Genomic DNA, 84,114 nt, shown 5'->3' with positions numbered 1-84,114 from the left:
CCACTCGCTACGACAAGACCCGTGAGTCCTACCAAGCCGCCCTCACCATCGCCTCGATACTGCTCTGGATCTGACCTTTGAAGACGACCCCTAGGGCCGTCCTGTTTGACCAGCCCGGTAGGCCAGCCCTGTTGCCCGGCCCCCTTGCTCAGCCCGCGCGCAGTTCCGTCAGCACCGCCTCGGTGAACGGCGGCCACGCCTCGATCGCCCAGGGGCCGAAGTCCCGGTCGGACAGGGCGACACAGGCGGCTCCCGCGTCCGGGTCGACCCACAGGAACGTACCGGACTGGCCGAAGTGCCCGAACGTGCGCGGCGAGGACGAAGCGCCCGTCCAGTGCGGGGACTTGGAGTCGCGGATCTCGAAGCCGAGGCCCCAGTCGTTGTTCTTCTGCCGCCCGTAGCCGGGCAGGATGCCGCCCAGCCCGGGGTGGACGACGGTCATGGCCTCCAGCACCGTGCGCGGGTCCAGCAGGCGGGGCGTCTGGAGTTCGGCGGCGAAGCGCGTCAGGTCGTCCACCGTCGAGACGGCGGCCCTGGCCGGGGAGCCGTCCAGTGTGGTGGAGGTCATACCGAGCGGTTCGAAGACCGCCTGGCGCACATACTCCCCGAAGGGGATCTCGGTGGCCTTGGCGACATGGTCGCCCAGCGCCTCGAAGCCCGCGTTCGAGTAGATCCGGCGGGTGCCGGGCGGGGCCGTCACGCGGTTCTCGTCGGCGGCCAGTCCGCTGGAGTGCGCGAGCAGGTGCCGGACGGTGGAGCCCTCGGGACCGGCCGGCTCGTCGAGTTCGACCGCCCCTTCCTCGTACGCCACGAGCACGGCGTACGCGGCCAGCGGCTTGGTCACGGAGGCCAGGGGGAAGCGGTGCGAGGTGGGACCGCGCGACCCCGTGACGGTGCCGTCCGCCCGCACGACGGCGGCGGCCGCGGTCGGCACGGGCCAGTTGTCGATCAACGCCAGACTCTGCATGGAACGAGCGTAGAGGCCTGGAGAGTCAGCCTCATGGCGGGGTCGGGGGTACGGACGAAGCCCAGCGAGGCGTACAGCGGTTCGCCGTCGCGGGACGCGCGCAGGTCGATCTTCCGGACCCCGCGCGTACGGAACCAGTCGAGCAGCGCCTCCATGCAGGCCCGCGAGAAGCCGCGGCGGCGCAGGTCGGGGTCGGTGGCGACGCTGAACACATAGCCACTGGCGCCGGACGGGTCGGCGGGGCCGCCGAGGCGGTACTCGATGACACCGACGGCCGTCGCCGCGAGCGCGCCGGGGGTGTCCGGCCGGTCCACGACAAAAGCGGCCAGATCACCCGCAGGGTCCGCGAGTCTCCGCCGGAGCGTCTCCACCACGGCGGCCTGCCAGCCGACGTCCGTACTGGGCCCGACGTGGGAGTCGAGCATCACCTTGCGGAGCCGGACGAGTTCCTCTGCGTCGGCGGGGGTGGCGGGTCGTGCGAGGGTCATACGGAAGACGCTAGCCGCACCCGCCGGGAATCTCGTCGCATTATTCACTTGCTTGGAGTGCACTCGAAGGTTCTAGCGTGTGGGGCATGACGCTGATGGAGAGTAGCCCCGCCGTGACGGAACCTGTCGACGTCTGCGCGGCGCCTCCGCGCCCCCACCCGTGTCCCGACGGCAAGGACCGCTACACGATCAGCCAGGTCGCCGCCTTCACCGGACTGACCGCGCACACCCTGCGCTGGTACGAGCGGATCGGGCTGATGCCGCACGTCGACCGGTCGAACACCGGGCAGCGCCGGTTCACCAACCAGGACCTCGACTGGCTGGAGTTCGTCACCAAGCTGCGGCTGACCGGCATGCCCGTCGCGGACATGGTGCGGTACGCGGAGCTGATCCGGGTAGGCGAGGAGACGTTCGAACAGCGGCAGGAACTGCTGGAGCGGACCCGGCGCGACGTGATCCACCGGATCAGCGAGCTCCAGGACACCGTCGCCGTGCTCGACCACAAGATCAGCTTCTACGCGGGTGCCCGTCGGGCGCCGGAAAGGGTCTGAAGACCCATGAGCGACAGCACGGCCACACCCTTGACCCAGGTACGACTCGGCACCACGGGCCCCGAGGTGGGCGCCCAGGGATTCGGCTGCATGGGGCTGAGCGAGACCTACGGGCCCACCACGGACGTGGTGGAGGCGCGGGCGACCCTGGAGCGCGCGCTGGAGCTGGGCGTGACGCTGTTCGACACGGCGGACGTCTACGGGGACGGGGAGAACGAGAAGTTCATCGCCCCCTTCGTCCAGGCGCACCGCGACGAGATCGTGCTCGCCACCAAGTTCGGGCTCGGGGTCTCCCCGGCGGACGCGGCCCGGCGGACCATCCGCAACGACCGGGCGTACCTGCGCGCGTGTGTCGAGGGCAGTCTGACGCGGCTGGGCGTCGACGTGATCGACCTCTACTACATGCACCGGCGTGACGTGAGCGTCCCCATCGAGGAGACCGCGGGGGCCATGGCCGAACTGGTCGCCGAGGGCAAGGTCAAGCACCTCGGGCTGAGCGAGGTCACCGCCGGTGAGCTGCGCGCCGCGCAGGCCGTGCACCCGATCGCGGCGGTGCAGTCGGAGTGGTCGCTGTTCAGCCGCGACATCGAGGAGCGGATCGTGCCGGCCGCCGTCGAACTGGGCGTCGCGCTCGTGCCGTACTCCCCGCTCGGCCGCGGCTTCCTGACCGGTTCGTTCGTCAACGCCGAGCAGGAGTTGGGCGAGGACGACTTCCGCCGCAGGCAGCCGCGCTTCAACGGGCCGAACGCCCGCGCGAACGCCGCGCTGCTGGAGCCCGTACGCAAGATCGCCGAGGGCCGGAACGCGACGCTCGGACAGGTCGCGCTGGCCTGGGCGCAGCAGCGCTCGGCGATCCATGGCCTGAGCGTCGTCCCGATACCCGGGACGCGCAGCCGCGCCCGGGTCGAGGAGAACACCGCCGCCACACGGCTGGTCCTGACCGACAGCGAGCTGGACCTCCTGGAGCCGATCGCGGGCCGGGTGGCGGGCGGCAGGTCCGCGGACCTGACGTTCGTCTCGGCGGGCCGCGAGTAGCCGCGGGCGCCGGCCGGAGGGGTGCGTACGCCGGTACGGCCGTCGCGCCGGTCAGCGGCCTCGCGCCCGCGCGTGCGATCGGTACGGCCGTCGCGCCCGCGCGTGCGTACGCTTCCGTACCGGCCCCGGCCCCGGCCTCCCGGTCCACCCGGCCGCGAGGCCGGCCTGTCACAGCTCCGCCAGCAACTCCGCCTTCTTCGCGCTGAACTCGTCGTCCGTCACCAGGCCCGCCTGGTGCAGCTCCCCGAGGTGGCGGATCCGTTCCGCCACGTCCGCCGGGTCGCTGCGCGCCGCCGCCACCGCGTGGACCGGGATCCGCGGCGGCCCGGGCGCCGCCCCCGCGCCCCGTACCGCGTGCAGGACCGCCGCCGCGAACGGCAGCGACTCGTGCACCGGGCCGTAGCCGAGGCCGAAGACCACGGCCGCCGGGTCGTGGTCGGCCTGGGCCGGCTGCGGTGCGTGCGGCAGGTCCGCGCCCTGGCCGTCGCGCGGCAGCAGCCGCAGATAGCCGTCGAAGACCTCGGGGGAGCGCCACTCGACCCCGTGCAGGTCCCTGACCGCGAAACTCTGGTCGCCGGCCTTCCACTTGGCGGAGGACGCGCCCGTCCACGACCAGCGGAAGGACACCTGCTCGCCGTCGAAGACGGCCTTGCCGTCGAACGCCTTGAAGGTCCTGGGCCGTTCCGGCGGGTTCACCAGGAACCGCTCGGCGGGCTCCAGGCGCTCCGGCCCGTCCCCCCGGTCCGCCAGCGCCGCCCGCAGTTCGTCCGCGTAGTACTCCGCGAGCGTCTCCCGCTCGGCCGGCAGCACCAGCCGGTACGGATCGCTGCTCCCCCTGAGCTGGCCGGCCGCCGCCTCCATCAGGGGATCGGCGCCCGGTCTGGGGACGGCGTGCAGCACGACCGTCCCGCGCTTGCCGGGGGAGAGCGTCACCGAGGACAACGCCGCGTGCGGGACGCGGCGTTCACCGAGGGCCTGGAAGAGCTTCGGCGCGCGTATCCCCCGTTCGAAGCGGACGAGCACGGAATCGGTCTCGAACTCCCAGGTGGCATGAATTCCGCCCAGCACATCACCCATACGGCACATCGTAGGCGCCGCGCGCCGCCGCGTCGCCTGCCACAGCCGGGGGAGTTCTACGCGCGTCCGATCCCGTCCGCCCGGAGGAGGTCGCTCCGGCAGTCGGAGTCCGTGTGGGCGCACCGCACCGCGCGGTACGACCCGACCCCGATGTCGGCGAAGTTGTCGAGGCTGTCCGTGCCCGGCACGAAGTACCCGCTGTGCCCGACCGCGCCGTCCGCCGACAGGATCCGCGCCCCGAAGTGCCCGCTCACCGGGTCCGCGCCGTGCCCCAGCCCGCCGACCGCCAGGTACGGCACGTCCTGGATCCAGTCGTCGCGGTCCCGCATGGCCCACACCCGGGCGGTGGTGTGCAGTTGGGCGGCGTTGCCGACCCGCATCCCGGGGCTGCCGGCGACCGCCACGTCCGTGACCCGCGCCGGCAGGTCGTCGGCGGCGACCCCGCACACGACGGAGCCGTAACTGTGGCAGAAGAGGGAGACCCGCGACCGGCCGGGCAGCGCCCGGACGAGCGCGGTGAGCCGTACGCCGCCGGCCTCCGCGAGCTTCCCGATGGCCGCGTCCATGCCGAGACCTGCCGGCGAGGTGTAGTCGGCCCAGGCGATGACCGCGGTACGGGCGGCGGGATCCGCCTGTCGCTCGGCCGTGTACAGCGCTCCCGCCATCCCGGCCGGCGCCGAGTACTTGCGTTCGGTCCGTTCGAAGGTCAGTACGTTCGTGTCGACGCCCGGCACCACGATCGAGACCCGCTCGGCGTGGTCCAGATCGCCGAACACCTCGGCCACGCGGCCCTTGCCCGACGGGTCGAAGGCGAGCATCCGCCGGTCCGGGTGCAGCATCGACGTGTAGCGGTTCATCGTGCGCCCCGCCTGCCTGCGGCCGTCGGGCGACAGCCGCACGTCGTGCGTACGGCGCCGCTCGACCTCACGCGCCTGACGGAGCGCCAGCCGGTTGGCCCGGTAACGCAGCGTCACCGGAGCGCCGTTGAGGTTGCCCACGACCAGGGGGTACCTGCGGACGAGCGTGGTCTGCTGAGCGGCCGTCAGCGACGTGAAGAAGGCCGCGATCAGCTTCGGCGCGGTGTCCGTGTCGGGGAGGTCCCGTGCTCCTATACGGCCCCGCTCCCACGCGGAGACGGCGATCTCCAGGGGCTCGCTGGGGCCGCGGTGATGACGTACCGCGGTCCACCCGGTGGTGGCCAGGAGGACGAAGACAACGGCGAGCGCGAGAAGCATGCGCCAGGCGCTGAGCGGAGGATCAGTTTCGAAGGAAGTCACTAACTACCAGCCTAGGACGCGCGTAGGTGCCCTCGTGGCGAGGGTGAGGCACATCACGCGCAACGAAGGAATGAACCGACGGTAACGTCACCATGGGTACGCGCGGCGCGTACGCTCCGGCGCGCGACACGCGTACAAGTCACCGAAGATGACGCCCCGTGAGGTCGAATCGGCCCTAGGGCGTGTCCGCGACCGGCCGCCGCCAGTCCTCCGCGAGCGCGGGACCCAGATGGTCCAGGTACGCCTCCGACAGCGCGCCCAGCGCCTCGACGCTCGTGTCCTGGCCCTGACCCCAGAGCCGGCCCGTCACCCGCATGACGCCGGTGAACGCGGCGACGGCCACCCGGGGCCGGGGGTCGGCGTCCACGTCCAGCCCCTCGCGGTCCGCGACGAGGCGCGCGATCTCCTCGTCCAACTCGGCCGAACGGCGCAGGTGCACGGCGAGCAGCGCGGGCGTCGACTCGATCAGCTGGTAGGTGCGCATGTGCAGTTCGACGGGGACGACGGCCTCGATGGCCTCGCTGACGCCCTGCCAGGCGGAGGTGACGGCCCGGCGCATCGCCTCGAACGGCCCCTCGGCGGCGGGTCGTACACGCAGCGCCTCGACGAACCGTCCCTCCACCATCCGTACGACGGAGAAGACGACCTCCTCCTTGCCGGCGAAGTAGCGGAAGAAGGTGCGCTGGGAGACCTCGACGGCGTCCGTGATCTCGTCGACCGTGGTCTGTTCGTACCCCTGTGTGGTGAAGAGTTCCAGTGCCACGCGCAACAGCGCGTCGCGGGTGCGCTGTTTCTTGCGGGCGCGCAGCCCGACCGGATGCCCGGTCACCGTTTCATGCACCACCGATTGGTCCTCGTTCCACCGCTTCACACCGCTTTGACCTGCTCAGTGTATCTGTGAGCTACGTGACAGTTACCGACTTGTGAAATGGTTTGTCAACTGTCAGCGGCTGACACTAGCGTGCTCGGTATGACTAGTCAGACCACCGTCGACACAGCGCCGCAGACCCCGGAACCCCCGGCATCGACGCCCGCCAAAGGGCTGCGCGGGCACCCCTGGTTGACTCTTTTCTCGGTGGCCATCGGCGTGATGATGGTGGCGCTCGACGGCACCATCGTGGCGATAGCCAACCCGGCCATCCAGAAGGACCTCGGCGCGAGCTTCGCGGACGTCCAATGGATCACCAACGGCTACTTCCTCGCCCTCGCCGTGGCCCTGATCACGGCCGGCAAGCTCGGTGACCGCTTCGGCCACCGCCAGACCTTCCTCATCGGCGTCACCGGCTTCGCCGCCGCCTCGGGGGCCATCGGCCTCTCCCACAGCATCGCGCTCGTGGTCGTCTTCCGGGTGCTCCAGGGCCTCTTCGGGGCGCTGTTGATGCCCGCCGCGCTGGGCCTCCTGCGCGCGACCTTCCCCGCCGAGAAGCTGAACATGGCCATCGGCATCTGGGGCATGGTCATCGGCGCCTCCACCGCCGGCGGTCCGATCATCGGCGGGCTGCTCGTCGAGAACGTCAGCTGGCAGTCGGTCTTCTTCATCAACGTGCCGGTGGGCATCGTGGCCCTGGGGATCGGCATCGTGATCCTCAAGGACCACCGCGCCGAGAACGCGCCGAAGTCCTTCGACGTCCTCGGCATCCTGCTGCTCTCCACCGCCATGTTCTGCCTGGTCTGGGCGATCATCCAGGCCCCGACCTGGGGTTGGGGCTCGGGCCTGACCTGGCTCTTCATCATCGGCTCCCTCGTGGCCTTCGGGCTCTTCGCCTTCTGGGAGACCAAGGTCAAGGAACCGCTCATCCCGCTGGGCCTGTTCCGCTCCGTACCGCTCTCCGCCGGTGTGGTGCTGATGGCGCTGATGGCCATCGCCTTCCTCGGCGGCCTGTTCTTCGTGACCTTCTACCTCCAGAACGTGCACGGCATGAGCCCGGTCGACGCCGGCCTGCACCTCCTGCCGCTCACCGGCATGATGATCGTCGCCTCGCCGCTCGCCGGGGTGGTCATCACCAAGGTGGGCCCCCGGATCCCGCTCGCCGCCGGCATGATCTTCACCACCGTCGCCATGTTCGGCATGTCGACGCTGGGGACAGGCACCAGCAGCTTTGTCATGTCGATCTGGTTCGCCCTGCTCGGCATGGGTCTCGCGCCGGTCATGGTGGGCGCCACGGAGGTCATCGTGGGCAACGCCCCGATGGAGCTGTCCGGTGTCGCCGGCGGTCTCCAGCAGGCCTCCATGCAGATCGGCGGCAGCCTCGGTACGGCCGTGCTCGGCGCGGTCATGGCCTCCAAGGTCTCCAACGACCTGCCCGGCAACTGGACCGACGCGGGCCTGCCGCCGCTCACCCCGGACCAGGCGGACAAGGCGGCCGAGGCCGTCCAGGTCGGCGTGCCCCCGGTGGCGCCCGGCACCCCCGCCGAGATCGCCGCGAAGATCACCTCCGTCGCGCACGACACCTTCATGTCCGGCATGGGGCTGGCCTGCCTGGTCGCCGCCGGTGTCGGCGCCGTGGCGGTCTTCGTCGCGCTGCTGACGAAGCGGGGCGTCAACGCGGACGCCGCCGACGCGGGGGTGCACATCTGATGTCAGCCTCCGGCTGACCCGACGTCAATTCCGCTCCCCACACGGCCCCGCCGGAACCTTCCGGCGGGGCCGTCGCCTATCCGGGTGGTGCGTCCGGTGACCCCTTCCCCGGCGGGTCCCGCGCAGGTCAGGGTACGGATGACCGGCAAGAACTCGTACGACGACGGGGGATGATCCGCATGCGCGGAACCAGCACAATCACACGCACCTTCGCCCTGGGGGCGCTGCTCGCCACCACCCTGCTGCCGGCCGGCAGCGCCACCGCCGCGCCACCGCGCCTGGGGACGTGCGCGGCGGGCGAGTTGTGCCTCTGGGGGAAGGACGACTTCACCGGCTCCCGGTGGATCCACGAGCTGTCAGGACTCGACATCGACAGCTGCGTGCCGCTCCCGGCGGGAGCCACGGCCGCCTCGCTGGCCAACCGCACCGGACGGCCCGTGACCACCTACCAGTCCGCGGAGTGCGCGGAGACGGGGGAGTTCGAGACGTACCCGGGAGGCGGCACCTGGGTGCCGCGCTCGCCGTACCGCGTCCGGGCGTTCAAGGTCTGGGAGACCTGACGGGAACGCATGTTTGAGTCGCTGAGCGGGGGTACCCGGGACCTGAAGGCACGGGAACACCCCCCGAGCCCCCGCTCACGCGGCTGAGACACGTCGCGGACCGGGCAGGACGGTACACGTCCTCAATCGCCGGACGGCCCATCAAGCCCGTCCGGCGATTGAGGACAACCGTGACCTCGGGCCACCGTCACCGTCTGGAAGGCCACCGCACCCGCCCGGCGAGGGCTACGCGTCGCCGCCCGCGGGCCCCGGGTCCGCTGCCGCCGTGTCCAGCAGCTGATAGTGGTCCACGGCCTGCTTGAGCACCGAGCGGTCCACCTTGCCCTCCCGCGCCAGCTCCGTGAGGACCCCGAGCACGATCGACTGCGCGTCGATGTGGAAGAAGCGACGGGCCGCGCCCCGCGTGTCCGCGAAGCCGAACCCGTCCGCGCCCAGCGACTGGTACGTACCGGGCACCCAGCGCGAGATCTGGTCCGGCACGGACCGCATCCAGTCGGACACCGCCACGAACGGACCCTGCGAGCTGGACAGCTTCCGCGTCACGTACGGGACGCGCTGTTCCTCCTCCGGGTGCAGCAGGTTGTGCCGCTCCACGTCGACCGCCTCGCGGCGCAGCTCGTTCCACGACGTCGCGGACCAGACGTCGGCCCGTACGTTCCACTCCTCGGCGAGCAGCCGCTGGGCCTCCACGGCCCACGGCACGGCCACGCCCGACGCCAGGATCTGCGCCGGGATGTCACCCTGCTCGCCCCGCTTGAAGCGGTGGATGCCCTTGAGGATGCCCTCGACGTCCACGTCGGCCGACTCGGCGGGGTGCTGGATCGGCTCGTTGTAGACCGTGAGGTAGTAGAAGACGTCCTGGCTCTCGCCCTCCACGGCCGGGCCGTACATCCGGCGCAGGCCGTCCTTGACGATGTGCGCGATCTCGAAGCCGTACGCGGGGTCGTACGCGACACACGCCGGGTTCGTCGAGGCCAGCAGGTGGGAGTGCCCGTCCGCGTGCTGGAGACCCTCACCGGTCAGTGTCGTACGGCCGGCGGTCGCACCCAGCACAAAACCGCGCGCGAGCTGGTCGGCCATCTGCCAGAACTGGTCACCGGTGCGCTGGAAACCGAACATCGAGTAGAAGACGTAGACCGGGATCAGCGGTTCGCCGTGCGTGGCGTACGCCGAGCCCGCCGCGATCAGGGAGGCCGTACAGCCCGCCTCCGAGATGCCGTCGTGCAGCATCTGACCGGTCGGCGACTCCTTGTACGCGAGCAGCAGCTCGCGGTCCACGGACTCGTACTGCTGGCCCAGCGGGTTGTAGATCTTCGCGCTCGGGAAGAACGAGTCCATCCCGAACGTGCGGTACTCGTCGGGGGCGATCAGCACGAACCGCCTGCCGATCTCCTTGTCCCGCATCAGGTCCTTGAGCAGCCGTACGAACGCCATCGTCGTCGCGATCGACTGGTGCCCGGAGCCCTTGCGCACCGCCGCGTAGGTCTTGTCCTCGGGCAGCACCAGCGGCTTCGCCCGGACGACCCGCGTGGGCACGTACCCGCCCAGCGCCTTGCGCCGGTCGTGCATGTACTGGATCTCTTCCGAGTCCTTGCCGGGGTGGTAGTACGGCGGCGCGCCGCCCTCCAGCTCCTTGTCCGGGATCGGCAGGTGCAGCCGGTCCCGGAAGCCCTTGAGGTCGGCCGTCGTGAGCTTCTTCATCTGGTGGGTCGCGTTGCGGCCCTCGAAGTTCGGCCCCAGCGTCCAGCCCTTGACGGTCTGCGCCAGGATCACCGTCGGCTGGCCCTTGTGGGCCTTGGCCGCGGCGTAGGCGGCGTACACCTTCTTGTGGTCGTGGCCGCCGCGCCCCAGGTGCAGGATCTGCTCGTCGGTCATGTTCTCGACCATGGCGCGCAGCCGCTGGTCGTCACCGAAGAAGTGGTCGCGGATGTACGCGCCGGTCTCGGTCGCGTACGTCTGGAACTGACCGTCCGGCGTGGTGTTCAGCCGGTTGACCAGCACGCCGTCGCGGTCCTGCGCGAGCAACGGGTCCCAGGAGCGGTCCCAGACCAGCTTGACGACGTTCCAGCCGGCGCCCCGGAACTGCGACTCCAGCTCCTGGATGATCTTGCCGTTGCCGCGCACCGGGCCGTCGAGCCGCTGGAGGTTGCAGTTCACGACGAACGTCAGGTTGTCCAGGCCCTCGCGGGCGGCGATGGACAGCTGGCCCAGCGACTCGGGCTCGTCCATCTCGCCGTCGCCCAGATACGCCCAGACGTGCGAGGCGGAGGTGTCGGCGATGCCGCGCGCCTCCATGTAGCGGTTCATCCGGGCCTGGAAGATCGCCCCGAGCGGGCCGAGGCCCATCGAGACGGTCGGGAACTCCCAGAAGTCCGGCATCAGCCGCGGGTGCGGGTAGCTGGACAGCCCGTACGGCGCCTTCGACTTCTCCTGGCGGAACGCGTCGAGCTGCGCCTCGCTCAGCCGGTCGAGCAGGAAGGCGCGGGCGTAGATGCCGGGGGAGGCGTGGCCCTGGAAGAAGATCTGGTCGCCGCCGTCGCCGTCGTCCTTGCCCCGGAAGAAGTGGTTGAAGCCCACGTCGTAGAGGGAGGCCGAGGAGGCGAACGTGGCGATGTGGCCGCCGACGCCGATCCCCGGGCGCTGCGCGCGCGAGACCATCACGGCCGCGTTCCAGCGCGTCGCGTTGAGGACCTTGCGCTCGATCTCCTCGTTGCCGGGGAAGAACGGCTCGTCCTTGGTGGCGATGGTGTTGACGTAGTCCGTGCTGCGCATCTCCGGCACAGCCACCCGCTTCTCGCGGGCCCGCTCGATCAGCCGGAGCATCAGGTAACGGGCGCGCTCGCGCCCGCGCTCGTCGACGGCGGCGTCGAGCGAGTCGAGCCACTCCTGGGTCTCTTCGGGGTCATAGTCCGGGACCTGGCTGGGAAGGCCGCCAATGATGATCGGGCTGCGATCGGATCCGGAAGCCACGCTGTTCCTTCACTGTTCGGTCGAGGCGTGCCGCTGCACGGGGTCGATCCATCGTGTACCGCGGCGGCGGAAACGTCATCTCTACTGCGGGGTAACCCCGTCTCTACTGTGGGGTAACCCGTCAAAACGCAAGCTTACGCCCGCCCCGTCCCCGTGTTCTGTTCGATGAGCGGGACCCGAATGGCGTACCGATCCGGCATAACATTGCAAAGAAGGACGAAAAGTGTGGCGAGCTTCACAGAGGGCGGTGTCGAAGTGACAGGAGATGCGACGAAGGGGCCCGGAACGTCACCGTTTCGGCGGTCTCGACCTCCGGGTACTTGCGCGATCCGCCCCGCCCGTGTGGACTACGGCCAATGCCCCGCGTACGCGCGCGGCTGACGCATTTCCCAAAACATGATCAGGAGGCAATCCGTGAGCGCGACCGCGGACCACGCGGAGGAACGGACCAACCTTGCCGCAAGGCTGGGGTTCGAACCCGGACAGGTGGTCCAGGAGATCGGCTACGACGACGACGTCGAGCAGGAGCTCCGCGAGTCCATCGAGGCACTCATCGGCCAGGACCTCGTCGACGAGGACTACGACGATGTGGCGGATGCCGTCCTGCTCTGGTTCCGTGACGAGGACGGCGACCTTACGGACGCGCTGGTGGACGCCATCGGTCTGATCGAGGACGGCGGTGCGGTCTGGCTGATGACGCCGAAGACCGGCCGTGATGGCTATGTCGAGCCGAGCGACATCAACGAGGCCGGCCAGACAGCGGGCCTGTCCCAGACCCGGAGCGTGAGCGCCGGCAAGGACTGGACAGGCAGCAGGCTCGTCACGCCCAAGGCGGCGAAGTCCAAGCGCTGACACTCCGAGCGCCGCATCCGAGCGCGCAAGCCGCAGCAGTCAGCAGCCTTCGAGGCAGCTCTGAGGGCCCCCGCCGACCCCGGTCGGCGGGGGCCCCGTGCGCAGGCGGTACGGGGCCCGTACAGCACTTTCCAGGGCCGCGTTGACCCCCCTGCCCCCCCCTGACCACCCCTGAAGGGAAACCGCGTCTCCATGGCCGTCGAGGTGGGCGACACCGCCCCGGATTTCGCGCTGCGGGACCAGCACGGGCGGACGGTACGGCTGTCCGACCTGCGCGGGCACGGGCACGGGCGCGGGGACCACGACGACGCCGTGAACGTGGTGCTGGTCTTCTACCCCTTCGCCTTCACCAGCGTCTGCACGGACGAGATGCGGGCCCTGCGCGACGGGCTGCCCGCGCTCGTCGCCGACGACACCGTCCTGCTCGCCGTCTCGAACGACTCCATCCACACCCTGCGCGTCTTCGCGGACCAGGAGGGGCTGGAATTCCCGCTGCTCTCGGACTTCTGGCCGCACGGCGCGGCCTCGCGGGCGTACGGCGTCTTCGACGAGGAAAAGGGGTGCGCCGTGCGCGGGACGTTCATCATGGACAAGGAGGGCGTGGTGCGCTGGAAGATCGTCAACGGTCTGCCGGACGCCAGGGACCTCGAGCAGTACGTCCAGGCACTCGACGCCCTCTGAATCCGTCCGGACGATCCGTCCGGTGAATCGGTCAGGACCCCGGGAAATCGCACAGCCGCCGGGAACCGGTCACTAGGATCCAGTCGTTGATCCGATGCCAACGCTCCAGGGGGCGCGCGGCCCGCGGCGTGAGTCGCCGACCATGGTTGCCGGCCCCGAGAACACATAGGGAGGACTCGTGGGAGTCAGCCTCAGCAAGGGCGGAAACGTCTCGCTGACCAAGGCCGCGCCCAACCTGACCGCGGTCACCGTGGGTCTGGGCTGGGACGTCCGTACGACCACCGGCGGTGACTTCGACCTCGACGCCAGCGCGCTGCTGACGAACGCCGAGGGCAAGGTCGCCACCGACGGCAATTTTGTCTTCTTCAACAACCTCAAGAGCCCGGACGGCTCCGTCGAGCACACCGGTGACAACCTCACCGGCGAGGGCGAGGGCGACGACGAGGCGATCAAGGTCAACCTGGCCTCCGTCCCCGCCGACGTCGACAAGATCGTCTTCCCTGTCTCGATCTACGAGGCCGAGAGCCGCCAGCAGTCCTTCGGCCAGGTGCGCAACGCGTTCATCCGCGTCGTGAACCAGGCCGACAACAGCGAGCTGGCGCGGTACGACCTGAGCGAGGACGCCTCGACGGAGACCGCGATGGTCTTCGGCGAGCTGTACCGCAACGGCGCGGAGTGGAAGTTCCGCGCCATCGGCCAGGGCTACGCCTCGGGGCTGCGCGGCATCGCGCAGGACTTCGGCGTCAACGTCTGAGCGACACGTGTCGGCACGACGCGTCTGAGCAGACATGCGGGTCAGGGAGGGACGCCCCGAAAGGGAGCCCTCCCTGACCCGTGCTCGGCGTGCCTGTCCCTGCCGAGCCGCCACTTCGGATCAGTCGAGACGGTGCTCCCAGTTCAGAACTGGTGCTCCCTCGATCCAATAGTGATGTGATGTCTGCGTGACGCGGAGCCGGACAGAGTCGATCTCGGGGCGACCCGCGGCCTCCCAGGCGACGAGCGTCTCCTCGATCCTGTCCCAGAGGAGCACCGGGCCGCCTTGTCGGACTATCCACCCGTCACCCTGGACGATGAACTCCGCGAAGGACTCCAGATCGGGGTCGAAGACGTAGAGCAGGCGGGTCCCGTCGCCCCGGGCGGCGCGGACGAGATGTGCGCCGGGCGCGGCGAGCTGTGCGAGGAACGCGGGCATCCAGTCGTCCAGCAAGGCAGGGGACACCTTGGTCTCCCGCTCGTCATCGACGTAGGCGGTCCGGGCGGACAGGTCGCCGGCCACCGGCACGACGGCTTGGGACCGCGCCTGCATGAACGAGGAGCGGCCGATGATCCGGCCCTCGGCATTGCCGTCGTTGTCCACGGTCACCTTGGCCAGGCCGGTCCCGTAGGGCCAGGAGCCCACAGTGCCCAGGATGACGCCCCCGGGCTTGGTCTGGCGGACCCAGCTGTGCGGGATGCGCCGAACGGCACAGGTGGCGATCACACGGTCGTAGGGTGCGTTTCGGGGGTGTCCCAGGAGACCGTCGCCCGTGACGGTCCAGGCCGAGAATCCGAGCGTCTCCAGCGCGGTGTCCGCGCGGTCCGCCACTTCCGGATCGACCTCGACCGTGGTCACGTTCTCCGCGCCGAGGCAGTGGCACATCAGAGCAGAGGAGTATCCCGTGCCGGTGCCGATCTCCAGCACGCGGTTTCCCGCGTCCAAGCCGAGGCTCTCGATCATGCTGACCACCGTGGCCGGGGTGGTGGACGAAGAGGTGGGTACCCCCGCAACGGGCTCAGCGGTCCGGTCGGCGGTCAGATGTCCGTCCAGTTGAGTGGTCAGGGTGTCGTAGCTGTACGCGATCTTGAGCCACTCGGCCGGATCGGTTCCGGTCGCCGTGACGGGCCGCCAGACAGCGCCCTCATCAAGGAACACCCCGGGGTGAAGGAACAGTTCGCGCGGCACGGCTTCGACGGCCTCGCGCAGCGGCGGGGACGTGAGGACGCCGTTCTCCGCCAGCAGCGCGGCGAGTCGGCGGCGCTCGCGCGCGGAGTCAGTCATGTTTCTCCCTGTGTGAGCAGGTCGGCGAACGCGGAGGACATCGGGAGGCCGGTCTCCCTTTCGAGCCACCCCCACTGGCCGTTCGGATTCAGCTCTAACCACCAGTGGTTTCCCGCCCGATCCACGGCGAGGTCGAAGCTCCCCGATACCAGGCCGAGGAACTCCAGGTAACGATGCAGCCCCTTCGTCAGCTGGTCGGGGAGGTACTCGACGGTGTAGGTGAGAGCGCCGTAATCCTTGCGCCAGTCCAGCAGATCGGATTCGATCCGTACGGCGAACGTGTGTCGGCCGACGATCAGCACACGGAGGTCGGCGACCTTGTCCCACGCGGGACTGGAACAAGTGCGGGGTGACACGAACGCTTTCGTCGATCTCGTCGGCCGTCACCGGATCAGCCCATCCGGTAACCGGCACGCCATCCCGTGTGTACGGGGTCCAGCGCAAGGTCTTGAAGATCACGTCGCGCTGGTCGCTGATGAACTCGCGAGCCTCGGCCGGGTCATTGGTGACGAGGGTAGGGGGGACGTCGAGACCGAGCCGCTGTGCGAGAGCGAGCTGAGCGGGCTTGTAGTCGGCGGCAGAGATACGCAGGGGGTGGTTGACCCAGAGCGGACAGTCCATTCCATAGAGGGCGCCCCCGAGTCCGAAGCGAACCTGCGCTGCCGCGAACCTCGCGTCGTCCGGTACCAGGTGAGGGAAGGCGGGCCACTCGGGGCGGCGCCAGTACACCGCCCGGACGCGACTCAGGTCAGCGGTTCGCGACGGGGTCCGCACCTGCCCGGCCATGGAGGCCGAGCGGGCACCGAACCGAGCCGAGACCGTCAGACCGGGGCCGATGTCCGCCGGATTGAATCTGACCACGGGCACATCCCGCCGGTTGAGTTCGGTGATCACCATGTCGGCGGTGAGGTCGTCCGCCTCTGTGGCCACCAGGACCGGCCTCTCCTCGGTCACGTCGTCAGTCCTGCTCGGAGTCCTGGTCCTGCCCCTGATCGTTCTTGGAGTCCGAGTTCGTGGTGGTCGAGGTCTCGGTGCCCTTGCTGGTGCCGTGCGCACCTATTTCGACGACCCGGCCGGCGCGGTCGCGGAACACCCCGAGCTGCGTGCCGGGGTCGATGGCGACCGAGGCGTGTGGACGCCGGCTGGTGGTCGGGTACGGCGCGAGGCGCCCGGCACCCCACGGTGCGGTGGTGGGCTGTTCGATGGCGGTTGTCACTGTGTCTCCTCAAAAGCGGAGTGGATGTCGGACTGGAACGTATGGGCGGACGAGGCGTGGAGGCCTTGGTTGGATCCGTCGAAACCACCGTGAAGTTGCCGCGAGTGAAGTAGGACTGACTGTGAGTACGGGTTGGACGGATGAGTGCACGGGGGAGCCTCATGATCGGCAGGTCGCCGGCGAGCCGAAGCGCCCCCACGGGGGCTGTCGCAGGGTTCGTCTTCCGTCTCGCACGTGAGAGCATTCCGCGCACCCAGGCTCAGCTGGCGGAGGAGCTGACAGCAGACCTCGCCACAGTGCAGGGGTGGGAGTCCGGGCGTCGCCCGCTGGCCAACGTGAAGGCCGGCACTCTCTCAGACCTCCGGCGCCGTCTGGCCGCCCTGGGTGCGGCCGCCTCTGTCCTTCGACTGCTCGACGCCGCGATGGACGCCGACCGGCTCATCGGCATGGCTCTCGACCCCTCGGGCCCTGTGCGCGAGCACCCGCTAGCCGGGTGGGTGCACACCCGGGACACCGCCCACATGATTGCCTGGGCTGTGAACGGCACGACACCGCCCGCCTTGGCGAACTGTCCGGTTCCGCCCCGCCGGGGCCCCATGGCCAAAGCTCCCCTCCTCGGCTCGCAGGAGCGCGACGCCTTCTTCGCCCACCTCTGGGAAACGGCCGAGTCCGCCGGCGGCTCGGGAGAGGGCGGCGCCCTGCTCCACCGTCAGACGCTCTACCTCACCTCGTACGACCGGAGTCCGGAGGCGTCGGCATGGCGGGCCCAAGCCCTTCACGCCCGCCGAGATGTCCTCGCGGTCCGAGGATGGACGCCGCGCTGGGCCGAGGCCCGCTCGACCACGACAGCTCTCGCACGTCTCGGAGACCCGCAGCCCCTGCTCGACTTCATCGAACGCTCGATGGCCGATGACGACACCGCCGAGACCGCGAACCTCAACTACTGGGCGTATTGGCTGGGCGTCTCGCCCCTGCCACAGGCGAACGACGGCTTCATGCGGAGCCGGGAACTCGCGGGGTGGGAGCCTCCGTCACTCCTGCGCTCGTTGGTCGAGGGTCTCCATCAGGCACCCGGTTACGTCGACCTGTACGTCCACTCCCTCTGGGCGCTCGTCACGGCGCACAGGTGGCTTCCTCTCGTCTCGCCCGACCTGGCCGTCCGGCTTTGCGAGCGGACAGGGGCACTGCTCGACGGCTGCCGGATCTCACCGCGTTCAAGGCGGGAACTCAGTGAGGTGCACTACGTTCTACGCGACCACCGCACGTGAAAATGGAGGCGCACGACATGGCGGAAGACACGGATCAGGCGAAGGGCACCGCAGGATTCCTGTTCGAGATGGGCATGCTGAAGCGGGCCAAACGGTCCGGGTGGTGGATCGCCGGCGTCAAGGACCCGGAGACCATCGCCGAGCACTCCTTCCGTGTCGGTCTCATCGGTTCGGTCCTCGCCATGATGGAAGGCGCCGACCCGGCGAAGACGGCGCTGCTCGGTCTCTGGCACGACACGCAGGAGACTCGCGTCAGTGACATCCCTCATGTCGGCCGCCGCTATCTGGACGCGACATCGAACGAGAAGGTGACCGCGGACCAGGTGTCGGCGGCGCACCCGGCGGTGCGAGCGGGTGCTCAGCGGATCGTCGAGGAGTACGAGACGGGCGACTCCCTGGAAGTCATCTGTGCGCACGACGCGGACAAGCTCGAATGCCTCATCCAGGCGGTCGAGTATCGCGAGCAGGGCTGCGCGAACGTCCAGGGGTGGATCGACAGCAGCCTTGAGAAGCTCAAGACCGCCTCGGCTCAGGCGCTTGCCGAGGCCGCCTTGAACATGACCTCGGTGGAATGGCAGAAGACGTACCTGTCCTGACCGGCAGCGAGCCGCCGACAAGAAGCACCCCGGACGGTGCTCGTCCGGATGTTCACGGGTACCGTACGGGCCCGAACGGCATGAACAGGGCGGGAACGGGCATGACGTCAGGCGCGTCATGCCAGGCAGTACCGCGTCACACCACCTCGGGGAGGACTCACCATCATGGGCGTCACGCTCGCCAAGGGAGGCAATGTCTCCCTCTCCAAGGCCGCACCCGACCTCACCCAGGTGCTGGTCGGTCTCGGCTGGGACGCGCGCTCCACCACCGGAGCGCCCTTCGACCTGGACGCCAGCGCACTCCTCTGCCAGTCGGGCCGGGTGCTGGGCGACGAATGGTTCATCTTCTACAACAACCTGACGAGCCCGGACGGCTCCGTCGAACACACCGGCGACAACCTGACCGGTGAGGGTGACGGCGACGACGAATCGCTGCTGGTCGATCTCTCCAAGGTGCCGGCCCACTGCGACAAGATCGTTTTCCCGGTGTCGATCCATGACGCCGACAATCGCGGCCAGACTTTCGGTCAGGTGAGCAATGCCTTCATCCGGGTGGCCAACCAGGCGGACGGGCAGGAACTCGCACGGTACGACCTCAGCGAGGACGCCTCCACCGAAACGGCGATGATCTTCGGTGAGCTCTACCGGTACGGCGGGGAATGGAAGTTCCGGGCGGTAGGACAGGGGTACGCGTCCGGTCTGCGGGGCATCGCTCTAGACTTCGGGGTCAACGTTTCGTAAAGCAGAGCTCTGCGCGGGGGAAAACCTCGTTAAACCAGATGGGGTAGCCAGTGATCCTGAAAACCTTTGGCTGGTCGTTCGCCATCACGGCGGTCGGCCTGGCCTTCGCGGCCTGGCAGTGGGGGTGGGAGGCCTTCGGGATCGTACTGATCCTGTCGATCCTCGAAATCTCCCTGTCGTTCGACAACGCGGTCGTCAATGCCGGGATCCTGAAGAAGATGAATGCCTTCTGGCAGAAGATCTTCCTCACCGTGGGCATCCTCATCGCGGTGTTCGGCATGCGGCTGGTGTTCCCCGTCGTCATCGTCGCCATCAGCGCCAAGGTCGGTCCCATCGACGCGGTCCAGCTCGCGCTCGACGACCCCGACCGCTACAAGGACCTCGTCACCGACGCCCACCCGGGGATCGCCTCCTTCGGCGGCATGTTCCTGTTGATGATCTTCCTCGACTTCATCTTCGAGGACCGGGACATCAAGTGGCTCGCCTGGCTGGAGCGCCCGCTGGCCAAGCTCGGCAAGGTCGACATGCTGTCCGTCTGTGTCGCGCTGATCGCCCTGCTCGGCACCGCGCTGACCTTCGCCACCCACGCCCACACCAGCACCGGAACGCAGGACAAGTCGGCGACCGTCCTGCTCGCCGGGGTCGCCGGCCTGATCACCTACCTCGTCGTCGGCGGACTCTCCTCGTTCTTCGAGAACCGCCTGGAGGAGCAGGAGGAGCACGAGCAGGAAGAGGAGGAGAAGGCCCGGGCCGAGGGCAAGGAGATCTCCGCGATCGGCCTGGCCGGAAAGGCCGCGTTCTTCCTCTTCCTCTACCTCGAAGTCCTCGACGCCTCCTTCTCGTTCGACGGAGTCATCGGCGCCTTCGCCATCACCAACCAGATCTTCTGGATGGCGCTCGGCCTCGGCATCGGCGCGATGTACGTCCGGTCGCTCACCGTCTACCTGGTCCGCCAGGGCACCCTGGACGACTACGTCTACCTGGAGCACGGCGCGCACTACGCGATCGGTGCGCTCTCCGTGATCCTGCTGGTCACCATCCAGCACTCGATCAACGAAGTGATCACCGGACTTGTCGGAATTGTTCTGATCGCCGCCTCCTTCTGGTCATCTGTGCGCCGTAACAGGGCACTGGCGGCCGCGGGCGGTGACGAGGACCGCAAGGATCCGGACGAGGACAAAACCGCGGTCAGCGTCTGATCCGTACCTGATCCGTACCCGACCCGCGCGGGACCCGTGCTCCGGTGAGCCCGTGGTGAGCCCGCGCCCGCCGGGTGTGACAGGGCGGGGAGCGAGGGAACGCTCCGGACGGGGCGGCCGAGAGGCGGAAGCCTTGCGGCCGCCCCGTTGTTCGGTGGGGTGCCGGTGAGTCGACGACGAAGTTTGGGGTGGGACATGGCGTTCTGGGACAACCTCTGGCAGGGGGGACGCGCTTCGCAGTTCGATTCGGGGAGTTCGCACACCAACTCCATCGAACTGACCAAGCGCCGCCCCTCGGTCTCGCTCTCCAAGCAGGGCGCGGCGGCGGGCAATCTGCGGGTGAACCTCTCCTGGCGGATGCGTACGTCCGACATCGGCGGCCGCTCCAAGCAGAGCGGACAGCTGCTGCGCCACCCCCTGAAGTTCTTCCAGCCCGAGGTGGTGCAGGCGCACACCCAGGGGTTCGTCAACGTGGACCTCGACCTGGGCTGCATGTACGAACTGGCCGACGGCAGCAAGGGCGTGGTCCAGCCGCTGGGCGGCTTCTTCGGGGACCTGAACGCGGCGCCGTACATCAAGCTCAGCGGCGACGACCGGTTCGGCGGCTCCTCGGGCGAGACGATCTTCATCAACCTCGACCACCGCGAGGAGATCAAGCGGCTCCTGGTCTTCGTCTACATCTATGACCAGACGCCGGCCTTCGACCGTACGCACGCCACGATCACGCTCTACCCGAGCAACGGCCCCCGCGTCGAGATCGAACTGGACGAGCACGCGCCGCAGGCCCGCTCCTGCGCGGTCTTCTCACTGGAGACCGTCAAGGGCGAGCTGATCGTGCGGCGCGAGGTGAAGTTCGTCTACGGCTTCCAGGCGGAGCTGGACCGGCTGTACGGCTGGGGGCTGCAATGGGGACGCGGCTACAAGACGAAGACCTGAGGATGGCCCTCGTACGGAGCCCCCGGCGCGCCCCGGCGCGTGTTCCTCAGCTCCTAGGAGCTGAGGAATTGGGGGCCCATCGGGGGCAGCCGGAAATTCGGGTCGGGGGCCGGGGCGGCCGCCGCGGCGGGCTGCGGATATCCGTACGCGGGCTGCGGCGACGCGGCCGGCTGCGGATAGCCGTATCCGGACGGGTCGCCCGCGGCGGGCTGGGGGTAGCCGTACGCGGGCGGCTGGGAGGGCAGCGGCGGCTGCGGTACGTACGCGGCGGGGGCGGGCGGCTGCACGGCCGTCACCGGGCCCGGCCCCGGCCAGGCGGCGGTGGCCTGCTCGTCCACGGCGGACGCGGCCGGGTCCGGGGCGGAGCCGGCGGGATCGGCAGTGTCGTCCACGGAGACGCCGAACGCCGTGGCCAGCCCGATCAGACCGCTCAGATAGCCCTGCCCCACCGCCCGGAACTTCCAGCCGTCCCCGCGCCGGTACAGCTCGCCGCAGATCACGGCGGTCTCGTCACCGGTCTCCGGCTGCACGTCGAACACGGCCAGCGGCTCGCCGTCGGCCACGTGGGCGTCGTACAGCAGGATCCGCAGGTCACGCACCTGCCGGAAGGTGCCCGCGTCCTCCCCCTCGTCGTCGCAGGACGCCGCGAGGACCACCTGGTCCACCGTGCGGTCGAGCGCGCCGAGGTCCGCCTCGACGGAATCGGTCAGCCCCTCGCTGACCTGCTTCTTGGACAGCCTTCTGACCAGCCCGGACGGATGACGGGGCTGGTTGTAGAAGACGAAGTCGTCGTCCGAACGCACCCGGCCGTCGGTCCCGAGCAACAGGGCCGAGGCGTCCACATCGGGGACTCCGGTGCCGGGGGACCAGCGCAGCACGGCCCGTACGGCGGTGGCGTCGAGCGGGACGTTCGAGCCCTTCAGCATCGCGTGCGTCATGCGGGTCATCCTGCCTTCCCGGAGGCGGCGGGGACAACGTGGGGGCCGCTCTCCATGTCCAGGACACAGGCGCGAAGCGGACGAGTTACCTGGATTTCACGCACACGGGGAACTCTTGACACCTGTCCATACGTACTATTACCGGCCACATGTCCAACCGGCCACACCGGCAGTACGGGGGATTCACATGCGTCATTTCGGGCATATCCCGCCCACTGCCCGCGAGGGCCTCTTCCATCAGGAGCCGTGCGAGTTCACCGCCGACTCCCCGGCACGCATCATGTCGGCCGCCCTCGGGGCGACGCTCTACAGCCCGGCGACGCGCCCGCGCCTCGCCGACGACGTGATCAAACAGCACCGCTCCGGAGTTGTCTCCATGGTGCTCTGCCTGGAGGATTCCATCGACGACTCGGAGGTCGAGGGCGCCGAGGACAACCTCGTCCGGCAGTTCGCCGATCTTGACACACGGGGGGACGAACTGCCCCTGCTCTTCATCCGCGTCCGTGAGCCGGAGCAGATTCCGGACCTCGTGGCGCGGATCGGACCCGCCGCCGGGCTGCTGTCCGGATTTGTACTCCCCAAGTTCACCGCCGAACGCGGCACCCCCTTCCTGGAAGCGATCACCGACACCGAGGAGCGCACCGGCCACCGGCTCTTCGCCATGCCCGTCCTCGAATCGCCCGAGCTGCTCCACCTGGAGACCAGGACCGAGACGCTCACCGGCATCGCGGGGGTCGTCGACAAGTACCGCGAGCGGGTCCTCGCGCTGCGCCTGGGCGTCACCGACTTCTGCTCGGCGTACGGCCTGCGGCGCTCGCCCGACATGACGGCGTACGACGTACGGATCGTCGCCGGCATCATCGAGGACGTCGTGAACGTCCTGGGCCGCGCGGACGGTACGGGCTTCACGGTCACGGGTCCCGTCTGGGAGTACTTCCGCACCCAGGAGCGCATGTTCAAGCCCCAGCTGCGCCGCAGCCCCTTCCAGGAGGGGCGCGCCGAGGAGCTGCGTACGGCCCTGATCGAGCACGACCTGGACGGGCTGCTGCGCGAGATCGAACTGGACCGGGCCAACGGGCTCCAGGGCAAGACCTGCATCCACCCCTCGCACGTCCTGCCCGTGCACGCGCTGTCGGTCGTCAGTCACGAGGAGTTCTCGGACGCGCAGGACATCCTGCGGCCCGAGCGGGGCGGCGGCGGTGTGCTGCGGTCGGCGTACACGAACAAGATGAACGAGGTGAAGCCCCACCGCGCGTGGGCCGAACGCACCCTCCAGCGCGCCGAGGTCTTCGGTGTCGCGCGCGAGGACGTCGGCTTCGTGGAGCTGCTCACCGCCGGCCTCGCGGAGTGAGCGGGCCGTACGAAACGGCGGAGAAGCCGACAGAGAAGCCGGCAGGGAAGCCGACAAGGAAGGAAGCGGGCGCCGGAATGGTGTGGTCGGGTACATGGGTCGCCGAACGGCTGGGAGTCGAACTCGCGGGCGGTGTCCCGGGTGGTTCCGAAGGCGGTCCCGCGAGTGGTGAGAACCTGCGGGATCTGCTCGGTCTGGCCCTGCGGCGCAACCCGAAACGTGCGCACCTCCTTGTCTCGAACGTCCTCGGCAAACACGTGCCGCAGTACCCCGGACTCGTATACGGCACGGGTGTCGGGCTCGGCGAGCGGGTCCGTACGCTCCTCGGCCCCGACGTCTCCCGCGCCCTGGTGCTCGGGTACGCGGAGACCGCGACCGGTCTCGGTCACGCGGTCGCGGACGGGGTGCGGGACGCGCCGTATCTGCACTCCACCCGGCGTCCGGTGCCGGGGGTCGCGCGGGCGGGCGGCTTCGAGGAGTCGCATTCGCACGCGACCTCCCACCTGCTGCTGCCGGAGGACCCGGCGGCGCTCGCCGGGGACGGTCCGCTGGTGCTGGTGGACGACGAGTTCTCGACCGGGAACACCGTCCTGAACACCATCAGGGCCCTTCACGAGCGCTACCCCCGCTCCTGGTACGTGATCGTGGCCCTGGTCGACATGCGCTCGGCCGCTGACCAGGGGCGGCTGGCGGAGTTCGCGGCGGAGATCGGGGCGCGGGTCGACCTGATAGCCCTGGCCTCGGGCACGGTCGTGCTGCCGGAGGGCGTGCTGGCGAAGGGGCAGGCGCTGGTGGCGGAGTACGAGGCGGGGCTGGGGGCTGCGGCTGAGGCTGCGGCCGCCGAATCCGCCGCGGGTGACTCTCGCGCTGCCTCCGGTGCCGGTGCGCCGGGCGGCGCGGTGACCCGGGTGGACCTCGGCTGGCCCGACGGGCTGCCCGACGGCGGCCGGCACGGCTTCACGCCCGCCCACCGCGCCCGGCTGGAGACCGCCCTGCCCGGCATGGCGGCCACCGTCGCCGCCGAGCTGGGGGGTGCCCGGAGCGTGCTCGTCCTGGGCTTCGAAGAGCTGATGTACGCGCCGCTGCGGCTGGCCGAGGAGCTGGAGAGAACCCTGCCCGCCCCCGCCGAGGTGCGGTACTCGACCACCACCCGCTCGCCCGTCCTGGCCGTGGACGACCCCGGGTACGCGATACGGAGCCGGCTGGTCTTCCCCGCGCACGACACCGCCGCCTTCCCGGCCGACGAGGCGGGCGAGGGCGGCGCGGGCGGCGACGGGCGCGGCGACCGGTACGCGTACAACGTCGCGGGCGGCGGCTTCGACGCCGTGGTCGCGGTGGTCGACTCCCTGGCCGACTCCGCCGAACTGCACGGCCCCGGCGGCCTGTTGGCCCGGCTCGCGGCGCACGTCCCGCGTGTGGTGCTGGCCGTGGTCCCCACGTACCTCCCCGTGTCCGCGGATCCGCTCGCGAGCCACCTCCCCCCACCCACGAACCACCCCGAACGGCAGGAACGCCCCATGCTGTCCGAGCCCCTGCGCGGCCCCGCCTTCTCCTCGTACGCGGCCGACGAGGTCGGCTGGCTCCTCCAGGACCTGTCCGGCGTGGAGTTGGAGGCGCCCACGGAGGAGCGGGAAGAGGCGATACAGAGCGGTGGCGCGCACTACGCCGAGTCCCTTCCCGTCGAGTACCAGCCCAGCGAGCAGTACCAGGAGCTGTTCAAGGCAGCACTGGAGACCTCGGCCGCCCGGATCGCCCGCGCCGTCGGCACCGTCACGGAGACCGTCCTCGCCGAGCGCTCGCCGCGCCCCGTCCTGGTCTCCCTGGCCCGCGCGGGCACCCCCGTCGGCGTCCTGATGCGGCGCTGGGCCCAGCACCGGCACGGCCTGGACCTGCCGCACTACGCGGTGTCCATCGTGCGCGGCCGGGGCATCGACGCCAACGCCGTCCGCTGGCTCGCCGCCCATCACGACCCGGCCGACGTCGTGTTCGTCGACGGCTGGACCGGCAAGGGCGCCATCACGCGCGAACTGGCCGAGGCGCTCGGCGCGTTCGAGGGCTTCGACCCCGAGATCGCCGTCCTCGCGGATCCGGGCGGCTGCGTACGGACGTACGGCACCCGGGAGGACTTCCTCATCCCCTCCGCGTGCCTCAACTCGACGGTCTCCGGGCTGATTTCCCGTACGGTCCTCCGCTCCGACCTGGTCGGGCCCGACGACTTCCACGGGGCGAAGTACTACCGCGAACTCGCCGGCGCCGACGTCTCCGGGCTGTTCCTCGACAGCGTCGCGGCCCGCTTCGACGAGGTCGTGCCCGCCGTGGACGCGGAGGTCAAGGAACTGCTCTCGGCGGACCGGGCCCCCACCTGGGAGGGCTGGGCGGCCGTCGAGCGCATCAGCGAGGAGTACGGCATCCACGACGTGAACCTGGTGAAGCCGGGCGTCGGCGAGACGACCCGCGTCCTGCTGCGCCGCGTCCCCTGGAAGATCCTGGCCAGGACCGGCGCGGGGGCGGACCTCCACCACGTCCGGCTCCTCGCCGAGCAGCGCGGAGTGCCGGTGGAGGAGGTCGAGGGGCTGCCGTACACCTGTGTCGGTCTGATCCACCCGCACTTCACACGGGGCGCGACGGGCGCGGACGGCAAGGCGGTGGCGGCGAAGTGAACGCCCCGTCGAACGCCTCGGTGACGTCTTCCGTGGTGAACCTGCCCGGCAGCGCGACCACGTTGGTCGCCAGCGACCTCGACAGGACCCTGATCTACTCGACCGGGGCCCTCCAGCTCACGATGCCCGACGCGCTGGCCCCCCGGCTGCTCTGCGTCGAGGTCTACGGGAGCAAACCGCTGTCGTACATGACGGAGACGGCCGCCGGGCTGCTGGGCCAACTCGCCCGTACCACCGTGTTCGTACCGACCACGACCCGGACCCGCGAGCAGTACGGGCGCGTCCAACTGCCCGGACCCGCACCGCGGTTCGCCATCTGCGCCAACGGCGGTCATCTGCTGGTCGACGGGGTGTCCGACCCGGACTGGCAGGCGCGGGTCGCGGGCCGGCTGGCCGATGAGTGCGCGAGCCTGGCCGAGGTGCGCGCGCACCTGCTCGCGGTGTCCGATCCCGCCTGGCTCCTCAAGGAGCGGGTCGCGGAAGACCTGTTCGCGTATCTCGTCGTGGACCGGACGCTGCTGCCGGAGGGCTGGGTGAAGGCGCTGGCGGAGTGGGCGGGGCCGCGCGGGTGGTCGGTGTCCCTCCAGGGCCGCAAGATCTACGCCGTACCGCGACCGCTCACCAAGAGCGCCGCGATGCGCGAGGTGGCCCGCCGCACCGGGGCCGAACTGACCCTGGCGGCGGGGGACTCGCTCCTCGACGCGGACCTGCTGCTGGCGGCCGACCACGGCTGGCGCCCGGGCCACGGCGAACTGGCCGACTCCGGGTGGTCCGCCCCGCACGTCGAGAACCTCCCGCAGGCGGGTGTGGCGGCGGGCGAGGAGATCCTCCGCCGCCTGCTCGGGGCGGCGGAGGCCGGGCCACGGCCGGTGCTGGACCGGGCGGGCTGAGCGGGTCCCGGGGCCGGGTCCGGGGGCCGGGGGGCTCAGGTGGTACGGCGCCCCGGCCTCCCGCCCAGCGGCCTCCCGCCCTGCGGCCTCAGGCGCAGCAGCCGCCCCCGCAGCAGCCGCCCCCGCCGCCCGCCGAGGGCGCCGGGGCGTCGCTGCCCTTGGCGGCTCCGCCGACGGCCACGGCGGAGAGTAGCTTCACAGTGTCCTCGTGGCCCGCGGGACACATCGCGGGGGCGGCGGACTGGGACATCGGCCGGCGGAGTTCGAAGGTGTTCCCACAGGAGCGGCAGCGGTACTCGTAGCGAGGCATGCGCCCAGGCTATCGGGCGGCTGTCCGCCCGCGCGCGGTCCTGCGGTCCTTGCCCGGTCCTTGCGCGGCCCTGCTGACCCACACCCACCCCTGCTAACCCACACCCACCCGGTCCCGGCCGCCCCTGGCCCGCCGGCGCTGTTCCCGCTCGGCCTGTTCCGGGTGGCGGGCCCGCCAGTACGGATTGTTGTGGGGGAGACCGCCGCTGACTCTCCCGTACATCCCGAAGAACATCAGCAGGATGCCGACCACAAAGCTGAACAGCACGTTCTGCATGCGGAACGCGAGGAAGTTGTGGCCGCTGTCGAGCAGGGCGAGATTGACGAACCCGCTGCCGATGAAGACCACGCCGAAAAACGCGTTCAGGGTCGAGGCGACGTTTCCGCCGATCACCATGCCCGCGAAGAGCACCAGGCCCACGCAGAGGGAGATGACGCTGAGCGTGCCGTTGGTGTTCAGGCCCGCGACCGTGTCGCTGCCCGTGGTGAAGAAGCCGATCCGGTCGATCAGCCCGAGGATCCCGAAGACCAGCAGCGCCAAGCCGATCAGTCCGGCGCCGACGCGGTAGACCTGGTTGAGCTTGTGGTCCAGGGGGAGAGCCTCGTCGATCCGTACGCGCCGTCGCGGCCTGGACCGGAGCGGTCCCGCCTTGGGCTGCCGGGATCTGGGCTGCCCGGACCTGGGCGGCCGGGAACGGAGCGAAGAGAGCGCCATGGGTGACCTCCTCCCTCCACGATCGTCCAGCCCCACCCGCCCCACAACTCGGGCGGCGCCGGGCGGGCGCTCGCGGCCGTCAGGCCCCCGCCCCGCGCTCCTCACGGATGTCGGACACCACATGCGCCACCGACTGCCGTACCGCCTCGGTCTCGGTCAGGAAGTGCCAGTAGTCGGGATGCCGGCCCTCCAGACCCGCCACCGCCCGGTCCAGCCGGGCCACGGACTCGTCCAGCGGCCGGGCGTGGCGCGGCTCCGGTACGCTCCGGCCGGCCATGGCCAGCCGCTGCGCGTCGCGGATCGCGAACCTGGTGCGGTCGATCTCGTGCTGCGGGTCCTTGGACACGGCGTTCAGCCGCTGCAACCGGTCACCGGCCGCGGACACCGCCTCGTCCGTACTGTTCAGCAGCGCCCGTACCGTGCCGAGCAGCGCCGTCGCGTCCGGCCACCGCTGCTCCTCGCGCGCCTTGCCCGCCTCCTTGAGCTTCTCCTCGGCCTGGCGGACGCTGGTGGCCGCGTGGTCGGGAACGTGCTGGAGGTCCTGCCAGCACTCGGCGGTGAAACGGCGGCGCAGCTCGCTGAGGATCGGCTCCACGGAGCCCGCGCGGGTGGTGAGCGCCTGGGCGCGGGTACGGAGCGACACCAGCCGGCGGTCTATCTCCCTGGCCCGCTCGGGAAGGCGGTCCGCCTCGGCCCGTACCGCCTCGGCGTCCCGCAGCACCTGGTCCGCGCGCTGGAGGGTCTCCGTCACGCCGTGCTGCCCGGCGCCCTGGTTCAGCTTCGTCAGCTCGGGGCCGAGCTGGGCGAGCCGGGAGGCGAGGTCGTCCGCCCGCAGCCCCGAGGTCCGTACGGCGTCGAGCGCGTTGCTGGCGGCCAGCAGCCCCTGCCGGGCCCGCTCCACGGCGGGCGCGAGGCGGGCGAGCTGGGTCTCGGCCTTGTCCAGCAGCGGCCCGAGCCCCTGCTCGAACCGGTCGAGGTCGCCCTTGACCCGGTCCAGCTCGTCCTTGGCCTTCGTCAGCTCCGTACGCGCCTTGGCGACGCTCGACGGATCCAGGTCGTCCCGGTCCAGGTCGTACGCGTCGACCGCGCTGATGTAGCCGCTGCTGACCTCGTCGATCCGCTGTCCGAGGGCGGTGAAGTCGCTCACGGCGCGCCGGGCGCCCGGCGAGCTGTCCACCGCGGTGATCGTCTCGATCGAGATCCGCAGATCGCGCTGGGCGGTGTCCAGCTCGTAGAAGGCGGCCGCGGCGGCGTCCTTCGCCGCCTGCGCGTCGGCCCGCTGGCTCTCGCCGCGGCCCCCGAACCAGCGCCGCGTCCCCCCGCCGGCGAACGCCCCCGGCAGGAGCGCGATCGCCAGGGGGACCGGCAGCAGCAGCACCGTGAGGACATCACGGACGGCACTCGCCTTCGCTCTTACGTGCGGCTGCGCGTGTGTCGCCGTCACATCCCTCTCCCGTGCCGAGTTCGCCCTGCCCTGGTCCATTCTCCCACCAGGTAAGGACGAACACACGGGTCCGTTAGTTCGCGCTTCGGACCGTGACTTGTCCGTTGTCGCTGCGCGCCTTCACCACGTGCGTGCTGTTCTTGTCGGTCGGTACGTCGACGTCGGCCTTGCCGTTGTCGCTGTCGGCGGTCACCGCGTACGACGCCTTCGACCTGGGCAGATCGATGACGATCTTGCCGTTGTCGCTGGAGGTGTCCACGGAGTCGGGCACGGCGGTGAGCGCGAGGCGGATGGACCCGTTGTCCGCCTTGGCGCTGACCGTCCTGGCGCTGACGCCCTCGGCGACGATCTTGCCGTTGTCGCTGCCCAGGTCGAGCGTCCCGCTGGAGTCCCTGACGGTCACGGACCCGTTCCGCGCGGTCAGGCTCAGCGCGGTGTCGAACCCGGTGGCGAGGACCTTCCCGTTGTCCGCCTCGACGCTCACGGCGACGCCGCGCGGCACCTTCACCCGGTGCTGCCCCTCGCAGTCACTCGCGACGGCGTCGCACTTCACGCGGAGCGTGAGCGTGTCGCCCGACATCCGCCACTCGGCGTCGGGCCCGCTCCCCATGAACACCCAGCCGTCGACCTGCCGGGTCACGTCCACGGTCTTCACGTCGGCGGGGACGAGGGTGACCGACGAGTTCCCCGCGTCGATGGTCAGCTTCTTGCCGGAGAAGGCGAAGGACCGGTGCTCGGCGGGCGCGTCGGACGCGTCCGACCCACCGCCGCACCCGGTGACGGCGAACGCGAGCAGCGCCCCACCCCCGAGGGCGAGCAGCGCGCGAACTCGGCCACGGGCCCGGCGGTTGGTGCGGTCAGAAAATGCGTCCACGATGATCGTCCCCCAGTAATCCTGTAATCCCGCGCAGGTCTCCCGCCTGCCCTCCCACCGTACGAACGCCACCCCACCCCAGCCGATCCGGCCGCCCACCGTCTTGAGGGTGGGGCTAACCCCCGCACCCGCCACCCCGCCCCCACCCCACACCTACTGGTTTGCGGCCCGGCCCCCTTGTCCATGTACGCTGTTGCCTCATCCACGGGTGCGTAGCTCAGGGGTAGAGCGCTGCTCTTACAAAGCAGATGTCGGCGGTTCGAACCCGTCCGCGCCCACCAGCAAAAAGGCCTCAGTCGATCAAGGCTGGGGCCCGTACTCTTCCGTCATGCGCAGAGGAGCGATCACACGGGAGTCCGTGCTCAAGACCCTGGCTGAGCACGATGAACTGGGGCGTGTTGCCTTCCTGGCCAAGTACGGCTTCGGAGAGGCGCGGTCGTACGTCCTGGTGCACGAGGAGCGGAAGTACGACTCCAAGGCGATTGCCGGGGTGGCGCACCAGTGGGACCAGGGACGGGCCCTTGCGCCGCATGAGTTCAGCGGGGGCAAGGACCACGCCGTGGCATGGCTCAAGCGGGCGGGCTTCCAGGTCAAGGCCATCCAGAACCCGGATTGGGCCCGCGACGAGATCATCCTCGCCTGCCAGCTGGTGATGGCGAACGACTGGAAGGGACTGGACGCCCAGGACAGCCGTGTGGTGGAGCTGTCTGACCTGCTCCAGCTGCTTCCCATCCATGCTGAAGCGGAGCGCAACGAGAAGTTCCGCAACTCCAACGGTGTCGCTCGCAAGACGTTTGACATTGCCACCCGGCACCCGGCGTACCAGGGCAAGCCCACCAACGGCGGCGTGCTAGACGTTGCTGTACTGAACGAGTTCCTTGCCCGGCCGGACGAGATGACCGAGGCTGCGCGACTCATCCGCCAGGGCATCGAGACGGGCGATCTACGGTCCCTCGCGGTGACTGGGGACGAGGAGTTCGACGACGACCACAGCGCGCCCGAAGGGCGATTGCTCATGCGCCGGCACATGGCGCGTGAACGGAACAAGGGTCTGCGCAAAAGGAAGATCGCTTCTGTTCTTCAGCGGGGCGGACGGCTCGCCTGCGAGGCGTGCGGCTTCGACTTCGAGAGGGTCTACGGGGACCGTGGCGCGGGGTATATCGAGTGCCATCACGTCCTTCCCCTCCACGTAGCGGGGGAGGGGCGGACCAAGCTGGGCGATCTTGCCCTCATATGCGCCAACTGTCACCGCATGATCCACCGGCGCGCGCCCTGGCCGACTCCTGGGGAGCTTCGGGCGTCGATAGAGCAAAAGCGTGCAGTCGACAGCCGTGCGGCGGAAGCCATCGCACGACCGCGCAGGGCGGCTGACGAGCAGATGCCGAACCCGTGATCTGACATCTGCTGCTGACATCGGCGTCGGTGCACAACAACCGATCTGGGCGCAGGTGGCGGGTCGTGGACGCGGTGGGGCGCACACTGGGGGGATGAGTAACTATCAGGGGCCCGCGACCCTAATCGCCGGGGACTCCACGATCGAGGTCGTCGCGACGTTGAGCGGCAGCCGGAGCGGTGACGTCAGGCAGTGGGGCGGCAGTGCGCAGACCGGTGAGGTGGCGGAGGGTTTCCTCGCGGCCATGGAGAGCGGGGACGTGACGATCCGGCTGCCCGACGGGCAGGAGGGGGTTGTCGTCGCCACGACCACCGCCATCGGCAGCGGGCGGCTGCGGATTTCTGGGAACGGTGCCATTCCTTTCTAGTTCAGGAGTTCAGGGTCGTTAGTTTGTCTGGGTTTGTGATGTTGTAGATGTCGCTCACCCGGTCCCCTTCCGGGGTCAGGTCGACCACCAGCACCGCGAACGGGGACTCCCCGCTGAACAGCACCGCCGACGGGTCCCCGTTGACCTGCCGGTAGCGGATGTCGAGGTCCGCGGGCGCGTGGGCGGCGCGGGCGACCAGCAGGCGGGCCACGTTGTCGCTGCCGTGGATCGGGCGGGGGCCCGCCGCCTTGGACTTGCCTCCGCCGTCGCTCCAGAGCGTGACGTCAGGGGCGAGCAGCCGGAGCAGCGCCTCCAGGTCGCCGCCGAAGGCCGCGGCCACAAAACGTTCGGTGACCTGCTGCCGCAGTTTCGGCTCGGCGCGGTAGCGGGGGCGCCGGGCCTGGACGTGTTCCCGTGCGCGGTGGGCGAGTTGGCGTACGGCGGCGGGGGTACGGCCCAGGATGCCGGCCGTCTCGGTGTGCGCGTAGCCGAACACCTCGTGCAGGACGAACACCGCGCGTTCCAGCGGGGTGAGCGTCTCCAGCACCACCATCATCGCCAGCGAGACGGATTCGGCGCGCTCGGCCGCCTCGGCGGCGTCCCCGGTGTCCGCCGCCGGGCCGAGGGCGCCCGCGGGCGCGGTGACGAGCGGTTCCGGCAGCCAGGAGCCCACGTACGTCTCACGGCGGCGGGTGATGGCCGCGCGGCGGGCCACGGCCCCGTTCACCGCGATCCGTACGAGATAGGCCCTCGGGTGGTCCACGGGGGCCGCGTCCGGCGCCGCGCTCCTGGACGCCCACGCGAGCCAGGTCTCCTGGAGGACGTCCTCGGTGTCGGCCACGCTGCCGAGCATGTTGTAGACGAGGGAGAAGAGCAGCTCGCGGTGGTCGGTGAACACCTGCGTGGGCGTGGGGGACGTGGGGGGAGTGGGGGGAGTGGCCGGGGTGGTGGCGGTGTTCTTCGCCGGCTCTTTGCTGGTCGTGTCGGGCATCGTGGCCTCCTCTTCGCGCCGTTCCCCCCTGAGAGCCGCCGGCGCCCCGGAGTGTGACATCCCGGCCGTGCGCGCGTGGCCGTGCCTGAGTGTCGTCCTTCTACACTCGGGGCATGCGGTGGAGCGAGATCGGCGAGGTGGACTGTTCGATCGCCCGGGCGTTGTCCGTGGTGGGGGACCGCTGGACGCTGCTCGTGCTGCGGGACGCCTTCGCGGGGGTACGGCGGTTCGAGGACTTCCGGAGGCGTACGGGCGCCTCGCGGCCGGTGCTCACCGAGCGGCTCGGCACCCTCGTGGAGCACGGGGTGCTGCGGCGGGTGCGGTACCAGGAGCGGCCGGAGCGGTACGAGTACCGGCTGACCGAGAAGGGCGTGGGCCTCTATCCCGTGATCATCTCGCTGCTCACCTGGGGCGACCGGTGGATGGCGGGCGACGACGGCCCGCCCGTACGGCTGCGGCACGAGACCTGCGGGCACACCATCGCGCCCGAACTGTCCTGCCCGGACTGCGGCGAGGCCATCGACCCGCGCCGGATGATCCCCTCGGTACGGGCCTGACCGCCGCCGGTGCGGGCCCGACCACCCTCCGCTCCTGGTCCGGCCACCGCCCTACGGGCGCAGGATCAGGCAGGTCGTCGTCGCGTGGGCGACCAGCTTGCCGCGCTTGTCCGTGACCCGGCCCTCCGCGGTCGCGGTGCGCCGCCCCACGTGGATCGTGGAACCCTCGGCGGTCAGCCGGCCCGCGTCGAGGGCGACCGTACGGATGTAGTTCACCTTCAGCTCCAGCGTCGTGAAACCGACACCGGCGGGCAGCGTCGAGTGCACCGCGCAGCCCACGACCGAGTCGAGCAGGGCGGCGGCGATACCGCCGTGCACCGAGCCGAGCGGATTGGAGAAGTCCGGGCGCGTGCTGAGGGACATGACCACCCGTCCCTCCTCGACCTCGTCGAACGTCATTCCCAGCAGCCGCCCGATGGACGGCACGTCCCCGGGCTGCTTCTGGGCCCAGCGGAGGAGTTCGAGTCCGGTCAGGGTGGACAGATCAACCGGAGCGGCCGGAGCGGGTCCATCAACCGGAGCGGGTCCATCAACCGGATCGACCGGGTCAAGGAGAGTCATGCGGGCGAATTTATCAGTTCAGTTTTGTGACTGACCAGTTTCTGCCCGGCCGCCGAACGCGGCACACTGGAAGCATGTGCCGCAGCATCAAGACCCTCCGTCCGCCCGTCCTCCCCGAAGAGGCCACCGAGGACGACATCAGGGCCGCCGCCCTCCAGTACGTACGCAAGGTGTCCGGCTTCCGCGAGCCCGCCGCCCACAACCGCGAGGTCTTCACGCAGGCCGTCGACGAGATCGCGGAGGCCACGGCGAGGCTGCTCCAGGGCATCGAGGTACGGGGCGGCTCCAAGCGGGCGGCCACCGAGACCGCCATGGACGCCGCCACCGCTTAGTCAGCCCAGCTGGGTACGGCGCCACCAGTGGCGCCCGACGACCAGTTCCTCCAGGGCGTGGAGCCTCTCCGCCGCCATCCGCGCATGCGCCTCCGGGTGTTCGAGCGCGACGCGCAGGTCGGAAGCGAGATGGGCCGCTTCCCGGACCTCGCAATCGGTTCTGAGGGCTTCCAGGGAGGTGTCCGTCGCCCTGGCGACGACGTCGAGAACGGTCTCCCTGTGCGGTCCGCTGAACCGCGCCAGGAAGAACCAGTCGTCGGCCGGTTCGCCGAAGCGTGCCCATTCGAAGTCGAGCAGGGCCGTCACGCCGCGACCGTCCGCGAGCCAGTTGCCCCAGTGGCAGTCCGCGTGAACCGGGACGGCCGCCGTCGCGTGCGGGGGCGCGTGCCGCGCGATCGCCTTCAGGCCGTCGAGCAGATGAGGCGGTACGGTCCCGTCCCGGTCCAGGGCGTCGAAATGCTCCAGCTCGGCGGAGAGGGCGGCCCGGCCGGCGAACCCACCGTGGTCGAGGGGTTCCCTCAGCGTCTGTTCGACGTGGCCCGCCGGTGTCCAGCCGTGCAGTCCGTCCAGCCGCCGGACCGCCTCCTCCGCCAGCAGGCGCGCGGTCGCCGCGTCCGTACCGGGCAGGCCCATGCCGGGAGGTGTCCCCGGCACCCGGGCGTAGCAGGCGTAGCGGATCTCGCGCGTCCCCAGCCGGTGGAGCCCGCTGCCGAGGAGAGGGGCGGTGAGGCCGGTGGGCAGGTGGGGTGCGAGCGCGATCTCCCGGTTCAGCCGGGAGTGGCCGGCGGCATCGATGATCTTCACGACGACGTCCGCGCCGACGTAGACGTGGTGGGAGGCACTGTCAGCGATGGTCATCGGGCCGGGGTCGCGCCCCAGTGTCGTCGCTGCGATCGCGCGAGCGGCGGCGTGGGCTTGTCGCGGATCGGTCATCAGCCGCCTACTGCGCCTGGACAGGCACCTGTACGGACTCCGCCAAGCGCGCCTCCGCCAGGCCCGCCTCTCCCCGTCCCGCTTCCGCCGCCTCCTGCGCCGGCCGCCGCATGAGATACGCGGCCAGCGAGCCCGCCGCGAACAGCGCCAGGACGGACAGCGCCGCGCCCACCCAGCTCGCGCCCAGCCACTGGCCGCCGAAGTAGCCGAGACCCACGCTGTACCCGGTCCACGCGACGGCCGCCAGCGCCGACCAGGGCAGGAACTCCTTCACCTTGCCGTGCGCCGCGCCCGCGCCGAGGGACACCACCGAGCGGCCCGCCGGCGCGAAGCGCGCGATGACGACCAGGGCGCCGCCGCCCGCGCTGAGCGCGCCGCCGAGACGTTCCTGGGCGGTGGTCAGCCGGCGGGAGCGCGCGATGGCCCGGTCCAGCCGGTCCCCGCCGCGCCAGGCGAGCCGGAAGGCCGCCAGGTCGCCGAGGACGGACGCGCCGGCCGCGCAGAACATCAGGATGAGGAGCGAGGGCACCTCGCGCGGTACGCGGGCCACCTGGTCGGCGGCGCTGACCACCGTGCTCGTACCGGCGGCCGCCGCTGTCGCGGCCGTGATCACCAGCACGCCGCTCGGCAGAACGGGCAGAAACACGTCCAGAAGTACGGAAAGAGCCACGACGGCGTAGATCCATGGGCTGCCCGTCAGCGACCCCAAACTGTCCAACACTTTTCCGACTCCCCGCCCGATCCTGTGACCAACGCCGCGTAGTCGCAGGAGTGCAGACAGGAGCAGCTTGCCAGCCATACAGCGTACGCCTGAAGGGTACGGGGCGACGCGCCGGGGTGCCCGGAATTTCCAGCCTTTCCCGGGACCGTGCCCTTACGGGCTTGACGGTCCGTAGAGGTGGCCGTGCCCGGGCGTGACGGCGCCCGGACCTTCGGCCGAAGGTCCGGGCGCCGTCACAAGAAGGACGCGGGGGTACGGGATCAGGCGGCCACCGGCTCCGGCTGCTCCTTCCGCTCCTCCCCCGACCCGCGACCCGCGCCGGCGGAACCGCGTGAGGTGAAGAGCTGGTCCAGGGCGAAGGCCCCCGGGCCGGTGAAGACGATCAGCAGGAACGCCCAGCAGAATATGGCCGCGCCCTCGCCCTGGTTCTGGATGGGGAGGAGCGCTTCCGGCTGGTGCACGGTGAAGTACGCGTACGCCATCGAGCCCGAGGAGATGAAGGCGGCGGTCCTGGTCCCGAGGCCGAGCAGGATGAGCGCGCCGCCGACCAGTTCGATGACGGCGGCGTACCAACCCGGCCACGTACCGGCCGAGGTGGCGTCCTTGCCGAAGAGTCCGAAGACCGAGGACGCTCCGTGGAACGCGAAGAGGAGTCCGACGACCACCCGGAACAGTCCGAGTGCGTAGGGCTGCGCGTGGTTGAGGCGAGCATTCATGGGGGGTTGTACTCCTTCGATCAATGGTCTGGACCGATGAGAGGCTCCCTCACGTTAGGTATCCCTAATCGATGCTTGCAAGTTCAACATTTGGGCGGCGATCAATTCGCGCCGCGTCCTGTTTCACGCCTCTGACCAGGATGTCCAAGGTGGCACGTGCCACTGCGTCGGTCTCCGAGAGCATCACGGAGTCGACGCCCGGTCGCGCGCCCGCCGCCGTCACCCAGTGCACTCCCTCGGTCGGCACGCCGAGCGCGAACCTCCGCGGGTGGGCCTCCCCCTGGCGGTCGATCAGGTGGTACGGGCGACGTGTTACATCCAGGCCACCCGTCTCGTAACCACCGACGGTGTGCGGCCGGCACTGACCGGTCTTCAGCAGTCGCGAGAGCAACGGGTCGACGCCGCGCCGCAGATCCGGTTCCGGGAGCCTGGCCTCCACGAGGGTCGTGGCCCGTACGGCCGATCCCGGCACCTCGGGGGACTCGGCGAGGAACACCCCGTCCTGCACCCGTACGTTCATCCGCGGCCCGATCACGTCGAGCACGCCCGCCTCGATCAGAGCGGTCATCTCCTCGACGCGGCGGCGGGGCGGGCCGATGGAGAGGAAGGCGTTCAACGGCGTGTACCAGCGGTCGAGATGGTCGCGCCGGGAGGAACCGGACAGGCCGGCGTGGTCCACGATCAGCCGCAGTTCGTTGCGCAGGTCGCGCAGGACGTCCAGGGCCGCCTTGACCGGACCCGCCACATTGCCGAGCGCCGCTTCGGCGGCGTCCCGGCGCAGATGGGTCAGCAGCCAGGCGCGGTGATCGGCGGGGTCGAGGAAGACCCGGCCGCCGTACGGGCGGGAGATCCGGTCCCAGGACCAGCGTTCGGCGGCCTCGAACCCGGCGTCGTCCAGGACGGCGGACTCCTGCGGGCTGCCGTGCGGCGCCGCGAGGAAGCGGTCCAGGAACGAGGGCGGGGCGTCGGGGGAGGAGGGAGAGCCGGAGCAATCGGGGGAACGCGGCGTCAGAAGGGAAGAGCCGGCCGGGGTGTGGCCGGTGGCCGTGGCCAGGAGCGTGCCGTAGAAGACCGCCTCCACCTCCTTGGCGACCAGCGGCCATATCTCCGTCAGGAAGTCCGGCCGGTCGCCGTCGTCCGCGCGCTTGCGGAACGCCGCGATCACGTCCGGCGTCAGCACCAGCGGGCGGTGCCGCTCGGAGGGGCCCTTCGCGTTGTCCCCGCGCGCCTGGTACGGGATCCCGCGCCGCGATCCCGCGTACAACTCGGGCTCGCGGCCCGACGGGTGGTATACGAGGACACCCTCGGTGTCACGAGCAAAGATCCCGCCACGGCCCGCCGTCAGCAGCGCCATGTGGTCGAAAAAGTTGAGACCGAGCCCGCGCAGGAGCACCGGTTCGCTGGGAGCGATCCCAGAAAGGTCGACATCGGCGGGATTCGAGGGCGGGACGTAGCGCAGACGGTGACGCTCCGCATACTCCGCGAGTACAGCCTGGGTCTGACCGAAAATCACCGGTAGGTGACCTTGAGCGAGCACCACGGCGGAGAGGCCGGAGAGCGTGGTCCCGTCGTCGAGGGTGAGGATCTGGCGGGGCCGGGAGCGGGGGCCGCGGAGAGTGGGGTGCCCCGCACCGCTCGGGTCGTTCGCGTCCGTGTTCTCCGGAGCGGACATGTCGGTCACGTCCGCCGGGTCCGTCAGATCCGTGAGGTCGTCATCGAGACGGATCGCCCGCGCCCGGTGCACCACCACCGTCACGTTCTCCGGGGCGTGGTCGGCCGTACGCCGGAACGCCCACTCCAGATAGCGGCCGTACGAGGCCCGGCTCGGGTAGTCGTCGGGGCCGAGGCGTTCGCCGGGCCGGTCCACGGCCCACTCGTACAGACTCGGGCCGGGCCGTATCGGCCCCTCGCACGCCACCGTCGCGTCGGTGAACACGGTGACCTGCGAGGCGACCGTGTTCATCAGCAGCTCGGCGGGCTGGTCGGTGCGCCAGACGCGGCCGGGGCCCGGCGGCTCCGGGTCGACCACGTGCACCGTCAGCCGCACGTCCGGGGCGAGTTCGGGCACGGACGCGCACAGTCTTTCGAGAACCGAGGTGCCGCGGGGGCCGGCGCCGACGACGGCGAGGGAGTGGGGCAGGGGCTGCCGTACATCGGACAAGCTGTGGCTCCCGGGACATGGGGGGTGGAGGAAGGGAAGGCCGCCACTGGAAGCGGATCGTCCGCTCATCATGCCGCTGGTGCGCCGGGAGTCGAACCCTTGGGCGGGGGATCACCCTCTGTGGGAAGGATCACGGAGGGGTTGGGGCAAGGAAATCAAGGGGGTTCGGGAAAGAGTTTGTGCGGATCGCACATTCGGCGCCCCGGGCGGCCCGCCGCCGTCCCCCCCTGCCCGCCTCCGACGCGCTTGCTCGGGCCGTCCCCCTGCCCGGGCCGCCCGCCGTGTCCGGGAGTCAGGGGGGGCACGGAATCAGGAGGTCACGGAGTCAGGGACCGCTCCTGTACGGTCACCAACTCGGCGCCCTTCTCCCTCGCGAGCGCGTGATCCAGCCTCAGATCGGCGGACCGGCCACGCAGCGTCAGCGTCATCAGCTGGTTGCCGAACCAGGGCCCGCCCGTCCTGCGCCACGCGACGGACGAGCGGCCCACCCGGCCGTGCCGCTTGAGCGCGCGTCCCAGCCCCCGGCCCAGCAGGCTCCAGCCGAACCGGAAACCGATCTTCATCGAGGCGGGGATGGAGTTGTGCACCGGCGAACAGGTCAACTGGACGACGTGCGCGTCCGGTCCGCCCGAGCCGTCCGTCCAACGCGGTTCCGCGATGTACGCGTGATGCACGTCCCCCGACAGCACACACACGGTCGCCGGCGCGCCGGGACCACTGCCGGCCTCCGCGATCAACGCGGCCAGTTTCTCGAACGACTTGGGAAAGGCCGCCCAGTGCTCCAGGTCGGCCGCCCGGCGCAGCCATTCGCCGAACCGCGCCCAGCGCGCCCCGCGTTCACCGCCGCAGAGGGCGGAGTCCCAGGACTCGACGTCGTGGATGAAGGGCGGGAGCAGCCAGGGCAGTGACGTACCGACGAGGAGATGGTCGTACGATCCCCGCCCGTCGAGGGCCTGTTCGCGGACCCACCGCTCCTCGCCCTCGTCGAGCATCGCGCGCTCGCTCTCCTTCAGGACGCGCGCGGCCCGGGAGTCGACCATGACCAGTCGCGTACGGCCGAAGTCGCGCCGGTAGCTCCAGCGCACCCCCGCCGGATCGCGGTCGGCCTCGGCGGCGAACTCCCGGAGCCGGTCCGTGCCGTCCGACCGGGCGCGGACCTCCGCGTACACCTCGTCCGTCTCCAGTTCGGCGGGGGAGAGGTTGCCGAGGTGCTGGTAGACCCAGTACGACATCAGCCCGCTGAGGACGCGCTCCTGCCACCAGGGCTTCTCGCGCATGTCGGAGACCCAGGCGTCGCTGGTGTTCCAGTCGTCGATCAGGTCGTGGTCGTCGAAGATCATGCAGCTGGGGACGGTGGAGAGCAGCCAGCGGACGTCGGGGTCGCCCCAGGACTCGTCGTACAGATGGCTGTACTCCTGGTAGTCCGCGACCTGTTCGCCGGGCGGTTCGCTCAGGTCCCGGCGTTTCGCCAGCCAGCTCTGCGTCGCCTTCGAGGTCTCGTCCGCGTAGACCTGGTCACCTATGAGGAGGAGGACGTCGGGGCGTTCGCGCCCCCGGCTGTCCGGGCCCGTCGCGAGGGTCTCGCCGGTCGCGGAGGTCTCGGCGGCGATGCGCAGCGCGAGGGTGTCGAGGGCGTCGGGGCCGACCGGGTCGGGCTCGCCGTGCGGCGGGGAGGCCCAGCGGCAGGAGCCGAAGGAGACCCGCAGGTCGGTGGCGTCCGCGGCGGGGCTGCGGATCACGCTCGGCGGGAAGCGGGACTCCTCGGGCGGCCAGACGCGGTGGTCGTCGAGCACCACCTCGTAGGGGGTGGCGGTGCCGGGGGTCAGCCCGGTCACCGGGATCAGGGCGTAGTGGTGCCCGGCGACGGTGAACGTACGCGAGGTGCCGTACGCCCCGTCCTCGCACCGCACTTCGGCGGTGCACGGCCGGTCGGTCTCGACCCAGACGGTCGCGGTGCCGCGGCCGTCCCAGTCGACGTACCGCAGCAGTGGTCCCAGGCGCAGCCCGGTCATGTGTGCCCTCCTCCGTCGTTCCGTACGGTACGGAACGACGGAGGGACGTGGCGAGTGGGGCGGGTGATCAGGGCGCGGACCGGGAGAAATTCTCCGGTCCGTGGCCTGTTCGTGGCCCGTTCGCCGTCGGTCAGCAGCCGTTCAGGATCGACTGGAGCGCGCTCTTCTCCGCCGAGTCGATCGACAGCTTCCAGTAGTACTTCACCTGCACCCAGGCGCGGATGTACGTGCAGCGGTACGAGGTGACGGACGGCAGCCAGGTGGCCGGGTCCTGGTCGCCCTTGGACTGGTTGACGTTGTCCGTGACGGCGATGAGCTGGGGCCGCGTCAGGTCGTTGGCGAAGGACTGCCGCTGGGAGGTGGTCCAACTGCTCGCGCCGGAACGCCAGGCCTCGGCGAGCGGCACCATGTGGTCGATGTCCACGTCGGCGGCGGCGGACCAGGTGGCGCCGTCGTACACCGAGAACCACTTGCCGCTGGTGGCGGCACAGCTGGAGTCCTGGACGACGTTCGTACCGTCGCGCTTGAGCACGACCTCCCGGGTGTTGCAGGCGCCGGACTGGGTGATCCAGTGCGGGAACAGGTCGCGGCTGTAACCGCTGGAGGAACCTTCCGCCTTCACCGTCAACTGCGTGAGGTACGTACGGGCGGTGGCGGCGCTGACCGGCGTGGGGAGCGCGGCCTGGGCGGTGGGTGCGGTGAGCAGCGTGGCGGCCGCGGCGAGGGCGGCGGAGACGGCGAGGACGGCGGTGCGGCGAATTCCACGCGCGTAGACACCAGACATGCGAACTCCCTTGTGGTGGGGGTGCGGAGAGGGCTGTACGACGACCGCCCGCCATCGTTGCGGTGGCGGGTTTCGTGGGGGTGGGCGTCAGGTAACAGCGTGACGACATGTGCACGTCATATCAAGAGGTGGACGCGCGTTGATTCGCGGTGGTCTGGGGGTTGTTGGGCCATGGTGGGGGGCGTGCGGGGGGCGCGGGGCCGCGGTCGGGCGGCCGTCGGGCGGCCGTCGGGCAGCCGTGGGGCCGCCGCGGGGAGGGTGGCCGGGGCGGCGGCGGCGGTGCGTGCCGGTCGCCGGGGGGGGGGGGGCGGCGGGCCGTGGGTCCGGCGGGCCGTGGGTCCGGCGGTGCGCCCCTGCCGTCAGGCGGTGGTCAGGCGGTGATGTGGAGGAGGATCCCGCCGTCCGGGAGGGCTTCCACGCGGACGTGCGTGAGGTCCTCCGCGTGGGCCGTGGGGGAGTGGGGCAGGGCGCGGGGGCCGATGCCCACCACGCGCATGCCCGCCGCGCGGGCCGCCGTGATGCCCGCTTCCGAGTCCTCGAACGCCACGCAGTCCGCCGGGTCCAGGCCGAGGGCCGCCGCGCCCTTGAGGAAGCCCTCGGGGTGGGGCTTGCTGGTGGTGACCGACTCCGCCGTGACGCGGAGGGCGGGGAGGGGGAGGGCGGCGGCCTTCATGCGGGTCGTGGCGAGGGTCTCGTCCGCCGACGTGACCAGCGCGTGGGGCAGTCCGGCGAGGGACGCCATGAAGGCGGGGGCGCCGGGGACGGGGACCACGCCGTCCGTGTCGGCGGTCTCCTGGGCGAGCATCACGCGGTTGTCGGCGAGGTTCTGTTCCACCGGGCGGTCCGGGAGCAGGACGGCCATGGTGGCGTGTCCCTGGCGTCCGTGGACGACCTTGAGGGCCTCGTCCGGGTCCAGGCCGTGCTCGACCGCCCAGCGCCGCCACCAGCGCTCCACCACGGCGTCGGAGTTGACGAGGGTGCCGTCCATGTCCAGGAGGAGGCCACGGGTCGTCAGGACGGTCGCGGCGGGCGTGGTGGTGGCCGGCATCGGGGTGCTCCAGGGGCGGGAGAAGAGGCAAGCGGCTCCGACCGCCGGTCAGGGAGTACGGGCGGAGCCGCTTTGTTCAGTCATTATACAAAGTGGGTCAGTGGCGTCGTCCGGGGCCCTGGTGATCGCGCCCGGGCCCGTTTCCCTGCCCTTGCCCTTGCCCCTGCCCGGCCCCGCTGCCCGCCCCTGCCTCGGCTTCCAGGGACCGGCGCGTGTCCGGGCCGTACACGCCGCGCGGGTCGCCGCCGATCTTCCGGTAGATCTGGTACGCCGCGACCGCCACCTGCACGCGCTGGTCGAACCGGCCGTCCGGGGCGCCCTGGTAGAGCCGTATCCCCGCCAGGCGCTGCTGGAGGTCGACGACCTCGGGACCGGAGTCGCCGAGACGCAGGGCACCGCCCGTCAGGGCGGCGGGAGGCGCGGACGTCCGGGGCGGTTCGCCGGCCGGGCGGCCGGTGGGGGAGGCGGTGGCCGCGGGGCTTTCCGGTGGTACGGCCTTCGGCGGGGCGGAGGTCTTCGCCGGTTCCGAGGCGGAGGGTGCGGAGCCGGGGTTGTTGGTCACGTCCGGGGACGCGGAACGCGGCGGGGCCTCGCTCGGCTCCCCCGACAACGCGACGTCGGGGGCGGACGCCGTCGGCCGGGAACCCGCGAGACTCTCGTCCACGTGCGCGGGGTCGGCGTCCTCGCCGGAGAACAGCCCCCCGGCGAACGCCGCCGTCCCGACCACCGCGACGGCGGCTGCGCCCAGCACCACGGCCTTGAGGGGGCGTCGGCGGCCCGGCGCCAAGGCATCGCGCGGCGGCGCGGCACGCGGCGGGGTGCCGTACGGAACGGGCGCCGCCAGGGGAGGCAACGGACCGGCCGTCACAAACGGCGCACGTGTCTCGTCGTTCCCGGTCGGAAGGGACACGTACGGCCGAACGCGCCGCTCGTCGAAGACCTCGGCGGCGGCGATCTCCTGACTCCGCCCGGCCCGATGGGCCCGGGCGACCCGCCCGGCACAGAAGCACCCGGGCCCGCCTCCCACGGCGGTCGCGGTCCCACACTCGGGACAGAGCCGGGCCGCGACTTCCCCGCCGGCCGGCTGCCCGGCCCCACCTGACGCCGCACCCGGCCCGACCCAGGGCCCGGCGCCAACTCCCCTGCCGGGTAGGGCGTTCAATTCGGCGGAGGTTTCCGTGCCAGGTCCGGCGTTCGGCCCAGCACCGGGTCCCGTGCCAGGCCCGGCGGCGGGTCCGACGCTCGCTCCCGCGCCCGGCCCTGCGGCCGACTTCGAGGCCGGCCCGGCGTTTGCTTCCGCGCCCGCCCCCGGGCCCGGTCCGGCGCCCGGCCCCGAGTTCGTTCCCGCGGCCGGTCCGGCGCCCAGCGCCGCCTTCGCTTCTGCGGCCGCCTCCGCGCCGGGTCCGGCGATTGACCCCACGGCCGCCCCTCGGACCTTTCCGCGCCTCGGCCCAGCGGTCGACTGCGTGGCCGACCCCGCGCTCGGCCCACCGGTCGTTACGGTGGCTGACTTCGCGTGCGCTGCCGCGCCGGACCGCGTGCCGGGCCCGGCGACTGCTCCCGCGCCAAGCGCGCCGGCCGCTCCCGTGCCAAGCCCGCCGGCCGCCCCGGCAGCCGGCTCCGTGCGCGCCGCCGTGCCCGACTGCGCGCTCGGCCCGCCGCCCGGCCCGGCCGCTGTCTCCGGCCCGGAGGCTGACGCGGTGCCGGGGCCCGCGGCCGGCTCCGTCCCGGGCGCGGTGCCCGGCCGCGCGGCCGGCCCCGCGTCCGGCCGCGCGGAATCGCCGGGCCCCGCCCCCGCGTACCCGTTCCGTTCGTCGTTCAAAGTGGATCCCCTCCCCTTGAACCGGCGATTATGCAGGCCCTCTCCCCGGGCCGTGTCGGCGGCTGGGTGACCTGCCGGGGCTTTGGCGGGTCATACCGGGACACAGCGGTCAAGATGGGCAGGATGGGCGGGATGGAGGCCCGGCGGGGGCAGGGCGGTGCGGGGGGAAGCGGAGGAGGCGGGGCATGGCAGCTCAGGACGCGGGTGAGCGGGCCGCGAGTCCCGTGCCCGGTGAGGGGCAGAGTCCGCGGACCGTACTGGCCGCCATCAGCGCCCTCCTCATGGGCCTTCTCCTCGCCGCGCTCGACCAGACCATCGTCTCCACGGCCCTCCCCACCATCGTCAGCGAGCTCGGCGGCCTCGACCACCTCTCCTGGGTCGTCACCGCCTACCTGCTCGCCTCGACCGCCGCCACCCCCCTCTGGGGCAAGCTCGGCGACCAGTACGGCCGCAAGAAGCTCTTCCAGACCGCCATCGTCATTTTTCTCGTGGGGTCCGTTCTGTGCGGCATCTCCCAGAACCTTCCCCAGCTCATCGCCTTCCGCGCCCTCCAGGGCCTCGGCGGCGGCGGGCTGATCGTGCTCTCCATGGCGATCGTCGGCGACATCGTCTCGCCGCGCGAACGCGGCAAGTACCAGGGCCTGTTCGGTGCCGTCTTCGGTACGACCAGCGTCCTCGGCCCGCTCCTCGGCGGGTTCTTCACCCAGCACCTCAGCTGGCGCTGGGTCTTCTACATCAACCTCCCGATCGGGATCGTCGCGCTGCTCGTCATCTCCGCCGTCCTGCACATCCCGGTACGCCGGACCAAACACACGATCGACTACCTCGGCACGCTCCTCATCGCGTCCGTCGCCACCAGCCTCGTCCTCGTCGCCTCCCTCGGCGGCTCCACCTGGGCCTGGGGCTCCCCGCAGATCATCACGCTCGCCGTCGTCGGCCTCGTCCTGCTCGCCGTCTTCCTCCGCGTCGAGCGGCGCGCCGCCGAGCCCGTCCTGCCGCTGCGTCTCTTCCGTATCAGGACCTTCACGCTCGTCGCGGTCATCAGCTTCGTCGTCGGCTTCGCCATGTTCGGGGCGCTGACCTTCCTCCCGACGTTCCTCCAGGTCGTCCAGGGCGTCACCCCCACCCTCTCCGGCGTGCACATGCTGCCGCTCGTGGCCGGGCTGCTCATCACCTCCACCGGATCCGGCCAGATCGTCAGCCGCACCGGCCGCTGGAAGGTCTTCCCGATCCTCGGCACCGGCGTCACCGCCGTCGGACTCCTCCTGCTCCACCAGCTCAAGGAGACCAGCGGCACCTGGGAGATGAGCGCCTACTTCTTCGTCTTCGGCGCGGGCCTCGGCATGGTCATGCAGGTCCTGATCGTGGTCGTGCAGAACTCCGTCAGCTACCAGGACCTCGGCGTCGCCACCTCCGGCGCCACCTTCTTCCGGTCCATCGGCTCCTCCTTCGGCGTCGCCATCTTCGGCACGATCTTCACCAACCTCCTCCACAGCAAGCTCAACGACTCCCTCGCCGGCCGCGCGCTGCCCCCCGGCGTCAGCCCCGACCGCCTGGCCGAGGACCCGCGCGCCGTCACCCGGCTGCCCGCCGCCCTGCGCCCCGACGTCCTGCACGCGTACGCCTCCTCCATCACCGACGTGTTCCTGTACGCCGTGCCGGTCGTCCTGCTCGCCTTCGTCGTCGCGTGGTTCCTCAAGGAGGACACGCTGCGCGGCTCGGTGACCGCGCCGGAGGCCAGCCAGACCCTGGCCGCCAACCCCGTCGAACGCTCCTCCCACGACGAGGTCGCCCGCGCCCTGTCCGTCCTCGGGACGCGCGAGGGCCGCCGCCGGATCTACGTGGACATCACCGCGAAGGCGGGGTACGACCTCCTGCCCGCCGCGAGCTGGCTGCTGCTGCGGATCCGGCGCCAGGGCGCGGTCGAGCCCGGCCTGCTCGCCGACTCCGTCCCCCTGCCGGTCACGGTCATCACCGACGCCGCCCGCCAGCTGGAGGAACACGGGCTCGTCCGCCGCGAGGGTGTTCAACTGACCCTCTCCGAGGAGGGAGTAGAGGCGGGCGAGGTGCTGGCGGAGGCTCGCTCGGAGTCCCTGGCGGAGCTGCTGGGGGACTGGTGGACCCCCCAACGGCCCACGGACCTCGTGCAGTTGGTACGGGAGCTCACGGCGGAGCTGTGCGGTTCCGACGGCGAACGCCCGCGCGGCCCGGACGCGCCGAGGGACCACGCCGCCTGAACGGACCGGCACGCGAGGCTTGTTGCCGGGCCGGGTTCGCGCCGGGTCAGTCGGTGAGCTGCTTGCCGTACCAGATCTCGCTGTACGGTCCCGGCTCCCCGTACGCCGGGATCTCCCCGTAACCGTGCTTCCCGTACAACCCCCGCGCCTCCACCAGGTCGAGCCGGGTGTCGAGCACGATCCGCCGCGCGCCCAGCCGCCGCGCGGCGGCCTCCAGGGCCGCGAGCAGCGCGCCGCCACCGCCGGTGCCGCGTGCGGCCGGGGTCACGTACACGCGCGTCAGTTCGGCCGACGGGAGACCCGTCCGCCCCGCCGGCAGCCGCAGTCCGCCGCACGCCGCCGCCTCGCCGCCGTACCTCCCCACCACGAACTCCCCGGTCGGCGGCACCAGGAGGTCCGGCGGGTCGTCGGCGAGCCCGGCGTCGATCTCCGCCTCCGTCGCCGGCCGGTGCCAGTAGCGGCTCGCCACCTCGGCGTAGTAGGCGCGGCGCAGGCGGGTCGCCTCCGGGGTGGTGAACGACTCGGGGCGTACGGACCAGTTCATGGTCCATTCCCTACCGGCGCCCCGGACCGTTTGGCCAACGGATTACGGGCAACCCGAATGTCAGAAGCACTTACTTACGAGCCGGGACGAGTAGAGAAACAGGAAGGCAACCATGTCCACAGTCCTGATCGTCATCGGTCTGATCGTGGTCTTCGTGATCATTGTCGGCGCCGTCCTGTACGCCGGACCCGGCAAGGGAAACGGGCGGGGCGGGCTCAAGCGCCGGTTCGGCCCGGAGTACGACCGCGCCGTGGCGCGGCACGACGGTGACACCAAGGCCGCCGAGCACGAACTGGCCGAGCGGGTCAGCCGCCACGGCGACCTGCGGACCCAGCCCCTCTCCGCCGAGCAGCGCGAGCAGTACGTGGCCGGCTGGGCCGGACTCCAGGAGCGTTTTGTCGACGCCCCCCAGGAGGCCGTCGCCCAGGCCGACCAACTGTTGGCCCGGCTCGCGGCGGAGCGCGGCTACCCCGACACGGCGTACGACGACCAGCTCGACGCCCTCTCCGTCCATCACGCGCACGAGGTGGACGGCTACCGGACGGTCCACCACGTGGCCTCCGACGCCGGAAGCGGCGCGAGCACGGAAGAACTGCGCGAGGCCATGGTCGGCGCGCGCCGGCTCTTCGAACAGCTGATCCTGGCCCGTCCCGACGAGAGCGGTGGCATCCGCCACGGGAGCGCCGGCCGGAACCGGAACCTTTCACTGCGACCCAAAGGGAGTGGTGCGTGATGACGTACGACCCGAACACCACCGATAAGACCGACAACACCGACGGTACGAACGGCACCCGCCCCGACCGGGCGAACACCGCGGACCGTACGAGCACCGCGGACCGTACGGCCGACACCGGCACCACCGGCGCCGAGCGGCCGACCGGGCCCCCCGCCACCCCCGAGGTACGAGGAGGCCGCGAGGTGAAGCGCCCCGTCCGTACGCCGGAGTCCCCGTCGCGCGGCAACGCGGACACCGCCACGGACCGCACGTCGACAGGCGCGGACCGCACGTCGCCCGGTACCGACCGCACGTCGCCCGGTACCGACCGCACGGCGAGCGGCACCGACCGCACGTCGACCGGTACTGACCGTACGCAGTCCGCCACCTCGACCGGCACGGACCGTTCGTCGACCGGCACGGCCACCCGCCCGTCGACCGGAACCTCGGCCGGCACGGCCACCGGCACCGCCACCGGCAAGGCGCCCACCTCCGGCAAGGCCGACCACACCAAGGCCCGGTTCTTCCCGCAGGACGAGAGCGACAAGCTGAACCAGCGTCTCCAGGACGCGCTCAGCTCCTTCGTCGACGGGCCCCGGCGCTCCGTCGAGGAGGCCGCGGGCGTGCTGGAGGAGACCGCCGAGCGGCTGAGCAAGGTGCTCGCCGAGCGCCCCCGTTCCCTGCGCGCCGACTGGGACACCTCCGGTCAGGACAAGGACGGCGGCAAGGACACCGAGGACCTCCGGCTCGCTCTCCAGAGCTACCGCGAGGTGACGGAACGGCTGTTGCGCATCTGACGCGCGGCTGAGGCACGCGCCCCGACGGGCGCGGCCGTGAACAGACCAGGAGGCGGCGGGCAAGGGACGGCCCGCCGCCTCCCTTCCGCATGTCCGCACATCCGCGTGTCCGCGCACCGCTCGCGGGCGCGTCGTGGTTCGGGCCGGGGCGCGCCGGGGTGCAGGATTCCTTTCTGGAGTGACCCGGGTCCCGCCGGGTCCGTCTCTGCCGACGTGCGTGCCGAAGACATGGGCATCGAGACAAAACAGGGATGACAGTCAGGCGAAGAGGGGGTTGCCTGAGTCTTCCCGGAAGGGTGGTGCGAGGCTCTATGCCCCAGGGATGGCGTTTTCGGACGGAGGGTCGGCGCGGCGTGGCGAATGCGGAGCACAGCGTGAACGGCGGCATGGCGGCGGGCTCGGCGGGGGCGAGGCTCGGCACCGTACGCGCCGTGCTCTGGCTCCTGGCCGCCGTGCTCGCGGTGAGACAGGCGGCGGCGGTCCTGAGACGGCCGCCCGGTGAACGGCTGACCGATCTGGAGACCTGGGTCGGCGACAACGGTGTCCTGCACGTCACGGGCTCGTTGTACGACACCAAGGCCTTCACCGGCACCCCGTTCTCCGGTCTGGTGCTCAAGCCGCTGACCCGCGCGGCTCAGGAGAGCCTCGGGATCGCCTGGACGTTCGGCACGCTGCTGCTCGTCGTCGCGCTCGGCCTCGTCGCCGCCCGCGCCCTGCCGGGACGCGCCTCGCGCCGTACGGGCCTGCTGGCCGCGCCCCTCGCGATCAGTCTCCTCATGCTGTCCCTGCCCGTACGCAACAGTTTCAGCCTCGGCCAGACCAGCATCCTTCCCGTGCTGCTCGTCCTGCTCGGCTGCTTCGTCGTACGCGGCGAGCGGGGCTCCGGGATCCTCATCGGCGTCGGAGCCGCCCTCCAGCCGGCCGTGCTGCTGTTCGCGCCGCTGCTCTGGTTCACCGGCCGCAAGAAGGCGGCCGTGACATCGGCGTCCACCTTCGCACTCTCCACGGCCCTGGCCTGGGCCGTCATGCCGGCCGACTCCTGGACGTACTGGATACACCATGTGGCCGGCGCCGGCCTCGGCGAGCGCGCCGACAGCCTCGCCAACCAGTCCCTCCACGGCGCGCTCCTGCGCGCGGGCCTCGAAGGGCCCCTGGAGATCGTCCTCTTCCTCCTCCTGGCCGCCGGTGTGGTCTTCCTGGGCCTGCGGCGCGCGGTGCGCTACGCGCGCGACGGACAGCTGCTGCTCGCCGTCGCGCTCACGGGCTGTGTGGCCGTCGCGGTCTCCCCGACCGCGTGGCAGCACCAGCTGCTGTGGGTGCTGCTGGCCGTCGTCGGGCGGGTCGGCAAGAAGGCCAGGGACCGGCTGGTGTGGCCGGCGGTGGTGGTCCTGGTGATGACCCTGCCGGGGAAGATGCTGCTGCCGAACATGGCGGTGCTCCATCCCGTACGGGACAACGTGCTCCTGGTCGCGGCGCTCGCGGCGGCCTGCGGAGTGCCCTTCCTGTCCCGTACGTCTCCGTACTTCGACCGGCCCGTGCCGACCGAGTACGTACAGCCGGTGCCGTCGCGCTGGAGCCGTATCCCGTTCGCGCCGTTCTGGCGGCGGGTGGTCAGCCGCCCGAACCTGCTGCTCGAACTGCTCGTCATCCGGGTCGGCTACTCGGTCTACGCGAAGATCCGGCTCGCCGCGGCCGGGGGGCGGGCGGAGGCCGAGGAGCACGGCCGCCAGGTGCACTCCATCGAACGGGCGCTGGGCATCGACATCGAGCACTGGGCCAACCGCGCGACGGTGAAGGCGGGGTGGGCCGAGGACTTCTTCAACTTCTACTACTCGACCTTCCACTTCATCGTGCCGCTCACGATCCTCGGGATCCTGTACGTGCGCCGCCCCGCGCAGTACCGCTGGGCGCGCTCCTCCCTGGGCTTCGCGACGGTCCTCGCGCTGGTCGGGTTCTGGTTCTACCCGCTGGCCCCGCCACGGCTGATGCCGGGCATGGGCTTCATCGACACCGTGCACGGCCCGCAGGACCTCGCGAGCCCGGACTACGGCGCGCTGACGCAGCTCACCAACCAGTACGCCGCGATGCCGTCGCTGCACTTCGGCTGGTCGTTGTGGTGCGGGCTGATCATCCTGATCCTGGCCCCGAAGTGGATGAAGCCTCTGGGGCTGCTGCATCCGCTGTTCACGGTCTCGGCGATCGTCGGCACCGCGAACCACTGGGTGCTGGACGCGGCGGGTGGCGCGACAGTCGTCGGTACGGGATTCGCGCTGACGTACCTGCTGTCCGGGCGCCGCGAGCTGCTGCCGAAGGCGGCGTCGCTGGTGAAGCCGGACCCGTTCCCGGCGGGGAAGCCGGCCAGGACGACGGCCGGGACCACGGACACGGCCGGGTCGGCGCGCGAACCGTCGTCCTGACGCCGACCGAACCGTCGTCCTGACGCGGACCGAACCGTCGTCCTGACGCCGACCGGTCAGAGCTGCTGGTGCTGCCCGGCCCTGCCGCGGTTGCTCAGCAGGTAGCCGATCGCGACCCCCGCCGCCACGCCGATGCCGATGACCCACAGGATGCCGAAGCCGGTGCCGCCGAGGCCGCCGCTCTGGATTTCCGCCACCGGCTGCGCGGTGATGCTCGGCACCGGGGTGGGAGCGGGGCCGGTGGCGTTCAGCAGCCGCACCAGGTCGAGTCCGCCGAAGTTCCTCGGGTCCGTGCCCGTCGTGTGGGCGGCGAAGATCAGCTGGGCGTAGGCGGCGGGGCCGTTCTCGGCCGCCCAGGGACCGGCGTGCTTCTTGAGCCACTCCAGGGCGCCCGCCGCCTGGTTCGCGTAACCGGACGAGGCCAGGGCGGCGACCGCGTCGGCGGTGCTCCCCGGGTCGGCCAGCGGCGTGCTGTCCGAGGTGCCGGGCAGCGGCGGCCGGTCGAGGTGCCCGGTCTTCGCGAGCGCGGAGGCGAGGTAGGCGGCGCCGTTGCGCGCCGCGCGTTCCGGGGTGAGGCCGGACGTCCCCCGGCAGACCGGCGCGGGGCCCGCCTTCACCGGCGCGACCACCATGCGCTTGCCGACCCCGGCGAGCACGGCCGCGGCCGTGGCGTCGTTGTCGGCGACCAGCTTCGCCGTACCGGCCCGCCCGCCCCGCTGGTAGGCGAATCCGCCGGTACGGTCCGCCCCCTTGCCGCACGGCAGCGCGAGGCCGAGCAGGGCGTCGTAGGCGTGGTGGTCCTCCGACGAGCGGAACGAGCTGGGCCGGATGCCGGTGGCGCTCAGGGCGCCGATCACCAGCGAGGTGGAGTTGGCGTCGCTCGGGCCGCCGGGCGTGTGGCCCCAGCCGCCGTCCGCGTTCTGCACGCTCCGCAGCCAGTTGAGGGCGCTGAGCATGACGGGCCGCTGGCCGCCGAGGGTGGAGAGCGCCTGCACCGCCGCCGCCGTGGCGTTGGGGTCGGTGGCCGTGTCCGCGTCGCACGGGGCGGTGGGATCGGCGCGGTACGTGGGGAACGCGCCGCTCGCGCACTGCTGCCCCTTCAACCACAGGATGGCGCTGTTGGCGGGCCGCTGGCCTGCCGCGTACTGGCCCAGCATCGCCAGCGACTGGCGCCACACCCCGTCCCGCGTCGGATCAGCCGTGCCGTACAGGCCGGGCGGCAGTGCACCGGGCCTGGGCGCGGACAGGGCGGCGGGTGTGGCGGGGGTCGAGGTGGAGGACGTGGTCGGGGAGGTGCCCGCGGGAGGGGACGAGGGAGCCGGAGCCGGCGTCGAGGGGTTCGCGGTCGAGGGGGCCGGCGTCGAGGCGGGCGCGTCCGGGGACGGGGCCCGTACATCGCCGCCCGCGACGGCCGTCTGAGCGAGAGTCACGCACAGCACGGCGGATGCGGCGAGTACGGCCGCACTGCGGCGAACGGTGGTCATGGCGGGCTGGGCCTCTCCTGCGGGAGCCGGGCTCAGGCACACTCAGGCACCAGGCTCCGGCCCCGTAAACCTCGACGATGCCGTCCACCGGCGGTTTCCGGTGGCGCGAGCCGGTCACGACCGTAGGCGGGACATTCCGGCTACCGCCGGTATTGCCCCGGCTTCTCCCCGTACGGACAGATGACGACTCGCACACTGTACCGGCCCCGGCCCAACTGCCCCCGAGCGGAGGGGCCTCCCGACGCGATCCCCCAAAGCGGTTCGAACCCGCACACGCGCGGTGGATCGTGCCCGCCCGGCCACGGACGTGACCCTTCGTCCCGCCCGACAACCAGGTTAAATCCGGCGAACACTCGGGAAACACTTGGCCTTTGGGCGGAAAGAGGTCTTGTTGGGAGCGTATCTACGCGCGTATCTTGAGCCGACTTTCGGCCTTCTCACAGCAGAGAAAGGGCTCCTCGTGCCCTCATCCATACCCCCGGCCCTGCGCGGCAGACGGGCCAGACTGGTCGCCCTGACGGTCCCCGTCGGCCTGGTCGGTTCGCTCATCGCGCTCCCGTTCACCGCCGAGGCGAGCCCTTCACCGGACGCCGTGATCGCCGAGGTGTACGGCGGCGGCGGGAACAGCGGCGCCAGCCTGACCCACGACTTCATCGAGCTGGGCAACGCCGGTGACGGTCCCTTCGACCTGACCGGCTGGTCCGTGCAGTACCTCAGCGGCGCGCCGGGCCCCACCTCCAAGTGGCAGGCCACCCCGCTGACCGGGGCCGTCCCCGCCGGTGGCGGCTACCTGATCCAGGAGGCCAAGGGCACCGGCGGCGACACCGCCCTGCCCGCCCCCGACGCGACCGGCACGATCCCGCTGTCTGCGACGAGCGGCACGGTCGCCCTGGTGCACTCCACCACTCCGCTGACCTGCCTGACCGCCGCCGACTGCGCGGCGGACGCCAGCATCAAGGACCTCGTGGGCTTCGGTACGGCCACCGTACGGGAGACCTCCCCGGTCACCGGCGCCGGCAACACCACCTCCGTCAGCAGGAACGCCACGCTGACCGACACGGACGACAACGCGGCCGACCTGACCGCGACCGCCCCGGGCCCCCGTAACAGCACGGGCACCGGCGGCGGCGAGCCGACCCCGACGCCGACCCCGACGCCCGAGCCCACCAACACCACCCCCGGCGACCTCCGGATCCACGACATCCAGGGCGCCACCCGGATCTCCCCGCAGTCCGGGGCGACCGTCGGCAACGTCCCCGGCGTGGTCACCGCCATACGCGCCACCGGCTCGTCGCGCGGCTTCTGGTTCCAGGACCCGCAGCCCGACGAGAACGCGGCGACCAGCGAGGCCGTTTTCGTCTTCACCGGCTCGGTCACCCCGCAGGTGAAGCCCGGTGACGCGGTCCTGGTCAGCGGCAAGGTCAGCGAGTACTACCCGGGCGGCGCGAGCGCGGGCGGCCAGTCCGTCACCGAGCTGACCGCCCCCACGACCGTCGTCCTGTCCTCGGGCAACCCGCTGCCCGCCGCCGAGGTGATCGGCTCGCGCACCGTGCCCGAGCGGTACGCCCCGGACGCGAAGGGCGGGAACATCGAGCCCCTCACCCTGCTCCCCCGTACGTACGCCCTGGACTGGCTGGAGTCCCGCGAGGGCATGGTCGTCCAGGTCGGCGACAGCCGCGTCGTGGGCGCCTCCAACCAGTACGGCGAGACCTGGATCACCACCAAGCCCCGCCAGAACCCGACCGAGCGCGGCGGCACGCTGTACGGCGCGTACGACCAGCAGAACTCGGGCCGCCTGCTCGTCGCCTCGCTGACCGGCGCGAGCGTCGCGGCCAACGTCGGGGACACGCTCAAGGGCGTCACCTCGGGGCCGATCGACTACGGCAGCTTCGGCGGGTACTCCCTCCAGGCGACCACGCTCGGCACGACGAAGTCCGGCGGGCTCCGGCCGGAGGTCGCCAAGAAGGCGAAGTCCGACGAGCTGGCCGTGGCCACGTACAACGTCGAGAACCTCGACCCGAGCGACCCGCAGGCCAAGTTCGACCGGCTGGCCGTCGGCATCGTGAAGAACCTCGCCACGCCGGACATCGTCAGCCTGGAGGAGATCCAGGACGACAACGGCGCGACGGACGACGGGACGCTCAGCGCGGACAAGACGCTCGCCCAGTTCACGGCGGCGATCCGGGCCGCGGGCGGTCCCACGTACTCCTGGCGGTCCGTCGACCCGCAGGACAAGACCGACGGCGGGGAGCCCGGCGGCAACATCCGCAACGTCTTCCTCTTCAACCCCAAGCGCGTCGGCTTCGTCGACCACCCGGGCGGCGACGCGACGACGGCCGTGAAGGTCGTCCCCGCGGGCAAGCACGGCAAGGACATCACGCTGTCCGTGTCGCCGGGCCGGATCAACCCGGCGTCGGACGCGTGGAAGAGCAGCCGGAAGCCGCTGGTCGGGGAGTTCACCTTCCGCGGCGACCAGTACTTCGTCATCGGCAACCACTTCAACTCCAAGGGCGGGGACCAGCCGGTGTACGGCCGCTTCCAGCCGCCGGCGCTGAGCTCGGAGACGCAGCGGCTGGCCCAGGCGAAGGAGGTCAACACGTTCGTGTCCGGCCTGCTTTCGAAGGACCGGTCCGCGAAGGTGGTCGTCCTCGGCGACCTGAACGACTTCCCGTTCTCGCCGCCGGTCGAGGCGCTTACGCGGGGGCGCGTGCTGACGGATCTGATGTCTACGTTGCCTCGGGACGAGCGGTACAGCTACGTGTACGACGGGAACTCGCAGACGCTGGATCACATTCTGGTGAGCCCGGGGGTGCGGAAGCTGTCGTACGACGTGGTGCATGTGAACGCGGAGTTCTCGGACCAGGCGAGCGACCATGATCCGCAGGTGGTCCGTATCGGCTGAGCTTGCGCCCGGTGGGCGCGGCTTACTGATGTCCTCAATCGCCGGACGGGCTTGGGTGTGCCGTGGTGACGGGGGGCGGGGCCTCCGGAGGTACGTATGTCCGGACTGCATGTTTTACGTCGCGTTCAACCGGTCGTCTTGATTGACGGTCGCCATGCGACACAAAACACGCTCTACGTCCGGACACACGCACCTCCTCCGACCCCACCCCCCTCACGCCGGACGGGAGACTGAGCGACCCCGCCCGCCCCGGAGCGTCTGCCGCCCGGTGCGCGGGCGCGGCTTACTGACGTCCTCAATCGCCGGACGGGCTGGATTGTGCCTTGCGCGGTGGGCGGGTGCGGGTTACTGCGTCCTCAAGCGCCGGACGGGCTTAAAGACCCGGGGTGGGCTGGGTTTGTTTTGGCGCGGGCCTGGGAGGGGGACGGGCAGGGGTCGTGTCCGGAACGTAGAGCGTGTTTTGTGTCGCATGGCGATCGTTACCCAATACGACTGGCTGAACGCGACGTAAAACATGCAGTGCAGGACACGGCCCCTGACCGGCCCCCGGCAACGACCTGCGGTCGAAGAACCGGCCCGCAGCGGGCAAAATCAGCCTGTCCGGCGATTGAGGACGCAGTAACCCGCACCCGGCACCGGGCGCGCGGGCAAAATGAAGCCCGTCCGGCGATTGAGGACAAAAGCGCGACCGCGTCGCCTACGCGGAAGGCACCGGAAGCAACCCCCTCGCGGCAAAGACCCGCTTCGCGGCGAACGTCGCGTTCAGTGCCCTCGGCATTCCGCAATACACCGCCGCGTGCAACAACGCCTCCACGATCTCCTCCGGCGTCAGCCCCACATTGAGCGCCGCGTTCACGTGCACGTCCAGTTGGGGTTCGCAACCCCCCAGCGCCGTCAGGATGCCGAGCGTGACCAGCTGGCGGTCGCGCGGCGCCAGGCCGGGGCGGTCGTAGATCTCGCCGAAGGCCCAGGCGACGACCTGGTGGCCCAGTTCGGGGGACACGTCGGCGAGGGAGTCGATCACGTTCCGGCCGCCCTCGCCGTCGACCCTCCCCAGTACCTCCATGCCCCGGTCGAACCGGTCCTGACGGGTCTCGGCGGGCTCACTCTCGCCGCCGGTGTGGTCGGTGGTCATACGTGCTCCGGATACGGTCGTCCAGCACGTCGACGTGCGCGCCGGTCCTGTGGCAACCGTAAAACTTGGAGCGCGCTCCAGGTCAAGCACGACCCGCCCCCGCGCGCCCGCGCACCCGTCGTGGTGCGAATCACCCGATCCACCCCCTCCACCCGCACTACTTGCCGGTAGATTCGGACCCTGCCGACGATCACGTCCGCAACAGCAGTGAGCAAGCGCAGTGAGAAGGGGGCCGAGTGTGACCGCTGAGGCCATCGCGGCGGACACCGGAGCCGGAGCGCGCGACCGAAAAGCGCGCGACCACAGGACGGGCGACGAAAAAGCACGCGACGAAAAAGCACGCGACCCAAAAACGGGCGACAGCCCGCTCCGCATCGCGCTGCTCAGCTACAAGGGCAACCCCTTCTGCGGCGGCCAGGGCGTCTACGTCCGGCACCTGTCGCGCGAACTCGCCCTCCTCGGCCACACCGTCGAGGTGATAGGCGCCCAGCCCTACCCCGTACTCGACGCCGGGGTGACCCTCACCGAGCTGCCCAGCCTCGACCTCTACCGGCAGCCCGACCCGTTCCGTACGCCGAAGCGCGACGAGTTCCGGGACTGGGTCGACGCCGTCGAGGTCGCCACGATGTGGACCGGCGGCTTTCCCGAGCCGCTGACCTTCTCGCTCCGGGCCCGGCGCCATCTCCAGGCCCGCCGGGGCGAGTTCGACGTCGTGCACGACAACCAGACACTGGGATATGGGCTGTTGGGCGACCTGGGCGCGCCGCTCGTCACGACCATCCATCACCCCATCACCGTGGACCGGCGGTTGGACCTGGCGGCGGCGGCCGACTGGCGGCGCCGCGCCTCCGTACGCCGCTGGTACGGCTTCACGCGCATGCAGAAGCGGGTCGCGCGCCGGCTGCCGTCCGTCGTGACCGTGTCCGGTTCGTCCAAGCAGGAGATAGGCGACGACCTCGGGGTGCGGGCGGACCGTATCCACGTGGTCCCCATCGGCGCGGACGCGCAGTTGTTCTCGCCCGACCCCGCCGTGCCCGAGATCCCGGGCCGGATCGTCACCACCTCCAGCGCCGACGTCCCGCTCAAGGGCCTCGTGCACCTGGTCGAGGCGCTCGCCAAGCTCAGGACCGAACACCCCGCCGCCCACCTGGTCGTGGTCGGCCGCCGCGCCGAGGACGGGCCGGTCGCGCGGGCCCTGGAGCGGTACGGGCTCGAAGACGCCGTCGAGTTCGTCAAGGGCATCTCCGACGCGGAACTCGTGGACCTGGTCCGGGGCGCGCAGATCGCCTGTGTGCCCTCCCTGTACGAGGGCTTCTCCCTGCCGGCCGCCGAGGCGATGGCCACCGGCACCCCGCTGGTCGCCACCACCGGCGGCGCGATCCCCGAGGTCGCGGGCGCCGACGGCGAGACCTGCCTGGCCGTGCCGCCCGGCGACGCGGGCGCGCTGGCCGCCGCGCTCGGACGGCTGCTGGACGACCGGGAGTTGAGGGTACGGCTCGGCGCGGCGGGCCGGGAGCGCGTGCTGGCCCGGTTCACCTGGGCCAGGGCCGCGCAGGGCACGGCCGAGCTGTACCGCGCGGCGATCGCCGCGCGGCGCGACCGTACCCGGCGGGGAGCCACCGCGGTGGCCGGGGGCGACCCCCGCTGATGCCACGCAGGACCGTCCCTCGTCACCGCCGCCCGCCTCGTTCCTCTGTCCTCCCCGACCGCGAAAGCAGGACCCTGTGCTGACCGTGGACTTCACCCGTTTCCCGCTCGCCCCGGGCGACCGCGTGCTCGACCTGGGGTGCGGCGCGGGCCGCCACGCCTTCGAGTGCTACCGGCGCGGCGCCCAGGTCGTGGCGCTCGACCGGAACGGCGAGGAGATCCGCGAAGTCGCCAAGTGGTTCGCCGCGATGAGGCAGGAGGGGGAGGCGCCGGAAGGCGCCACCGCCACCGCGATGGAGGGCGACGCGCTCAACCTGCCCTTCCCCGACGAGTCGTTCGACGTGGTCATCATCTCCGAGGTGATGGAACACATCCCCGACGACAAGGGCGTCCTCGCGGAGATGGTCCGGGTCCTGCGCCCCGGCGGCCGGATAGCCGTGACCGTGCCGAGGTACGGCCCCGAGAAGGTGTGCTGGGCGCTGTCCGACGCGTACCACGAGGTCGAGGGCGGTCACATCCGCATCTACAAGGCCGAGGAACTCCTCGGCAAGATGCGGGAGTCGGGGCTCAAGCCGTACGGTACCCACCACGCGCACGCGCTCCACGCGCCGTACTGGTGGCTCAAGTGCGCCTTCGGCGTGGACAACGACAAGGCGCTGCCCGTCCGCGCGTACCACAAGCTGCTCGTCTGGGACATCATGAAGAAGCCGTTCGCCACCCGGTTCACCGAGCGACTCCTCAACCCCGTGGTGGGCAAGAGCTTCGTGGCCTACGCGACCAAGCCGCACCTGCCGGTGTCCGGCCTGTCCACGACGGACGCCGCGTGACCCTGCCAGGAGCCGGACCCGGCCGTACGGAACACCTCGTCCTGCCGGGCGTCCTCACCGACGAGCAGGCCGCCGAGACCGTCGCCGGAATCCTCGCCGCCCAGCGGCCCGACGGGGCGATCCCGTGGTTCCGCGGCCACCACCTCGACCCCTGGGACCACGTCGAGGCGGCCATGGCCCTGGACGCGGCGGGCGAACCCGAGGCGGCCGGCCGGGCCTACGCGTGGCTGGCGGCGCGGCAGAACGAGGACGGGTCCTGGTACGCGGCCTACGCCGACACCGACGAGACGGGGCGTACGGGGGGCCACGACGACCTGAGCCGGGAGACCAACTTCTGCGCCTACGCGGCCGTCGGCATCTGGCACCACTACCTGGCCACCGGCGACGACGGCTTCCTCGACGGCATGTGGCCGGTCGTGCACGCGGCCGTCGAGTTCGTCCTGGCGCTCCAGCAGCCCGGCGGCGAGATCGGCTGGAAGCGCGAGGCCGACGGCACTCCGGTCAACGACGCCCTGCTGACCGGCAGTTCGTCCATCTACCAGGCGCTGCGCTGCGCGCTCGCGATCGCCGAGGAACGTGAGGAACCGCAGCCGGACTGGGAGTTGGCGGCCGGCGCGCTCGGTCACGCGATCCGCAGCCACCCGGAACGCTTCCTCGACAAGAGTCGCTACTCGATGGACTGGTACTACCCGGTCCTGGGCGGCGCGATGACGGGGACCCAGGCCAAGGCCCGTATAGAGGAGGGCTGGGACCGCTTCGTCGTACCGGACCTGGGAGTGCGCTGTGTCCTGCCCAACCCGTGGGTGACCGGCGGCGAGAGCTGTGAACTCGCCCTGGCGCTCTGGGTGGTGGGGGAGTCCGACCGGGCGCTGGAGATCCTGCAATCCATCCAGCACCTGCGGGCCGAGGACGGCATGTACTGGACGGGGTACGTCTTCGAGGGCAACCGTGCCGTCTGGCCCGAGGAACGGACCACCTGGACGGCGGGGGCGCTGCTGCTCGCGGCGGCCGCGCTCGGTGGGGACGAGGCGACCACCGCGGTGTTCAGCGGCGAACGGCTGCCGTCCGGACTGGAACCGGACTGCTGCGGCTGACGCGGCGGGCCGGTGAGCACCGGCGGGACACCGGGTCAGTGGCGGCGCAGCCGGCTGGCCAGCCCGTGGCCGATGAACAGGTAGACGACGGCGGCAAGACCGTAGCCACACACGACGCGGGCCCATGCCTCGTCGAACGTGAACAGGTCGTAGGACCAGCCGGCCAGCCAGCGTGCCGCGTCCTGGATGAAGTTGACCAGTTCGTTGGCACGGTTGGCGTCCAGCAGGTACATCAGGATCCAGAGGCCCAGAATAAAGGCCATGATGTCCGCGATGACGATGATGATCGTCGCCGCGGAGCCGCTTCCACTGCGCGTCGTTGAGGACATGTCGAACGTGTTGCCGATTGTTCGGGCGTGAAACCCGTTGGTCGGCCTCGGACCACCGTACCTAGGATCGCCCCCATGGCAACCCTGGGGCATGACCGCTATTGCGACGAAATCGTCCGCCAGACCGACCTGTTGCGGGCGACCCTGGCGGGCGCGGACCTCTCCGTGACCGTACCCGGCTGCCCCGACTGGACGCTGGGACAGCTGGCGCGGCACGTGGGCGGCGCGCACCGGTGGGTCGAGGCGATCGTACGGACACGGGCCACGGCGGACATCCCGGAGGAGCAGGTTCCCTACGCCCGGGGGCCGGACGACACCGACCCCGCCGCCCTCGGCGCCTGGCTCGCGGACGGTGCGCACAAGACCGCCGGGACGCTGCGGGCCGCGGGACCCGACACCGAGGTGTGGAGCTGGGCCTGGGAGCACACGGCGGGCTTCTGGGCACGGCGCATGGCCCTGGAGACGGTGGTCCACCGCGCGGACGCGACCCTGGCCGCCCACGTGCCGTACGAGGTCGGTCCGCTGCTCGCGGCGGACGCGATCGACGAGTGGCTCCAGTGTGTGGCCTTCGCCCAGGCCGGCGGCGATCCGGAGGCGGCCGGCCTGCGCGGCGGCGACCGCAGCATCCACCTCCATGCGACGGACAGTCCGGGCGATCATCCCCACCAGGTCGACGCCGAGTGGCTGATCGAGTTCGGTGAGGACGGGTTCACCTGGCGGCGCGGGCACCACAAGGCAACGGTCGCGCTGCGCGGGCCGCTCACCGACCTCCTGCTCGTCTTCCACCGGCGGCTGCCCGCGGACAGTGACCGGGTGGAGGTGCTGGGAGACGCGAAGCTGCTCGACTTCTGGCTGGAGCGCACGTCGTTCGGCTGACCGGCCCGCCTGTAGTGCCCCGGACACGTGTGTGGCCCCCGCCCTGACCGGGCGGGGGCCACACACGTACAGCGGGCTCTCGGAAGGTCAGCCGCGCTGGATGCCACTCGTGTCCTGGAGGACACCGCGGCGGCCGTCCTGCGTCTGCGCCACCAGGCCGGGACCGCGCTGTTCCACCGCGAGGTACCAGGTGCCTGGCGCCAGTTCGGCGATCGGGCTGGGTGAACCGTCCTCGCCGTACAGCGGCCGGGCCACCGGGACCGCGAACCAGAACGGCGCGAAGTCACCCGCGCCGGGACCGGCCGCGCCGCCCTGCGACGGGGACTGCTGGCCCTGCGGCCGGCCGCCCAGGGACTGGCCCTGCGGCTGCCCGCCGAAGGGCTGCGCCGCCCCGGACTGGCCGGACTGTCCGCCGTACGGCTGGGACTGACCCTGCTGCGCGCCGTACGGCTGCTGGCCGCCCGGGTAGCCGTACCCCTGGCCGGGAGCGCCGGGACCGCCGGGCTGTCCGGCGTACGGCTGCGGGGCCGGCGGCTTCGGGGCGCCGAGGAGCGGGGCCTTGAGCAGCGGTACGAGCGGGGTCGCCACCGCGGCGCCCGCCAGGATCAGCGCCGCGATGAAACCGAGGATGAGCCCGGCCCCCGCGTCGATGCTGAATCCGTCGGGGAGGATCGCGGAACCCGCCGGGTCGAAGAGAGCGCCGAGCGCGGTCCACGCCGCGAACACCGTGAACGCGACGCCGAACGGGGCCAGTTCGATCCCCGCGACCTTCAGCGGCCGGGGCAGCGCGCGGGACACGACGATCAGTGCCGCGCCGATGAGGCCCGCCAGGTAGATCCCCAGGATCAGGACGCCGTTGTCCCAGGCGGTCGGCGCGTTGTCGCACTCACTGCCGTCGCAGCCGATCGTGTTGAGGAACGAGGCGATGAACAGCAACACCGCTGCTCCGATCACCACGCCGTCGCCTCGTGTGAGGGAGCGGAAGTTCACGTGAAAATCCTTCGTCAGTCGTCTCGTCGGGGCGGTCTCGTGGGCCGCCGTCAGGCGGTGCGCGGTGCGAAGCTCGGGGGCGGCTCCCCATCGTACGGATGAATCTATCGCCTGCCCGAGGGGGGCGTCTGCCCGGTGCCCGGACGCCCGGGGCCCGTTGGCAGGACCGCCCGAGTCGCCTCCTAGCGCTCCAGATACCCGCTGATGCCCTCGGCGAGCCCGCGTGCCGCCTTCTGCCGCCACTCCGCGCTGGTGAGGAGCGCCGCGTCCTTCGGATCGCGCATGTTGCCGCACTCGATGAAGACCTTCGGCACGGTCGAGAGGTTGAGTCCGCCGAGATCCTTGCGTACGTCCAACCCCGTACCGTCACCGATGTAGTTGGAGGGCGCACTGCCCGTCACGGCCGCGAACCGGCCGGCGATGTGCTCGCCGAGATCGCGCGAGGGGCCGACGATGGGTGTGGTGTCCGCGCCGCCGCCCTTCACCACGGCGGGCAGGATGACGTGGAAGCCGCGGTTGCCCACCGCCGAGCCGTCCGCGTGGACGGAGACGACGGCGTCGGCCTTCGCCTTGTTGCCGATCCGGGCGCGCTCGTCCACACACGGGCCGAACGGGCGGTCGTCGTCCTGGGTGAGGGTCACCGTCGCACCCTCCTTCTTCAGGAGTTCGCGCAGCCGGTGCGACACGTCGAGCGTGAACTGGGCTTCGGCGTAACCGGCGTTGGTGGCGGTGCCGGTGGTGTCGCACTCCTTGCTGGTCGGTCCGATCTGCACCTGTTTGTTGATCTCGCTCGTGTGCAGGTGGTTACGGGTGTTGTGCCCCGGGTCGATGACCACGACCTTGCCCGCGAGGGGACCGGACCCGGGGTCGGCGGAGCCGGGCGCGCTGGGATCGGAGTCGCCGGGGACGCCGTCGCCGAGCAGGGTGCCGGAGCGGCCGGTGGGCGAGGCGCTGGGGGTGACCGCCGCGGCGGTGCCACCGTGGCCGTCGGATCCCCCCACCCCCTGCCAGACGAGCACTCCCACCACGGCGGCCGGCACCAGCGCGGCGACCGTGAGGGTGAGAGGGGACCGGCCGAAGCGGCGGCGGGGGGCGGGCTGGCTCTCGTCGTACGACACGCCGTGATCGTAGACCGCGGGGTCAGAGTCCCGTCGCCGTACGCCGCAGGACACGCAGCGAGTCCGTCGCCGAGACCTCGGTGAAGGCGCCGGAGGACAGGGCGCGGCGGTAGACGCGGTACGGGGCCCGGCCGCCGTCCGCCGGGTCGGGGAACACGTCGTGGATCACCAGCAGGCCGCCCTCGGCGAGGTGCGGGGCCCAGCCCTCGTAGTCGCCGTTCGCGTGCGCGTCGGTGTGACCGCCGTCGATGAAGACCAGCCCGACCGGCCGGCCCCAGACCGCCGCCACCTGCGGGGAACGGCCGACGACCGCGATCACGTGGTCCTCCAGGCCGGCGCGGTGGAGCGTACGGCGGAAGGTGGGCAGGGTGTCCATCAGGCCGAGGCCGGGGTCGACCACCGCCGGGTCGTGGTACTCTCACCCCGGCTGCTGCTCCTCGCTGCCGCGGTGGTGGTCGACGGTGACGGCCACCGTGCCGGCCGCGCGGGCCGCCGCGGCCAGCAGGATCGTCGAACGCCCGCAGTACGTACCGACCTCCAGGAGCGGCAGCCCGAGCGCGCCCGCCCCGACCGCCGCCGCGTGGAGGGCGAGCCCTTCATGGACGGGCATGAACCCCTTGGCGGACTCGAAGGCCGCGAGGACCTCCGGCTCCGGGGCGATCGCCTGGGTCCCGGCGGGCATGGGCTCTCCTCACGCTGGTGCGGCTGGTGCGGCTGGTGCGGCTGGTGCGGTACGGATGGGGTGCGGGCGTCCATGGTGCCGTACGGTCCCGGACTCTCCGCCCGCACCCTGGCCCGCCCGCACCCCGGCCCCCGTACCGCATCGCCCTCTCAGGACGGCACCCGCTCCTGCGCCCCCTCCGCCAGCACCAGATCGACCTCCACCGGCACCCCGCCCCCGGGGTACACGGCCGGGCACGCGAACGGCGCGTATCCCGTGGCCGTCCCCGCCAGGACGAAGTGGCCCTCGGTGGGCGGAAGCAGCGTGTACCCGCCGTCCTCGTCGGCGACGGTCAGCCCGGCCTGCCGCCCGCCCCGGTCGATCAGGGTGACGTTCGCCCGCGCGACGGGAGCGCCGTACGCGTCGAGCACCCGCCCCCGGAATCCGCCGGACCCGGCGACCAGCGTGGCGGACCCGAGCAGCTCGCTGTCGCCCGCCGCGGCCTTCGCCGCCCGGCGCCCCGCGGTCTGGGACGGCAGGAACGACGCCAGCACCAGGCCGCCGACCACCGCGCCCGTCGCGATGACGAACGAGATCCGGAAGCCGTGCAGAGTCGGTACCGCCACCCCGCCCACCTGGACGGACGTGTGCGCGAGGACCATCCCGATGACGGCGCTCGACATGGACGTGCCGACCGACCGCATCAGGGTGTTGAGCCCGTTGGCCGCGCCCGTCTCCGACGGGTCGACCGCGCCGATGATCAGCGCGGGCAGCGAGGAGTAGGCCAGCCCGATCCCGGCGCCCACGACGACGGAGACGACGACGGTCTGCCAGACGGCGCTCATCAGGCCGAGCCCCGCGCCGTACCCGACGCCGATGACCAGCATGCCGAGCATCAGGGACACCTTGGGCCCGTACTGGGCGGAGATCCGGGCGTAGAGGGGCGCGGTCAGCATCATCGTCAGGCCGAGCGGCGCCACGCACAGGCCCGCGACCACCATCGACTGGCCCAGGCCGTATCCGTTGGACGTGGGCAGCTGGAGCAGTTGCGGCAGGACGAGCGTGATGGCGTAGAACGCGACCCCGACCATGATCGAGGTGAGGTTGGTGAGGAGCACCTCACGGCGGGCCGTGGTGCGCAGGTCGACCAGCGGGGCGGCGACCCTCAGTTCCATCACGCCCCAGAGCAGCAGGATGACGGCCGCCAGCGCGAAGAGTCCGAGCGTGGTGCCGGAACCCCAGCCCCAGTCGCTGCCCTTGGTGATCGGCAGGAGCAGGGCGACCAGACCGGCGGAGAGCCCGATCGCGCCGAGCCAGTCGAACGTGCCCTTGGCCCGTACCGAGGACTCCGGTACGAGGAAGAAGGCGAGCCCCATCGACAGCACGCCGAGGCCGGCCGAGCCGAAGAACAGGGTGTGCCAGTCGGCGTTCTGGGCCACGACCGCGGCGGCGGGCAGCGCGAGTCCGCCGCCCACGCCGATGGAGGAGCTCATCAGGGCCATTGCCGAGCCGAGCTTCTCGCGCGGCAGCTCGTCGCGCATGATGCCGATGCCGAGCGGGATGGCGCCCATGGCGAAGCCCTGGAGGGCCCGGCCGGCGATCATCACTATCAGGTCGTCGGTGAAGCCGCAGACCAGAGAGCCCACGACCATGACGGCGAGGCTCGCGAGCAGCATGCGCCGCTTGCCGAAGAGATCGCCGAGGCGGCCCATGATCGGGGTGGAGATGGCACCGGCGAGGAGCGTGGCGGTCAGGACCCAGGTGGCATTGGCCGGTGCCGTGTGCAGCAGGGTGGGCAGGTCCTTGATGATGGGGACGAGGAGTGTCTGCATCACCGCGACGGTGATGCCCGCGAAGGCGAGGACGGGGACGATGGCGCCGGCTCTGCGCTCCCGGGTGACCGGGGGAGTCCCGGCGAACTGATCGTGCGTCGTCTGCGGCATTCGGGCGGCCTCCGGCAGGGAAGAGCGCGGGCATGGGTGTGCCGGCGAAGTGGATGCAGTGTGAACCTTCTCCGGGCGCCCCGTTATTCCGGACCGCTCGCCGGTAGTTTCCCGGCGGGTGGAATGGGGGTCGAATGGGGATGAAATGCCCTTGAATGTCCATGTCGTGGGGCCGGTTTTCCTGACGAGAGGTCAGCGTCCCCGCGAACGGGGGAGGTCATGCGGCGAAGTGGGGAGGTGATACCGCGACGAGGTGAGGTCGTACGTCGAAATCCCGATGTACGGACCGCCGGGCGCCTGGGACCATGACCGCCATGGCCCGACCCTCCACGGAAACCGACAACGCCCACATATCCGCCCGCACCCCCGCGTCCCCCCGCACCTGGCCGGTGGTCCTCGCCGCCTGCGCCGGCCAGTTCCTTGTTGTCCTCGACGTGTCCGTGGTCAACGTGGCGCTGCCCTCGATGCGCGCCGACCTGGGGCTGTCCGCCGCGGGCCTGCAATGGGTCCTCAACGCGTACGCGATCGCCTTCGCCGGGTTCATGCTGCTCGGCGGCCGGGCGGCGGACCTCTTCGGCCGCAAGCTGATGTTCCTGACCGGCCTCACGGTCTTCACCCTGGCCTCCCTCGCGGGCGGGCTCGCCCAGGAGGGCTGGCAACTGCTCGCCGCCCGCGCCGTGCAGGGGCTCGGCGCGGCCGTCCTGGCGCCCGCGACGCTCACGATCCTGACCGCCGCCGTGCCGCCGGGTGTCGCGAGGACCCGGGCCATAGGCACCTGGTCGGCCGTCGGCGCGGGCGGCGGGGCGGCGGGCGGACTGGTCGGCGGGGTCCTCACCGATCTGCTGTCCTGGCGCTGGGTGCTGCTGATCAACGTGCCGATCGGCGCGCTGGTCCTGGTCGGCGCCGTGGTGTGGCTGGCGGAGAGCCGTACGGAACAGCGGCGGCGGCTCGACCTGCCCGGCGCGGTCCTGGTGACGGCGGGCCTCGCCCTCGTGGCGTACGGCATCGTGCAGACCGAGAAGGAGGGGTGGGGCGCGGCGCCGACCCTGCTGCCGCTCGCCGCCGGGGCCCTGCTGCTCGGGCTCTTCGTGGGGGTGGAGGCGCGGACGAAGGCGCCGCTGATGCCGCTCGGGCTGTTCCGGGTACGGGCCGTGTCGGCGGCCAACGCGGCGATGTTCGTCTGTGGCGCGGCCTCGTTCAGCACGTGGTTCTTCATGACGGTGTACATCCAGAACGTCCTCGGCTACACGCCGCTGGACGCCGGACTGGCGCTGATCCCCAGCTCGCTGAGCATCGTCCTCGGCTCCAAACTGGCGCCCCGGCTGATGGCCCGGATCGACGCGCGCGACCTGGCGGTGCTGGGGGCGCTGATCGCGGCGGCCGGGTTCGGCTGGCAGTCGACGATGACCGCCGACGGGACGTACCTCTCCGTCGTCCTCGGCCCCGGCATCCTGATGATGGTGGGCATGGGCCTGGCCGCGACCCCGCTGGCGGCGCTGGCCACGGCGGGCGCCGCGCCGGGGGACGCGGGCCTGGTCTCCGGCCTGATCAACACGTCGCGCACGATGGGGGGCGCGCTGGGTCTCGCCGTCCTGTCGACGGTGGCGGCGGCGCGGACGGCGGGCGGGACGACGCCGGAGGCGTTGACGTCGGGATACGCGCTCGCGTTCAGGACGGGTACGGGAGTGCTGCTCGCGGGGGTGGTGCTGATGCTGGTGTGGTTGCCGAGGCGTACGGAGACGTAGCGGATGCCGTCCGCTGTCAGAGCCAGCCCTGGCGGCGGGCCGCCCGTACCGCCTCCATGCGGTTGCGGGTGCTCGTCTTGCCGATGGCCGACGAGAGGTAGTTCCGTACGGTCGACTCGGACAGGTGCAGCTTCGCCGCGATGTCGGCGACGGTCGCGCCGTCGGCCGACGCGTTCAGCGCGTCCCGCTCGCGCGCCGTGAGCGGGCTCGGCCCCGCGCTCAGCGCGGCGGCGGCCAGCGCCGGATCGATGACGGTCTCGCCCGCCAGTACCCGGCGGACCGCGCCCGCCAACTCCTCGACCGGGCCGTCCTTCACGAGGAAACCCGCCGCTCCCGCCTCCATGGCCCGGCGCAGATACCCGGGCCGGCCGAAGGTGGTCAGGATCAGCACCCGGCAGCCGGGCACCCGGTCCCGCAGCTCGGCGGCGGCGTCGAGGCCGCTGAGGCCCGGCAGTTCGATGTCCAGCAGGGCCACGTCGGGGTGCGCCGTGAGCGCGGCCCCCAGGATGGCGTCCCCGGTGGCCACCTGGGCGACGACCTCCATGTCCTCCTCCATCCCGAGCAGCAGCGCGAGGGCGCCGCGCATCATCCCCTGGTCCTCGGCGAGGAGGAGCCGTACCTTCGGGGCCGGGCCGTGGTCCTGCGGCGTGTCCGTCACGGCCAACAGGGTAGGGCGAAGGCGGTGCCGTCAGCCTCTGGTGACGGACCCGGTCAGCAGCCCCGGGACCAACCGGGCGGCCCGCCCGGGGACTTCAGGCGCGCGCGTGCCGTCTTCCACCTGCCGTCGCGCCGGTCCGCGTCCCCGTCGGCGGCCCCTGAGGCGGCCGGGGCGGTGGCTTTCGCCGAGGTGTCCACCGGGAGTACGGCCGTCACGCGGAAGCCGCGCGCCGGGGCGTCCCGGGCGCCCGCCGGGCCGGTCTCCAGCGAGCCGCCCGCCGCCGCGAGGCGTTCGGTCAGGCCGCGGATGCCCGTACCGCCGTGGAACGCGGGGCGGTCCGCCGGCCCGTCCGCCGGCCCGTCCGCCGGCCCGTCCGCCGGCCCGTCCTCCGGACCGTCGGAAAGGCCGGCGAGGCCGGAAGGATCGGCGAGGTCGGAAAGACCGGCGAGGTCGCCCAGGTCGGTAAGGGGTCCCACCCCGTCGTCCGTGATCTCCAGCCGGACCTGGTCCGCCGAGCCGTCGAGCGCGATCACGCAGTGGGTCGCGGAGCTGTGCCGTACGGCGTTGGTCACCGCTTCCCGTACCACCCATCCCAGCAGCACCTCCGTCTGCGGCTCCAGCGGCGGGCCCGACAGCCGTACGAGCGGTTCGATGCCCGCCGCCGTCAGGGCCGAGCGCGCCCGGTCCAGGTCGGCGGAGAGGCTGCCCTCGCGGTAGCCGCTGACGGCTTCGCGGATCTCCGTCAGGGCCTGCCTGCCCACCGACTCGATGTCGGAGACCTGCGTCAGCGCCGAGTCCAGGTCACGCGGCGCGAGCCGGCGGGCGGCCTCCGCCTTCACCACGATCACGGAGAGCGTGTGGCCCAGCAGGTCGTGCAGGTCGCGGGAGAACCGCAGCCGCTCCTGCTCGACCGCCGAGCGGGCCAACTCCTGCCGGGTGGCGCGCAGTTCGCCCACCGTCTCGGCGAGAGTGAGGATCGCGGCGGTCACCATCATCGAGATGAACGTGCCGTACGCGATGGTGATCGCGTCCCAGCCCTCGTAGTACGCCGAGACGACCGCCGCCGCCGCTGTCAGCGGAAAACCCACGAAGCCGAGGAGCCGGCCGCGCAGCACGCTCCCGCAGGCCAGTCCGAAGAGCGGGAAGAACATCAGCCAGCTGTCGCCGTACCCGGCGGCGAGGCCGAAGGTCGGCACCGCCATCGCGCCGAGCAGCCACCAGGTGGTGGGGGTGCTCCGCCTGGACGGGACGAAGGACCGGAACACCACAGCGATGTAGAGGGAGTTGAAGACCAGCAGCCCGGCGCCGGCGATCCAGGCGTTGGAGGTCCTTCCCTGGACGAGGTTGGAGAAGGAGCCGAGGCCCAGCAGCAGCCAGGGCAGCAGGGTGTACCCGCTGGGCGGCCCGGGCCTGCCCCGCTCGTAGCGCGGTTCGCCGGTGGTCTGTGCCGGCTTCGGCTGCGTCGGCCTCATGCTGTCCTCGCTGACCTGCGGTACGAGAGCACAGCGTACGAACCGAACACGGCCAGCCACCCGAGCAGCACCATGATCGTGACAACGCCCGGGGCGTGGCCCGTCGTGGTGGACCAGCCCAGGTCGGCGAAGCGGTTGGCCGGGGTGTACGCCGCGACCGACCGCAGCCAGTCCGGGAACGCGTCGATCGGGAACCAGAGCCCGCCGATCACGGCCAGCAGCATCAGCGAGCCCATGCTCACCGCCCCCGTGGTCTGGGCCGACAGACGGTAGCCGTTCCCGATGCCGAGCAGGGTGAAGGGCAGCGCGCCCGCCCACAGCAGCACGACCAGCGCGGCCCACTGCCACGGATCGAGGCGTACGCCGTTGACCAGGCCGCCCGCCGCGAGCACGGCCAGCAGGGTGGGCAGGACGGTCACCGACGCGCTCAGCGCCCGGCCGGCCACCACCCGGCGCGGTGACATCGGCGTGACGCGCAACTGCCGCAGCCAGCCCTGGGACTTGTCCTCGGCGATGCCCGTGCCGGTCGACACCGCCGCGCCGAGCGCGCCGTACGCCGCCATGCCGACCATCGAGGAGATCTTCCACTCCATGGCGGCCGAATCGCTGTCCACACCGATGTTGGTGAACAGCAGGTACATCAGGACGGGGCCGCCGGCGCCGAAGATCAGGAAGCCGGGGTCGCGCAGGGTCCTGCGCACTTCGAGCGCGATGTAGGCACGCATCACACCGTCTCCTTCGTGAGGTTGGGGTGGGTAAGGGGGCTGTCTGTCAGGGCGACGAAGGCGTCTTCGAGCGTGGCCGGGGTCACTTCGAGCCGGCGGATCCACCCCCGGGCGGCGAGGGCGACCACCGTCGCGTCCGGGTTGTCGGTACGGAGCAGGGCCCGGTCCCCGCGTATCTCGACGGACACCACACCGGGCAACAGCCCCAAACCGCCGGCATCCCGCGCGTCCCCGGCCGCCAGGTCGAACGACACCAGGTGACCGCCGGCCGCGCTCCTGATCCGGTCGCCGGTGCCGTCCGCGACCACCCTGCCGCGGTCGATCACGACGATCCGGTCCGCGTTCCGGTCGGCCTCCTCCAGGTAGTGCGTGGAGAAGAGGACGGTGTTGCCCCGGTCGGCGTACGCCCGCATGGAGTCCCAGAAGGCCCGCCTGGCCTCCACGTCGAGGGCGGCGGTCGGCTCGTCCAGGACGATCAGCTCGGGGCCGCCGGCCAGCGCGACGGCGAACCGGACCCGCTGCGCCTGGCCGCCGGACAGCTTGTCGACGCACCGCCCCGCCAGGCCGGTGAGCCCGGCGAGGGCGAGCACCTCGTCCACCGGCAGGGGGTGGGGGAAGGTGCTCGCGACAAACGCCACCAACTCCCGTACGGTCACCCGGCGGATGGGCCGGCCGTCCTGGAGCATCGCACCGACGCGCCCGGCGGCGACGGCCCGCGCGGGCGTCTGCCCGAAGAGCCGTACGGTCCCCGCGTCCGGCTCGTCCAGGCCGAGGAGCAGCGCGATGGCGGTGGACTTGCCCGCGCCGTTGCGGCCGAGCAGCGCGACGGTCTCGCCGCGCGGAATCGTGAGATCGGCCGCGTCGACGGCCCGTACCATACCGAAGCTCTTGACCACACCGGTGAAACTCACGGCGGTGGAGGGCGAGTTGGCGGTCCGCTCCGGAGCCGCCCGTTCTGCCGCTCGTACTGCCGCTCGTACTGCCGCCCGTTCCGCTGTCCGTCCTGCTGTCCGCGTCATGGCTACGACGCTACGGAGCGCGGGTACGGCTCCGGCAGAGGCGCATGTACGGACTCGGGCAGTACATATGTCACTTGGCGGATCCGGCGCACACCGACCGGACACACGGAGGGGCCGCCACCCACCGCTGCCGGTGTGCGACGGCCCCTCCCGGGACGCTCGTTCAGGCCGCCCTGCTGTTCTCCTCCGGGCGGCGGTGCCGTCCGTACGCCGGAGACGCCGAGTCCTCCGTCGGAGCCGCGCCCCCTCGGTGTTTTCCGATGCCGCCGTCGTCGCCCCGGTGGTCGGCCGCTCCGCGCGGGACCGGCCGCTCCTGGGTCGTGTCGGTTCGGGCTTCAGACATGTGGGAAGTCACCCCGTCGTGATCGCTGCTGGTCAGGTCGTTCCGCTGGTACGCGCAGGAGCCGACCGCCCCGTACCGCCCCCGGCGGAGTCGTGGTCACTGTCCACACCACGCGGTCACTTTCCCCACCACGCGCGCACACCACGGTCACCGACAGCGTTCGGCCGGTTCGGCTGCGTAGCCCCCGCAAAAGTCTAGGCCCGCCCTCAGGACCGGACTCAGCCAGGTGCCCCACGGCCGGTGAGCGGCGCCTGTTGCAACGGCACCGGCCTGCACATCACAGGAGTGCCGGAGGCGCCGGATGGTTCCCCGTCGGAGCGTTCCGCTTGTGCCGGTTCTGTGATCGGTCCTGACTCCGACCCCGACCCCGGTCCCGGTCCCGACTCCGACCCCGACCCCGGTCCCGGTCCCGACCCGGGCAACCGGAGGACATCCGTCGGCGCCGTCAGCCGTGCCACCCCGCACGGCACCGCCGCCGTCGCGTACGGCAGACGCAGCCCACCCTCCGGGGTCCACAGTCCGGCCCCCGCCAACCACCCCTCGGGGGCGGCCCGTTGATGCAGCTGACGGCCCGCCGGGCGCCACACGCCCAGCCAGCTGCCCGCCGCCCCGTCGATCCGCAGCGCCACCGCGCAGCTCTCGGGCATCAGCACCTGCCCCGGCTGTACGGCGAACGGGGTCACCGCGCAGTCCGCCAGCCGCAGGCACTCGGGGAAGCGCACCGGCCGCTCGCTGCCCCACACCCCCCAGCCCAGCCGGTCGTGGCCCGCCGCGTCCGACCGGATCAGCAGCAGCCCGCTGTCGGGATCCGCCAGCACCAGCCGGTCGTTGCTCTCCTCCGTGATCCGGAGCAACTCCGTGACCTCGCCGCCCCGTTCGAGGTCGACGGCCACGGCCTTCACCACCCCGTCCCGCTCACGGTCCAGGGCGAGGAACCGTCCCGTACGGTCCAGCCAGACGCCCCCCGAGCAGTGGCCGGCCACCTCCGCGACCCGCTCGGGGCCGGACGTGCCGCCCGCCACCTGCCAGACCGTGGTCGTACGGGCGCCCGCCCGCAGGGCGTGGACACGGCGGCCGTCCGGCGACGGCGGCAGGACCGTCAGCTCCCCGGCGTCCTGACCCTCCTCGTACGCGAGGGAGCCGAGGGGCAGTTGGCCCGTCCCGGGGCCCGTCGGGTACAGCAGCGAGAAGGCGTGCCGGTCCGCCACCCGCCGCCGTACCAGCACCCGCCCGTCGGTCAGCGGGACCACGTCCGTGTCCGGCTCCTCCGGCTGGTCGAGGGGGAGCGGCACGGCGTAGGGCTCGTGCCCGTCCAGCGTCCAGCGCTCCGCGAACCACGCGTCGGCTCCGCCCTCGCCGAGCGCCAGCCGGGCGGCGTAGGCCCCGTCCGCCGTGATCGCGAACGGGTTGCGCCGTACCGCTCCGTCCCCCGTCGCCTTCTCGATGGCACAGACCGTCATCGGTTGGTCACCTCCGGCGATGAAACTAGCCATCGCACTTCCTGCCGAACAACGCGAGACCCGTCTCTTCATGCATAAGGGTGGCGATGGGGTGATTCGCCTGAGATCGAGGGGGTGGTTGTGCTGTCGGCGGTCGCCGTGGATAAGGTAAGGCTCGCCTAAGCGAATCGTTTTCTCTCCCCCCAGGAGCACACAGATGTCCGTACGACTGTCCGTGCGACGCCGTGGCGCAGCCGCCGTGGTCGCTCTCGCCGCCGCCCTCACCCTCGCGGCGTGCGGCAGCGGTTCCTCCGGCGCGTCCTCGGACAACGGCCCCGCCGCCGGGGCCAAGGCCGACGCCGCGGGCAAGGCCGCCGTCGCCACCGGCGGTGAGGACTTCGCCGGCGCGGCGAAGAAGACCGCGGCCTTCGGGACGGACGCGAAGCCGGGTGAGTTCCCGCGCACGATCACCCACGCCATGGGGAGGACCGTGATCGAGGCGCGCCCGGAGCGGGTGGTCGTGCTGGACGTGGGTGAATTCGACAACGTTGTCTCGCTCGGCGTCAAGCCGGTCGGCTGGGCGGCCACCCAGCCGGGCGACAAACTGCCCGCCTACCTCGTGAAGCAGGCCGGCGACCCCAAGAGCGTCGGCACCATCAGCGGCCTCAACCTGGAGGCGATCGCGGCCCTCAAGCCCGATCTCATCCTGGGCAGCCAGCTGCGCGCGGCGGACAAGTACAACGAACTGGCCAAGATCGCCCCGACGGTCTTCTCCATCCGGCCCGGCTTCACCTGGAAGGAGAACTACCTCCTCAACGCCAAGGCGCTCGACAAACTGGCTGAGGCCCGGGCCAAGCTCGCCGACTACGACAAGAGGGTCGCCGCGCTCGACACGGCCCTCGGCGCAGACAAGCCCACCATCTCGATGGTCCGCTTCCGCCCGGGACAGCTGCGGCTCTACGCGGAGAGCTCGTTCATCGGCACGATCCTGAAGGACGCCGGCCTGCCGCGGCCCGAGAACCAGCAGATCCAGGACCTCGCGGTGGAGATCAGCCCCGAGAAGATCGACGACGCCGACGCCGACTGGATCTTCTGGGCCACCTTCGGCGACCCGTCGAAGACCGACGAGGCCGCCGCCACCTCCAGCCCGCTGTGGAAGAACCTCGCCGCCGTGAAGAGCGGCCACGTCAAGAACGTCGACGACGAGACGTGGTACCTCGGCCTCGGCGTCACCGCGGCGGACCTGGTCCTGGACGACCTGCGGGGCTACCTCGCCAAGTGATCGCGGGTGGCTCTCCCGGGCCCTCCCACGGCATGGTCGGCGGGGCGCGGCGGGCAGGTAGCCTTTCCCCGTGCCCCGACTGTCCGAAGTCCTCGCCTCGCTCGACACCCTCTGGCCCCCCGAGCGGGCCGAGCAGTGGGATGCAGTCGGCACGGTCTGCGGTGATCCCGACGCGTCCGTGACCCGGGTCCTGTTCGCGGTCGACCCCGTCCAGGACATCGTCGAAGAAGCCGTGAAGCTGGGCGCCGAGCTGATCGTCACGCACCACCCGCTCTATCTGCGCGGTACGACGACGGTCGCGGCGTCCACCTTCAAGGGCCGTGTCGTGCACACCCTCATCAAGCACGACATCGCCCTGCACGTCGCGCACACCAACGCCGACAGCGCCGACCCCGGCGTCTCCGACGCCCTCGCGGGCGCGCTGGACCTGCGGATCGTACGACCCCTCGTACCGGATCCCACCGACCCCGCCGGCCGCCGCGGCCTCGGCCGGATCTGTGAACTCGACCGGCCCGCCACCCTGCGCGACTTCGCCGCGCGTGTCGCCCACCGGCTGCCCGCCACCGCGCAGGGCATCCGGATCGCCGGCGACCCGGCCGCGCTCGTCCGTACCGTCGCCGTCAGCGGCGGCTCGGGCGACAGCCTCTTCGACCAGGTCAGAGCCGCGGGTGTGGACGTCTTCCTCACCGCCGACCTGCGCCACCACCCGGTCTCCGAGGCCACCCACCACTCGCCGCTGGGACTGGTCGACGCCGCGCACTGGGCCACCGAATGGCCCTGGTGCGAGCAGGCCGCCGCCCAGCTCGACGAGATCTCCGACCGCCACGGCTGGGACCTGCGGGTCCACGTCTCGAAGACGGTCACCGACCCCTGGTCCGCCCACCTCTCCTCAGGAGCCCCCAACTGAACGCCGACCCCGCCGACCAGATCCGTCTCCTCGACGTGCAGGCCCTCGACCTGCGGCTGTCGCAGCTCGACCACAAGCGCGCCTCGCTGCCCGAGCACGCCGAGATCGAGTCGCTCACCAAGGACCTCGCCCAGCTGAAGGACCTGCTCGTCGCCTCCCAGACCGAGGAGAGCGACACCGCCCGCGAGCAGACCAAGGCCGAGCAGGACGTCGACCAGGTGCGCCAGCGCGCCGTACGCGACCAGCAGCGCCTCGACTCCGGCACGGTCAGCTCGTCCAAGGACCTGGAGAACCTCCAGCGCGAGATCGTCTCGCTCGCCAAGCGCCAGGGAGACCTGGAGGACGTCGTCCTCGAAGTGATGGAGCGCCGCGAGTCCGCGCAGGAGCGGGTCACCGAGCTGACGGAACGTGTCTCCTCCGTCCAGGCCAAGACCGACGACGCGATCGCGCGCCGCGACGCGGCCACCGAGGAGCTGGACGCCGAGGCCGCGACGGCCACCAAGGAGCGCGAGGTCGTCTCCGGGACGCTCCCCGCCGACCTCCTCAAGCTGTACGAGAAGCTGCGCACCCAGCAGGGCGGGGTGGGCGCGGCCCGCCTCTACCGGCGCCGCTGCGAGGGCTGCCAGCTGGAGCTCAACATCACCGAGGTCAACGAGGTCAAGGCGGCCCCGCGCGACGCCGTGTGGCGCTGCGAGAACTGCCGCCGCATCCTGGTCCGTACCGCCGACTCGGGCCTCTAGCCGATGACAGTGCCTACGGCAGGAACGGACCCCTCGCCCACGCCCACCTTCTACGTGGAGGCGGACGGCGGCTCCCGGGGCAATCCGGGGCCCGCCGGGTACGGCGCGGTGGTCCTCGACCCCCGGACCGGCGAGGCGCTCGCTGAGGCGGCCGCGTACGTGGGTGTCGCCACGAACAACGTCGCCGAGTACAAGGGCCTGATCGCGGGGCTCACGGCGGCGAAGGCGCTCGACCCGGAGGCCCGGGTGCATGTCCGGATGGACTCCAAGCTGGTGGTCGAGCAGATGACGGGCCGCTGGAAGATCAAGCACCCGGACATGAAGCCGCTGGCGGCGGAGGCGGCGCGGATCCTGCCGGCGGACCGGGTGACGTACGAGTGGATCCCGCGCGAGAAGAACAAACACGCGGACCGGCTGGCGAACGAGGCGATGGACGCGGGCAAGCGGGGCAGGCAGTGGGACGCCTCGGCGTCGACGGCGGCGCTGGACGCCGGCGCGGCGCGATCGGCGGCGGGGCTGGCGGCGGGGCCGGGGCCCGTGTCCGAGGACGCGCTGGGTGACGCACGTGTGGACGCGCCTGTTGACCCGTCGGCGGACGCGTCGGTGGATACGTCGGCGGACGCCGAGAAGGACAAATCAACCGGATGGGGCGGGTCCGCCGACCTCGGACCGCCCGCCACCTTCGTCCTCCTGCGGCACGGCGAGACGGCGCTCACCCCGAGCAAGCGTTTCTCCGGCAGCGGGGGCACCGACCCCGAGCTGTCGCCGGCCGGCCGCCGGCAGGCGGAGGCCGCCGGCGCGGCGTTCGCTGCGCGCGGCACGGTCCAGGACATCGTCTCGTCGCCGCTGCTGCGCTGCCGCGAGACCGCGCAGGCGGCGGCGGACCGGCTGGGCCTGGACGTCGTGATCGAGGACGACCTGCGCGAGACGGACTTCGGGGCCTGGGAGGGGATGTCGTTCGCGGAGGTACGGGAGCGCTACCCCGACGACCTCGCCGCCTGGCTCAGCTCACCGACCGTGCCCCCCACGGGTGGCGGCGAGAGCTTCGCGACGGTCGGCCGCCGGGTCGCGGCGGCCCGTGACCGCCTCCTCGGCCGGTACGCGGGCCGTACGGTCCTGGTCGTCACCCACGTGACGCCGGTGAAGGAGCTGGTACGGCTGGCGCTGGGCGCACCGCCCGAGTCGCTGTTCCGGATGGAACTGTCGGCGGCGTCGGTGTCGGTGGTGGCTTACTACGCGGACGGCAACGCGTCGTTGAGGCTGCTGAACGACACCTCGCACCTGCGCTGACGGGGGTCCGGGGTGGGCGGCGACCGGTCAGGACCGCCGGCACCCGTCCGGTCGGGTGGGGCGCGCTCGGTGGGCCGCGCCGCTGCCGGTCGTCCCCGCCGGCCGGCGGGAAAACGAGGTGCGGAGTCGGCCCGGGTCGTCACACCATGACGTCATGACCTGGGAACTGACAGAGGACGTCGAGGAGTTCAGGCGCGAGGCGGACCCGTACCTCGCGCGGGACGCGGCGCGCAACACCCTGCTGCTGACGGTGAGCGAGTTGCTGCGGAACGGCTCGGCGGCCGCCGCGGCAGGGGCCGCGCCCGTCGCACCCGCCCGGTTCGGGTGGTGGCGGGAGCGGGCGGGGGCGGAGGTGACGGGTGCGTTTGTCCAGACACCGCCGCGCCTGCCGATCCTTGGGCCGATGACCCCGGAGGTCGCGTCGGCGCTGGCCCGCGCGTTGCGTGCGGCCGGCGGTCCGGTCAGGGGTGTCCAGGGCGGTACGGAGATCGTGCGGGCGTTCGCCGGGGAGTGGGCGGCGGGCCCCGCGGAGAGCGCGACCGGCCTCCGGCTCTTCCGGCTGGGGGAGTTGAGGCCGCCCAGCCCCGCCCCCGAGGGCCGTGCCCGGTTCGCGACGGACGAGGACGTGGCGCTCGCGGTGGAGTGGGTGAACGCGTTCGCGGCCGAGATCGGGGAGCCCGCCGGGACGGACCACTCGGCGGCGACGGCCCAACGCGTGGCGGACGGCCGCCTGTTGTTCTGGGAGGTCGCCGGCGAACCGGTGTCCTTCGCGGGCACCTCACCCCTCGTCGCGGGCCAGGTCCGGGTCGGCCCCGTCTACACCCCGTCCGCACACCGCGGCCACGGATACGCGGCGGCGGCGACGGCGGCCATCAGCGCGGCGGCGCGCGAGGCGGGCGCGCAGGAGGTCCTGCTCTTCACGGACACGGCGAACCCGACGAGCAACGCCCTTTACGAGCGCCTGGGTTACCGCCCGCTGGAGGACTTCACCCTGCTGCACTTCGCCGATCCCGGCCCGTCGGGCGCCAATTCAAGCCCGTCCGGCGATTGAGGACATCAGTAAGCCGCACCGACCACCGGCCGCACCCGTACCCGCAAAGCCCCCCCAACGGAACACACGACTCAGACGCGCCGCGTCAACCGCAACGTCGACGCCTCCCGGGCCAGCGCCTCCACCCGCCCCCAGTCCTTCGCCGCCAGCGCGTCCGGCGGGACCATCCACGTACCACCGACACACCCGACATTTGGGAGCGCCAGATACTCCGGCGCCGACTCCGCCGTGATGCCGCCCGTCGGGCAGAAACGGGCCTGCGGAAGCGGGCTGCTCAGCGACGTGAGATACGCGGTGCCGCCCGCCGCCTCCGCCGGGAAGAACTTCATCTCCGTCACCCCGTACTCCAGCAGCGCCACCACCTCCGACGCCGTCGACACCCCCGGCAGGAACGGCACACCGAACTCCCGCGTCGCGTCCAGCAGCATCGGGGTCCACCCGGGGCTGACCAGGAAGCGCGCGCCCGCCGCCACCGAGTCGGCCACACCGGCGGGGGTGATGACCGTGCCCGCCCCGATCACCGCGTCCGGCACTTCCGCCGCTATCGCGCGGATCGCGTCCAGCGCGGCCGGTGTCCTGAGCGTCACCTCGATCGCGGGCAGCCCGCCCGCGACCAGCGCGCGGGCGAGGGGGACGGCGTCGGCGGCGTCGTGGAGGACAACCACGGGGATGACGGGGGCGAGGTCGAGCGGGGAGGTCATGGCGTCATCCTGCCCCGCGTGCGCACACCACGCAACGAGCGTTGCAAACCGTGCAACGCACGGCGAGGCACCCCCTCAGTTCGCCGTCCCCTCAGTGGATCTCCCTGACCACCACGTCCATCGCCCACGTCCGCCCCGCACCCGACGGAGCCGTCGCCTCCACCACGTACCCCAGGTCCCGCAGCGTCTCCGCCAACTTCGCGGGTGTCCTGGGCCGGGCCCCGGCCGTCAGCAGGTCCCGGACCAGCCGGCCCTTCGTCGCCTTGTTGAAGTGGCTGACCACGGACCTCTTCTCGACCCCGGTCGCCTCGTCGGTCTGCGCGTGCAGCACCCGTACCGTCGCCGTGCGCCCGGCGAGCGCGCCCTCGGGCTTCCACGCCGCCGCGTACGCGGACGAGCGCAGGTCCAGCACCATCCCGTCGCCCGCCGCCTCGGGCAGGACGGACCGCATGGGCGTCCGCCAGTACGTGCCGAGCGCGCCGAGGCCCGGCAGCCTGACGCCCATCGCGCAGCGGTACGGGGGGATCCGGTCGCCGATCCGTACGGCACCCCACAGCCCGGAGAAGACCAGCAGCGACTTCCCGGCGCGGCGCTTCGCGGCGGTGTCGAGGGTGGCGAGGCCGAGCGCGTCGTACAGCACGCCCGTGTACAGCTCCCCGGCCGGACGCGCGCCCGCCGTCCGCAGACCGACGTTCTTCGCGATCTCGCCGCGCAGCCCCTCGGTGAGGCCGAGCACGTCGCGCGCCTTGTCCTCGTCGGCCGCGCACAGCTCCACCAGCTCGTCCAGTACGGCGGCCCTGGCCCCGGCGAGACCCGGCAGCGACAGGGACTCCGGCTTCAGCGGCGCGCCGCGCCCGGCGGCGGCTTTCCCTTCGGACGGGGGGAGCAGCACGAGCACGGGGGTTCTCCTTCGGGACGTACGGGACGGGGGGTGCCCCGCGCGCCAGGGTAGGCGACGGGCGGGGGTGGCGCGGCTCCGGACCGTACGGCGCCCTGTCGGGCTGTACGCCGGGTTCTGTCGCCCGTGGGCCTCGCGGCGCCCCCGCCCCGCGCCGCGTCCTCAGGCGTGCGCGGCCCGCAAGACCCGTACCAGCTCCTCTGCCTCGTCCGCGTGGAAGCGGATCACCCGGGCCCGGCCCGTGCGGCCCAGGGGCCGTACGAACGTGACCGGCTCGGTCAGCTCCACCCGTACGGACGTCTGGCTGCCGACCACCAGGTCCAGGACACCCCCCTCATCGCCATGGCCGTCGCCGTCGCCGTCGCCAGCGCCATCGTCCTGGGCCGGGGCGAACTGAATCAGCCCCCCGCTCGGATAGCGCCGCTCGACCCGCACCGAGGCGATCCGGTCGCGGGTGATGAGGAGGTCGAAGAGCACGCCGTACCGGAGCCTCAACGAGCCGTCCACGCCCGCGACATGGGGCCGCGTCACGCACCCGGCGTGCAGCGCCAGCACGGTCAGTACGGCGTAGAAGTCGAGGACGAGCAAGATCCGGTGTACGAGGGGCCACGGGGTCAGCAGGACGGTCAGGGCCACGGTCTCGACGACCGTGACAAAGAGGATCCCGTACATCATCGCGGTCTGCGGCCCGGTGTACGGGACAGCGCGGTCGCCGCCGCGTACCCCGTGCGTGCGCCGGCCGACCCAACGGACCAGGCTGCCCACGCCCCCTACCTCATGCAGAAACAGCCGCCGCACGGAGACCGCGCTCCCACCGGACCCAGACCCGCCCCTGAAACGCACCGCCGCCCCACCACGCCCCCACCTCACGCGTCCCCAACTCCCTTCACCACTGCACCTGTTCGCGCCCGCTCCCGCTCCCGCTCCCGCACCCGTTCGGCCAACGTCTCCATGAGACGGCGGACGACCTCCGCCTGCGCCGGGGCGAAGTCGGCCAGCAGGGCGGCGCCGAAGCCCGCGTCCATCGGCTGCCCCTCCGCCGGGATCGTGTCGATCAGCGTGTCGGGCACGGCGGCCGCGATCGCGGCGGCCAGCGGCGGGATCCGCGGATCGTCGCGCGACGCCTCGGCGAGGTCGTCCAACCGCCGGTAGAGCGCGAGCGTTCCGGCGTCGTGCGCCAGCGGATGAAGGGCCTCGTACACGCGCCTGTCGCCGCTCGCGGTGTCAAAGAGACTGAGAAGCTCCCGGTCCTTGGCGGCCGACGGGGAGTCCGTGGCCGGGAGTGTCCCGAGGAGCCGCGCCAACGCGGGCGAGACCGGGACGGCGCCGCCGGACAGCGGGCCCGCCATCAGCTCGGCGAGCCTGGCGCGCCGCTCCTGGATCGCCCGCTCCTCGCGGGCGAGGTCGGCGTCCAGCTCCGCGAGCACCTCCGCCAGCTCACGCCCGGCGTCGTCGGCGAGCACGTCCCGTACCTCGTCCAGACCGAGCCCCAGCTCGGTCAGCCGGCGGATCCGGGCCAGCAGGACGGCGTCCCGTACCGAATACTCCCGGTAGCCGTTGGCCCGGCGCCCGGGCTCGGGCAGCAGGCCCCGGTGGTGGTAGTGCCGCACGGCCCGTGGGGTGACCCCGACCAGCGCGGCGATCTCTCCGATCCGCATACGTCCAGTAGAAACCTTGACGCCGCGACAAGGTCAAGCAGCTCAAGCGTGCGGGGCCCGCCCGGCGAGGACCCGCCCGCACGGCGGGTAACATGGTCAACACGGCAGACGAGCCGGGCGGACGGCCGCGTCAAGATCTCCGATCTTGCCGAGGAACGTCCGGGCTCCACAGGGCAGGGTGATGGCTAACGGCCACCCGGGGTGACCCGCGGGACAGTGCCACAGAAAACAGACCGCCGGGAGCTTCGGCCCCCGGTAAGGGTGAAACGGTGGTGTAAGAGACCACCAGTGCCCAGGGCGACCTGGGCAGCTAGGTAAACCCCACCCGGAGCAAGGTCAAGAGGGGCCTCCGTAGAACGAGACCCTGCGCGGACGCTTGAGGGCTGCCCGCCCGATGTCCGCGGGTAGACCGCACGAGGCCGGCGGCAACGCCGGTCCTAGATGGATGGCCGTCTCCCCGGCCGCCGCGAGGCGACCGGGCGACAGAACCCGGCGTACAGCCCGACTCGTCTGCCGCCATCTGCGGCTTTTCGTCGGGGAGGGCCTCTGATCTGCGACGGAGGCCCATTCCGGTCCTTCGGGCGCTAGCTGCCGTGTGGAAACGCCTGTTCGGCGCGGGCTGCGGGACCGAGGGGCTGTCAAGCGCATTTTCTTGCTCTCGGGCAGCGCCGGGTACGCCGCGGCTTCGTGAACACCGAGCATTCGTTCCGTAGTTACCGCTCCGCGCCTCGGTGTGGTGACCGTAGGATTCGCGTTCAGGGGGGATCAGCGGGACTTGTGCGGTCACCAGGACAGAACGGACGTCCGGTGCCGCGTTTGCGTCGGTGGCAGAGGGGACTGCCGTCGATGCAGCCGTTCCGTCGGCCCGGAAGCGACAACATCAGGGGCCAACGTGACGAACTCGGGTGACTTCGGGGGCAGCCAGGAACTCGACCGCCTCAAGGCGATGCTTGAGAGCTGGCGCACCTCGCTGGTGGACCTGAGCGGCCGCAACAGGCTGCTCAACTTTCGTCACACCAAATCGGCGACGCTGGAGATCACGACCCCATCCACGCAGGAACTCGTCAAAGGCCTGGCGCGCGGCTGGGACTTCGCGCCGCTCCCGGACGAGGAACCACAGGCCGACGACGGCATGCGACCAGGTGATGTGGTTCTCGCGAAGAAGGGCGACCGTGTCGACGGAATCGTCACTCAGAAGGCCACCGCCCCCGCCCTCTTACGCGCGTTGAACAGCTTGCGCGGCAAAGCGACACAGATCTTCAACGACTATGGGCTGTGGACCCTCAATCTTGGCGTCGGCATGCTCCGCTGGCGTGAGGACGGTGCTGAGACGGGCAGCGATGCCCCCCTGGTCCTGATGCCGGTGGTCATTGAACGCGCCCGCAACGGCCGGATCCGCCTCAGGGCGAGTGACGACGAGGAACCCCGGCTCAACCCCGCCTTGAGGGTGAAGTTGGAGCAATTCCACATCGACTGGACGCCGGTCGGCGAACAGGACCCTTCGGACCTGCAGGCAGTGCTCTCCGCCGCGGCTCGCGCGGTGAAGGGCAAGGCCGGATGGCAGATCTCCGATCGAGTGGTGCTCGCACTCTTCGCCTCCCACAAGGAGTCGATGTACCAGGATCTGCTCGACAACGAGAATCGCGTCCTCGGCAGTGAGCTCGTAAGAGCGATGGCTCTCGGTACGAACTCCGGACTCGCGTCGGACCGCTTCGATTTCGAGGAGATCGCGCTCGAGCGGATCGACGAACTCAGCCCGCCCGAGGACAGTCCGCTGGTGCTTGACGCCGACTCCTCGCAGCGGCAGGCCGTCGCCGCGGCCGTGGCCGGACAGTCGTTCGTCCTGGACGGTCCGCCCGGC

Annotated in this window: 75 protein-coding genes, 1 tRNA gene, 1 other RNA gene and 2 pseudogenes (1 of these 79 running past the window's edge); 37 read left to right on the top strand and 42 right to left on the bottom strand. The window is 71.5% G+C overall.

Annotated features, from left to right (window positions below; genetic code table 11):
• Positions 1-148: 148 nt before the first annotated feature.
• Together ACIO1C_RS10980 and ACIO1C_RS10975 are read right to left on the bottom strand one after the other, a co-directional pair.
• Complete coding sequence (locus ACIO1C_RS10980; RefSeq protein WP_401860964.1) at positions 149-967, bottom strand: serine hydrolase domain-containing protein; 819 nt, start codon at positions 965-967, stop codon at positions 149-151.
• On the bottom strand, positions 949-1,455 hold the full coding sequence (locus tag ACIO1C_RS10975; RefSeq protein ID WP_401860962.1) for a GNAT family N-acetyltransferase: 507 nt from the start codon (positions 1,453-1,455) through the stop codon (positions 949-951). Before ACIO1C_RS10975 ends, ACIO1C_RS10980 begins: the two co-directional genes overlap by 19 nt.
• 86 nt (positions 1,456-1,541) lie before the next feature.
• Here ACIO1C_RS10975 and ACIO1C_RS10970 point away from each other — a divergent pair, with 86 nt between their 5' ends.
• Both ACIO1C_RS10970 and ACIO1C_RS10965 read left to right on the top strand, forming a co-directional pair.
• A complete protein-coding gene (locus tag ACIO1C_RS10970) occupies positions 1,542-2,006 on the top strand; it encodes a MerR family transcriptional regulator (RefSeq protein ID WP_401860959.1) in 465 nt (154 codons plus the stop codon).
• Positions 2,007-2,012: 6 nt separating this feature from the next.
• On the top strand, positions 2,013-3,041 hold the full coding sequence (locus ACIO1C_RS10965) for an aldo/keto reductase (protein ID WP_401860956.1): 1,029 nt from the start codon (positions 2,013-2,015) through the stop codon (positions 3,039-3,041).
• Between the two features lie 168 nt (positions 3,042-3,209).
• On the opposite strand, the gene ACIO1C_RS10960 is transcribed toward ACIO1C_RS10965, so the two are convergent.
• The 3 genes from ACIO1C_RS10960 to ACIO1C_RS10950 form a co-directional block, all read right to left on the bottom strand.
• The gene (locus ACIO1C_RS10960; RefSeq protein WP_401860953.1) at positions 3,210-4,118 is read right to left on the bottom strand and encodes a DUF4429 domain-containing protein; all 909 of its coding nucleotides are present in this window, start codon (positions 4,116-4,118) and stop codon (positions 3,210-3,212) included.
• Positions 4,119-4,174: 56 nt separating this feature from the next.
• Positions 4,175-5,395 carry an alpha/beta hydrolase gene (locus ACIO1C_RS10955; protein ID WP_401860951.1) on the bottom strand — a complete coding sequence of 407 codons (1,221 nt, stop codon included), beginning with the start codon at positions 5,393-5,395 and terminating at the stop codon, positions 4,175-4,177.
• Positions 5,396-5,570: 175 nt separating this feature from the next.
• Complete coding sequence (locus ACIO1C_RS10950; RefSeq protein ID WP_401860948.1) at positions 5,571-6,239, bottom strand: TetR/AcrR family transcriptional regulator; 669 nt, start codon at positions 6,237-6,239, stop codon at positions 5,571-5,573.
• A gap of 126 nt (positions 6,240-6,365) precedes the next feature.
• Here ACIO1C_RS10950 and ACIO1C_RS10945 point away from each other — a divergent pair, with 126 nt between their 5' ends.
• Both ACIO1C_RS10945 and ACIO1C_RS10940 read left to right on the top strand, forming a co-directional pair.
• Positions 6,366-7,973, top strand: coding sequence for an MFS transporter (locus ACIO1C_RS10945; protein WP_401860947.1), 1,608 nt, complete (start codon positions 6,366-6,368; stop codon positions 7,971-7,973).
• A gap of 179 nt (positions 7,974-8,152) precedes the next feature.
• Positions 8,153-8,533 carry a peptidase inhibitor family I36 protein gene (locus tag ACIO1C_RS10940; protein ID WP_401860944.1) on the top strand — a complete coding sequence of 127 codons (381 nt, stop codon included), beginning with the start codon at positions 8,153-8,155 and terminating at the stop codon, positions 8,531-8,533.
• A 225-nt stretch (positions 8,534-8,758) separates the two neighbouring features.
• Here ACIO1C_RS10940 and aceE read toward each other — a convergent pair whose 3' ends face one another.
• The gene (gene aceE, locus ACIO1C_RS10935) at positions 8,759-11,503 is read right to left on the bottom strand and encodes a pyruvate dehydrogenase (acetyl-transferring), homodimeric type (RefSeq protein WP_401860941.1); all 2,745 of its coding nucleotides are present in this window, start codon (positions 11,501-11,503) and stop codon (positions 8,759-8,761) included.
• A 414-nt stretch (positions 11,504-11,917) separates the two neighbouring features.
• Here aceE and ACIO1C_RS10930 point away from each other — a divergent pair, with 414 nt between their 5' ends.
• The 3 genes from ACIO1C_RS10930 (at position 11,918) to ACIO1C_RS10920 (ending at position 13,790) form a co-directional block, all read left to right on the top strand.
• A complete protein-coding gene (locus ACIO1C_RS10930; RefSeq protein ID WP_161310881.1) occupies positions 11,918-12,355 on the top strand; it encodes a DUF3052 domain-containing protein in 438 nt (145 codons plus the stop codon).
• Between the two features lie 192 nt (positions 12,356-12,547).
• Complete coding sequence (locus ACIO1C_RS10925; RefSeq protein ID WP_401860939.1) at positions 12,548-13,036, top strand: peroxiredoxin; 489 nt, start codon at positions 12,548-12,550, stop codon at positions 13,034-13,036.
• Between the two features lie 178 nt (positions 13,037-13,214).
• Positions 13,215-13,790, top strand: coding sequence for a TerD family protein (locus tag ACIO1C_RS10920; protein WP_401860937.1), 576 nt, complete (start codon positions 13,215-13,217; stop codon positions 13,788-13,790).
• Positions 13,791-13,910: 120 nt separating this feature from the next.
• Here ACIO1C_RS10920 and tgmC read toward each other — a convergent pair whose 3' ends face one another.
• The 3 genes and pseudogenes from tgmC to tgmA form a co-directional block, all read right to left on the bottom strand.
• Positions 13,911-15,074 carry an ATP-grasp peptide maturase system methyltransferase gene (tgmC, locus tag ACIO1C_RS10915; RefSeq protein WP_401860935.1) on the bottom strand — a complete coding sequence of 388 codons (1,164 nt, stop codon included), beginning with the start codon at positions 15,072-15,074 and terminating at the stop codon, positions 13,911-13,913.
• Positions 15,071-16,028, bottom strand: a pseudogene (gene tgmB / locus ACIO1C_RS10910) (ATP-grasp ribosomal peptide maturase). Before tgmB ends, tgmC begins: the two are co-directional and overlap by 4 nt.
• 4 nt (positions 16,029-16,032) lie before the next feature.
• Complete coding sequence (gene tgmA / locus ACIO1C_RS10905; protein WP_401860932.1) at positions 16,033-16,290, bottom strand: putative ATP-grasp-modified RiPP; 258 nt, start codon at positions 16,288-16,290, stop codon at positions 16,033-16,035.
• A 596-nt stretch (positions 16,291-16,886) separates the two neighbouring features.
• Between tgmA and ACIO1C_RS10900 the strand changes: the two genes are divergently transcribed.
• The 5 genes from ACIO1C_RS10900 to ACIO1C_RS10880 all read left to right on the top strand — a co-directional run bounded on the left by ACIO1C_RS10900 (position 16,887) and on the right by ACIO1C_RS10880 (position 21,030).
• Positions 16,887-17,558 (top strand): transcriptional regulator, encoded by a 672-nt coding sequence (locus tag ACIO1C_RS10900; RefSeq protein WP_401860931.1) that lies wholly within the window; start codon positions 16,887-16,889, stop codon positions 17,556-17,558.
• Between the two features lie 17 nt (positions 17,559-17,575).
• Positions 17,576-18,154 (top strand): HD family hydrolase, encoded by a 579-nt coding sequence (locus tag ACIO1C_RS10895; RefSeq protein ID WP_401860928.1) that lies wholly within the window; start codon positions 17,576-17,578, stop codon positions 18,152-18,154.
• Between the two features lie 165 nt (positions 18,155-18,319).
• Entirely contained in the window at positions 18,320-18,895 is a 576-nt protein-coding gene (locus ACIO1C_RS10890) for a TerD family protein (RefSeq protein ID WP_161310873.1), read from the top strand.
• A gap of 50 nt (positions 18,896-18,945) precedes the next feature.
• Positions 18,946-20,094 (top strand): DUF475 domain-containing protein, encoded by a 1,149-nt coding sequence (locus tag ACIO1C_RS10885; RefSeq protein WP_401860925.1) that lies wholly within the window; start codon positions 18,946-18,948, stop codon positions 20,092-20,094.
• A 195-nt stretch (positions 20,095-20,289) separates the two neighbouring features.
• Positions 20,290-21,030 carry a Tellurium resistance gene (locus ACIO1C_RS10880; RefSeq protein WP_356422577.1) on the top strand — a complete coding sequence of 247 codons (741 nt, stop codon included), beginning with the start codon at positions 20,290-20,292 and terminating at the stop codon, positions 21,028-21,030.
• A 53-nt stretch (positions 21,031-21,083) separates the two neighbouring features.
• On the opposite strand, the gene ACIO1C_RS10875 is transcribed toward ACIO1C_RS10880, so the two are convergent.
• Positions 21,084-21,977 (bottom strand): TerD family protein, encoded by an 894-nt coding sequence (locus ACIO1C_RS10875; RefSeq protein ID WP_401860923.1) that lies wholly within the window; start codon positions 21,975-21,977, stop codon positions 21,084-21,086.
• A gap of 178 nt (positions 21,978-22,155) precedes the next feature.
• Between ACIO1C_RS10875 and ACIO1C_RS10870 the strand changes: the two genes are divergently transcribed.
• The 3 genes from ACIO1C_RS10870 to ACIO1C_RS10860 all read left to right on the top strand — a co-directional run bounded on the left by ACIO1C_RS10870 (position 22,156) and on the right by ACIO1C_RS10860 (position 26,869).
• A complete protein-coding gene (locus ACIO1C_RS10870) occupies positions 22,156-23,319 on the top strand; it encodes an HpcH/HpaI aldolase/citrate lyase family protein (protein WP_401860920.1) in 1,164 nt (387 codons plus the stop codon).
• 77 nt (positions 23,320-23,396) lie between these two features.
• Positions 23,397-25,979 (top strand): phosphoribosyltransferase, encoded by a 2,583-nt coding sequence (locus tag ACIO1C_RS10865; protein ID WP_401860918.1) that lies wholly within the window; start codon positions 23,397-23,399, stop codon positions 25,977-25,979.
• On the top strand, positions 25,976-26,869 hold the full coding sequence (locus ACIO1C_RS10860; RefSeq protein ID WP_401860915.1) for an HAD family hydrolase: 894 nt from the start codon (positions 25,976-25,978) through the stop codon (positions 26,867-26,869). The genes ACIO1C_RS10865 and ACIO1C_RS10860 overlap by 4 nt, the downstream gene beginning before the upstream one ends.
• Before the next feature lie 88 nt (positions 26,870-26,957).
• Here ACIO1C_RS10860 and ACIO1C_RS10855 read toward each other — a convergent pair whose 3' ends face one another.
• From ACIO1C_RS10855 to ACIO1C_RS10840, 4 genes are all read right to left on the bottom strand, one after another.
• A complete protein-coding gene (locus ACIO1C_RS10855; RefSeq protein ID WP_401860913.1) occupies positions 26,958-27,179 on the bottom strand; it encodes a zinc ribbon domain-containing protein in 222 nt (73 codons plus the stop codon).
• Positions 27,180-27,272: 93 nt separating this feature from the next.
• Positions 27,273-27,893 carry a DUF4383 domain-containing protein gene (locus tag ACIO1C_RS10850; protein WP_401860911.1) on the bottom strand — a complete coding sequence of 207 codons (621 nt, stop codon included), beginning with the start codon at positions 27,891-27,893 and terminating at the stop codon, positions 27,273-27,275.
• Between the two features lie 79 nt (positions 27,894-27,972).
• On the bottom strand, positions 27,973-29,337 hold the full coding sequence (locus ACIO1C_RS10845) for a hypothetical protein (RefSeq protein WP_401860909.1): 1,365 nt from the start codon (positions 29,335-29,337) through the stop codon (positions 27,973-27,975).
• 73 nt (positions 29,338-29,410) lie between these two features.
• Complete coding sequence (locus ACIO1C_RS10840) at positions 29,411-30,211, bottom strand: DUF4097 family beta strand repeat-containing protein (protein WP_401860907.1); 801 nt, start codon at positions 30,209-30,211, stop codon at positions 29,411-29,413.
• Positions 30,212-30,417: 206 nt separating this feature from the next.
• Between ACIO1C_RS10840 and ACIO1C_RS10835 the strand changes: the two genes are divergently transcribed.
• From ACIO1C_RS10835 to ACIO1C_RS10825, 3 genes are all read left to right on the top strand, one after another.
• Positions 30,418-30,492, top strand: a tRNA-Val gene (locus tag ACIO1C_RS10835).
• A gap of 47 nt (positions 30,493-30,539) precedes the next feature.
• Positions 30,540-31,604 carry an HNH endonuclease gene (locus ACIO1C_RS10830; RefSeq protein WP_401860905.1) on the top strand — a complete coding sequence of 355 codons (1,065 nt, stop codon included), beginning with the start codon at positions 30,540-30,542 and terminating at the stop codon, positions 31,602-31,604.
• 94 nt (positions 31,605-31,698) lie between these two features.
• Positions 31,699-31,971, top strand: coding sequence for a DUF4873 domain-containing protein (locus tag ACIO1C_RS10825; RefSeq protein ID WP_401860903.1), 273 nt, complete (start codon positions 31,699-31,701; stop codon positions 31,969-31,971).
• 1 nt (position 31,972) lies between these two features.
• Here ACIO1C_RS10825 and sigJ read toward each other — a convergent pair whose 3' ends face one another.
• A complete protein-coding gene (gene sigJ, locus ACIO1C_RS10820; protein WP_401860900.1) occupies positions 31,973-32,962 on the bottom strand; it encodes an RNA polymerase sigma factor SigJ in 990 nt (329 codons plus the stop codon).
• Between the two features lie 113 nt (positions 32,963-33,075).
• Here sigJ and ACIO1C_RS10815 point away from each other — a divergent pair, with 113 nt between their 5' ends.
• A complete protein-coding gene (locus ACIO1C_RS10815) occupies positions 33,076-33,519 on the top strand; it encodes a winged helix-turn-helix transcriptional regulator (RefSeq protein WP_401860897.1) in 444 nt (147 codons plus the stop codon).
• Positions 33,520-33,570: 51 nt separating this feature from the next.
• Here the strand turns inward: ACIO1C_RS10815 and ACIO1C_RS10810 are convergent, their stop codons facing one another.
• Positions 33,571-34,080: a PaaI family thioesterase gene (locus ACIO1C_RS10810; RefSeq protein WP_401860895.1), complete on the bottom strand. Its 510-nt coding sequence runs from the start codon at positions 34,078-34,080 to the stop codon at positions 33,571-33,573.
• Positions 34,081-34,154: 74 nt separating this feature from the next.
• On the opposite strand from ACIO1C_RS10810, the gene ACIO1C_RS10805 reads away from it, so the two are divergent.
• Complete coding sequence (locus ACIO1C_RS10805; protein ID WP_401860892.1) at positions 34,155-34,412, top strand: DUF2277 domain-containing protein; 258 nt, start codon at positions 34,155-34,157, stop codon at positions 34,410-34,412.
• Here ACIO1C_RS10805 and ACIO1C_RS10800 read toward each other — a convergent pair whose 3' ends face one another.
• The 8 genes from ACIO1C_RS10800 to ACIO1C_RS10765 form a co-directional block, all read right to left on the bottom strand.
• Entirely contained in the window at positions 34,413-35,270 is an 858-nt protein-coding gene (locus tag ACIO1C_RS10800; RefSeq protein ID WP_401860889.1) for a phosphotransferase, read from the bottom strand. It abuts the gene before it with no gap.
• Between the two features lie 82 nt (positions 35,271-35,352).
• Positions 35,353-36,066 carry a DedA family protein gene (locus ACIO1C_RS10795; RefSeq protein WP_401860888.1) on the bottom strand — a complete coding sequence of 238 codons (714 nt, stop codon included), beginning with the start codon at positions 36,064-36,066 and terminating at the stop codon, positions 35,353-35,355.
• Between the two features lie 260 nt (positions 36,067-36,326).
• Positions 36,327-36,782: a DoxX family protein gene (locus ACIO1C_RS10790; RefSeq protein WP_401860885.1), complete on the bottom strand. Its 456-nt coding sequence runs from the start codon at positions 36,780-36,782 to the stop codon at positions 36,327-36,329.
• Positions 36,783-36,846: 64 nt separating this feature from the next.
• Positions 36,847-39,012 (bottom strand): FAD/NAD(P)-binding protein, encoded by a 2,166-nt coding sequence (locus tag ACIO1C_RS10785; protein WP_401860882.1) that lies wholly within the window; start codon positions 39,010-39,012, stop codon positions 36,847-36,849.
• 248 nt (positions 39,013-39,260) lie between these two features.
• Positions 39,261-40,955 carry an alkaline phosphatase D family protein gene (locus ACIO1C_RS10780; RefSeq protein WP_401860879.1) on the bottom strand — a complete coding sequence of 565 codons (1,695 nt, stop codon included), beginning with the start codon at positions 40,953-40,955 and terminating at the stop codon, positions 39,261-39,263.
• A gap of 130 nt (positions 40,956-41,085) precedes the next feature.
• Entirely contained in the window at positions 41,086-41,739 is a 654-nt protein-coding gene (locus tag ACIO1C_RS10775) for an HNH endonuclease family protein (protein WP_401860876.1), read from the bottom strand.
• A gap of 370 nt (positions 41,740-42,109) precedes the next feature.
• A complete protein-coding gene (locus ACIO1C_RS10770) occupies positions 42,110-42,787 on the bottom strand; it encodes an HAD-IA family hydrolase (protein WP_401860873.1) in 678 nt (225 codons plus the stop codon).
• A gap of 97 nt (positions 42,788-42,884) precedes the next feature.
• A complete protein-coding gene (locus ACIO1C_RS10765) occupies positions 42,885-43,541 on the bottom strand; it encodes a peptidoglycan-binding protein (protein ID WP_401860871.1) in 657 nt (218 codons plus the stop codon).
• A gap of 1,253 nt (positions 43,542-44,794) precedes the next feature.
• Here ACIO1C_RS10765 and ACIO1C_RS10760 point away from each other — a divergent pair.
• On the top strand, positions 44,795-46,846 hold the full coding sequence (locus ACIO1C_RS10760) for a DHA2 family efflux MFS transporter permease subunit (protein ID WP_401860868.1): 2,052 nt from the start codon (positions 44,795-44,797) through the stop codon (positions 46,844-46,846).
• Between the two features lie 46 nt (positions 46,847-46,892).
• On the opposite strand, the gene ACIO1C_RS10755 is transcribed toward ACIO1C_RS10760, so the two are convergent.
• A complete protein-coding gene (locus tag ACIO1C_RS10755) occupies positions 46,893-47,390 on the bottom strand; it encodes a GNAT family N-acetyltransferase (RefSeq protein ID WP_401860867.1) in 498 nt (165 codons plus the stop codon).
• Between the two features lie 112 nt (positions 47,391-47,502).
• Here ACIO1C_RS10755 and ACIO1C_RS10750 point away from each other — a divergent pair, with 112 nt between their 5' ends.
• From ACIO1C_RS10750 to ACIO1C_RS10740, 3 genes are all read left to right on the top strand, one after another.
• Positions 47,503-48,123 carry a hypothetical protein gene (locus tag ACIO1C_RS10750; protein WP_401860864.1) on the top strand — a complete coding sequence of 207 codons (621 nt, stop codon included), beginning with the start codon at positions 47,503-47,505 and terminating at the stop codon, positions 48,121-48,123.
• A complete protein-coding gene (locus ACIO1C_RS10745; RefSeq protein ID WP_401860861.1) occupies positions 48,123-48,902 on the top strand; it encodes a hypothetical protein in 780 nt (259 codons plus the stop codon). The genes ACIO1C_RS10750 and ACIO1C_RS10745 overlap by 1 nt, the downstream gene beginning before the upstream one ends.
• Positions 48,903-49,288: 386 nt before the next feature.
• Positions 49,289-51,319 carry a bifunctional glycosyltransferase 87/phosphatase PAP2 family protein gene (locus ACIO1C_RS10740; protein WP_401861050.1) on the top strand — a complete coding sequence of 677 codons (2,031 nt, stop codon included), beginning with the start codon at positions 49,289-49,291 and terminating at the stop codon, positions 51,317-51,319.
• Positions 51,320-51,375: 56 nt separating this feature from the next.
• Here the strand turns inward: ACIO1C_RS10740 and ACIO1C_RS10735 are convergent, their stop codons facing one another.
• Positions 51,376-52,803 carry a prenyltransferase/squalene oxidase repeat-containing protein gene (locus tag ACIO1C_RS10735; protein WP_401860858.1) on the bottom strand — a complete coding sequence of 476 codons (1,428 nt, stop codon included), beginning with the start codon at positions 52,801-52,803 and terminating at the stop codon, positions 51,376-51,378.
• 484 nt (positions 52,804-53,287) lie between these two features.
• Here ACIO1C_RS10735 and ACIO1C_RS10730 point away from each other — a divergent pair, with 484 nt between their 5' ends.
• Positions 53,288-55,705: an endonuclease/exonuclease/phosphatase family protein gene (locus ACIO1C_RS10730; protein ID WP_401861048.1), complete on the top strand. Its 2,418-nt coding sequence runs from the start codon at positions 53,288-53,290 to the stop codon at positions 55,703-55,705.
• A 697-nt stretch (positions 55,706-56,402) separates the two neighbouring features.
• On the opposite strand, the gene ACIO1C_RS10725 is transcribed toward ACIO1C_RS10730, so the two are convergent.
• Positions 56,403-56,840 (bottom strand): carboxymuconolactone decarboxylase family protein, encoded by a 438-nt coding sequence (locus tag ACIO1C_RS10725; protein WP_401860855.1) that lies wholly within the window; start codon positions 56,838-56,840, stop codon positions 56,403-56,405.
• A gap of 238 nt (positions 56,841-57,078) precedes the next feature.
• Here ACIO1C_RS10725 and ACIO1C_RS10720 point away from each other — a divergent pair, with 238 nt between their 5' ends.
• The 3 genes from ACIO1C_RS10720 to ACIO1C_RS10710 all read left to right on the top strand — a co-directional run bounded on the left by ACIO1C_RS10720 (position 57,079) and on the right by ACIO1C_RS10710 (position 60,408).
• Entirely contained in the window at positions 57,079-58,488 is a 1,410-nt protein-coding gene (locus ACIO1C_RS10720; RefSeq protein WP_401860852.1) for a glycosyltransferase family 4 protein, read from the top strand.
• A 76-nt stretch (positions 58,489-58,564) separates the two neighbouring features.
• Positions 58,565-59,314, top strand: coding sequence for a class I SAM-dependent methyltransferase (locus ACIO1C_RS10715; RefSeq protein ID WP_401860849.1), 750 nt, complete (start codon positions 58,565-58,567; stop codon positions 59,312-59,314).
• Between the two features lie 2 nt (positions 59,315-59,316).
• Positions 59,317-60,408, top strand: a complete 1,092-nt coding sequence (locus ACIO1C_RS10710; protein WP_401861045.1) for a prenyltransferase/squalene oxidase repeat-containing protein — start codon at positions 59,317-59,319, stop codon at positions 60,406-60,408.
• A gap of 35 nt (positions 60,409-60,443) precedes the next feature.
• Here ACIO1C_RS10710 and ACIO1C_RS10705 read toward each other — a convergent pair whose 3' ends face one another.
• The gene (locus ACIO1C_RS10705) at positions 60,444-60,737 is read right to left on the bottom strand and encodes a hypothetical protein (protein WP_356422651.1); all 294 of its coding nucleotides are present in this window, start codon (positions 60,735-60,737) and stop codon (positions 60,444-60,446) included.
• A gap of 75 nt (positions 60,738-60,812) precedes the next feature.
• Here ACIO1C_RS10705 and ACIO1C_RS10700 point away from each other — a divergent pair, with 75 nt between their 5' ends.
• Entirely contained in the window at positions 60,813-61,613 is an 801-nt protein-coding gene (locus tag ACIO1C_RS10700; protein ID WP_401860846.1) for a maleylpyruvate isomerase N-terminal domain-containing protein, read from the top strand.
• Between the two features lie 87 nt (positions 61,614-61,700).
• Here ACIO1C_RS10700 and ACIO1C_RS10695 read toward each other — a convergent pair whose 3' ends face one another.
• The 4 genes and pseudogenes from ACIO1C_RS10695 to ACIO1C_RS10680 form a co-directional block, all read right to left on the bottom strand.
• A complete protein-coding gene (locus ACIO1C_RS10695) occupies positions 61,701-62,603 on the bottom strand; it encodes a hypothetical protein (RefSeq protein WP_401860843.1) in 903 nt (300 codons plus the stop codon).
• A gap of 182 nt (positions 62,604-62,785) precedes the next feature.
• A complete protein-coding gene (locus ACIO1C_RS10690) occupies positions 62,786-63,721 on the bottom strand; it encodes an N-acetylmuramoyl-L-alanine amidase (RefSeq protein ID WP_401860840.1) in 936 nt (311 codons plus the stop codon).
• A gap of 22 nt (positions 63,722-63,743) precedes the next feature.
• Positions 63,744-64,403, bottom strand: a pseudogene (locus ACIO1C_RS10685) (class I SAM-dependent methyltransferase).
• A 149-nt stretch (positions 64,404-64,552) separates the two neighbouring features.
• The gene (locus ACIO1C_RS10680) at positions 64,553-66,325 is read right to left on the bottom strand and encodes an MFS transporter (RefSeq protein ID WP_401860837.1); all 1,773 of its coding nucleotides are present in this window, start codon (positions 66,323-66,325) and stop codon (positions 64,553-64,555) included.
• Between the two features lie 314 nt (positions 66,326-66,639).
• Here ACIO1C_RS10680 and ACIO1C_RS10675 point away from each other — a divergent pair, with 314 nt between their 5' ends.
• Complete coding sequence (locus ACIO1C_RS10675) at positions 66,640-68,070, top strand: MFS transporter (protein WP_401860835.1); 1,431 nt, start codon at positions 66,640-66,642, stop codon at positions 68,068-68,070.
• Between the two features lie 16 nt (positions 68,071-68,086).
• Here the strand turns inward: ACIO1C_RS10675 and ACIO1C_RS10670 are convergent, their stop codons facing one another.
• From ACIO1C_RS10670 to ACIO1C_RS10645, 6 genes are all read right to left on the bottom strand, one after another.
• Entirely contained in the window at positions 68,087-68,728 is a 642-nt protein-coding gene (locus tag ACIO1C_RS10670) for a response regulator (protein ID WP_401860833.1), read from the bottom strand.
• A 53-nt stretch (positions 68,729-68,781) separates the two neighbouring features.
• Positions 68,782-70,200: a sensor histidine kinase gene (locus ACIO1C_RS10665; protein ID WP_401860830.1), complete on the bottom strand. Its 1,419-nt coding sequence runs from the start codon at positions 70,198-70,200 to the stop codon at positions 68,782-68,784.
• Positions 70,197-70,925: an ABC transporter permease gene (locus ACIO1C_RS10660; protein WP_401860827.1), complete on the bottom strand. Its 729-nt coding sequence runs from the start codon at positions 70,923-70,925 to the stop codon at positions 70,197-70,199. Before ACIO1C_RS10660 ends, ACIO1C_RS10665 begins: the two co-directional genes overlap by 4 nt.
• Positions 70,925-71,836: an ATP-binding cassette domain-containing protein gene (locus ACIO1C_RS10655; RefSeq protein ID WP_401860824.1), complete on the bottom strand. Its 912-nt coding sequence runs from the start codon at positions 71,834-71,836 to the stop codon at positions 70,925-70,927. Before ACIO1C_RS10655 ends, ACIO1C_RS10660 begins: the two co-directional genes overlap by 1 nt.
• A 271-nt stretch (positions 71,837-72,107) precedes the next feature.
• Positions 72,108-72,287 carry a hypothetical protein gene (locus ACIO1C_RS10650; RefSeq protein WP_401860821.1) on the bottom strand — a complete coding sequence of 60 codons (180 nt, stop codon included), beginning with the start codon at positions 72,285-72,287 and terminating at the stop codon, positions 72,108-72,110.
• 218 nt (positions 72,288-72,505) lie between these two features.
• Positions 72,506-73,747, bottom strand: a complete 1,242-nt coding sequence (locus tag ACIO1C_RS10645; protein WP_401860819.1) for a hypothetical protein — start codon at positions 73,745-73,747, stop codon at positions 72,506-72,508.
• Positions 73,748-73,955: 208 nt separating this feature from the next.
• Here ACIO1C_RS10645 and ACIO1C_RS10640 point away from each other — a divergent pair, with 208 nt between their 5' ends.
• The 5 genes from ACIO1C_RS10640 to ACIO1C_RS10620 all read left to right on the top strand — a co-directional run bounded on the left by ACIO1C_RS10640 (position 73,956) and on the right by ACIO1C_RS10620 (position 78,996).
• Positions 73,956-75,008, top strand: coding sequence for an ABC transporter substrate-binding protein (locus tag ACIO1C_RS10640; protein ID WP_401861042.1), 1,053 nt, complete (start codon positions 73,956-73,958; stop codon positions 75,006-75,008).
• A gap of 70 nt (positions 75,009-75,078) precedes the next feature.
• Positions 75,079-75,915: a Nif3-like dinuclear metal center hexameric protein gene (locus ACIO1C_RS10635; protein ID WP_401860816.1), complete on the top strand. Its 837-nt coding sequence runs from the start codon at positions 75,079-75,081 to the stop codon at positions 75,913-75,915.
• Entirely contained in the window at positions 75,912-76,655 is a 744-nt protein-coding gene (locus ACIO1C_RS10630; protein WP_401861039.1) for a zinc ribbon domain-containing protein, read from the top strand. The genes ACIO1C_RS10635 and ACIO1C_RS10630 overlap by 4 nt, the downstream gene beginning before the upstream one ends.
• A gap of 9 nt (positions 76,656-76,664) precedes the next feature.
• Positions 76,665-77,945 carry a bifunctional RNase H/acid phosphatase gene (locus tag ACIO1C_RS10625; RefSeq protein WP_401860814.1) on the top strand — a complete coding sequence of 427 codons (1,281 nt, stop codon included), beginning with the start codon at positions 76,665-76,667 and terminating at the stop codon, positions 77,943-77,945.
• Positions 77,946-78,099: 154 nt separating this feature from the next.
• A complete protein-coding gene (locus tag ACIO1C_RS10620) occupies positions 78,100-78,996 on the top strand; it encodes a GNAT family N-acetyltransferase (RefSeq protein ID WP_401860811.1) in 897 nt (298 codons plus the stop codon).
• Positions 78,997-79,067: 71 nt separating this feature from the next.
• On the opposite strand, the gene ACIO1C_RS10615 is transcribed toward ACIO1C_RS10620, so the two are convergent.
• The 4 genes from ACIO1C_RS10615 to ACIO1C_RS10600 all read right to left on the bottom strand — a co-directional run bounded on the left by ACIO1C_RS10615 (position 79,068) and on the right by ACIO1C_RS10600 (position 82,253).
• Positions 79,068-79,697: a bifunctional 4-hydroxy-2-oxoglutarate aldolase/2-dehydro-3-deoxy-phosphogluconate aldolase gene (locus ACIO1C_RS10615; RefSeq protein WP_401860808.1), complete on the bottom strand. Its 630-nt coding sequence runs from the start codon at positions 79,695-79,697 to the stop codon at positions 79,068-79,070.
• Positions 79,698-79,788: 91 nt separating this feature from the next.
• A complete protein-coding gene (gene yaaA / locus ACIO1C_RS10610) occupies positions 79,789-80,595 on the bottom strand; it encodes a peroxide stress protein YaaA (RefSeq protein ID WP_401860806.1) in 807 nt (268 codons plus the stop codon).
• 162 nt (positions 80,596-80,757) lie between these two features.
• Complete coding sequence (locus tag ACIO1C_RS10605; RefSeq protein ID WP_401860803.1) at positions 80,758-81,360, bottom strand: hypothetical protein; 603 nt, start codon at positions 81,358-81,360, stop codon at positions 80,758-80,760.
• Positions 81,361-81,461: 101 nt separating this feature from the next.
• Positions 81,462-82,253: a MerR family transcriptional regulator gene (locus ACIO1C_RS10600; RefSeq protein WP_401860800.1), complete on the bottom strand. Its 792-nt coding sequence runs from the start codon at positions 82,251-82,253 to the stop codon at positions 81,462-81,464.
• 109 nt (positions 82,254-82,362) lie between these two features.
• Here ACIO1C_RS10600 and rnpB point away from each other — a divergent pair.
• Positions 82,363-82,766, top strand: an RNA gene (gene rnpB / locus ACIO1C_RS10595) — RNase P RNA component class A.
• A gap of 379 nt (positions 82,767-83,145) precedes the next feature.
• Positions 83,146-84,114, top strand: the beginning of a protein-coding gene (locus tag ACIO1C_RS10590; RefSeq protein ID WP_401860798.1) for a DUF3320 domain-containing protein. The gene runs 5,796 nt beyond the window's last position; 969 of the gene's 6,765 nt are visible here — the first part of the coding sequence; it begins with the start codon at positions 83,146-83,148; its stop codon lies beyond the right edge, outside the window.

This window comes from Streptomyces sp. NPDC087420 (genome assembly GCF_044744165.1).
Classification (GTDB): Bacteria; Actinomycetota; Actinomycetes; order Streptomycetales; family Streptomycetaceae; genus Streptomyces.
The sequence above is the reverse complement of the archived record's forward strand: the minus strand, read 5'-3'. Positions and strand labels throughout refer to the sequence as shown.

Coding starts and splice junctions, on each gene's coding strand:
- ACIO1C_RS10980 (WP_401860964.1), bottom strand. CDS start 967: ATGCAGAGTCTGGCGTTGATCGACAACTGGCCCGTGCCGACCGCGGCC.
- ACIO1C_RS10975 (WP_401860962.1), bottom strand. CDS start 1,455: ATGACCCTCGCACGACCCGCCACCCCCGCCGACGCAGAGGAACTCGTC.
- ACIO1C_RS10970 (WP_401860959.1), top strand. CDS start 1,542: ATGACGCTGATGGAGAGTAGCCCCGCCGTGACGGAACCTGTCGACGTC.
- ACIO1C_RS10965 (WP_401860956.1), top strand. CDS start 2,013: ATGAGCGACAGCACGGCCACACCCTTGACCCAGGTACGACTCGGCACC.
- ACIO1C_RS10960 (WP_401860953.1), bottom strand. CDS start 4,118: ATGGGTGATGTGCTGGGCGGAATTCATGCCACCTGGGAGTTCGAGACC.
- ACIO1C_RS10945 (WP_401860947.1), top strand. CDS start 6,366: ATGACTAGTCAGACCACCGTCGACACAGCGCCGCAGACCCCGGAACCC.
- ACIO1C_RS10940 (WP_401860944.1), top strand. CDS start 8,153: ATGCGCGGAACCAGCACAATCACACGCACCTTCGCCCTGGGGGCGCTG.
- ACIO1C_RS10925 (WP_401860939.1), top strand. CDS start 12,548: ATGGCCGTCGAGGTGGGCGACACCGCCCCGGATTTCGCGCTGCGGGAC.
- tgmC (WP_401860935.1), bottom strand. CDS start 15,074: ATGACTGACTCCGCGCGCGAGCGCCGCCGACTCGCCGCGCTGCTGGCG.
- ACIO1C_RS10900 (WP_401860931.1), top strand. CDS start 16,887: ATGGCCAAAGCTCCCCTCCTCGGCTCGCAGGAGCGCGACGCCTTCTTC.
- ACIO1C_RS10895 (WP_401860928.1), top strand. CDS start 17,576: ATGGCGGAAGACACGGATCAGGCGAAGGGCACCGCAGGATTCCTGTTC.
- ACIO1C_RS10890 (WP_161310873.1), top strand. CDS start 18,320: ATGGGCGTCACGCTCGCCAAGGGAGGCAATGTCTCCCTCTCCAAGGCC.
- ACIO1C_RS10880 (WP_356422577.1), top strand. CDS start 20,290: ATGGCGTTCTGGGACAACCTCTGGCAGGGGGGACGCGCTTCGCAGTTC.
- ACIO1C_RS10875 (WP_401860923.1), bottom strand. CDS start 21,977: ATGACCCGCATGACGCACGCGATGCTGAAGGGCTCGAACGTCCCGCTC.
- ACIO1C_RS10870 (WP_401860920.1), top strand. CDS start 22,156: ATGCGTCATTTCGGGCATATCCCGCCCACTGCCCGCGAGGGCCTCTTC.
- ACIO1C_RS10865 (WP_401860918.1), top strand. CDS start 23,397: ATGGTGTGGTCGGGTACATGGGTCGCCGAACGGCTGGGAGTCGAACTC.
- ACIO1C_RS10855 (WP_401860913.1), bottom strand. CDS start 27,179: ATGCCTCGCTACGAGTACCGCTGCCGCTCCTGTGGGAACACCTTCGAA.
- ACIO1C_RS10850 (WP_401860911.1), bottom strand. CDS start 27,893: ATGGCGCTCTCTTCGCTCCGTTCCCGGCCGCCCAGGTCCGGGCAGCCC.
- ACIO1C_RS10830 (WP_401860905.1), top strand. CDS start 30,540: ATGCGCAGAGGAGCGATCACACGGGAGTCCGTGCTCAAGACCCTGGCT.
- ACIO1C_RS10825 (WP_401860903.1), top strand. CDS start 31,699: ATGAGTAACTATCAGGGGCCCGCGACCCTAATCGCCGGGGACTCCACG.
- sigJ (WP_401860900.1), bottom strand. CDS start 32,962: ATGCCCGACACGACCAGCAAAGAGCCGGCGAAGAACACCGCCACCACC.
- ACIO1C_RS10815 (WP_401860897.1), top strand. CDS start 33,076: ATGCGGTGGAGCGAGATCGGCGAGGTGGACTGTTCGATCGCCCGGGCG.
- ACIO1C_RS10810 (WP_401860895.1), bottom strand. CDS start 34,080: ATGACTCTCCTTGACCCGGTCGATCCGGTTGATGGACCCGCTCCGGTT.
- ACIO1C_RS10805 (WP_401860892.1), top strand. CDS start 34,155: ATGTGCCGCAGCATCAAGACCCTCCGTCCGCCCGTCCTCCCCGAAGAG.
- ACIO1C_RS10800 (WP_401860889.1), bottom strand. CDS start 35,270: ATGACCATCGCTGACAGTGCCTCCCACCACGTCTACGTCGGCGCGGAC.
- ACIO1C_RS10790 (WP_401860885.1), bottom strand. CDS start 36,782: ATGAATGCTCGCCTCAACCACGCGCAGCCCTACGCACTCGGACTGTTC.
- ACIO1C_RS10785 (WP_401860882.1), bottom strand. CDS start 39,012: ATGAGCGGACGATCCGCTTCCAGTGGCGGCCTTCCCTTCCTCCACCCC.
- ACIO1C_RS10780 (WP_401860879.1), bottom strand. CDS start 40,955: ATGACCGGGCTGCGCCTGGGACCACTGCTGCGGTACGTCGACTGGGAC.
- ACIO1C_RS10775 (WP_401860876.1), bottom strand. CDS start 41,739: ATGTCTGGTGTCTACGCGCGTGGAATTCGCCGCACCGCCGTCCTCGCC.
- ACIO1C_RS10770 (WP_401860873.1), bottom strand. CDS start 42,787: ATGCCGGCCACCACCACGCCCGCCGCGACCGTCCTGACGACCCGTGGC.
- ACIO1C_RS10760 (WP_401860868.1), top strand. CDS start 44,795: ATGGCAGCTCAGGACGCGGGTGAGCGGGCCGCGAGTCCCGTGCCCGGT.
- ACIO1C_RS10755 (WP_401860867.1), bottom strand. CDS start 47,390: ATGAACTGGTCCGTACGCCCCGAGTCGTTCACCACCCCGGAGGCGACC.
- ACIO1C_RS10750 (WP_401860864.1), top strand. CDS start 47,503: ATGTCCACAGTCCTGATCGTCATCGGTCTGATCGTGGTCTTCGTGATC.
- ACIO1C_RS10745 (WP_401860861.1), top strand. CDS start 48,123: ATGACGTACGACCCGAACACCACCGATAAGACCGACAACACCGACGGT.
- ACIO1C_RS10740 (WP_401861050.1), top strand. CDS start 49,289: ATGGCGGCGGGCTCGGCGGGGGCGAGGCTCGGCACCGTACGCGCCGTG.
- ACIO1C_RS10735 (WP_401860858.1), bottom strand. CDS start 52,803: ATGACCACCGTTCGCCGCAGTGCGGCCGTACTCGCCGCATCCGCCGTG.
- ACIO1C_RS10725 (WP_401860855.1), bottom strand. CDS start 56,840: ATGACCACCGACCACACCGGCGGCGAGAGTGAGCCCGCCGAGACCCGT.
- ACIO1C_RS10705 (WP_356422651.1), bottom strand. CDS start 60,737: ATGTCCTCAACGACGCGCAGTGGAAGCGGCTCCGCGGCGACGATCATC.
- ACIO1C_RS10700 (WP_401860846.1), top strand. CDS start 60,813: ATGGCAACCCTGGGGCATGACCGCTATTGCGACGAAATCGTCCGCCAG.
- ACIO1C_RS10680 (WP_401860837.1), bottom strand. CDS start 66,325: ATGCCGCAGACGACGCACGATCAGTTCGCCGGGACTCCCCCGGTCACC.
- ACIO1C_RS10675 (WP_401860835.1), top strand. CDS start 66,640: ATGGCCCGACCCTCCACGGAAACCGACAACGCCCACATATCCGCCCGC.
- ACIO1C_RS10665 (WP_401860830.1), bottom strand. CDS start 70,200: ATGAGGCCGACGCAGCCGAAGCCGGCACAGACCACCGGCGAACCGCGC.
- ACIO1C_RS10660 (WP_401860827.1), bottom strand. CDS start 70,925: ATGCGTGCCTACATCGCGCTCGAAGTGCGCAGGACCCTGCGCGACCCC.
- ACIO1C_RS10650 (WP_401860821.1), bottom strand. CDS start 72,287: ATGTCTGAAGCCCGAACCGACACGACCCAGGAGCGGCCGGTCCCGCGC.
- ACIO1C_RS10645 (WP_401860819.1), bottom strand. CDS start 73,747: ATGACGGTCTGTGCCATCGAGAAGGCGACGGGGGACGGAGCGGTACGG.
- ACIO1C_RS10620 (WP_401860811.1), top strand. CDS start 78,100: ATGACCTGGGAACTGACAGAGGACGTCGAGGAGTTCAGGCGCGAGGCG.
- ACIO1C_RS10615 (WP_401860808.1), bottom strand. CDS start 79,697: ATGACCTCCCCGCTCGACCTCGCCCCCGTCATCCCCGTGGTTGTCCTC.
- ACIO1C_RS10600 (WP_401860800.1), bottom strand. CDS start 82,253: ATGCGGATCGGAGAGATCGCCGCGCTGGTCGGGGTCACCCCACGGGCC.